Here is a 115,343-nt window from a genome sequence, read left to right as displayed (position 1 = left end):
GAAATGCTGCTTAAATCACTTTCATATAAGTAATGGCTATTTTTTCTGAGCTAAAAATGATTATTCGATGATCGAGGAGCAAAATCCGATAGATGCTTTACAAGAAGTTACGAATCTTAAGAAAAAACTTCGAAAGATCTCTGAAACTTTTTTAGAGAAGCCTTCAAAAATGATTTGAAAAAAGGAATCGATATAAAATCTGCTAGCAACCTACGATTATGGCGCTACGGAAGAATAAATAAATTAAAATCCAATAATCAAAACTCAAATGGAGCGGGCGATGGGATTCGAACCCACGACCCCAACCTTGGCAAGGTTGTGCTCTACCCCTGAGCTACACCCGCTCACCGATTCGATATATACTTTGCTTGTATGGCGTAGCCTTTTATGAATTGCAACAAAAAAATATCATCTCAGTTTGATTTATTTTGTCTATGTTTCGATAAAATGAAATAAAGATTGATTTTAGAAGATTTTTCAGTAATAAATTGTTCCTTTTTTAATTTTTGCATGGAGAGGGGTGGAGTATAATGTTGAAGAGAATAAATATATTAGGGATTGTCATCGCAGCTGTTTTTATGATGAACACTGTTGCAAAAGCCGATGACCAAGTTAAGCACGTTAAAGTTGCTTTAACACAAATTATGATCCATCCTGCGGCGGATGCTGTTCGTAAAGGGGTGGAAGATGTTCTTGCAGAAAATGGCTATAAGCAAGGTGAAAATTTTCAACTGACTTTTTTATCGGCACAGGGCAATATTTCAACAGCAACGCAAATTGCACGTAAATTTGTTGGTGATAAACCCGATGTTATTGTAGCGATTACCACACCTTCAGCACAAACAATGCTTGCAGCAACAAAAACAATTCCTATCGTTTTTGCAGCGATTTCTGATCCTATTGGAGCTAAAATCGTTTCTTCGCTGACCAAACCTGGTGGTAATATGACGGGGAGTTCTGATCGTATCGATGTTGCTGAAAGTGTTAAACTTTTACAAGAAGTAAAACCAGATTTGAAAAAAATTGGTTATCTTTATAATGCCTCTGAAGCAAATTCTGTTTCAACCCTTAAGACGTTAAAGGATGTGGCAAAAAAAGCTGGAATTGAAATCATTCCTTCATCGGCACCAAAACCTTCTGATGTTCAGGCAGCAACACGCGCTTTAATCGGGAAGGTCGATGTTATTTTTGTCCCTGCTGATAATACGATTCTGTCTGTTTTAGAAGGAGCCATAAAGGTCACACAGGAAGCCAATATGCCTGTGTTTACTGTTGATGCGAATACGATAGGACGTGGTCCTTTTATGACGCAAGGTGTGAATTTCTACGATGTTGGGGTCGATGCTGGGAAGTTGGTTGTGCGTATTCTAAAGGGTGAAAAGCCTGGTGATATTGATGTTGTGCAGGCCGCTAATAATGACATTCGAATTGATCTGAAAGCAGCAAAAAAGGCAGGAATTATTATCCCGCAGGCCGTTATTGACCGCGCAACAAAAGTCATTCAATAACTTTTGTTGAGAGAGTGTTGATACAATAAAGTACGTTACGTTTTCATGGGGATTTTCTTTACATGAATATATTTGCCTTTTCTGGCGCGGTGGAATTAGGTCTTATTTATGCGTTTGTAGCTATAGGGGTTTATCTCTCATTTCGCGTTTTGGACTTTCCGGATTTAACGGTTGATGGCTCGTTTCTTCTCGGGTCCTGTGTCTGTGGCGTCTTGATTCTTTTAGGTTTTAATGCATGGACAGCTATGGCATGTGCTTTTTGTGCGGGTATGGTAGCAGGTTTGGTAACAGCTCTGTTGAATTTGCGTTTTGGCATTTTGAATCTGTTGGCTTCCATTTTAACAATGTCAGCACTTTATACGGTTAATCTTCGTATTATGGGAATTATGGGAGGGTCCAATGTTAATTTGGCGCTTGCTGATACAGCCTTAACACCCTTTTATAATTTGTTTGGGTTGTCTGATATCTTTGTGCGTCCTCTTTTCGTTGGGATTGTATTGCTTGTTGTAGCGTTTTTGATTTGGCGCTTTTTAGAAAGTGAAATAGGTCTTGCTATGCGTGCAATGGGTGCTAATCCACGCATGGCGACGGCGCAAGGGGTTCATACATCTGCATTGATTTATTTTGGTATGGGGCTTTCCAATGCCTGTGTTGCACTTGGTGGTTCTCTTTATATTCAAACTGCAATTGCAACAGATATTACCGGTGGAATTGGTACAATTGTTTTTGGGTTGGCCGCCGTGATTATTGGCGAAACGCTCTTTCGTACGCGCAATATTTTTTGGATTATAATCAGCTGTATTGTGGGGTCTGTGCTTTATCGTGTGGCGGTGCAATTTGCTTTTGAAGCCAATGGAATTGGTATTGATACCTCAACAGATCTTCAGTTGATTACGTCACTGTTGGTTGTGTTAACTCTTATTGTGCCACGCTATTGGAGGAGGCGTAAACGTGATTGAGCTTTTTCATGTTGGGGTCACATTTAAACCGCAAACGCCTTTGGAAAAACAGGCTTTAATTGATATTAACCTCAAAATTGATCAGGGTAGCTTTGTTACGGTTATCGGTTCAAATGGTGCGGGTAAATCAACGTTGCTCAGTGTTTTGGCAGGCGAAACACTTCCCTCGACAGGAAAAGTGGTAATCAATGGACAAAATGTTTCTAGGCAATCAGTCAGTGAACGTGCTGGAAAGGTAGCCTGTGTTTTTCAAGATTCGTTAAAGGGAAGTTGTGGTTCTTTAACAATTGAAGAAAATTTGGCTCTTGCTGCTCTTCGAGGAAATCGTCGTAGTTTGCGTTCAGCTTTAAACCATGAAAAAAGACAATTTTTTCGAGATAAAATTGCTCAATTAGGAATTGGTCTTGAAGCTTATATTCAAAATCCTATGGACAGTTTATCTGGTGGACAACGCCAAGCCGTTTGTCTTGTGATGGCAACGTTAGCTCATGCAGATGTTTTATTACTGGATGAACATACCTCAGCACTGGATCCTGGGATGGCTGATTTTGTGATGCGGTTGACAGAAAAAATCGTTGAAGAGAAAAAATTAACGACTATTATGGTCACCCATTCTATGCGTCAGGCTCTTGATTATGGAGATCGCACACTGATGTTGCATGGTGGAAAAGTGATTTTGGATGTCTGTCATGAAGAGCGTAAGGGCTTGAATGTTAATGATTTAATTCACATGTTTCAGAAAGTTCGCGGGGAAGTTCTTGATAACGATGAACTATTAATGGATTAATGGTTTGGCTCAGAAAAAAGCACATGAGGTTGATCAATTTCTAACGCGTTTCTCACGTGCTTTTCCTATTGTTCTCATTTATGGTCCAGATCGTGGTCTTATTTGTGAACGTGCCCAACGTTTTGCCAAGCTTACAAAGGTCGCAATAGAAGATCCATTTTCGACAATTCGTTTGGATGCTGCTGAAATTGATAAAGATCCCGCACGTTTGGAAAATGAAGCGCGGACTTTATCGCTTTTTGGGGGGGATCGTTTGATATGGATTTCTAATGCTGCTAACCAAAAAGGTTTTCTTACAGCCTTGAAGCTTTTAATTGAGAAACCACCAGAGAAAAGTTTTATTCTCATCGAGGCAGGGGATTTGAAAAAAGGAACTGGGTTGCGCAATGCTGTTGAAACGGCGGCAAATGCAATGGCTTTGCCCTGTTTTGCCGATGATATGCGCTCTCTTGACGGTTTGATTGATGAGGTTTTAGGACAGTTTAAGAAGACTCTTTCTTTGGATGCACGTAGATGGTTGCATGAAATTTTAGGGGTAGATCGTCTTGTATCACGAGGTGAATTAGAAAAACTTTGTCTTTATGCTTCAAATGTTCATATTACTCTTGAAGATGTAAAAGCGGTTGTAAGTGATGTCAGTGCTCTTTCTCAAGATGAAGTCATTGATGCTCTTTTATTGGGTGATATATCAGGCTTTGAAGCGCATTTTAATCGACATGCAGCATTGCAGGGGGCGCTTTTTTTTATTTTAAGTACAGCACAAAGGCATTTTCAGCAATTACAGCTCTTGCGTTATCAGGTGGAGGTTGAAGGAAAATCGCCTTTTACAGTGGTTTCTCAAGCGCGTCCTCCTATTTTTTTTCAACGGAAAAAAATTGTTGAACAAGCTTTAAAATATTGGAATTTAGAACAAATTTCTTACGCGATGGAAAAAATTCAGACTGCTGTTTTAGAAAGCCGTAAAAATCCGCTTTTGGGTGAGGACATCATTCGTCAAGCTTTGTTAGGGCTTACAATTATTGCACGACGGCAAATGGCCGCTTAACATATTTAAAAAATGATAATCTTTTATTTTGAGTGCAGCTCAGGAGCATTTTCAGCAATTATAGCTCTTGCGTTATTAGGTAGAGGTTGAAGGGAAAGCGCCTTTTACAGTGGTTTCTCAAGCGCGCCCTCCCATTTTTTTCAACGGAAAAAAATTGTTGAACAAGCTTTAAAATATTGGAACTTAGAACAGATTTCTTACGCAATGAAAAAATTCAGACTGCTGTTTTATATAGTCGTAAAAAGGCATGTGGAGAAGAAGTTCTTATTGTAAGGTGCAAAAGACATGATTTTGATTAAACTCAACATAAGAAGACTTAAAATGAAATAATTCTGCGAAGGGATCTCTTCCAATATAATAAATAATGTCATTATCTTTATGAATCAATGCGTTGTATGATCGTAAGAAATGAAGTGAGAATTTTAAGTTTGGTGTTACATTTTTCGTCACGTATGTTTTGCATTTTCTGATTCAAATGATCTGTTGTCAGTTTGCGCAGGTGATAATGGGTAAACTGCGTTATTCTCTTTATTCTCTAGTTGTAGTTTTTTAATATTTTGCGCATAACTCATTAAGATGAACAAACAGAAAATTATGTTTTTACAACTGTCTTTTTTTGCCATTTGCAAAGAATCTTTAAAGGTGAAAGATGCCCCATATTCAATTTGAAAAAATAGCGCTCATTGGGATTGGTCTGATTGGATCTTCTTTAGCAAGAGTAATTAAAAAGAAAAAGCTTTCAGCTCAGGTTTCTATTGCAACACGTCGTCAAGAAACACTGGAAAGAGCGCGTGAATTGGAACTTGGAGATTTTTATACAACGGATAATGCAAAGGCTGTTGAAAGTGCTGATCTCGTTATTATTTCTGTTCCTGTTGGAGCGAGTGCAGAGGTGGCAAAAAACATTCATGATCATTTAAAGCCAGGGGCGATTGTGAGTGATGTTGGTTCTACAAAAGAATTGGTTATTACAGAAATGGCGCCTTTATTGCCAAAAACGGTTCATTTTATTCCGGGACATCCTATTGCTGGAACGGAATATTCGGGTCCGGATGCTGGTTTTGCTGATTTATTTATGAATCGTTGGTGTATTTTAACGCCTTTTGCGGATAGTGATGTGGCGGCTGTCGCACAATTGACAGCGTTTTGGGAAGCTTGTGGGGCGCGTGTTGAAAAGATGGAGCCGAAGCATCATGATCTTGTTTTAGCAATTGTTTCGCATTTGCCGCATTTAATTGCCTATAATACTGTTGGAACAGCGAGTGATTTAGAAAAAGTAACCAATTCAGAAGTGATTGCTTATTCTGCTTCCGGTTTTCGCGATTTTACGCGTTTGGCATCTTCTGATCCTGTCATGTGGCGTGATATTTGTTTGCATAATAAGGATGCTATTTTAGAAATGTTGAGCCGTTTTAGTGAAGGACTTTCTTTTTTAGAACAGGCAATTCGTATAGGTGATGGTGAAACACTGTTTAATTTTTTTACGCGCACGCGTGCTGTGCGCCGTAAGATCATTGCGGCAGGACAGGAAATTGATGCTCCTGATTTTGGACGTCATAGCGTTTCTAAAGAGGGCGTGTAAAATAAGCGATTTTTGAATTTTGTGCTGTTGTTTTGCTTATTCTTATCATGCTTCTTAGGCTATCTGTTCTTTTAAATTGTTCGTTGTAATGAAGATATAGCGCTGTACTTAGTCCTTTGGACAACAATGAGGGGTATCCGCCTGTAATGAAGGGTGACTCTCGTGTAAAATAAAACGCCCCAAACAGAAGACATTGAATTGGTAAAATTTGTTGGCTTCTCAGTTTTTGGATAGGGTGAGGCTTGACCACATAGATTATTGCCCTTTATACTAAAAAATGTTTGTTTTTAAAGTCTTGATGGTTTTTATAAAGCATGAGATAACTGAAAAAAGGATGTTACCAGAAAGTATTGAGGTTTGTTAAGAAATATCTTTTGGTATAGCTATCGTGTTTTTGGTGACGCAATAAGTCATTATTGGCGTGATAATGGAAGTGCTTTTGCAAGCCATGTTGCGCTGTCGGGTCTTTTAGCATTTTTCCCTTTTTTTATTTTTGGAACATCTTTTGCTCGTTTTCTCGGGGCTTTTACTTATACACCGCAAAAAATTAAAGCGCTGGTACAGTTATTGCCTGATGTCATTGCCGAGCCTTTATCTCAGGAAATTGTCAATGTTTTAACCCTTCATCAAGGAGGTGTGTTGACGCTTTCTGTTATTGGAGCGGCTTATTTTGCTTCTAATGGAATAGAGGCTTTGCGTACGGCTTTGAATAAAGCTTACCGTGTGACGGATCAACGGAGTTTGTTGTTTTGTCGTTTTCAAAGTTTGTTTTTTGTGATTCTTGGCGCTTTTGGTCTTGTTGTGATGAGCTTTTTATTGATTTTAGCGCCTTTGTTGATCAAAATTATGCAAAATCATTCTTTTTTTATGACTGAATATATTGGGATCATTCGTTTATGGCGTTATACAATTGCTGTTGTTATTTTATTTGTGAGTCTTTTGATTGTCCATAAATGGCTTCCAGCAGGGAAGCGGAAATTCATAGATATTTTACCAGGAATCGTGGTGACAATGTTTGTATGGTTTATGGCTTCTCTTGCTTTTGCGCAATATTTAACGATGTTTGATTATATTTCAACCTATGCGGGGTTAGCATCTATTATGGTTGCCATTATCTTTCTTTATATATTAAGTGCAATTTTTATTTTGGGGGGTGAAATAAACGCCGCAATCATGTTTTATCGCAATTATTGGCAATCGCCTCGATGAATGAAAAAATTGTAGATCCTATGAAAGCCAAAAGATGGGGAAAGAAATAAGACCAGCCATTACTTTATTGGTTGATGCGGATGCTTGTCCTGTAAAAGCTGAAATTTATCGTGTTATGAATCGTTATCAGCTTAAAACATTTATTGTCGCAAACCGTTTTCTTTCTCTTCCCCAAGAAGAACTCATTGAAAGAATCATTGTTTCTGATGGGCTTGATAGGGCTGATGATTGGATTGTCGATCATGTGCATGAGGCGAGTATCGTTATTACCAGTGATATCCTTTTAGCTGCAAGGGTTGTGCGGTCTGGGGGGCTTTGTCTTTCGCCAACGGGGCGTATTTTTGATGCCAATTCAATCGGTCAAGCTTTAGTCATGCGCAATTTGATGGAAAATTTGCGAGAGCAGGGGCATGTCACAGGAGGACCACGTCCTTTTTGTGGTAAAGATCGTTCTGCTTTTTTGTCAGCATTGGATTTGACAATCCAACGTTTAAAAAGACGCGGTTATTAAATTATTGTGCTTCTTTTATGACAGCTTTAATAAGTGCTTTGGCTTTATCATTGGCCCACGGCGCTGCCCCATTATAGGAAGCAATGAGATACCCCTTTTTATCAATGAGAAATGTGACGGGGAGTCCTAACGCAAGACCTTGTTTTCTCATGTCATTGAAGATACTCATGGTTTCATCGCGATAATAGACTAAATTATCAGCATGAATATCTTGTAAAAATTGCTGAATTTTTTCTACAGAAGCGGCTTTATCGATATTAATCGCTACGACATCAAAGTTTTCTCCACCCAATTCGCGTTTTAATTGCGCAAGTTCCGGCATTTCTGTGCGACAGGGTACGCACCAGATAGCCCATAGATTGATGAGTAACAGTTTTCCGTTAAATTCAGCGAATGTGTGGTCTTTTCCTTGAATATCCTTAAAAGAGAAGGTATTCATATCTAAGGGTGTATCCATAAATCGCATGTGAGCAAAAAAGCCTGTGGCGGCTTTTTGGATTGTCATCATTCTTTTGTCTTGTCTTTTTTCGGTCTTTTCTTTTGAAAGAGTGTTGGCAAAAAAAGAAACCGTCTTGTCATGATGATTTTTTATTGCGTATAAACTGACACCAACCAAAATAATAAAAAAAGATGCGATAAAGATTATCTTCTTTTTGTTTTTCTTCTTTTGGCTATTAACACTTTGAGGAATCATGATTTTATCCTTTTTATGGGTGTTTTTTTTAATATGATCGATGAGAAGGTAAAGAACCAAATGTGTGTGTGGTGGCTTATCGCAAAACTTGCTGTAGTTATGGAAGAAATTAACACCTTAATTGATATCGATCAAAAACTCTATCGGCAATATATTGAAGGTTTGCTCTCTTGCTGCGATATTAGCGCAAACAAAAATTATTTTACAGTCTGGTTATGAAAAAATTTCTTATAGTTTAGAAATTATTTTCAAAGAAATTAAAGAAGGTACATTTGTTTTTTCACGAACACTTGAAGATATTTCATATGAATATTAAAGCGGCGATTAAGCGTGTTGATTGGTCGTGGTGCTGGGCGTTTGCATATGGCACTTTCTCGCAATGATCAAATGGTTGTTGATTTTTGATTGTGTGTGCATGAAGCAGTGCAGAAAATAGCACAAGCCTTAAAGGCGTTTATAAAGCAATTGCTCGCTCTTGCAGAAAAACATGTTAAAACCTTTATGCCAAGCTTTACGTATTTATAATTGGTTCAACCCGTAATACGGGGTCATTAGAGGATGGCATATGTTGAAATGTTTGGTTGCGATTTATCGTGGATGTCTGATGCTTTTGAACGAATGAATGAATCGACTTTGGGGGCTGTGGTTTTGGCAGGATCATGTTTTTCGATTGATCGTGTTTTTGACCGTAGCTTTATATCGAAACTTTTAAATGCTGGTGTTCATTGTGCAATACATCTTTCGCGTTTAGCAGAAAAAATTATTCTTTGGTTAAGTGAGCAGTTTTGTTTTATTCGTTTGTCAGATATTTTTTCACCGTGTTCATCGATGATGCCAAAAAAGAGTAAACTTGTTGCAGCAAAGCTGGTAAGGGCAAAAACAGGTTGATTGAATGGTGCGCTTATGGGATTGTTAACGGTGATAAGAGGATTACCGTTTGCTTATTTAAAGGATATGCAAGAAGATAAAGAATATGTGTTTAATGGGGCTTTGAGTTTGGACTTATCATTGACAGCGATGAAAGGGATGATCGCTGATTTGGAAGTGAATAAGAAAGCCATGAAATAAGCAGTGAATTTAGGGTATGTAACAACTACAGATTTTGCTGATTGTCTTGTTTGGGAATTAGGGATTCCTTTTCATAAGGCACATCATATGGGAGAGTGTGTTCTAGCATTGGTAAAAAAACAGTATCGCCTTCAGGATTTATCATTAGATGAATTATCAATGCGACGCTTTTTGATGTTGTGACCATTGAAAAGTCTGTTGAAAATCGTAAAAGCTTTTGGGGGCAGTATCTTCAAAAGTTCTTTGGCAAATTGCATATTGAAAAAAGCGTCTTGTGAACACTTGAATGATTGTGCTTTAAAGGTAAAAAGAGATCGAGATGAAGAAAGAGGGCAGATGAAAATTATAGTAAAGGGGTTGGTGATTGTCCTTTTGGGGGGCTTGGGTGTCGTTGTCGCTGGGTGTGGGCGTAAAGGGTCATTAGAGATGCCTCCTGCCAGTGTGGAAAAGTCTGTGAAAGGGACATCTGCTGCTAAAAGTGAAGATGATCAACCTTTTATTCTTGATCGTTTGATAAAGTAGGAGGAGAATATGAATTTTTTCCCCTACCATCAAGGTATGCTTTATGCTGAAGGGTGTTCGCTTGCTGCTCTTGCCCAAGAGGTGGAGACGCCTTTTTATTGTTATTCGGCTAATGCATTGATCACACGTTTTAAGGACTATCAAAAGGCATTTCAAGGGATGCCCAGTTTGATTGCTTATGCGGTTAAAGCCAATTCTAATCAAGCAATTTTACGGCTTTTAGCGGCAAATGGGGCGGGCGCTGATGTGGTCTCAGAAGGTGAATTACGGCGCGCCCTTGCTGTTGGTATTCCGGCACATCGTATTGTTTATTCTGGTGTTGGTAAAACCGTGAGAGAAATAGATTTTGCTCTTTCTCAGAATATTTATTGTTTTAATGTTGAATCAGAACCGGAACTTGAACAATTGTCGCAACGTGCTGTTGCTTTGTCAAAGACAGCACGTGTTTCATTGCGCATTAATCCAGATGTTGACGCAAAGACTCATAAGAAAATTACAACAGGAAAATCTGAAAATAAGTTTGGTATTCCATTGGTGTTGGCAAGAGAAGCTTACAAAAAAGCTGCTTCTTTACCTGGATTGCAGATTTGCGGTATTGATATGCATATTGGCAGTCAGATTTGTGATTTAAAGCCATTTGAGGAGGCATTCCTTCTTATTGCAGATTGTGTGCGTCAATTGTGGAGTGATGGTTATGCAATAACGCATATCGATATTGGTGGTGGGCTTGGTATTGCCTATGGTTGTGAACAACATACTGTACCCTCTCCTTTTGATTATGCCGCGCTGGTAAAGAAGCATATTGCTCCTTTAGGGATTAATATTGTGGTGGAGCCGGGACGCAGTATTGTCGGTCAGGCTGGTGTGTTGGTAACCTCTGTTCTCTATTTAAAAAAGGGACAAGGACGCAATTTTGTTATTGTGGATGCGGCGATGAATGATCTGATGCGACCAACGCTTTATGATGCTTGGCAGAATGTCGTCCTTGTGAAACAAGCAGCAAAAGGTGCTCCTCTTATTCGTGCAGATATTGTGGGCTCCGTTTGTGAGACTGGTGATTATTTAGCATTAGATCGCTGTTTACCGATTTTGGCACCCGGTGATCTTTTGGCAATTACGCAGGCTGGGGCTTATGGTGCTGTGATGGCAAGTACTTATAATAGTCGACTTTTGATCCCTGAAGTTCTCGTGCAGGATACGCGTTATGCGGTTATTCGTCCACGCCTTGATTATGCGCAATTGATGGGATGTGATCGTATTCCTGATTGGATTGAGCATTCTTAAATGTTTCTGGTCTTATTTTTACTAAACTTTGATGAAACAATTTATTTTCTGGAAATTGTCTTATATGATCTTAATACATCACTGTAAAAGGGGAAAAATGCTTGTTTATGAAAAATAAAAACATCAAGAGCTTTGCAATAAAGCTTTTGTGTGTACGCATTTTGATGTGGGGGATCCTTTTATTTGAACGGGTATGGATACGGTTGTTGCCATTTCTCCTTGTTCTTAGTCTCTTTTGTTCGCTTAGCTGGCTGGGGATTTTTGGCGTTTTAGGCTATTGGTTCCATTGGCTCTTACTTGGGGTGCTGCTTGTTTGTGCTGGAGCGAGTTTATTTTTTCTTATTGGTTTTCGGTTTCCCACCATGCGGGACGTGGATCATCGTCTTGAACGGGTTAATGATCTTAAACACCAGCCTTTGAATATTCAGACAGATCATGTATGTTCTGAAAATGAAGAAGATTTTGGTGGTGTTATTTGGCGTGAGCATCAACGCCGAATGGCGGGGCAATTATACCATTTAAAAACTGGATTTATCTCTCTTAATAGTGCGGCTTATGATCCTTTGGCTTTGAGGGCTTTGTGTGTTCTCCTTTTTGTGTGTGCCTTTAGTTTTTCTTTCGGTTCACGTGGGGGGCGCTTGGCTGATGCTTTTGATTTTCGTCCTGTTGTTGATGAAAAATTCATACGGATTGATGCTTGGGTAACACCACCTGCCTATACCGGTGTGGCACCGATTTATTTGACAAAAGATGAAAAGACACAACTGGAAATTCCTGAAGGGAGTGATGTGGTTGTGCGTGTTGTTAATGGGGCTGGTGTTACAGTCAAAGCAAAAACTGTAGAAGATGGGCAGAAAGTTTTGTTTTCAGAGAAAACGGAACAAACAGCTTTCAATGAACCAATTGTTCATTTTGAAACCCATTTAGAGCATTCAATGAATTTGTTTATCTCATCACGTCGTAAAAAACAGCAGTGGCATTTACAGGTGATGAAGGATAAGCAACCAACAATTGATTGGTTGGAAAAACCAGGGCGGATTTTAACGGGGTCGTTAGAGTTGCGGTATGTGTTGGATGATGATTATGGTGTGACAAAGGCTTTTGTTAAAATAGAGCCTCTTTTTCAGAATAAAAGTGCTTCTTCTCTTTATCACGCACCAGAAATAAAGCTTCTTCTTCCACGGAGTGGAAAAGGTAAAATGCGGACAGTGCACGATGTCTCAGCGCATCCATGGGCGGGTTCACAAGTCAAAATTACTTTGGTGGCAGAAGATGGTGCAGGGCAAAAAGGGCGTAGCAAAACTTTTGTTATGATATTACCACAGCGTGTTTTCTCAAATCCTGTTGCGCGTGCGGTCAGTGAATTGCGTCGTTTACTTGCTCTTGATACTTCTGCGAGAGAGCATGTATTGGATATGCTCTCTGCTTTGCTGGTGCGTCCAGAAAAGGGACTTCAAAATGCAACACATTTTCTCGTTCTACAAAGTGCGTGGACAAGGCTTTCTTTGGCACAAACAGAAGAGGATTTGCGCGGTGTGGTGGATTATTTATGGCAGATTGCTTTAGGTCTTGAAGGCAATCAGCTTGAATCTGCACAAAAAAATTTAAAACAAGCACAAGCGGCTTTACGTGATGCGCTGCGATATGGTGCTCCAGCGGCAGAAATTGAACGGCTTATGGCAGATTTACGTCAAGCTATGGATGCGTATATTCAAGCTTTGGCTGAAAAAGCACCAGATGGTCAAGTTTCTAAAAATTCTAAAAGCTCAAAAAGTCCTAATCTTTCTGAAAATACATTACAAGAAAAGCTGAATCTCATTGAAGAAATGGCTAAAACAGGCTCTTCTTTAGCAGCAGAACAGCTCTTGGCGGAAATTGAACAGACGCTTGACCACTTGCATGTGCAAAAAGGCAATCATAATGAGGGAGAAAACAATCAATCTGCACAAATGAAAGAAAAGATGGACAAACTTGGTGATTTAATGCGTCGTCAGCAAGAAATTCTCAATGAAACACATCAGTTAGACATGAAACAAAAACGTGGGGAAAATGTACCGGAAAAACAAAAAAAATCTTTGAAAAAACGTCAGACTGAATTGCAGTCTGAATTATCAACATTAGAAAAAGAATTATCAGAACTGGGATTTGAAACAGGTGATGCATTGAAAAAAGCAGAAGAAGAAATGAATTCTGCAGGAGATGCTCTTGATCATGGAAATCATCAGGCATCTATACAAAATCAGTCTGATGCTTTGGAATCTTTGCGACAAGGTGCCCAAAGTGTTTTGAAAAAAATGCGTGAAATACTCAAAGAAACGGGAAATGATCAAAACGCTGATTCTGGTCCCAAAGATCCGTTAGGACGCCCACTTTCTCCAAAAACAGACGAAGGACAAAAAGGTGAGGCACTCCCACAAGAAAGTGATCAAATGCGTACGCGGCAAATTTTAGATGAAATTCGCAAACGTTTGGGCAAGGAACATATTCCAGAAGCAGACAAAAACTATCTTGAAAGGTTGCTTCATTTTAATTAACAAGTTGTTGGCTTTTTTCTTAATTGATGTCAGAAACAACGTATGAGAAAACTCTATGGCGTTCATCTCAAAAGAAAATGATTAAAGTGTTTATAGTGCAATAATCATCTATTGTACGGCTTTTGGGGATCATTTAAGTTTAAAATGTGAAATATTAAAATGTTCGCTATTGCGGAGAAAGCGTGGAAGTCCATATAGGTTGAGTAGATAAAAATTGTAATATTTTGAAATTTATTTCTACATGGTATGTTGAGTTGGATATCGTTACACTGAAAGATTTTTATGCTTCTGCACTTGGACTACGTGTACAAAAGACACTGTGTGACCAATTGAACTTATGGTGGCCAGATCTTGCGGATAAACGGGTTATGGGCTTGGGGTATACCCTTCCTTATCTTTCTGCATTGCGTGAACGTACTCAACAATGTTTTGCTTTTATGCCAGCAAGACAAGGTGCTTCATCTTGGCCTTGTGTTGAGCAAGTTGCTACAGCGCTTGTTTTTGAAGAAGATTTACCGCTTTCTGATGCATCGGTTGATTGTATTTTATTGGTCCATGCCTTAGAATATACAGAGAATTCATTGGAGACGTTGAATGAAATATGGCGTGTTTTAGCCCCCAATGGTCATTTAATTGTCATTGTTCCTAATCGTTCTGGCTTTTGGGCGCGCAATACGTCCACGCCCTTTGGTTACGGTGAACCCTATACTCGGCAACAAATTACGCGTTTGTTTGAAAAAACAAATTTTGTTTCTGGAGCTATACAAGAAATTGTTCATTATATGCCTTCTACAGGTTATGTTTCGCGATTTTTCTCATTTTTTTATGAGCCCTTTGCACGCCATCTTTTTCCCTATTTTGGTGGACTCCTAATGTGTCAGGCGCAAAAACGTATCTATCAGGGATTACTCGTACAACCTCGTCAATCGCGACGTGTTTTTATTCCTGCTTTATCCCCACAGACAAGAAATATTTTAATTTATAAGGATCATTAATCATTTTGCTATTGGCATAAGAACCACAAATATATGAGGCTTTTACTTATTGCAAATTTTCTGCATATTGAATCAAAAAAGAATTATTTGTTGTACACAAGCGGGTGGGCTATGTAGGTTAAAATTATATAAGAAAGAACATGCTTCTTATGAGCTTTATGGGCTGTCTCAAGGATTATAGGGCTGTCACAACATTTTAGAGCGGGCGATGGTGCTCGCTTACTTATAATGAATTATCCTGTCTTTTAAGAGGAGATAAGTAAGGGGATTGAAAAAATATAAAAATTATCTCTCAATGTAGGGCATAAATGTAAGGTAAAGCAGTATCTTCAAAAAATAATTATAAATATCAATATTCTAAAGAAGATACTTATGATAAAAAATGTTGCTAAAAGAGAGTACGATTGTTTTTATGAAAAATATTAAAATTTTTAAAGAAAGCAAAAGCATGTGAAGCAGATGTTGCTAAGTGTATTGTGAGGTTGAAAAGTATTTCTGTTGCGGGCTCTCATGTTGGAATATTTTCAGAATAGTTTTTTGTATTTTGTCATAAAAGTTGCTGATAGGGGAAAATTCTATACGGTACTACCGAAATTATATGTGAGCATTTTTTCATCTCGTTGTTGTCTTAATGCAGAGGAAGCAACTGAAGATACTAAAATTATTTTTGAAACAATCCATATCAAATTAGAGGTTTAAACGATACCCATTTTGATCGGTCATGAGAATTTGTGCATTGGAGGGATCATTTTCGATTTTTTGGCGTAAACGATAGATATGGGTTTCCAAAGTATGGGTGACAACGTTTTCATTATAACCCCAAACTTGTTCTAATAATGTTTCACGGCTGACAATTTTATCGTTAGCATAATAGAGGAATTTGAGAATCGCAGCTTCTTTTTCTGTGAGATAGATTTTATTGTTGCATGGATCAAGAAGGAGCTTTTGTCTTGGTTTAAAAGTATAGGGGCCAATATGGATGGTTGTGTCTTCATTTTGTTCATATTGGCGCAACTGTGCTCGAATTCGCGCTAATAACACCGCAAAGCGAAAGGGTTTTGTCACATAATCATTGGCCCCTGTTTCAAGATCTAAGATAGTCTCGCAGTCTGTATCATCATTTGTTATCATGATAATGGGCGCACGAAATCCTTGGGTACGTAATTGTTTAACAACTTTGCGACCATCCAGATCAGGAAGTTCAAGTCCCAAAATAGCAAGATTAATATTTTCTTCTTGGATTACTTTCATTCCTGCTTCAGCTGTTTTTGCTTGGAAAATTTCAAACTCTTGATGCATTTGCAATTGTTCTACCAAAATGGGACGTAGATCATCATCTTCAATGATTAAAAGAGTATGGTGCTTCATATTTTTCCTTATAGGCATGTTAAGGCACTGATTGATAAAGAGTAGTTTCATGAAAAATGAGCTTTCATGCAAGAAAAATTAAAAGAGGAAAGTTAAAAAAGAGAGTCTCTAAAAAATGAACCTTTTATGATTTCTATGGTTTTGTGCTAAAAAGAAGATGCATCTTTCGTGTGCAGAATATTTATACATGGTCTAGAAGCGTTTTTTATACTTTGGGGTTGTGTTTTTGTCATGGAGAGCCGCCATCTTTATACTTATAGAAAAAAAGCCGGCGTCATTATATATTTGAGCTTACTCCCAATGTTGCTTACCCTTGGTGTTTGAGATTCTTCATAAGAGGCATGTTTTTTATCTACGTTTAGTTTTTTCATCACATTTGTATGTGGAGGGAGCGGTTTAGTGCTCGTGGTGTTGTTCACTATAATTGTTGAGTATTCTGAAAGATGCATCATAAAGAGGGTGTTGGTGCAATTTGGGGAGGGTTGTATTGAGACAGGGTGCAGAATAAAAAATCACAAGAAACATTAGCATGAGAACACGTAAGGGATGTGTCATGCTTGTCCTTCTGTGCTATAAAGCACTTTTCCATATGAGTTGATGAATAAAAAATTATTATTTTAGGATCAAAGCATTTCCTTCTTAAGGTTGCCCATCAAACACACTTCTTTCCATTCATCTTCTGTTACGGGTTGTACTGATAAGCGGCTGGCATTGACCAGCACCATATTGGCTAGTTTGGGATTGGCTTTAATTTGTTTTAATGAAACAGGTGTTGGCATGTCATAAAGTGCGCGGATATCCACACATTCCCAGCGTGGATCAGAAGTTGTAGAATCGGGGTGTGCTTCAGCACATATTTCTACAATGCCTACAATTTCTAAACCTTTATTTGAGTGATAAAAAAAACCTTTATCACCATATTTCATGGCGCGCATATTATTACGGGCTTGATAATTGCGGACACCATCCCATTGTTCGCCATCCGCTCCTTTTTTCTTTTGCATCTCCCATGACCATTTATGGGGTTCAGATTTAAAAAGCCAATAAGCCATGCGTTCACCTTTTTCATAGACTGTTATGTATTTTTATAAGCATATTGGTAAAATCATCAATGATGATTTTTAAAATGGCGTAAAGAACGAGCATTCTCTGTTTTTCGGCTACGGTTTAAAACACGCTTACTGTGGAAGTATTGCGTTGGAAAAAGTTTAGCAAAAGAAAATTGGTTCTAAAAAGTGGCGACAATGGTCTTGAAACAAATGGGTGATCAAAGATGAAGAGGGTACAAGAATGGCTTCATATTATGCTGCGGTAGGGGGTAAGATGCGTCTTATGATGCCGTAAAATACTGTCATGTAAAATGTGGTGATATAAGACAGTTTCTTTGAAACATGAAGTGTTTTTAGAACTATGGGATGAATATTTAAGTTTGCGTATCAAGCTTTGGATTAAGTGAATCGTGTAAAATAAGAAGCAGATGAAAGCGTTTGCAGGTGGGAAATCGATTCAATAACTATCTAGATTACAAACCGGATTGAGTGAAAATCTTTGTTCTTTAAAAGGTGAGGGAAAGCCATTTTCTTATGCTTTTGTTCCACGGCGTCCTGTCCCGATTAAGGGGGAGGCTTTTTCATCTAAGGGCCAGCGTGAGCGAGGGGCGATATCAAGCGAGCTTGTTTCTCCACGTGCGAGCTTTTGTGCACCGGCAAAAGCAATCATGGCTGCATTATCCGTACACAAGGAAAGAGGAGGTGCGATAAATTCAAAACCATGTTGATGGGCAAGCTCTTGCAATGTCAAGCGAAGTGCTTGGTTTGCGGCAACCCCGCCTGCAACAACTAGAGCAGGGGAATGCTTTTCTTGATTATGAGAAAAAGGGTACTGGTTGGTAAAGTGTTGTAGAGCCAATTGAACGCGATCACGCACCGTATCAGTCACAGCGGCTTGAAAACTTGCTGCAATGTCAGCAACATCATTTTCTGTAAGAGGAGCTATGGCTGTTGCGGCTTGTCGAACAGCCGTTTTGAGGCCTGAAAAAGAAAAATCTAACCGTTTTTCACCTTTTAAAGGTCGTGGAAGAGGGATGCGATTTTTATCACCCAATAAAGCTGCTTTTTCAAGTGCTGGTCCACCAGGATAAGGAAGACCTAAAAGTTTTGCTGTTTTATCAAAGGCTTCTCCTAATGCATCATCAATGGTGGTTCCTAAACGCTGATAGTTGCCTACTCCATGAACAAGGATTGTTTGTGTATGCCCGCCCGAAACTAAAAGTAATAAATAAGGAAATTTGACATTGTGCGTTAATACAGCTGTTAAAGCATGTCCCTCTAAGTGATTTACGGCAATAAATGGTTTTCCAGTAGCAAGAGAGAGTGCCTTTGCGCTCATAACACCTACCAATAGCCCCCCTATCAAGCCTGGTCCACTGGTAGCTGCAATGCCATCAATATCTTTTAATTTTATGTTTGCTTCTGTGAGGGCTTGCAGAATTAAATGATCAAGAATTTCAACATGGGCACGCGCGGCAATTTCAGAAACAACACCGCCGTAAGGTGCATGATGATCAATTTGACTCCAAACAATATTGGAAAGAATTCGGCTGTTTGATTCATTGTTGTATTCAATGACAGCCGCTGCCGTTTCATCACAACTTGTTTCTATGCCCAACAGACGCATTTTAAACAAAACCTTATTTTGAAGTTTCTTTTCCACGTGCGTATCATGAACAGAAAAAGATGCAAAGTATTTCTCTTAAAAATTGATTTTTCTATGAAAGAATGAGTTTGTTTGGTACTTTTTTGAATTTTATGGCATTGTTGATCAAAAAATGAAGCTGTATTTTTGAGTATAAAATGCAGATGTGTTTTTAAAAACTTGTCTATTAAAGTTTATCATTGTAAATATTCTTGAGGAAAATGCGTTTTAGAAAATTTCTATAAAGCTCTACTCTTTATGAAAAGTGTGTAAAGCAAACAAGGATATTTGAGAAAAGCTTCATTTTTAAAACTTTTTTCATCTTATTATTTTATCATTAAAAGAAGTGTGCACAAAAAGTAACAAAAATGGTCGATTCTTCAAAACCAAAAGTTAAATCACATTATACTGGTACGCGTCGTAAGAAGCCAGTCATTGAACATGAAGCTGTTTCCCATGATTCAGAGGAAAAAATACAAAATTCTGTAGAATCTCATATCCAAGAAAAACAGAATATGCAAAATCAGGATCAAAGTACTTCTCGTACAACTTGGCTTTTGTTGCTCCTTTCAGGGGGGGTAGGGGGACTCATTGCTTTGGGAATTTTTGTGGGGCTTCAATGGGTGGGTTTGTTTTCTTCTCCTTTTGTGAAAAATTTTGCTGAAGGGGAAAAAGTCTTGCAGATTGCTGAAGCTGCAAAAGACAAAAGTGAAGAAACAAGAGAGCAATTGGGGCAAGTACTGCAAGAGATCGATGCATTAAAAACAGCGTTTTCTTCTGAGAAAAATTCCGTTGGAGGGGAAAAAGTTTTGCAGATTGCTGAAGCTGCAAAAAACACAAGTGAAGAAACAAGAGAACAATTGGGGCAGGTCCTTCAGGAGATCGATGCGTTAAAAACAGCATTTTCTTCTTTTTCATCACAACAGTTTCAAACAATCAAAAACGATGAACTCTTGCAAAAAGAAAGAAGAAAAGCTTTTGCGATTTTAGAGGAAAAAGTAAAAGCTCTTGAAGAGGCGGTACAAAATTTTGTTGGAGAGTCAAAAGAGATAGAAATGGCTTTGTCTATCGGGCAGAGCAATGCACATGATCTTGCTTCGTTAAAAAAACAGTTGGAAGCACTACAGCAAGAAATTATTGTTAAAAATAATGAAAAAAAAGAAATAAATACAGCACTTTTTACAGCAATAAGCTCGTTAAAAAATGCTGTAGAGCGGGGTGGATCTTATAATAATGAATTAAAGCTGTTAGAGCAATTATCACCTTCGATTGATGGACTTGATCTGTTGCAAAAGACAGCTACTGTAGGTCTTCCAAGTTCAGCACAACTTTCAGTTGATTTTGCGCGTGTTGCTGATGCAATTGTTGGTACAGAAAATATTGTTACGTCAGATGCTGGTTTTTTTGATCGAATTTTAGCGTGGATAAAAGGGCTTGTTGTTTCGCGACCCATTGGAAATGTTGAAGGGATGACGCTTGGGGCTATTACAGCACGCATGGAAGTTGCCATTCAAGCGGGTGATTATGAAAAGGCTTTGAGCGAATGGCAGACATTACCTCAAAATGCAAAAGATGTTTCAAAGGATTTTGTTCAGCAGCTTGAAAAACATATTGCTGTTCAACAATTGCTGCAGCAATTGTTGTTGTCTGTGCAACAAGGGTCTTTTAAGGCAACAAAGTAAAATAGGCTCCAGATGATACGTGTTTTTATTTATACTTTTGTTGTTTGTATCCTTGGGTTAGCTTTCGGGTGGGTTGCTAATCATAATGGTGTTTTTGTCCTCACATTTTTAAATTTCAGATTTTCTGCTTCATTGCTTACAGTATTAAGTGTGCTTACTTTGCTTTTTGTAACGCTGGTGCTTTTGTGGTGGTTATTCTCTTTCTTTTTTTCCATACCGAGTGCGCTTTCCAATTATTTTTATAAACGTCATCGAAAGCGCGGTTATGAAGCTCTCTCGAAGGGAATTCTCGCAGCTTTTGCTGGTGATGGTATGGTTGCGCAAAGAATGGAAGCACAGGTTGCTAAATATCTTGCGGGAAAACAAGAGCCATTGGTGAAACTCTTACAAGCGCAAACTTTGTCTTTACAAAATAACTCTGTTCGCGCCATCCGTCTTTTTGAGGAAATGAGAAAGGAAGATCCAACAAAAATAGTTGGACTTTACGGTTTGTTTCGTGAAGCGATGAAGAGTAAAGCTTATGAGGCAGCGCAACAATATGCAGAAGAGGCGCTGTCTTTATCGCCAGCACTTGTATGGGCGCATCAGGCGGTGCTTGATCGATTGGGTGCTGAGGGTAAATGGGATCGAGCACTTACTGTTTTTGAAAGAGCACAAAAAGCTCTTCCGCGTTCTGAGCGCGCGACTCCAGAGCGACAGCATATACAGGTTTTACTGTTAAGTGGGCAGGCTCTTCATCTGTTTGATACACATCCAGTACAAGCACGTGAAGCCATTTTGAAAGCTCATAAATTGGCGCCTGATTTTGTTCCAATAACAATTATAGCTGCTGATATTCTCTATAAATTAAACGAAACGCGTAAAGCGGATAAAATGATTATAGCCGCTTGGCAGAAAGAACCTCATCCTGATTTGGGAACCCTTTATCTTGAAAAAGAAGAAGGAGCTGTTGGGCGGTTAAAAAGGGCTAAGATACTTGCTTCTTATAATAAAGATGCATTTGAGTCGGTTTTTCTTATTGCCAAAGCTGCTTTGGATGCTGGTGAAACAACATTAGCAAGAGAGCAGGCACAAAAAGCATTGCAGTATCATCCACGGGAAAGTGTTTATTTATTATTGGCAGATATTGAAGAAGCACAGGGAAACAATCAAGGTGCTGTGCGGCAATGGCTTTCCTTAGCTCTTCGTGCTGAACGTGATCCAGTATGGATGTGTGAGGGGTCTATTTTTTCTTCTTGGTCAGCTGTTTCTCCAATCAGTGGACGGTTGGGTTGCTTTGAATGGAAAGCGCCTCCCCGTGTACCTTCTCTTACATTAGAGGCGGTCAATATTGTGCCAAACAGCCAAGATAAAAAGGACATTGTGGAAAAAACTGAAGGGGTTGAAGATAAGAAGCTTGAAAAATCAACACCTATAGACGATTCTTTTTTGCATAATATGCAGGTGGAAAAACAAGATATAAAAGAACAAGATGCAAAAACGTTTAGCCAAATTCATTTAAACGTTGATGATCCAGGGGTTAAAACAGAAGAAGAGGACACGTCTTTATCGAGGAAAAAATTTCGTTTATTTTAAATTGCATCAACAGGGTAATTGGAATGTTTTCTCAGAAGAAACAATGAATGTAGAAGAAAAAAATTTATCGTCAATCTTGTCCAATAAAATTATTCTCTTATGCTTTAAAAATGAAGTTTTGCTCGGTTTCAGAGGTGATTGATTAAAAAATGTTTTTAAATCAGAGATGTCTTGATAAAAAGCAAAAAAATAGCAAACCAAGGATTGCTGTCGTTATTCATCGGCGGTCTCCCTATACTGGTCGTTTGGGAAAATTTTTACAACAAAATGGTTTTGTTCTTGATGTTTATCGTCCTATTTTTGGGCAAAAACTCCCTGATACATTAGAACATTATGCCGGTGTTGTGATTTTAGGGGGACCAATGAGTGTGAATGACAGCGAAGCTTATATTGGTGAGGAAATTGATTGGATTTCGTTATCGTTAAAGGAAAATAGACCTTTTTTGGGTATTTGTCTGGGAGCACAAATGTTAGCGCGAAACTTAGGGGCACGCGTTGGTACAAGAAGTGATGGGACTGTTGAAGTGGGTTGGTATCCACTTGAAGTGACCCCACAAGGAAAGGAATTGATGAATTGGCCAGAAATGGTCTACCATTTTCATGATGAAGGTATTTATGATTTACCAAAAGAGGCAAAGCTTTTGGCAACAGGGCATACATATCCTACGCAAGCTTTCCGTTATGGAAAAAATGCATGGGGCTTGCAATTTCATGCTGAATTTACACGCGCTATGATGCGGCGTTTGTTGGTACGTTCAGCCCATAAATTGACTGAAAAAGGTGCTCAACCTGCTTGTGCACATTTAAAAGGGCGTTTAATCTATGATCAAGCTTTAAGCCAATGGTTTGAAGGTGCATTACGGCAGATCTTTTGTACACCGCCCGCACTGGTATGAGTCTGTGCTTTATATTCTTAATGGGCTCATGACCTTTACGTAAAACAGAACGTCATGTGGTTGCATCATTACGGGCTTGTTTTTAAAGAGACATTTCTCAAAGCGTACTCAAGCACATTTTACGGTGCTGACCATGAATAGTATAATAATAATAAAGCTCTCATGGAATAATATAAAATACATAGAGCAGCGCCATTTTTATGCTTGTGAAGGGGGTAGTCGGTAGCCATCACACATTCTGTCCGATCCAATATTGTGACATCCCTTGGCATTTCTCGACGATTCATGAAAAGGTATTTTTGTCCTTTCTTGTACCGTTTTTACCTCTACGTCAGCTTCGCTTTTGACGTGTAAGAAAATGGTTTTGATTAATTCAACCTAGAACAGGTTTGAAATGAGAGAATCTTACGATATTCGGGACTCTCGATTCAATATGCAAAACAGTAAGTTACTACTGTAAATCAATTTGTCATTGTCATTCTTGTTGTATTGTAAAATAATGTCGTTTAAGATTGAAGATAGACAGCGCATGTAAAACTTTACATATAAGGTATTTTTTGTTAGAAGGTGTAAAGGGTTTTCTTAAGACATTCTTGCTTCTTGAGCGCGTGAGGTGCTGTACTTTAGGATGGAGGATTATAACCTCCATAACGTGGTCAGTAGATAAAATCCAATAGATTAAGAAGCTGGATTGTTTATAGATTGGTGAATGTTTAAGAAACTTTATCCTTTTTAGGGTGGGGTGAAAATCAAAAGATAAAGAAAGTTTTAAAGTTGTCTACGTCCTCTCAAATACCATCATCACAAAAAAGTTTTTCTTTGCGCTATTTATTATGTGGGCTGTTTTGTCTTGCTCTGATCCTCATTTATAGCGCTTTCTGGTTTTTTTTTCACGTAAAATAGAAAATTATGTTTCTGATATATCCGCAAAAGCATCTTCCGATAATAGGGTGGCCGTGTGTGAGAATGTGCGCAAGAATGGTTATCCTTTACGGATTGGTGTTGTTTGTGACAAGTTTCAATTTTCTTGGCCTTTATATGGGGTTTCTTTATCGACGGGGCGTTTGACAGCTGGTGCACCAATTTATGCACCTCATTTGGTCGAATTTAATGTTGATTCTCCTGCATCAATTGTTTTTTCTGGGAAAACTTCCATCGTATCCCATTGGCGTAAGTTGATGATTGAAACAGAACCTTATTGGAAAACGGGTCAGACATTGAAGGTTGTCGCTGAAGGGCTTGAACTTTCTCCTCTTTCCTCTTTTCTTGAGGATCAAAAGCTTCAAGAAGCATTGGGATCAAAAGCGACAGACAAAAAAATAACACAACAAAATGTTGAAGATCAGCTATCATCACAAGATAGTCCTGATGGGGTTTCCCAGCCATTAGATCCCAAAAATGTCTCTCAAAAAATAACGACAGAATTTTTGCGTCTTGATCTTAAACATGAAAAGAAGCATTTCTCAGGAAATATCATTTTTGATGGTTTTGATGTTTCTCCAGTTTTTACATCTTCTTTTGTTGAAGTTCCAAAAATCGATGGAAATTTGAAATGGATTTTAAATGATATCTCTCTTTTATCTGAAAATGAAGGGAAAAATTGGAAACAGCATTTGTATGGGAAAAATGGCATTTTAAAGCATGCTAAATTGGCTTTTCATACAGGTGGTGGGGTGCATATTAGTGGACCTTTTTCTTTTGATGATGAAGGATATTTGTCAGCAACATTTGAAATTGTTTGTATACAGCACGTGAAGTTTCTTGAGGCTTTGCAACATCTGTTTCCTGAAGAAACGGATAATTTTCAAGCGCTACTTTTTATTTTGAGTACACTGCCTAAAAATGCAGATGGTTCTCCCATTCTTTCCTTAACTATTAGTCATGGGTGGGTCAAACTGGGATTTTTAGAACTTGGTCGTCTTGCTCCACTTTAGATTTGAGAAGAAATGAGTAAGAGCGTCTGTATGGATAGGTATTGCTTTATAAAAAGTGTTCACTGTCTTATATGTTGAATGAGAGTCTTGAAGATTGTAAGGCTTTCTCATTTCAATCTTGTTCATATTGAATCAAACAAAATCCGTCCTCCTTGTATGTTGTGAATGGCAAAGTCATGTGGATCACTTGCTTAAGAAAGGGCTAAAAATGCCTCTTATGAACCGTCTCAATGGTTTAAAGGTATCGCAGCATATTAGGGGTTAGAAAAATATGTGATGGTGCCGGCTTACTTTTTCATGAGTATAAAAGATGATGGTGTTCAGTGGATTTACTATTATATCATTCACGAGCGCTGGCACAAAATGGACGTGCTTTGAGAAATGTCGCTTTAAAACACACCAATAAATATGCGATGCAGTGTATTTTATTTGGGGCGCTTTGTTTTATGTGAAAGTCGTAACTTTCTTAAAGAACGTGTTAAACAAAAGCGTGAGGCAATCAAAAATCGCCATTATTTTAAAAGACATCGCTCTAAATTCTTTTGAAATCCGTAAAGCTAAATTAAAAAATTATGGTAAGAATGGGAACAGATTTATACCTTTAAAACTCCATGTTTTCCCTAAATGAGATTGTCTATCGTTTTAGAGATTACACAAACTGAGATACGCAATTTCTCCGCTCCAATTTAGTATATAAAAGCTGAGACAGATCATAAAGTACTGAATCTTCTTAATATTTGTCTCAAACATGCTGCTTTTAAATCTGAAAGTTAGATGTTTTTACGTTGAGAAATCAATTGTTAAAATCCATTCCTGTTGTCGTTTTGAAATTGTTATAAGTAATTCTGTTGTGATAAAGAGCGGGATTTTTATTTTGGGTGCTGCATCTCAAAACAAAAACTCCCGCTTCATCTTTGCTGGTTTTATCTGGTGGGATGGAACGGGAGTTTTTAACTGGGGCGTTTTATATTCATGTTAAGTTTGAAAGCCGGTATTTTGCAGTTGAGAAATCAACCCTGCTGCAAAAGTAAAACGAGAAATATTGAGATCATTTTCAATAAGGGCACTAATGCGGTTTGTAAGATTGTGAATATGATCTTCGTTTGTTTTTTTCCAAGTGGCAAAAGGATCCTCTTTTTTTCCATAATTTTTGAGAATTTTAATGACGATTTGCCGTAGGCTTTCGGAAATACTTTCTTTGGCTTGGCTTAAAGCCATACTGTCATAATAATCTACTACAGGAATAATACGACTTGCTTCGTTAATTCGGTTGATACGAATGATTTGCGCAAGTGAGAAATAGATCTCTGCAGTTTTAATAAGATCGCTGTTGCTTTGTTTTGCAATTAAAGAAATATCACAGATGGTTGGAGCAGCTTCCAAGAGAGCCAGTTGTTTTGCTAATGCTTTTGGAGCCCCTTCTTCACTGTAGTGTCGTGCTTTTTCTTCAATCTTTTGCTTAATATCGTTATCTTGAGAATGCATAAGCTCTTTTTCGATAACATTACGGGCTTGTTTTATTGTTTTTACAATTTCTTCTAATGGATGTGAGAGATCCATGTTGTGTAACCCCCAATTTGTTGTTTCAAAGAGCATTGGGGTCATTGCTGCGTAGAGTTTGTTTTGGACAAGACCGGGTACTTTATTATCAAGCTTATCAATTTGATCAGACAGTTGAGGAATTTCAAAACCATCACGGATGGCAATGAAAACACGAATAATATTTTCAGTCTTTTGTTCTGTTGCATCGTGGAGTTGCTTAACAAAAGTCGGACCTCCACGATTGACAATATCGTTGGCAATCAGCGTTGCAATAATATTACGACGCAATTGATGGTTAATAACTTCCTTTTCAAAATTTTCTTGAATTTGGGTTGGAAAATAATTCAGCAAGGCTCTGTTGAAATAGGGATCATCAACAATGGGGCTATGAGCAATTTCTTCTTTGAGCGTTAATTTAGCATAGGCAAAAATAACGGCGAGTTCTGGACGGATAAGACCTTTTCCTTGAGTTATTCTTTGCCGTAAAACTTGCTCATCAGGGAGTACTTCAACTCTGCGATCTAAAAGCTTTTTTTGTTCCAAATCGTGCATAAAGCGTATTTGATAGGGTAAATCAGCAGTGCTTTGGCTTTCTGCTAAAGAAAGAGCAAGGGGTTGTAGATAATTGTTGCGCAAGACGAGTTGTTCGACTTGAGGAGTCATTTTTTTCAAGAGTTTATTACGTTCTTCGCGGGTGAGCGTTTTAGCACGAAGTGCTGATGCAAGAACAATTTTGAGATTGACTTCAATATCAGAACAATTCACACCGGCTGAATTGTCAATGGCATCCGTATTGCAGCGACCACCATTTGAGACATATTCAATCCGTCCACGCTGCGTAACACCAAGATTAGCCCCTTCACCAATAATTTTTGCACGCACTTGTTCTCCGGTAATGCGTATTGCATCATTTGCACGATCACCTACTTGGGCATCACTTTCTGTTGTGGCGCGGATGTAAGTCCCAATGCCACCAAACCATAAAAGATCAACAGGGGCTTTGAGAAGAGCAGAGATAATTTCAAAGGGGGTTCCTGTTTGTTTTTCGAAACCAATGGCCTCTGCTGCTTCAGGGGAGAGCGTAATGGTTTTTTCTTTGCGTGAGAAGATACCGCCGCCCTTTGATAATTTGCTTTGGTCGTAATCCTGCCAGCTTGAGCGAGGTAGTTTGAAGAGACGCGCACGCTCTGCATAGCTTTCCTCTATGTTTGGATTTGGATCAATAAAGATATCGCGGTGATCAAAAGCGGCAATCAATTTTGTTTGTTTGGAAAGGAGCATTCCATTGCCAAAGACATCACCAGACATGTCGCCAACACCAACACAGGTGAAGGGCGTTGTTTGAATATCCTGATTAAAGGATTCTCGGAAATGTCTTTTAACGGCTTCCCATGCACCTTTCGCTGTAATTCCAATTTCTTTGTGGTCATAACCTGCTGAGCCGCCAGAGGCAAAAGCATCATCGAGCCAAAAATGGTTTGCTTGGCTGATGGCGTTGGCTGTATCAGAAAAGGTTGCTGTTCCTTTGTCGGCTGCAACAACAAAATAGGGATCAGGGTCATCATGACAGATGACATTGTGGGGCGCAGTTATTTTGCCGTGAATGAGATTGTCTGTGATGGAGAGTAAAGCTGTTATAAAGTCCGTATAAGCTTGTCGCGCTGCTTCTATGATGACAGCACGATCACTTGTTTGAGGAAGGCGATGGGGATAGAATCCACCTTTTGCCCCTGCAGGAACGATAACGGCATTTTTAACTTGTTGAGCTTTGACTAAGTTCAGCACTTCAGTGCGATAATCGAGTGCGCGGTCAGACCAACGAATGCCACCACGAGCGATAGGTCCAAAACGCAAATGGACTCCTTCAACTTCTGGTCCATAAACAAAAATTTCTCGATAAGGGCGTGGTTCAGGCAAACCTTCAATTTGGCGTGGATTTAATTTGGTGGCTAAAATACGCCGTGGACTGCCATCGCTAAGAGGTGTAAAGGCATTTGTTCGTAAACTCGCATCGATAAGATTACTATACCGGCGTAAGATAAGATCATCATCTAAACCAGAAACTTTCTGCAATTGTTCTTCAATGCGCTTTTGAATAACCTGGTGGTTTTTTGCTCGTTCTTTTTCTGTATGACTTTGATGAAACTTTAAATGAAATAAAGCATAAAGCTCTTTGGTAATGTCAGGATAAGCATTTAAAGTTTGGGCGACGCGGTCTTGCGAGTAAGGAATTCCAGCTTGTTGGAGATAGCGCCCGTAATGGCGCAGAATAACAATTTCATGCCAATCAAGCTCGGCTGTTTGGGTGAGGGCATTAAAGGCATCATTATCAGCATTTTGTGCCCAAATGGCTTCAAAAGTTTCGGCAAGTTTTTGACCGTCTTTTTCAAAATCGAGACTGAGCTGGAAAGTACTCTCTAATTGCATATCATGAAGATATACAGATTGCCCGTTGCCATCTGGTAATTCAAGGGTTTGTTCAGCAATAACACGAAATCCCATATTTTCAAGCAGTGGGACACGTTTGGAAAGAGCAAGAGCTTCATGGCGGTGAAAGAGACGAAGAGAAATGTTCTGTTTTTCTTTGTTTTGCGCGTGATAAAAGGTCACGAAAAGGGGGTTATCATCATGAAGACTGAGAATATGTCCGGCGTCTTTAATGGCATCTTCTGTTGAGAATAAATCACGATAACTGTTGGGAAATTCACTGGCTAAACGGGTTTGTGGTTCTGTTGTTTTATGGGCAAGAGCGATGGCTTGAACACTATCTTCCCAACTTCGTGCGATTGAACGAACATGTTGTTCAAGTGTGGTGCGCTCGTGAAATGGAACAGTTTCGCTTACTTTGCGATGGATAATATAATAGACACGGATAAGAGTGCTTTCCAAAAATAGCGGATAGGATTCAAAAAAGTCGCCTTTGTAAAGTTCAACAAAATGTTCGCCAACTTTTTCACGGAGGCTGCTGCTGTAATGGTCACGGGGTACATAGACAAGGATAGAAACAAAGCGTCCAAAAGAATCAGTGTGGACAAGCACGCGCAAACGTGGACGTTCGTCTAATTGCAGAATAAGTTTAGCATGTTCTGTTAGTGTATCAACATCAACGCGAAACATCTCATCTCTTGGATAGGTTTCTAAAACACTGATAAGGGCTTTTCCTGAATAATCAGCGTGATTATGTCCAAGGCGTTGAATGATGGTTTGAGCTTTTTCTTTTAAGAAAGGAATTTGCAAAATAGAGCGCGTATAAGCTGAAGAGGTAAAAAGCCCTACAATGCGTAATTCTCCACAGAGCTGGTCTGCTTTATCAAAGATTTTAAGACCAATATAATCGAGCCAAACGGAACGGTGAATTTTGGAGCGGCTGTTCGCTTTTGTCACAATGAACAGGTTATCACTTTCCATAAAGGATAAGACTTCCTGGGGTGGCTCTTTCATACTTTCATCGTCAACAATATGAATAGAAGCATCCGCGAGTATACCAAGTTCGACGTTACTCGCTGTAAAAGATTTTATAGGTTTTTGATCTTTGATGAAGTTGTAAGTGCGCATGCCAAGGAAGATGAAATTATCATCTGTGAGCCAGTGAAGAAATTCAATAGCCTTTTCGCCTTCTTGTTTATAATGTGAGGGAAGGCTTGTTTGGTAGGCATGAATATGCTTTTCAACTTCTTCAAGCATAGGTTTCCAGTCTCGCACAGCAGCATTAACCTGCTCAAGAACTAAGGTGAGTTCATGTTCAAGTTTTTGGATCTGCTGTTTGTTTAAAGACTCGATGTGAATTTGCATCAGACTGATGCGTTTTCCAGAAGTACAATCAAGAATAGGGTGTGCAATCAAATAAATATGGTTTTTGTGTTGATTGACGAGATTTAAAATAGAATCGAGAAGAAAGGGTTTGTTATCATTGACAAGGGTGATAACAGTTATAGGTTTGTTGTTGCGGGTTAAATTTTGTTCAAAGCAGATAGTATTTTTTCCTGCCTGATGGAGATTAAAAGCTTTTACTGCGATGGCTGCGGCTTTTTGAAGTTCTTTATTTTCGTAATAAGCAATATCTTCTTTATCAGTTTGAGCAAAAAGGATTTTTTCTATTTGGTCGGGTGTGTTTTTTGTTTCTATTGTTTTTTGTTGTAACACATCTATTCTCCCTTTTTTGCTCTTAGAGGTCTTTTCTTGTCTTCACATTAGAAGACCATTATATCTTTTTGTACTGTAACATTTTCTTCTTAAAGAAAATAGCTCTTTATTTGAAAAGAATGACTTTGTTTTTGCTCTTTTTTAGTAATAATTTGCGCTTTAAAGAAATATTTTGCATTAACAGAAGGGACTTTTTAGTATTTTTGTATGGTAATAGTTTGTTTTTCTAAATATACGAAATGAAAGTAAAGAGAGAATTAGAAGTAAAGAGAGAATGACCCGTTTACCAGAAAGACTTTTAAGAGGTTACCAAAACTTTATTAATAATCATTTTTTATATAAAACAGCAGATTATCAGCAATTGGCAATTGAGGGGCAGAAACCTGAAGTTTTGGTTATTGCTTGTTGTGATTCGCGTGCTGTCCCAGAAATGATTTTTGATGCTAAACCAGGGGAAATTTTCACCCTGCGCAACGTGGCAAATGTGGTTCCTCCTTTTTCTCCTGATAATCAATATCATGCGACATCAGCAGCTCTTGAATATGCCGTACAATTGCTCGAGGTCAAACATATTGTTGTTTTTGGGCATGCCCATTGTGGAGGGGTTCTTACGGCTCTTAAGGAGACGTGTAAATCTTTATCGTCAAATGATTTTATTGGCCAATGGATTAGTCTTTTAGCGCCAGCCGCAGAAATTGTTCTGAATAATAAGTCACTGTCGTGGCCGGAAAAACAAACGGCTTTAGAGCAGCTTTCTATTCGTCATTCGTTGAGAAATTTAGAGACGTTTCCATGGATAAAGTTTCGAAAAGATCAAGGTATTTTAACATTGCATGGGGTTTGGTTTGATATCTCTAGCGGAAAATTGTGGAATATGGAAAAGGAAACAGGGTGTTTTATGTGTGTTGAAGTTGAAAGTTTTGAAGTGTAATATTTGTTGTTTTTATTTCTTCATATAAAGACATTTTATGATAAAACTTGACAAAGCTGGGGTTTTATTGTTTGAAGGAGCAAGCTTTCAGTGACAAAATTAACTTGGAGCCACCGACTGAGACCCCAATGCAAGGGTATGAAGAGATCTCAGAGGTCAACATTCGACGGCGCGATGCGTTCTCGGGTGCTCTTTTGGTTTGTTTGTTATGCAACTTTGTTCGGAAACAATGAGGTAAATAATGTTTGAATCCTTGCAAGAGCGACTTGGTTCTATCCTGTCTCATTTGACGGGGCGTGGTGCTTTGTCGGATCAGGATGTTGCAGAGGCGCTGCGTGAAATTCGGCGCGCTTTATTGGAAGCTGATGTTGCTCTTGATGTTGTTCGTTCTTTTACTGATAGGGTTCGGGAAAAAGCGGTTGGGGCTGAAATTGTTAAATCAATTAAACCAGGCCAAATGGTGGTTAAAATTGTTCATGATGAATTGGTTCGTATTCTTGGAAATGAGAGCGTTCTGAGTGATTTGAATGCACCAGCGCCTGTTGTTATCATGATGATTGGTTTGCAAGGTTCGGGAAAAACCACCACAACAGCAAAGCTTGCAAAACGGTTCACTGATAAGCACAATAAAAAAGTTCTTATGGCGTCATTAGATACACGTCGTCCCGCTGCGCAGGAGCAATTGCGCCAATTGGGAGAACAAGCAAAACTTGCAAGTTTGCCAATTATTGCGGGACAATTGCCTGTTGATATTGCATCACGTGCTGTGCAAGCTGCTAAATTGGGTGGTTATGATGTGCTTCTTCTTGATACTGCAGGACGTAATCATATTGATGAAGCTTTGATGCTTGAATTGGCTGAAATTAAAGCATGTTCTCTTCCTCACGAAATTATGTTGGTGGCCGATAGTTTGACGGGGCAAGATGCTGTTCATCTTGCGCGTTCTTTTGATGAGCGTGTAGGGATTACAGGGATTATTTTAACACGGATGGATAGTGATGGGCGTGGGGGTGCGGCTCTTTCTATGCGTGCTGTGACGGGAAAGCCAATTAAAGCCATTGGAACCGGTGAAAAAATAGAGGCTTTGGAAGAGTTTCATCCCAGTCGTATTGCTGATCGGATTCTCGGAATGGGCGATATTGTTTCTTTGGTTGAAAAAGCTGCAGAAACAATGGATCATGAGAAAGCTGCTGCTTTTGCAAAAAAAATGCAGGCCGGAAAATTTGATCTGAATGATCTTGCAGAACAGTTGCAGAAAATGAAAAAACTCGGTGGAATGGGCGGTATTATGGGCATGTTGCCAGGATTGGGTAAGGTCAAAGAGCAGATTGCGGCGGCGGGTCTTGATGATCGTTTGTTTAATCGTCAATTGGCTATTATTTCATCCATGACACCCCAAGAGCGTGCGAATCCAGAGCTTTTAAAACATAGCCGAAAACAACGAATTGCGAAGGGGTCTGGGACAACGGCGGCTGATATTAATAAACTTTTGAAGATGTATCGCCAAATGGCTGATATGATGAAAGCCATGGGTGGTAAAGGCAAAAGCGGCTTTATGGGAAAAATGTTAGGAGGCCTTGGCTCCAAAATGGGTTTTGGAGGGATGGGAGGTGCAGATTCTTCAGCTGTGCCTGATTTATCGGGATTGGATATGAAGCAACTTTCAACGCTTCAAAAACAGATTGAAAATGGCCATGGAGGGAAGGTCTTGCCCGGACTTCCCGGACGTGATCCTACATTTCCTGGTCTTTCCAATGGCATTACCGATAGGGGAAAACTTCCTCAGCATTTTAAGAAAAAATAAGATGCAAAGAGGGAAAGGAATGTGATGCAGGAAACAGTATTAAACGAATTGGCGCATTTACGAGCATCTATTGATAATTTTGATGCAACTTTGATTCATATTTTAGCAGAGCGTTTTCGTTGTACAAAGGCTGTTGGGCGCTTAAAAGCCCGTTATGATTTGCCTAAAGTAGATCCTCTGCGTGAGCAACATCAGATCGCACGTTTGCGGCAATTGGCTATGGAAAGTCATCTTGATCCTGATTTTGCTGAAAGATTTTTAAAGTTTATTATTAAAGAAGTTGTTCGTCATCATGAAGTTATTGCTGAAGAGCAAAAAACAAAAAAAGTCAATTTAAACGAAAGCCAGAGCTGACAATAGGAGAAAAATATGGCATTGAAAATTCGTTTGTCCCGTGGAGGTTCAAAGAAACGTCCTTATTATCATATCGTTGTTGCGGATGTTCGTAGTCCGCGCGATGGGCGATTTCTTGAACGTGTTGGTGCATGGGATCCAATGTTGCCTAAAGATGGACCGAGGGTGAAACTTAATGAAGAACGTATCCAATATTGGCTTGGGCAAGGGGCTCAACCAACAGATCGCGTTTTGCGGTTTTTAGATGCGGCTGGCTTAAAAAAGCGTCCAACTCGCAATAACCCACATAAAGGTGAACCGGGTAAAAAAGCACAAGAACGTATAGCAGCAGCAAAGCAGGCAGCAGAGGAAGCAGCAGCTGCGGCTGACGCAGAATCTGCTTCAGAATAAGAAGCATGACTGCTTAATCAACGCTTTTTAAAAAAATTCTAAGAGAATAAATATTATCCGTTTTTGCCAATCAAAAACGGATCTTCTTTAAAAGAATGTTTATTTAAAATGGCGTTGGTTGTTTTAAAAGTTCAGTTTTAAAAATTTATGGCTTTAAAAGTCGATGGCGCGGCCCTTAATTTCCCAGTCTCCATAGCGGGAAGGGTCTTTGCCGCCGCGTCCACCGTTTTCCAACGGGTGTTCTTTTTTTGCTTCGTCTTTTCGCCTTGCTTCAGCTTCTTTAAGGGCGCGTTGTGCTGCGGGAGGAAGACATTGCTGTTTAACAATAGTTGAATTTTTTGGGCTTGTATTTTCATCTTTTTTATTCATTTTACACCTATTCCATTGAAGAAGCAGAAAGAAAACCCCATCATATAGTATTGGTAGACTTTTATCATGGAGTTTTTTGAGTAATGAACATAATGCGTACAGCCATGCTTTTGGCTTTTTTAACGGCCCTCTTTATGGGGGTTGGTTATCTTGTTGGAGGGGGCAGTGGCATGGTCATTGCTCTTTTAATGGCAAGTGGTTTAAACTTTTTTTCTTATTGGAATTCAGATAAAATCGTTTTACGTATGTACGGGGCGCGTGAGGTTGATCAGCATTCCGCACCCGTTTATTATAAAATCGTAAGCGATTTAGCTAAAAAAGCTTCTCTTCCTCAACCAAAGGTTTACGTGCTTGATAGTGCGCAGCCGAATGCTTTTGCAACAGGACGTAATCCTCAAAATGCCGCTGTGGCTGCAAGCCGCGGCTTGTTAGAGCGGTTAAGTGCAGAAGAAATTGCTGGCGTTATGGCGCATGAGCTCGCACATATTGAGCATCGTGATACCTTAACCATGACTCTAACAGCAACGATTGCAGGGGCAATTTCAATGCTTGGTAATTTTGCTTTTTTTATGGGAGGACAGCGTAGCTCTTCGGAAGATTCTCATGGTGGGGGGGCAATTGGAGGATTTATTGCACTGCTCGTGGCACCTTTTGCTGCAATGCTCGTGCAAATGGCCATTAGCCGTACGCGTGAATATGCTGCGGATCGGAGAGGCGCTGAAATATGTGGTAATCCTTTATGGTTGGCTTCAGCATTGCGTAAAATTGCAGATGGAGGGCATGGGGTTTACAATGAAGAGGCAGAGCATAATCCAGCAACCGCGCATCTATTTATTATCAATCCTTTGCGCGGTGAGGGAGCCGATAGTCTTTTTTCAACACATCCAGCAACGGCAAATCGTATTGCTGCTCTTTATCGGCAAGCAGAAGAGATGAGAGGGTCTCTTGCTGAAAGTGGCGGATGGAATAGAGAAGACGCTATAAATAAAAAAAGCAACGAGAAAAATTATGAAGATTTTCGCAGTCAGGCTCATGCATCAGGTGAGAAAGAAGATGACGCTTTTCAGCGGGTCACAAAACGTCCTTCTTGGCTTCGTTATGAAAATTCAAAAAGTTCTCGTTCATGAAATTTTTGAGGAGATTTCTGGGAGATCTCTTGAGGAAGCAGTGATATAAAGGTGTTATTTTGAAACACAAAAAAGCGGGGCATGTGTCTGAAAAAGATGTTCCAGGATTGGCTGTTCGGCAGGTGTGTGTACGTCTTTTAGGGGCGGTCGTTGATAAGGATACGCCTCTTTCTGGTTTAACGGATAATGAACACGGACACCCACAATATTTAAAACTTTCGCAACGAGATCGTTTATTGTGTCGGGCTATTTTGACAACGTCATTGCGTCATCGAGGGTCGATTGCGGCGGCTCTCTCGCGCTTTTTAGCGCGCCCTTTGCCTTCACAAGCACTGTCACTTCAGCATCTTTTGCATATCAGTGTGGCGCAAATTCTTTATCTTGATATTCCTGATCATGCCGCTATTGATTTAGCTGTGCGTGTGGCGAAATTTGATCCTCGTATGCGCCGTTTTTCAGGGGTGGTAAATGCTCTTTTGCGCAATGTTGCACGTGAGGCGGCATCTTTACGCCAACAAATTCCGACCATTGAAGGTGTTCCAGCGTGGTTTGGAGAGCTTTTAGTATCAACTTATGGAATAGAAAAGGCACGTCAAATTATAGAAATTCAAAGTGTGGAGCCTCCGCTCGATTTGACAGTAAAGTCTGATCATGTTGGATGGGCAGAGAGGCTTGGCGGTGTGGTATTGCCTAATGGTTCTGTTCGATTGAATCGTTTGGCGTGTTCTGTTTCTGATTTACCAGGCTATCGTGAGGGGGCGTGGTGGGTTCAAGATTTTGCTGCAGCGTTGCCTGCCTGTTTACTAGGAGAGCTTCGGGGTAAAAATGTTGCTGACCTTTGTGCGAGTCCTGGGGGGAAAACAGCACAATTGGCTTTGCAGGGAGCAGAGGTGACAGCCATTGAGCTTTCTGCTAACCGCGTCAAGCGTTTAAAAGAAAATATGGAACGGCTGCATTTTTCCGTTCACATTTGGCAGGGAGATGTGAGAAATTTTCATCCCACACAGCTGTTTGATGCGGTTCTTCTTGATGCTCCTTGTTCTTCTACAGGAACGATCCGTCGTCATCCCGATATTTTATGGACGAAATCGAGAGATGATGTTGTCAAGTTAGCGGCATTGCAATATGATTTGCTGGCCGCAGCAATTGCCTTGGTAAAGGAGGGCGGGCGGATTGTTTTTTCCAATTGTTCATTGGCTCGAGAAGAAGGTGAAGATCTCATTGAGAAAATTTTATCAACACGCAATGATATTGTTTTAGACTCTATTGATCCAGAAGAAATGGGAGCACTGGCGCATTTGCTTGGTGAGGGGATGTTGCGCACGACGCCGGCGGATTTTTGTCATAAAAATTTTGATGCTGAGAAAACTGCCTTTTTAGGAATGGATGGTTTTTTTGCCGCGCGCTTGCGAAAAATTGCTTAATTAACGCTTCATTTACAAAAATGGTCGAAATTGTATTTGATTCAGCATAGATGGAGATGGAATTTTGGCGGTTGCGGTAAAAGCTCCTCAAGTAAAAATAGCAGCCTGTATCGATACGCTACAGCATGTTATGCGACGTTTATGGGTCGGACCTTTGTTTCGTTGGCGGTTTTCAGGGTTTCGTCCTCATAAAATTTTAGCCCATCCCATTGATTTGCATGTGGCTGATCCGATGATGGCACATGAATTTTATCACGGTCGTTTTGCTTTTGCTGGTCATATTGTTCATTCTGGTGCTGTTTCACCTTTTTCATTGGTTTCGCCAACGCCTGAATGGGAAGCGGCTCTGCATGATTTTCATTGGTTGCGCCATATGGAAGCAGCAGAAAGTGATTTAGCTGCAGCGCATGCACGTTCTCTTTTAGAAGATTGGCTAGACCATGCTGGCAAAAAGGTAAAAGGGCTTGCTTGGAGTGGTCCTGTTGTAGCGCGGCGTTTGATCTCGTGGATTTGTCACTCAAAAATGTTGTTAGAAGGGGCAAGCGAGCGGTTTGAAAAACGCTTTTTACGTGCACTTGGTTTGCAATTCCGTTATTTGCGTGTAACAATTTGCAGTATGGAGCACAATGATCAACGGTTACAGGCAGCTACAGCTTTGACGTTTGCTTCTCTTGCTTTACCTGTTTCTACAGCGGTGAAAAAAAAGGTCCAAACCACGCTTATAGAAGAGCTTTCGCTTCAGATTTTGGTTGATGGTGGGCATATTTCCCGTAGTCCTATCATTTTGCTTAATTTATTATCAGATTTATTATCTTTACGTTACCTTTTTATGCGGAGCAATGAAACAGCACCCCGTATTTTGATTGATTCTGTTGAGCGCATGTTGCCAGCTTTGCGATTCTTTATCCATGAGGATCAAACATTGGCGCATTTTAATGGGGTTGGTCCCCTCGTGTCGGAACGGTTGTCAACACTTTTGGAGCTTGATGAAACAGGAGGCCATCCTTTTAGTTATGCGCGTTATTCAGGATTTCAGCGCTTAAAAGCCAATCAAACAACAATTATTGCCGATACGGGGAAATTTCCACCACGCTTTGTAGCACAGCAAGCTTGTTCAGGATGCTTGTCTTTTGAAATGTCTTCACAAGGACACCGTTTTATTATCAATACCGGTGTTAACCCTGATGGGCGGGAGGACTATCGACATTTAGGGCGTGTTACTGCTGCCCATTCAACAGCGACGCTTAATGATTGTTCGGTGGGCGTTTTTTACAAAAAAAAGAAAAATGGCGCTTCTCTTTTGTTTGATGGCCCTAGGGAAGTTCAAGTGCATCGTATAGAGGATTCTGAGAAAACAGGTTTTATTGCGAGCCATAATGGTTATGTGCGCCCCTTTAATCTTATTCATGAACGTGGTCTTATTTTGGCGACGAGTGGGGATATGATCGAAGGCTTTGATCGCTTTTTTATGCCCAATAAAGAGGGGAAAAAACATAAAAGAGGGCAAAGTGAACAAGATCATGTTGCTGTTCGCTTTCATCTTCATCCACAAGTTGACGTTAACTATGATGGTGAGCGTGTGTGTTTAGCGGTAAAGAACCACGTAGCGGGCGAGCAAGTATGGTATTTTATTTCGCCTGATGCGGATATTTGTCTTGAAGATTCGATTGATTTTGCGGAATTAGCAGGTCCACAACGGACACAGCAGATCGTTTTATATTTTCGCCCTGCATTTCAGGAAAAGGTTCGCTGGCGTTTTATCCGCAAAGCCGTTTGATAAAAAAATCAAAACATCGTTCTTATCGTCTATTGCGTTTTATTTTCGTGTCCTAAAATATCATCGTTTATGGGGGATATATCCCTTATTGAAGGACTGTGTAAATTTTTATACACGGAAGTATTTTTGTAAGTGTGTGGGATGAATATTTTGAGGCAAAATTTGCCTATAGAATCTCATGTGCTAGTGCTAAGAGTGGGTGCTCTAGCGGAAATGGGGGGTGACAGACCATTATTGACAGCTTGGTACTGATTTTAAGAATCTTCATTCTTTAAAGATGTTAAGAGAAAATTAAACGGTTACTTAATCTTCAAAAAGTTCTGGAGGGGGGTGTCGTGATCAATATTCTTGGTTTTGATCACATTATGGTTGCTTATAGAGTAATACGCTGGCATCATCACACACCCAGAGCTGCTTTTAATGTTGCGATACTCTCCTTGGCGTTTGAGACGATTCTTTTAATTTCTTTTTGTGCAGTTTTATTCCATACACTGCGCGCTACTCGCTTGATAACGTGCAAGAGACAGGATTATAATTGATTCAATATAAATAGATTGAGAATAAGACACTCGGACAGTAGAGTCTTTCATCAAACACGCAAAACAATGCACATTCTTGATAAATCAAAAGCCGCCCCTCGTAGAAACATTGAGAATTCAAGAAACAACATTACAGTAAAGAACCCAGGAAAAACCCCTTCTGCTTTGTGTTATTATCAAAGTGTTATTATACTAAAAACGAAGCCATAACACCAAGCCTTAAGATGCTCGCTCCTTTATAGCAAAGTATGCTCTCAAATATTCTTCAAACGACTCTTAGAAAGATTTACGCGAATAGCGCCGCGCAACTGAATCAATATCACCTCGACAAATGCCAAGGTCATTGAGTTCATATATCGAAAGACGGCTTAACGCATTAATGGTCCGACGATAACGGCGCCAATTACTATAAGAACGTAGAATATTCATATCCTGTACTCAAACTTTGTTACACTCTTTAGTTTAAGAATAGAGCATATCACTAAAAATAGTTGTGCTATAATGTCATAACAGGTATGCATCTACAGAGAAGAACACCCCTTTAATACGCATCGCACGTAAAAAGGCAACCATTTAAATCCCCTCATAACGACGATATCTTATTCCTAAAACAATGGCTAAATTATGTACATTTTTTATGGTAATAACTTCTTTATCATGGGTAGATTCTCTCGATTGAATAACCCCTCCTATTCAATGGTTATCAATCGACTAAGGATCTATAAAAATTCCTTGAAACGTTTGTCTTATATAGAAGATAAAATCACCGACACTATTCATGTTGCTAATATTTATAGCAAAAGTGCTGTTAATGACGGAAATGTCGTATTCCTGTAAAAACCATGGCTAACCCCTGTTCATTCGCAGCCGTGATAACTTCTTCATCACGCATGGAACCTCCTGGTTGAATGATGGCAGTTGCCCCTGCTTCAGCTGCTGCTAATAAACCATCTGCGAAAGGAAAAAATGCATCGGATGCAACCACAGATCCTTTTGTAAGAGTCTCTGTTAAGCCTGCTCTCTTTGCACTTTCTGCGGCTTTACTTGCAGCAATTTTTGCTGAATCGATGCGGCTCATTTGTCCAGCGCCAATACCAACTGTTGCACTATTTTTCGCGTATACAATAGCATTTGATTTAACGTGTTTTGCTACACGAAAAGCAAATTGAAGATCACGCATTTCATCTTGAGTTGGTGCTCGTTTTGTCACCACTTGCAATTTAAGATCATCAACCACCACATTATCACGTGATTGCACTAAAATGCCTCCTGCAAGTGTTTTTGCAAGAAGTCCTCCACAACGGGGATCAGGAATGCCCCCTGTAATGAGCAAACGAAGATTTTTTTTACGAGCAATAATTTCACGTGCCGCCATTGTTGCATCAGGCGCAATAATCACTTCTGTGAAAATTTTAACAATTTCTTCTGCACATTCCTCATCAAGGGTTTGATTTAAAGCAACAATTCCACCAAATGCTGATACATTGTCACACATCAGAGCTTTCAAATAAGCTTCTTTCAAATTTTTCCCTTCCGCCACACCACAAGGATTGGCATGTTTAATAAGAGCAACAGCAGCGGTTTTTTGCGGATCAAATTCTGCTACGAGCTCAAAGGCTGCATCTGTATCATTCAGATTGTTATAAGAAAGCGCTTTGCCTTGTAAAAGTTTTGCTGTGGCAACGCCAAAACGTTTTTCATTATTGCGATAAAATGCTGCCTGTTGATGGGGATTTTCCCCATAGCGCATAACATTTTCGAGATGACCAGAAAAACTTTGCCATGATGGTGTTTCAATTTTTAAATCTCGCGCAAACCATGCTGCTATTGCCGTGTCATAAGCAGCGGTGTGCGTATATGCACGCATTGCTAACTGATGGCGCATGGATAAGCTTAAACATCCGTTATGCTGTTTTAATTCCTCTAGAATCGAATCATAATCATTTATCGCTGTTACAACACCGGTATAAGCATAATTTTTTGCCGCAGCACGAATCATCGCCGGTCCACCGATATCAATATTTTCAAGAATCGTTTGTGGATCAGCTCCTGAGTGGAGTGTCTCTTCAAAAGGATAAAGATTTACCACCAAGAGATCAATTCCATGAATGCCGTTTTTTTCCATAGCTTCCCTATGGCTAGGATCTTCTCTTACCCCTAACAAAGCACCATGAATCAAAGGATGGAGTGTTTTTACACGCCCATCCATTATTTCAGGAAATCCAGTAACTTCAGCAACATCTTTTACAGGTAAACCAGCAGCTATGAGAGTTTTGGCTGTTCCTCCTGTTGAAATCAATTCAACATTGTAAGTCGCATAAAGGGCTTTTGCAAAGGCGACCACCCCCGTTTTATCAGACACAGAAAGAAGAACCCTTTGAACCCGATGAAGATCAGGTATGGGAAAATTTTTGGCAACAACACCCATAACAGAAGCCTTAAAAAAAGAGTTAAAATTTTAGCAAAATAAGTTTATACATTTGTAGCACAAGCCTTTAGCAAAATACACTGAAAGGATAAACTGTCTTTTTAAAATAGACGATGATTCTCCTTTTTTCTTATACTGTAAAATGCTATCATTGGAGGTGTTGTTGATAGGGATAAAAGTCTCATTTAACTCAATTTTACCTTTATAGCAGGCTTTAAATACAAAACGTTTCTGCACGTTTCAGTTGTATTTGCTTTTCTATGTGCGATGAAGGAGAGATCCACATACCCGTTTGAGTTATCTTTGAGAGACGGGAAATAATCAGCAAGAATATGAAATTATAACGGTAGAAATGCATACTCATTTTTCCTGCCATTTTTAATTTTTATATTTTTGTAAAAGCATTACAATGTTTGTAATAGAACGTTTTTTTAAGAGTGGAAATGACACATTGTCCCACATTTTTGGGCATTGCCTTTTTAATGAGATTACGCTTTTCATGCAAAATAAAATACTATTACAGGATGCATTTACGCGCGTTTATTTTAAAGTAAGCATTTTTCAATGAATCAACTTATGGTTGTCTTGTGAAGAATGTCGTGTAAATCACTTTGTGAATAGTATAATAGATCCATTAGATCCATAATCTGTAATTACAAGGTGTGAGGTTAGAACGTTCATTCTCTTTATACTTTAAGAACACGTGCTTTAACAATATTTGGCATTTGAGAGGAAGAAAGATTGATCTTCTTATTTTCAATGACTTTATCTGTACGGTTCTCTTTACTTGTGGAGGGAGCATGAGAATGATTTTACTGGTTTTGTCAGAAGATTTGAAGAAAAAGAGAGTCTTACGAATATTTGAGGTCTTATTTTAAGTTATAAAAGATAGAATTATTGTTATAAATCAAATAATTGCTTATTAAAAATTTTGTGCAGTTTAAACGCTCAATATGACAGCCTTAAGATCTTCTTTATTATGAAAAGGCCAAACGGTTTAATGAAAACTATATTGGGGATGGATATTTTACTGGTTGTTTTTTAATCTTTTTGTCGTAGCAGAAAGATAAAAGCGCCTAACATGCCAGCCGCTAAAATAAACCACGTGATTGCGTAAACAAGGTGATTGTTTCGAAAATGGATCATCGTAAGACCAGCAATGGGAAGGTTTGCTTGTGGAGATGTTTTTCTAGCGTCAATGAAATAAGGGGCAACAGTGGATAACCCAAGTTTTTCTGCCATAGCAGGAAGCTCACGTGTATACCATATATTTTTGTCAGGATTATTTTTGCGTGGAAAAAATCCATTTTTTTCACTCATGCGTAATAAACCGATAATTGTCGTTTGTTCTGTGTTTGTGGTAGAATCTTGCTGAGATGAGGCATGTGTATGCGATGGCTCTGAGTGTTGAAAATTGTTACGTTCGTCCATAGGGATAAAGCCACGGTTGATAAAGGTCAGTGTGTTGTCAGCAGTTTGTAAAGGAGTCAAAACCCAGTAACCCGTGGTGTTTTGAGCAGCAGCCGTGACCAAAATATTTTTATTTTTTAAAAAATTTCCTGTGATCACAACCGGTCGATATTCATCTTTTTCAAAAGTAACTTCAGCCCATTGATCTTTCCTAGGGGCTTTTATGGGGGATAAGTGAACGCGCTGATTGGCGCTGGTGATAAGATTTGTTTTCCAGTTTAACCGTTGTATTTGCCATACGCCTAATGCACTAAAGAGAAAGAAAAAACAAATACATAAAGTTCCAAACAAGAAAGAAGAAAAACGGCAAGAATTTTCCTGAAGCTTTGTCATGGGGGGGGATTTTTTGCTCATGATGTATGCTTCCTTTCAGGACAATAGATTTTTATTCTAACATGGTATGCCTTTAAAAAAAGCATTTTGTACGCTTTTTAGCAGAATTTGCACGCCTTGATTTTGGAAAAAGATGAAGGATGAGTCAGCCAAGAGATGAAAAAGGTTTTATAAAAGACTTGACCTTTTGTTGTCGAGCCCCTATTAGAAAGAAACTTCCCAATGATGCCCGTTCAAGGTCGCATTATGCGCGATTTGCATTCATTGTGTCTTTGGGGTATAGGGATTTGAAAGTTTCTTAGAGTTTAAAGGTGAAGTTTATGTCTCGTGCATGTGAATTGACAGGGAAAACGGTTCTGTATGGTAATAATGTTAGCCATGCGAATAATAAGACTCGGCGTCGTTTTTTACCAAATCTTTGCAATGTGACATTGATTTCAGAAGTGTTGCAGCAAAGTTATCGCTTGCGTATTTCAGCAAATGCATTGCGTTCTGTTGAGCATCGTGGTGGTCTTGATGGCTTTTTGGTCAAGGCAGACGATAAAGAATTGTCGCAACGTGCGCGTTTGTTAAAACGCCAAATCATTAAGAAAAAAGCTGAGCAAGAAAGCGAGCAAAAGGCTGAGCAAGCAGCGTGATTTTTGTAGCGTGATTGTTCGTATCACATTATCTTTGGTGGATTGATGCTCTAATCACGGATCTTCGTTCTAGAAGTTCATTTTTTGGCTTTTCTCTCTTTGATCGCTCTATTGTTTTATTGGTTCCATACCCCAGGTTAAAAAAAATGTTTTCAAGCGATCTTTTATTAGAACAGCAAAAGAGAAGATATGTTGTTTTTTCTATTTTAGCAATGTGTCTTGCGGTTACTGCTTCTAATATTTTGGTTCAGTATCCCGTCTATTGGTTTGGTTTGAATGAGCTTTTGACTTATGGAGCTTTTACTTATCCATTTGCTTTTCTCATCAATGATTTGACCAATCGTTTTTATGGTCCATCTGCTGCGCGGCGTGTGGTTTATGCTGGTTTTTTTGCCGGTGTTTTTGTTTCTTGGATATTGGCAACACCGCGGCTTGCTCTTGCTTCTAGTTTGGCATTTTTATTTGGTCAACTCCTTGATATCGTTGTTTTTACGCCTTTGCGACGGAAAACATGGTGGAAAGCACCTTTAGCAGCGGCGTTGGTTGGTTCGGCGTTGGATACCGTGTTGTTTTTTTCTCTTGCTTTTTCGAGCTCTTTTGCCATTCTTGATCAGATAACAGGGTATGCTGATAGTTCACTGGTGGAGAGTACTGTTTTGGGAGGGATAGGTATGCCCGTTTGGCTCTCGCTTGCTTTTGGCGATTTCTCCGTAAAAATTATTATGAGCTTGTTGATGTTAATTCCTTATGGAACAATTCTTAACATTGTGAAACTCCCTCTTTATAAAAGTCACGCAAAGGAGGATTCCTCTTTTGCTTGTAACAAATAATAACCTTTGTTTTTTGTTTTCTTTAAACTTTGAGAAAATTTTTGTTATGTTACGCGTGCGATAGCATCGTTGATTGAGAGAGTTTATTGCTTCACAGCTTAAGGGGAGAGGCTCGCATTTCAAGCCCCTTTTTGTGAGGAAGCAATAAAAATTATTTATTTAGGCTTTCATAAAAAATAGATCGATAAACACTCTTTGAACGAGGTTAAAAATACTTTCTTATAGACTATATTGATGTAAAAGAAACTTCAGTTGTGTGTTGTTAATTTATTGAAGTTATAAGGATAATTCATCATTTTGCAACATGACGAGAAGCCGCATATAACTTTTACGTATTGTAAATCTTCTTATGTTGTTTCAATAAAAGTTTCTCTTTTGCATATGATAAGCGGGGGAAAGCCCTTCATGAATCATCTTAAATGCCAAGGTTTGTTGCGATATTAAGGGCGGAACGCATAATGATAGTATCGGTTTTCTCTTTTATGGAGCGTAAAGATGGTGGTACTGCAATATCATTCATAGGTGCTTTTGTGAAATAAACTTGGAAGTAACGTGAAATGTTTTTAAATAGAATTATTCTTTCTAACATCGCTTGTTATGGGCAAGAAAATGATTTTATTTGATTTAATGGGGACAGATTTGAAATGAAAGAATTTTACGGCGTTTAGGATTCTTATTTAAGTTGAATAACGCTCGATGCATGATGATAAATCAATAGATTGCTGTATGGCTGATTTAAGGCGGGTTTATTTATTATAAATTTTGTGGTGTTTTATCACTAAAAAGTGCTTCTAGTTGTTTTGTTATGGCACCTGCAAGCTCTTCGGCATTCATAATTGTTACAGCACGTTGATAATAACGGGTGACATCATGTCCAATTCCAATGGCAATGAGCTCGATGGGGGAATGGGTTTGAATTTCTTGAATCACTGCGCGTAAATGTTTTTCTAGATAATTGCTTGCGTTGACTGATAGTGTTGAGTCGTCAACAGGGGCACCATCAGAAATAACCATGAGAATGCGACGTTGTTCACGCCGTGATAAAAGGCGTTGATGCGCCCAAATTAAAGCTTCTCCGTCAATATTTTCTTTGAGTAATCCTTCTTGCATCATCAAACCTAGATTGCGGCGTGCGCGACGCCATGGGGTGTCAGCACTTTTATAGATGATATGACACAAATCATTCAGGCGTCCAGGATGATGAGGTTTATGTTGCTCGACCCATTTTTCGCGTGATTTTCCCCCTTTCCAAGTTTTGGTGGTAAACCCTAAAATTTCAACTTTGACACCACAACGCTCAAGCGTTTGTGCCAAAATATCAGCACAACTTGCGGCAACGCTAATGGGGCGTCCGCGCATTGAACCAGAATTATCAATGAGGAGTGAAACAACCGTATCTCGAAATTGGGTGTTACTTTCCATTTTAAAAGAAAGGGGCTGCATGGGATCAATAATCAGCCGTGGAAGCCTTGCTGTATCGATATATCCTTCTTCAAGGTCAAAGTTCCAGTTGCGATTTTGTTGTGCCATAAGGCGCCGTTGGAGACGGTTGGCTAAACGTCCAACAATGTTTTGAAGATGATTAATTTGTTTATCAAGACAACGGCGTAAGTTATCTAACTCGTTTTCAGAATAAAAATCAGTTGCTTCCAAGACTTCATCAAATTGACGGGTGAAGATTTTATAATCGCCAAGTTTTTCCATTTGCTCTGAATCGGAAAAAAGACGTTTGGATTTGTTCGGCTTTTCTTGCCAAGAGTCATTTTTTTGCTCACCACTCGTTTGATCAATATCGTTTGTTTGTGTTGCTTGTGTTTTTCCTTCGTCTTGATCATCACTTTCTTGTTCTGTGCTAGTTTGTTCTTCACTTTGAGCGTGTTTTTTGTTTTTATTTTCTTCTGCTGTTTGATCTTGAGGTTCACATTCGTTTTTTAATTTTTTATCGTTTTCACTGTCAGAAGTTTCATCTTGTTGCACTGTCATTTTAAGGGTAGCAAGCATTTGGCGAACGATCTGTGCAAAAGCTTGTTGATTGTAAATATGATGCGTGAGCTCATTGAGTTGTGCTGCAGCTTTTTGTTCAAGTTCTTGGCGCCATAATTCTAAGACAGGACCTGCTTCTTTTGGGGCTGCGCGCTTTGTTATTTTTTCACGCAATAAAAGGGCTAACGCCTCTTGGATAGGGGCTTCACTTTGGTTACTAATCTTTTCATAATGGGCTCTTTTGTATTTATCGGCGAGCATGGCATCAAGGTTTTTTGCCAGTCCCTCCATGGCTAAAGTACCGATTGCTTCAACACGTGTTTGTTCGAGGGCATCAAAGATAGCTTGTGCTTCTGATTCTAGCGGAGAAAATTGCATGTGAATGCGCTTATCATGCCATGCTTTGCGCAGAGCCATGGAATCACCTAAGCCGCGGGTAATGGTGATATCTTTATCCGTAGCATGTTGTGGTAATTCTGGTAAACGTGCACAATTTTCGCTCAAAGATGGTCGGTTATGGCTAAAGGAAACTTCGAGGTGGGATGTTCCGGCAATGGCACGCATACAAGTAGAAAGAGCTTTCTTAAACGCTCCACTATCAAGTGTATTGAGGGGAGCATTGTTTGTTTGATTTTTGCTGTTGTCGTCAGGGGCGATCGCCATAATTGACATATTCCTTTAAGACAAGACACCCTGCATGAGTGATTCGGGAAGCTCTTGTCCAAAGGCGCGTTGATAAAACTCTGCGACAGTGGCACGTTCGAGTTCATCACATTTATTGAGAAAGGTTAATCGGAAGGCAAAGCTAATATCTTGAAAAATTGTGGTATTTTCTGCCCAAGTAATGACAGTGCGTGGGCTCATAACTGTTGAAAGATCCCCATTGATAAAAGCTTGGCGGACCATATCTGCAACGTGAACCATTTGTGAAATTGTTTTTTTCCCCTCAGCCGATTGAAAAGGTTTGACCTTTGAACAAACAATATCAACCTCTTTATCATGGGGTAAATAATTCAGTATCGTAATAATAGACCAGCGGTCCATTTGGGCTTGATTGATTTGTTGGGTACCATGATAGAGCCCTGTTGTATCACCAAGGCCAATGGTATTGGCTGTTGCAAAAAGACGAAATGCTGGGTGAGGAGAGATAACGCGGCTTTGATCAAGTAAGCTGAGTTTGCCAGAGGTTTCTAGAACACGTTGGATGACAAACATAACATCAGGACGCCCTGCATCATATTCGTCGAAAACAAGAGCAATATTATTTTGATAAGCCCATGGCAAAATGCCCTCTTTAAATTCAGTGACTTGTAAGCCATCTTTTAAAACAATCGCGTCTTTTCCTACAAGATCGATACGACTTACATGACTGTCGAGATTAATGCGAAGACAAGGCCAATTGAGACGGGCAGCAACTTGTTCAATATGCGTTGATTTGCCTGTTCCGTGATAGCCGGAAACCATGACACGACGGTTAAAAGTAAAACCTGCAAGAATCGCTAAAGTTGTTTGCGGATCAAAAAGATAATCGGGATCGATATCAGGAACATGCGGGCTTTTTGTGCTAAAAGCAGGAATTTTCATATCTGTTTCAATATGAAACAAGTCACGAGCACAAAGGGTAATATCGGGTGTATTTTCAAGGTTAAGATTTGTCATGATGTTTCTGGCAGGGAAAGAACGCTATTTATTTCATGAGAAAACGATACAAGAGTTAGAGCATTTATGCAATGCTCTAACGAGAGCCTTAGAAATGAAGGAAGATGAGATAAAGGATGATCATTCTCACCTATTCTATCATATTGTGTGAAGATAAGAATGTTCTTATGCAAAGAGTGATAATCTCAATGAGAATGGGGTCGCATCAATGCGTATTTTTTAGCATAAACCAGATTTTTTGAGTAAATTATAAGCATGTAAAACATCGCGAAAGCGTTCTTCAGAGGCGCGATTACCCCCATTGGAATCAGGATGATGCTTTTTCACCAGCTCTTTATATTTCATTTTGATATCTTCTGCTGAAGCGTTTGCTTGTAGTCCTAGTGTATCAAAAGCTTTTGCTTCTAAGGGTTTTAATTTTCGTGAGAAACTATTGCTTGAACGCCGCTCAGTAAAAAGTGTGAAGGGATCACGCATACGATTTTGATAGGCCGCTGTTCCAGAGCGAATCTTTGCATAATTGGCAGCAGTTTTTTTCGCTGTACCATTGCTAAGATCTGTCGGCCATGTTGGGCGATGCCCTGTGAGAGCATCCTTTTGGAATTTTGCGATATCTTGGTTGCTAAGACCCGAGAAGTAATTAAAATTTTTATTATAGGCGCGCACGTGCTCAATACAAAAATGTAGATATTGTCCTTCGTGATTTCGACCTGCCGGTGCCTTATGGGTTCCTGTCTTTTCACACCCTTCCCACTGACACTGTTGCACTTCTGGCTCAGATTTTTGTTTTTTATTTGAGCTTATGCGAATTGAATCGAATAATTTAGATGTTATTGCCATATTATTGGTTTATGCAAAATTGATTAATTTTACAAGAATTGACTTTTAAAAAATTTGTTTTCACACTTATTTGGTTATGAAAAAGGTGTATTCTTACACTTTCATTTTGTTAAGGAATGAAAAATGTCTATAGAAACAATCATCAAGAAAAAGCTTCAGGATGCTTTTCATCCGCAGAAACTTGAAGTGATTAATGAGAGCCATCTTCATGAGGGACATCCTCATAATGAACATGCTTTTGATGGGAAAGGAGAAACACATTTTCGCGTGAAAATTTTATCTTCTTCTTTTTCCAAGATGACGCGCGTAGAAATCCATCGAGCGATTTATAAAGTTTTACAAGAAGAGTTAGCGACTTGTGTTCATGCCTTGGCACTTGAGGTTGAAACACTTTAATTTGTTTGATGAGGCGTTTTTAAGAACGAGGATGGGCCTTTTGATAAATTTCCAACAAATGGTCTGTATCAACATGGGTATAGGTTTGGGTGGTGGAAAGACTCGCGTGCCCAAGGAGTTCTTGAATCGTTCGCAAATCTCCCCCCCGTGATAAAAGATGGGTGGCAAAAGAATGACGTAGCGTATGGGGGGTGGCCGTTTCTGGTAAACCAAGACTTGCACGTAAGTTGCGTACAGTTTTCTGAATGATAGCCGGCTGTAGGGGGCCACCTCGTGCGCCGCGAAACATGGGTTGGTTATCTTTTAAAGGATATGGACAATATTTGAGATAATTTTGTACAGCTTCGTAAACAATTTTTATGAGAGGGACAAGGCGTGTTTTTCCCCCTTTTCCTGTTATGTATAAACTTGTTTTTTCAGGATCAGAAAATTGTTCTGGTGTGAGGCTTAAGGCTTCTGATATTCGCATACCACAGCCATAGAGAAGCATAAGGACAGCTGCGTTACGCGCGTTAATCCAAGGTTCGTTTTCTAGCTGATTTTCTTGTTGGACGACGTGGAGAGCTGATTGTATTGCTAAAGGTTTTGGGAGTGACTTTGGATGTTTGGGGCTTCGGATAAGCTGAGCAGCGGGAATATTGACGATTCCTTCGCGAGATAGATATTTGAAAAAAGAACGAATGCCTGCTATCCCACGGCTTAAAGAGCGCGCACTGACGTTGTTTGTACGCCGATAAGCAAGATAAGCACGCAAATCACTGACGCGTAAATGAGCAAGATCTGTGAAAGTTGGTGCTTGGCTTAAATGTTGACAGAGAAAAGACAAAAATTGCCGCGTATCACGTTCATAGGCTTGTGCTGTTTGTACGGACATACGACGGGTTTTTACAAGATGCTCTAACCAGTTTTTCCTTGCAGTTAAAACCGCATGGTCGGCTGGAATGAGAGGGCTATTTTCATCTTTTCTCTTGTCGTTTTTTATAGGCATTATCTAGTTAAGGGTCTCTTTCTTTGTAGAGCTTTCATCGTTGATGTGACCATTCTTGTTTTCGGGTTTTTCTTCATGATTGATCAGTTGCTTTTCACCTTTGAGAGAGAGTATTTTTAAAAGATTATGCGTTGACATCAAATGCGCAAAGATTAACCCTAAAAAGCCATTTTTATGCAGTTTTGCAAGCTGGCTTGCTGATAATTTATTCAATTTTTCTTCATCAACAACCCAAAAATTTTCCAATTGCGCTGAAAGACCTTGATCGTTTTTCACATTGATTGATTTTTGACTGAGAAGATCCATTTCCACAAGAGCATCAATGAATTCAGAGGTTTTCTCCATCGCGATTTTAAAACTTTCAAGAAAACGAATACGTTCTTCCATAAAAGGAGAAATAGAGCCATCGGAATTAAAAAGTTCTGTTCCTGCGACTTCATTAAACATTCCTGACTGTTGATCAAAGCAAACAGAAAGTTCTTTTTCATTGCTAATTTGTGCTAAAACAAAAGGATAGCGACGAACAAAAGCAGGAACATAAGTATGGGTTCTCCAACTTTTATCAGAGGCGATATAGTCATTTTCATCGTTAGAAAGGCCAACAAGGGCAGCGGAAGTATAGTGCCGTTTTTTTTGTTCATCTTCGGCGCACATAAACAAAATAGGATAGTCTAGGGCTGCTTGAAAATATTCAGTACTTGCTAAAGGAACCCAGTGCGTATTTTTGGCAAAAGACATATCACTTGGTGGCGCAAATTTTAGATTTTTATGGGAAACTTTGTTGATTGGTGTGATATCTTTGTAAAATAGCATAATATTTGCCATAAGACTTCTCCTTATATTAATTTGTTTTTGTTACCAAGAAAGGTCTTTTGGGAAGATTGTCTCATATGGCAACAAGATTGAATAGAAATGATTAAGATTGAGGGTTCACTTTTGAGAGATAATGTTTTTGTATGAAGTATAATAAAGAAAAGCTTAAAAATAAAGTCTATCTTGCCATTATTGGTATGCCTCATGGTATAAAAGGAGATGTTTTTGTTAAAATTTTAAGTGCTGAGCCACAGCGTTTCAAATCTTACGGGACTCTTTATGATGATATGGGGCGCTCTTATGAAATTGTAACTCTTCGCAAACAAAAAAATAACGCGATTGTACGTTTTAAAGGGATTGATAATCGTAATGATGCCGAGTCTTTAAAAGGGATTTACCTTTATGTGATGCGTGATCAATTGAGTGATGATTTGGGCGAGGATGAGTTTTATCAAGTTGATTTAATAGGTTTGCGTGTTCAAGAATATGGGGGGAAAATCTTAGGGGAAGTGTGTGGTTTTTATAATTTCGGGGCTGGCGATTTGCTTGAAATAGGTTTGAATACAGGCAAAAGAGTACTTATTCCTTTTAGTAAGGTGGCAGTACCAGAAATTTGTATGGATTCTGGTTTTCTTATTGTTGATCCCATGGCGGCTGGCCTGAGCAGTGGGAGAGAAAATGATCAGTAATGAAATGGCTTGAATTTAAAAAATAATCGGTGAATTTTGTCAAAAAAAAGTGAAAAATATGAAAATAGTAAGAATGCGCTTTTGAGCAGATATTATAAGCATTTTATCTTGAGATATTCCTGAGTTTTAGAGTCTTTTTTGAAAGTGTAAGTATGAAAAGGACCCTATTGAATAGGTTGCAGGTTAAGAAGATTCCTATTAACGCTATAGCGTTGCGTTGATTTTGTTTATGCTATTTTGACTTTAAAAGAGTTTGTTGAATAAAATGAGGATGAAAAAACAAAAATGAAGTTTCAGGCGCGCGTTTTAACTCTTTATCCTGAAATGTTTCCTGGTTTTTTAGGGTATTCTTTAGCAGGGCAAGCTTTAGAGCGCGGAATTTGGTCACTGGAGACAGTGCAGATTAGAGATTTTGCTTTGGATAAACATCATAGCGTTGATGATACACCTGCTGGTGGGGGGGCTGGTATGGTGATGCGGGCAGATGTCTTGGCAGCTGCGCTTGATCATTGTCCACAGGATTCGCCAAGATTATTGATGAGCCCCCGTGGGCGGCCTTTTGATCAAGCTTATGCACGTCGTTTGGCTGGTGATTCGGGCATAACATTGGTTTGTGGACGGTTTGAAGGCGTTGATGAGCGAGTCATAGAAGCACGTGAATTAGAAGAAGTCTCTATTGGTGATTATATTCTTTCAGGCGGTGAAACTGCCGCACTGGTTATCTTAGATGCTATTATCCGTCTTCTCCCTGGCGTGATGGGAAATAAAGCTTCTGCAAAGTGTGAAAGTTTTGAAAATGGTTTGCTGGAACATCCCCAATACACGCGCCCTTCTCTTTTCGAAGGACGAGCGATTCCACCCGTGTTGACCTCAGGGCATCACAAAGCAATTGCAGATTGGCGTCAAAGCCAAGCCGAGTTGTTAACACGTCAGCGTCGTCCTGATCTTTATGCGCGTTATGATAAAAATCGTCAGAAAACTTGATTCATAGGATAAGGTGGTGTATTGCATGCCTTTCTTTTTGAGAGAATTTTGAATAAAAGGTTTTCTATAGTTCCGAAAGTAAAATGAAGGAACGGTGTATTCGCTCCTGTGTAAGGCATAGCTTAAAGAGCATCTTTTCGTAGTACAAGGCTTTTTGGGTAAGAGTTGAGCGCTCTGACTGTTCGATAAAGAACATGAAGGATAAAAAAATGAATATTATCGCACAGCTTGAAGCTGAACAATGTGCAAAAATTGAAGAAAAACGCCAATTTCCAGCCTTTAAACCAGGAGATACCGTCCGTGTTATGGTGCGTGTGAGCGAAGGTACGCGGACGCGTGTTCAGGCTTATGAAGGCGTGTGTATTGCGCGTTCTGGCGGTGGATTGAATGAGACTTTTACAGTCCGCAAGATTTCTTATGGTGAAGGGGTCGAACGTGTATTCCCTGTTTATTCTCCTTTGATTGAAGCGGTTGAGCTGGTGCGTCGTGGTAAAGTGCGTCGAGCAAAACTCTATTATCTTCGTGGTTTGAGAGGTAAAGCTGCCCGTATTGCTGAAAAGAGAGATTATCGAAAAAAGGGTGAAAAGGGCGTTGAGAAAGTAGAAACATCCCCTGTAAGCGCAGATATTGAAACGCACGTTGCTGAGTAAAAATTATATAAAAGCGGCTTTTATGCCGCTTCTTTGTGTCTTTTATGATTCGCTTTGTCATTTAAAAGACTTGTAAAAGGCTGGGAGGGGGCATAAAAATGTTTAACCTATCCAAATTTTGTCTCTTTTTTTATTCTTAATAATTGAGTAAAGTGCAGGGTATCATTGCGCATGTCGTGGACACTCAAACGGAATAAGTATAGTTTGAAAAATGTCTGTTTATATTTGATAAAAGATGTTAGACCTTTGACGTTAAGATAAAAGTGTATTAGATTAAGGCAAGTTTTGCGGATCATATCCGTGGAGTAATCGGTTTTTTTTATGCGTGACCTTTAATCCGTTATTTGAGACAACCGACCTGTAATCGGTATCTTGAGATACCAAACAAGTAAAAACGAGAGAGTATATTTGTTCATTTTGTGTGAACCTTCTCGTTCGTTGCGGTTGCAAAAAAACCAGGTCAGGATATTTTATGACAGAGACAACTAGGATAAAAGAGCGCCCTCGTTCCCCTCATATCAGTATTTATCGTTGGACAATTACCATGGCCATGTCCATCGCACACCGTATTACGGGTATGGCCCTTTATGTTGGAACGGTTTTTCTTGCCGTTTGGTTAATTGCTATTGCCTGTGGCGAGGAGGCATTTAGAACAGTTCACGAAATTTATAGTTCTTGGTTTGGATTGTGTATTTTGTTTCTTTATACTTTGGCAGGGGTTCATCACATGGTTGGTGGTGTTCGCCACATTGTTTGGGATCTGAAACCTTGCCTTTTGGCAAAAGAAAAGGCAACAGTTACTGCTTGGGCGACAGTGTTTATTTCTCTTATTATTACTTTTGTGATTTGGATTATTGGATATACCGTTGTTTAACTGGGGGTGAAAAGAGACATGAAAAAAGATTTTCGAACGGAACTTGGAAAAGTACGGGGGCGGGGGAGTGCACATGAGGGAACAGAGCATTTTTGGCGAGAACGTTTGACAGGGTTTATCAATCTACCACTTTTGATCTTTTTTATTGTTCTTATTCTTTCGCTTGTGGGCAAAGATTATAGTATTGTGCGTGCAAGGTTTGCACATCCTATTGTGGCTATTTTGATGGGATTGATGACTCTTTCAGTTCTTTATCATATGAAACTTGCTATGCAGGTGGTGATTGAAGATTATATTCCACGAGAAGGTTTCCGGTTATTCTTTTTGACATTAAATATTTTATTTTGTTTTTTCATGGGCGGTGTCATTATTTTTTCTCTTTTAAAAATTGCATTAGGGGGTTAAACAAATATGGCGGGTACAAGATCATCTTTGGGCGCTAAAGCAGGTAACGCCCCTTATCACACTGTAGATCATAAATTTGATGTCGTTGTTGTTGGGGCAGGGGGGGCTGGATTACGTGCGACACTGGGTATGGCAGAACAAGGATTAAAGACAGCTTGTATCACGAAGGTTTTTCCAACTCGCTCACATACCGTTGCAGCACAAGGGGGAATTGCCGCATCGCTTTCAAATATGGGACCTGACAATTGGCAGTGGCATTTATATGACACCGTGAAAGGCTCTGATTGGTTGGGTGATACCGATGCAATGGAATATTTGGTGCGTAATGCCCCAGCTGCTGTGTATGAATTAGAACATTATGGCGTTCCTTTTTCCCGAACACAAGAAGGAAAAATTTATCAACGTCCCTTTGGTGGACATACGACACAATTTGGTGAAGGTCCACCTGTTCAACGGACTTGTGCTGCTGCAGATCGTACAGGCCATGCCATTTTGCATACACTTTATGGACAAAGCTTAAAGCATAATGCGCAATTTTTTATTGAATATTTTGCACTCGATCTTATCATGACCGATGGGGTTTGTACTGGGGTTGTGGCGTGGAATCTCGATGATGGTACAATACACCGTTTTTCTGCTAAGATGGTTGTTCTTGCAACTGGTGGTTATGGACGTGCTTATTTTTCTGCAACATCGGCGCATACCTGTACGGGTGATGGGGGTGGAATGATCACACGGGCTGGATTACCCCTTCAGGATATGGAATTTGTGCAATTCCATCCCACAGGCATTTATGGTTCTGGCTGTCTCATTACAGAGGGTGCTCGTGGGGAAGGGGGCTATTTAATCAATTCTGAAGGTGAACGCTTTATGGAGCGCTATGCGCCTTCCTTTAAGGATTTGGCTTCACGCGATTTAGTTTCGCGTTGTATCACGCTGGAAATTCGTGAAGGACGTGGCGTTGGTCCTAAGAAGGATCATATTCATTTGGTTCTCAATCATATTGATCCTGCAATCTTGCACGAGCGTTTACCAGGGATTTCCGAATCCGCCCGAATCTTTGCAGGGGTGGATGTTACAAAAGAACCGATTCCCATCTTGCCAACGGTTCATTATAATATGGGCGGTATTCCTACCAACTACTACGGCGAAGTTCTCAATCCAACAGCTGATTCGCCTGATCGTATTCAGCCAGGACTGATGGCAGTGGGTGAAGCGGGATGTGCTTCTGTTCATGGTGCTAACCGCTTGGGATCAAATTCATTGATTGATCTTGTGGTGTTTGGGCGTGCTGCTGCCATTCGTGCGGGAGAAGTTATTGATCGGAATGCAGAAATTCCGCCTTTGAATGAAGAAGCTGTTGACGAAATTATGGCGCGTTTTGATCGTTTACGTTTTGCACAAGGAGCGATACCAACAGCTCTTTTGCGTGAAAAAATGCAACGCACCATGCAAGAAGATGCTGCAGTCTTCCGTACAGAAGATTCTTTGCAACAGGGATGCCAACGGATGAATAAAATTTGGGAGGAATTGTCTGATCTTAAAGTTACAGATCGTTCCATGATATGGAATTCTGATTTGGTTGAAACATTAGAGCTTCAAAATCTCATGGCAAATGCTATCATGACTGTTCATTCTGCGGCAGCACGTTTAGAAAGCCGTGGCGCTCACGCCCGTGAAGATTATCCAGAGCGTGATGATAAAAATTGGCGAAAACATACGCTTTCACATTTATCAAAAGAAGGTAAGGTGACATTATCATATCGACCTGTCCATGTGGACCCATTAACATCTGAAGCTGATGGTGGAATCGATTTAAAGCGCATTGCACCTAAAAAACGGGTTTATTAAGGGGAGAATGAAATATGGTACAAATTAAGCTTCCCAAAAATTCTCAAGTAAAACCAGGAAAGGTTTGGCCTAAACCTGAAGGTGCGACAAAACTGACAGAATTTCACGTGTATCGTTGGTCGCCTGATGATGAGGAAAATCCCCATCTGGATACCTATTATGTGGATCGTTCTGCTTGTGGCCCTATGATTCTCGATGGGCTTTTGTTCATTAAAAATCATATTGACCCGACTTTGACATTGCGTCGATCTTGCCGTGAAGGCATCTGTGGTTCCTGTGCGATGAATATTGATGGAACCAATACATTGGCTTGTACCAAAGGTATGGATGATGTAAAGCACCCTATTAAGGTCTATCCTTTGCCCTCCATGCCGGTTGTGAAAGATTTGGTTCCTGATTTAAAGCGCTTTTATGCTCAACACCGAGTCATTGAACCTTGGTTGCAAACTGTTTCGCCTGAGCCCGCAAAAGAGTGGTTACAAAGTCACTCCGATCGCCAAAAAATTGATGGTCTTTATGAATGTATTTTATGCGCCTGTTGCCAAACATCTTGTCCAAGTTATTGGTGGAATGGTGATCGTTATTTGGGGCCCGCTGTTTTGCTCCAAGCTTATCGCTGGATTGCTGATTCACGTGATGAGATGTGTGGTGAACGTCTTGACAATTTAGAAGATCCTTTCCGCCTTTATCGCTGTCATACGATTATGAATTGTGCGCAAACTTGTCCAAAGGGATTAAATCCAGCAAAAGCGATTGCTGAAATTAAAAAACTCATGGTTGAACGCCGCCTTTAAAGAATGCGACTTCATGAAAATAAAGGTTAAAGCTAGAAATAGTATGACCTTTGGAGATTTAATCTATAAAAGCGCATGAACCTCTTATGAGGCAGTCGTAACTATATTGTTCTAAAAGCAAAGTAATCTTTAAAAATGAAGTTTTTTCTGTAAAAGCAATCCTTGCTAACTGTATGGGCTTAAGAAAGCTCATAGTGGAGTTCTATCTGTGCAAATGGACCGATTTATAAACAGTAAAGTGGAACAAGGGAAATTGTGTTTTTGTTTTTATTAAATTCGTATCAAAATTCTCATTTTAAAGCATGATTTGATTGATCGTTTTTTATAAAAGAAGACTACTTTATATCAATAGAGCATAAAAAACAAAGAATAATACAAACATTATAACGTATGTAAATCATTCAAATGAAATACAAATGAGTGACGATAGTCCATAATTTTGCGATACGTTTATTATAATAGCGAAAACACTGCTGATATGCAGTGTTTGGGCGCTTTAATATCACCATATATATTTAATAACATATTGTGTTTTATAGATTTGATTGTTCATTGTATTAAAAAATAAAATTGATAGTTCTCAAAATTAGAGAATGCAAAATTATTCTCTCTTATTGCGATATCCTATAATTAGGGAGCTGTAGTTTAAAACTATCGTAATATCAAACAATTTAAATTTATTAGAAAGCCCAAAAAGGCTTTTGAGAAAATATCAAATTCATAGGTTTTTCTAAAAGTTTAGAAAATGGTAGTCAAAATTTTAAGAACAGGTATTGTGCATATAAAATAAGCGGTGTTTGTAGATTGATTTAAAGCCGAAAGAATTCAGTTATCAAAGAAAGTGTGTTTTACTTTTGATGAAATTTATAGAGGCTCATTTTCTATGCTTTTATTCATAAAAAAAGATAGAAATTTCTAAGTTTATCTCCCATTTTTAGGTTACTGAATTTCATTTCTGCTTGCATATAAGTTTCAACAAATTTGTTTAAACTGTCAGAGTGCTTTTTTATTTTTCGGTATAAGAAATATTTCTGAACATGAAAGAAAGTTTGCCAAGTATTAACGGTATAATCTGTCTTTGCTTGGGGGTTTATGCTGTTATTCCGTAAAACACCATTCATTTGAGATGGGATGATAAAGTGTTTAAAAGGTGAAATCTGCTAGGAAAGGAGATGGATTACGGATTGGCGCGCGTTAAAAAGCTTTATCCTTTGGGGTAGTGTTCAGTGAAACCTGCTAGACAATCCCGTAAACTAGAATGAAATCCATATGGACAGGCTTTTAATCTCGTTTTTTTTATGTATTGTGATAGGCAATTCACATGAAGAGTACTAGGACAGGTTGCAGAAAAAAGAAATCATTGTGAAAAATAGAAGCTTGCTTGTTTCTCATGTTTTTAAGAGGGGCTGGTTCTCATGCAAAACAAAATGACCTAAAAGGAATATATTTGTGTTGCTAATTTACGGGTTTGTTTTAAAGAAACATTTCTCAATGCTCGTCACACCCGTTTTGCAATGGCGCCTATGAATGGCATAACAATAAAGCTCCCATGGAAATAATAAAATCTATAGAAAAGCATCATCTTTACGCTTATGAAGGACCAAACTGGCATCCTCACACATTTTGTTTTCTCCCAATGTTTATCTTTAGGATTTGAGATGATTCATAAGATTTTAGTGCTTTCTTATATAGTTTTTATCCACGCAGACTTTCTCGCTTGTAACATGCGCGCAAGCCGTTTTGGTTTATTCAATATAAACAGATTTGGAACGAAAGAATCCATTAGCTCTTTTATCCAACTTGTAAGACAATGAACACTCTTTATAAATCAATGTGAGGTGCTTTAAGAAGTATAATTATCGATCTCTACTTGTTGGAACTTTCACTCTTTGAAATATTAAAAAAGGCAGGAATGTTCATGAGTAGAATTTATCTATATAGTTTATAGACATTGTTTTTGAAGGTGGAGATATGAGCTCCACGTGATAAGGTTAGCAAAGCTTTCTTTAGAGGAATTTGATTGTTTACAAGTTGGTGTAGAATAAGAATCTTTTTCTGCTCAAAGAAGAAACCTATAGGCCAATATACATTCTATTCTTGAATAGAATGTGATTTATATAGATGCTCAATCAGAATGATCGTATATTTGTCTGAGGTTCTCTGTCTCTGAAGATTGTTTGGGTCAAAAAATATTTATTGATCGCTTAAAATAAGCTTTTGTTTTGATCATGATAATTATTGATGATGATCGGTATCTGTTTCATGAAGTTCTTATTGATAGGCGAATCAAAATTTATTCTTTTCTTTTTATTGAGGTATTTATTTCGTCGTTATTTTTTCTCTTTTGCATCAAATATACATTTTCAAAAGATAAATAGAGAGAATGATCGATAGAATCTCATATGCTATTTTGTTTTCTTTTTTTTCATGGAGAGTGTAGAGAATACATTGGAGAGGCAAAGAGAAGAGGGGGGCTCAATAAAAAGCCGCAACCAATTGTTGCGGCTTTTTTTGTCTGTGTGCTCTGATCGAGAGAGCAAGACTCTTTTAAATGATTTTTGATTTAGCAAAAATCGGGTCGTAAAAAACTTCAGAAAGTTTTCTATCTTTAAAGAACAACACGGCATCAACTGTTGTGTAAAGAACGAGCTTGATCATTTCTATCTCGAGTTGGCGACCAACTTCTGATCTTTTAATCAAGGTGGCACAGCGCTCAAAGGTCTGTAAAGCACTGTTGGCATGCGTCGTTGTAATCGATCCAGGATGACCTGTGTTGAGTGAATTGAGATATTCCCATGCTTCATTGCCTCGTAATTCAGCAAGAAAAATTCTGTCAGGCGATTGACGCATACAGGCATCTAAGCATTCTTCAGCTGAAACACGACCTACATTGTTACCATAAATCATATTTACGTGATTAGGATGATTGGGTAGAAAAAGCTCATGAACATCTTCAATCGTGATAATACGCTCTTCTACAGGGACTTTTTCAATGAGCGAGCGGGCAAATGTTGTTTTCCCCGATCCTGTCTTGCCGGCAATGATGATGTTGCGTTTGTGAAGGACGCATTCTTCCAAAAATTCAAGAATTTTTCCCTCACGTTTACGTTGTAAGAGCTGAACTTCAAATGGTTCTAAGCGCGTGAAGTCCTGCTTTGATAACAAACTATTGGCTTCTTTTGCTGAAGGCTTGTTAAAACTTACATCGGAAAAATCATCAAATGTCCCTTCTTCTTTGAGTTCTTCTAACGTCTTAACGATGAGAGAATGTTTACGAATCACAAAAGAAAGAGTGCCATCAACAACAGCTGGCGTTTGGATAATTGTACCACGTTGTCCACCAGGCAAGAGCACGTAATTAATGCTTCTGGGAGCCATTCCGTTATAAACGATAATCGCTGTAATAAGTGTTTGCAAAAAAGCTGTTGTTAACTCAGGTACGCTATGGACCTGCCACCCGTTGAAGCTTTTTGTCCATAATTCACAGGGGCGGCAGATCGATAATTCAGTGATCTTCGGATCTTCTAAGAAACGATCAAGCGGTTGCAAAAGCTGAGAAACTGCTTGATCTTTTTGTATCGGGTTAACGTGTGACGAGACTGTAGACATTGCTGAAATCCAGATCACGAGCAACAAAAATATTCACTCGTTCGCCTTGGTGTTTGTAAAGAGTTGGTGTGATATTGATCGAATTCTGAAGAACATCGGTTACGATCGATTCAGCATTATGAGCTCCTTGTGGCTGTGTTTTTTCTTTATCCCCTTTTATACTTTTATTAAATTTGCCTTTCACCCATTCTCCTAAATCACCGATAATACTTACCATAATTGCGCCACCAAATCGCTCCCAAAAGTGTCTATCAACCCAGCCCCCCATACCTGCTTCACCAAGAGGACCAGTGCCGGGCGAATCAAGATTGACAATAACTCCAGAAGGGGTTTCAATGCGTGACCATTGCACAAACACACGTGTTTGTCCTTGCTGTAAGCCACTTTGGTAAAAACCAACGACTTTAGAACCACGATCGAGTAAAACAACACGACCACTTGTAGAATAAACATCCCGCGTTAAATGACATGTCGTCATTCCTGGTTGTGACGTGATGATTTTTGTTTCCAATGTACAATCTATTTGCGTTCCTTGTGTAATTAAGAGATCACGGTTACGAAGTTGCGCTGCATGCGATTGGCCTAAACGTACAGGCTGGAGATTTAATGCTCCACTGTTATCATTCGATGTTTTAGTTTCTGTAGATCCTTCGCTACCGCCACTGTTAAGACTAGAACTGAGCATACGTTTGCGTGCCAATTCTTCAGAATCTTGGAGCATATGTGGAGGAACGGTTGTTTGAAGAAGTTTAGCCAAGGCCGGTGGAATATCTAGGACTGAGTCCTCTGTTTGTGCTGGTTTTTCTTCTTCTACAGGTTTTGGCTCTTCTATAACCCGAGGGATATAGTTCGGTATAATTTGCTGTACCGTTTGTTGTGGTTTTTCTTCCTCTACTTCCACGGTACTACCCATTTTTAAAGCTTTCCAAGTCAGAGCAATCGGTACCGCTACTATGACAATAAGCCCTACAATTAACAATGCACGCGTCCCCGGAATTGTCGGACGGTGCTCTGAACCTAGTTCGGAGCTTCCATAGGCATTTTCAATATGTTTTTGCTCTATATTGTCCAGTTTTCTACCTTTTTCATCTCCTTCCTTATTGTCAAACATTATTTTCCTCCTTTATTGATACGATAAACCACCGAAGATACTGTTCCTGTTGTGTTTGGTATACCATGGGGGTCATAGGCTTCATTAAAAACAGCAAGAGCGCGTTTACCAAGTCGTATGAGCCATTTAGGATTTACTTTATGAACGGCGATAATATCATTAGAACTTCCGATAATGGTGCGCGGTATTAAGCTTTCATTCCCTTCAGCATCCACGACATAAATCGATGGCATATCCATGTTAGCGGGAAACTTGAAATAAGTAATACGCCCATTGTCCCAAGCATTGATGGGAGCAATATCTTGATGACCGCTCATGGTGTAACTCAGGTTATAGCCTTTTACAGCTTGGTGAAACCCACGTTCAATTGCGAGGCGCCGGTTGTTTTCTTCTGATTTTTCATCGGTTGAATCGGGATAATGGAAAGCCAATTCATAGGTTGATCCTGCACGGTCATTGCGAAATTGTAGTCGGAATTTATAACTTCGTTTGTCAGTTACAACAATGAGATTGGTATTGGCAAGTTCTGCTTTTGGCTTAATAAAAATATGCCGTCCTTTATGCGCAAAGGCATAGGCTTCTGAATCACCAAAGGCATGAGTGATATATTGTTCACCTTCTTCAAGAATAATATGTGTTGCTACTCCAAGAACTGTTTCAATTTGAACCACATCGGCTTCGTTATAAGTTATATAGCGAATGCGGTGATCATATTGTGAATTTGATGGACTTTTGAGTGCCTGAACAGGTACCGTATAAAGAAAAGAAAACGAAGACAATAGAACAACGAATGCAAGTTTTTTCATAACAATCAATTCCTTAATCATTCAACAGTATTTCTGGGTCAGAACGGTAACTTGTTACTTGAAAACCAAGGGGGTTAAGCAATCGGGCAGATGATTTCATAGGTGCACCGACATAGGTATAACCAATTGTTGCAATCTGGTGCTGTTTTGGTCCAGTAGCAGCACCGCTGCTGTCAAGTTGTTGAGTCGTAAAACGTACAGTTGCTTGACCAAGGCCATTAGGCTGGATTGATCGTACTTTAACTGTGATACGTGCTTTGTTGGAAAGCACTTTATCTCGTGCATTTTCCCCATCATAGATTTTATAATATTCTTGCTGAACAGCAGCTGCACTTAAAAGTGCTGTTGTGTCATAGTTCAGTTGAATGGTATCGTAGTCATAAGTTTCGCGGTTAAGTACATATTGGTTGAGCCAATATCTATCTACAACTTCACCATAGCTTTCTTCGTGCTCGCGCATAATTGAGATAACATCAACAGCTCCTGTTGTGTTATCAACGCGTAACACTAAAGGTGTAGGCGCTGGTTGGGAAAACCCAATGACGCCACATATCATACCGAATAAGCCAAAAAGGCCAACAGCACTTGCTACACGCCACGCCGTTCTGCGCGACTTTACAAATTCGCTTATCAGATCCCGTTCTAGACCACGGCTTTCTTCGTAATAACTGCTAAGTTGTTCGGCTTTCACTGGTTTTGCTTGTTTTGTTTTCATCTGTCTCCTCGCTTAATTTCGGCAGGGATTGTTTTATTAATAGGCACACGGTTCCTATCATTGGGTTGTTTGAGCTTTGGTGCTAAAGCACAAGCCGATAAAAGGTTTGCAATCAAAATCACAAGAATGATATTTTTCATTTTAATATTACTCTTTTTTGCTGTTAGATGCATCCTAACATTTATTATCATTATTTCCATTTTGAATGTAAAGTAAAGTGCATAGTGTATAATTATTTTACTTTTCTTAATTTCATTTTTTAATTGATGAAAATAGCTCAATTTCAGTGCAAATATTTTTTACTGTAGGATTTAGATATCTTGGTTATTTTGTCCTATGGATATTCAGGGTGTCTGTTATGAGAATCACTGTTTTTTATATCCTCTAGTGTTTATGTCTCCATAGATGTCCAAATGTTATGCCTTTTGCGAGAGAATTGGCAATGCTTGATAGTTTGAGTAAGAGCATGATGGATATAATGGAGAGGATAAGCGCTCCCCCAAACATGAAGCTTATATTCTGGTCGTAATCAAGTTTCATATCACCCAAATAGTTTGCAAGGATATTCATCATCACATTAAAGACAGTGGCTAAGAGTAGAAAGAGGATTATGTAATTTACGACTTGGATTAACCACTGCTCAAAAAAGCGATAAGTTGGTTGCCAGAGCAAAGCAATGATGAAGATAGGTCCCCAGCCTACGAGAAGTGCAATAGCGATTTTTGTCAGGATAACAAGCCCACCGCCGATTGCGACGACAAGGCTTGTTGCCAGCAAGATAAGGATGCCTAAGAGACTATAAAGCAGCCCATTGGCCTCGAAGAAGATGGTTTCTTGGAAAAGACGACTTGCATATTGAAATCCATTTTCTGCTGTTTTATCAAGCAAGCTCATTAATTGTGTCTCAGTGAGTGGATTTGTTATGAGCGCTTTTGATAAATCATAGGGCATATCTGTTATCAAATTCGCGATTTCACGTTGATAAAGTCCTGCGGTAAGCGCTGTTGAAGTAATAATAATTATTCGCAGGAAACGATTTACGAATCCGGAGAGTGGCATATCTATAGCGCCACGAATGATGAGCCATCCATAAATGATGAAAGCGATAGTGATCCCGATTGATACGAGGGGTGTAATGGCAACAATTGCGTTTGAGGAAATATCCGTGACATATGTTTTTGTTATCTGATCAATTTTATTGAAAAGTTGCGTGAACACGGTAAAGTTCATGGCATTCCTCTTTAACGAATTTTCATGTTTTATATGGTCTTTTTAGGCATTCTTCGTTGAATTTTTTTAGGATGGATCGAATGTGATCAAATCTTCTCAGTCTATGAAAGAGAACTGAGTATTATGCATTAACTTTTTCTTTTTACGAACACACAAAAATAATATACAAAATGTTATTATAAAAAGCTTTATTGAAATTTTATGGTAGGTATACTTCCTTGCCTTGTGGAAGCTGGTATATATATCCTAGTTTTTTGTCTGTTGATAAGATCCGCTTCATTATTGAAGAAATTTCTGATCATTTGTACTTTGATAGATTCATTTCGAATCATGGCTAACATATATTTTAGCTCTGCTTGTAATTTAGTAGCTTCTTTCAAATCCTGCGTTTTGCCTGTAGTATCTAGCAAATTAGCAATTCTTTCAAAACGCTTCTCTGTGTTCTGAAGAGCTTGTAAACTTACAGCTCTAGCGATAACCCCTCTATATCTGAGACGTGTACTAATTTCTTTATGCATCTCCTTTAGTGCTTTAAGAAGGGTATATCCCTCTCGGTGAAGAGTGGGAATAGCATATTTGTTATATAAAAGCTCTGAAGGAACTAAATGAATCAGAAGGGTACCGGAGTTGTATGTATTTCGTACTTCTGGGTACATTAACTTCGGATTTTGAAGAAAATGTTTGGGATCGTGTGGCAATACATGTTTAACTCCATTACCCGTTATAGAATCGCGTATCTTTAATGTTTGGTTGAATTTCTTTTCGCTCAGTTCAAGTTGTTTTTTTAAGAGTTTAATAACTTCCAGATATTCTGCTGGTGGAGTTGGTGGAGTTGGTGGAGCTGGTGGTGTCGGTGGAGTAGAAGTCCGTGTGGGTGAGCTTTTGGGTTTTGAGGGTTCGAAAGTTACCGTTATCTCTGCATTTGCTGGAACTAGATTCAGCACTGCCAAAAGGGTAATCACTCCTGTTATAATAAATCGCTTTTTCATCTGTCTCCTCGCTTAATTTCGGCAGGGATTGTTTTATTAATAGGCACACGGTTCCTATCATTGGGTTGTTTGAGCTTTGGTGCTAAAGCACAAGCCGATAAAAGGTTTGCAATCAAAATCACAAGAATGATATTTTTCATTTTAATATTACTCTTTTTACTGTTAGATGCATCCTAACATTTATTATCATTATTTCCATTTTGAATGTAAAGTAAAGTGCATAGTGTATAATTATTTTACTTTTCTTAATTTCATTTTTTAATTGATGAAAATAGCTCAATTTCAGTGCAAATATTTTTTACTGTAGGATTTAGATATCTTGGTTATTTTGTCCTATGGATATTCAGGGTGTCTGTTATGAGAATCACTGTTTTTTATATCCTCTAGTGTTTATGTCTCCATAGATGTCCAAATGTTATGCCTTTTGCGAGAGAATTGGCAATGCTTGATAGTTTGAGTAAGAGCATGATGGATATAATGGAGAGGATAAGCGCTCCCCCAAACATGAAGCTTATATTCTGGTCGTAATCAAGTTTCATATCACCCAAATAGTTTGCAAGGATATTCATCATCACATTAAAGACAGTGGCTAAGAGTAGAAAGAGGATTATGTAATTTACGACTTGGATTAACCACTGCTCAAAAAAGCGATAAGTTGGTTGCCAGAGCAAAGCAATGATGAAGATAGGTCCCCAGCCTACGAGAAGTGCAATAGCGATTTTTGTCAGGATAACAAGCCCACCGCCGATTGCGACGACAAGGCTTGTTGCTAGCAAGATAAGGATGCCTAAGAGACTATAAAGCAGCCCATTGGCCTCGAAGAAGATGGTTTCTTGGAAAAGACGACTTGCATATTGAAATCCATTTTCTGCTGTTTTATCAAGCAAGCTCATTAATTGTGTCTCAGTGAGTGGATTTGTTATGAGCGCTTTTGATAAATCATAGGGCATATCTGTTATCAAATTCGCGATTTCACGTTGATAAAGTCCTGCGGTAAGCGCTGTTGAAGTAATAATAATTATTCGCAGGAAACGATTTACGAATCCGGAGAGTGGCATATCTATAGCGCCACGAATGATGAGCCATCCATAAATGATGAAAGCGATAGTGATCCCGATTGATACGAGGGGTGTAATGGCAACAATTGCGTTTGAGGAAATATCCGTGACATATGTTTTTGTTATCTGATCAATTTTATTGAAAAGTTGCGTGAACACGGTAAAGTTCATGGCATTCCTCTTTAACGAATTTTCATGTTTTATATGGTCTTTTTAGGCATTCTTCGTTGAATTTTTTTAGGATGGATCGAATGTGATCAAATCTTCTCAGTCTATGAAAGAGAACTGAGTATTATGCATTAACTTTTTCTTTTTACGAACACACAAAAATAATATACAAAATGTTATTATAAAAAGCTTTATTGAAATTTTATGGTAGGCATTTTTGTGTTTGCAATGTCAAAAGCCTTCAGATCCAATTCGTGCCTGTGCATTTTTATAAGCGCATACTCAGCATCACGTAATTGCACAACTATTTGGAGTTTTACAGATTCATTTTCGATCATAGCTAATATACCGTCCATATTTGCTTGGAAATCAGCAATCTCTTTCAGATTTTTTGCTCTCTCAAGTGTGTCTAACAGAGATAAGATATACTTAAAGCGGTTTTCTGATGCGTCCAAAGCATGTAGAGTTATAGCTCTATCCATAGTTGACGTGTATCGTAAACGTCCTAAAATATGCCCATTCAACATATGCCGTTTCTCAGCAACCCTTTCTTCATCCTTTAGAATCTTTTGATATAATGCATTTGAATAGTTTTTTGCGTGGAGCGAACCTACATCTTTTAAAAAAAGCTTGTCATACATTTCTTTCGTAGTTTTAGCATCCTGATGTGTAGTTATAGATCCATCAGTTATAGCTTTATAAGCGTCCTCAATTGCTGAAAACTGTTTTTCTTTCAACTCAAGCTTCTTTTTTAATAGCTGAATAACTTCCAGATATTCTGCTGGTGGAGTTGGTGGAGTAGATGGTGTCGGTGGAGGCGGTGTGACTGTGGGTGAGCTTTTGGGTTGTGAGGGTTGGTAAGTTACCGTTATCTCTGCATTTGCTGGAACTAGATTCAGCACTGCCAAAAGGGTAATCACTCCTGTTATAATAAATCGCTTTTTCATCTGTCTCCTCGCTTAATTTCGNCTTTTTACGAACACACAAAAATAATATACAAAATGTTATTATAAAAAGCTTTATTGAAATTTTATGGTAGGCATTTTTGTGTTTGCAATGTCAAAAGCCTTCAGATCCAATTCGTGCCTGTGCATTTTTATAAGCGCATACTCAGCATCACGTAATTGCACAACTATTTGGAGTTTTACAGATTCATTTTCGATCATAGCTAATATACCGTCCATATTTGCTTGGAAATCAGCAATCTCTTTCAGATTTTTTGCTCTCTCAAGTGTGTCTAACAGAGATAAGATATACTTAAAGCGGTTTTCTGATGCGTCCAAAGCATGTAGAGTTATAGCTCTATCCATAGTTGACGTGTATCGTAAACGTCCTAAAATATGCCCATTCAACATATGCCGTTTCTCAGCAACCCTTTCTTCATCCTTNGGATTAACCACTGCTCAAAAAAGCGATAAGTTGGTTGCCAGAGCAAAGCAATGATGAAGATAGGTCCCCAGCCTACGAGAAGTGCAATAGCGATTTTTGTCAGGATAACAAGCCCACCGCCGATTGCGACGACAAGGCTTGTTGCTAGCAAGATAAGGATGCCTAAGAGACTATAAAGCAGCCCATTGGCCTCGAAGAAGATGGTTTCTTGGAAAAGACGACTTANTTTTTTGCGTGGAGCGAACCTACATCTTTTAAAAAAAGCTTGTCATACATTTCTTTCGTAGTTTTAGCATCCTGATGTGTAGTTATAGATCCATCAGTTATAGCTTTATAAGCGTCCTCAATTGCTGAAAACTGTTTTTCTTTCAACTCAAGCTTCTTTTTTAATAGCTGAATAACTTCCAGATATTCTGCTGGTGGAGTTGGTGGAGTAGATGGTGTCGGTGGAGGCGGTGTGACTGTGGGTGAGCTTTTGGGTTGTGAGGGTTCGAAAGTTACCGTTATCTCTGCATTTGCTGGAACTAGATTCAGCACTGCCAAAAGGGTAATCACTCCTGTTATAATAAATCGCTTTTTCATCTGTCTCCTCGCTTAATTTCAGCAGGGATTGTTTTATTAATAGGCACACGGTTCCTATCATTGGGTTGTTTGAGCTTTGGTGCTAAAGCACAAGCCGATAAAATGTTTGCAATCAAAATCATAAGAATGATATTTTTCATTTTAATATTACTCTTTTTACTGTTAGATGCATCCTAACATTTATTATCATTATTTCCATTTTGAATGTAAAGTAAAGTGCATAGTGTATAATTATTTTACTTTTCTTAATTTCATTTTTTAATTGATGAAAATAGCTCAATTTCAGTGCAAATATTTTTTACTGTAGGATTTAGATATCTTGGTTATTTTGTCCTATGGATATTCAGGGTGTCTGTTATGAGAATCACTGTTTTTTATATCCTCTAGTGTTTATGTCTCCATAGATGTCCAAATGTTATGCCTTTTGCGAGAGAATTGGCAATGCTTGATAGTTTGAGTAAGAGCATGATGGATATAATGGAGAGGATAAGCGCTCCCCCAAACATGAAGCTTATATTCTGGTCGTAATCAAGTTTCATATCACCCAAATAGTTTGCAAGGATATTCATCATCACATTAAAGACAGTGGCTAAGAGTAGAAAGAGGATTATGTAATTTACGACTTGGATTAACCACTGCTCAAAAAAGCGATAAGTTGGTTGCCAGAGCAAAGCAATGATGAAGATAGGTCCCCAGCCTACGAGAAGTGCAATAGCGATTTTTGTCAGGATAACAAGCCCACCGCCGATTGCGACGACAAGGCTTGTTGCTAGCAAGATAAGGATGCCTAAGAGACTATAAAGCAGCCCATTGGCCTCGAAGAAGATGGTTTCTTGGAAAAGACGACTTGCATATTGAAATCCATTTTCTGCTGTTTTATCAAGCAAGCTCATTAATTGTGTCTCAGTGAGTGGATTTGTTATGAGCGCTTTTGATAAATCATAGGGCATATCTGTTATCAAATTCGCGATTTCACGTTGATAAAGTCCTGCGGTAAGCGCTGTTGAAGTAATAATAATTATTCGCAGGAAACGATTTACGAATCCGGAGAGTGGCATATCTATAGCGCCACGAATGATGAGCCATCCATAAATGATGAAAGCGATAGTGATCCCGATTGATACGAGGGGTGTAATGGCAACAATTGCGTTTGAGGAAATATCCGTGACATATGTTTTTGTTATCTGATCAATTTTATTGAAAAGTTGCGTGAACACGGTAAAGTTCATGGCATTCCTCTTTAACGAATAGTCAATTTTCTACCACTTTAGAACTCAGATACGTTTTAAAGATTTCTACACATCATTTATACTCAGGGAGCTCCACCACGATTGTCGTGGCATTGATGAAATTTCTATGTCCCTTTGAATTTTCACGTTAGCACTGCCCCCCCTGTACAAGTAGCCTTTATTTGCATGAAAAGAGAAAATAAATGTTTTAAAGAATTTTATCGGACGAATCTTATAGTAGGCATTTTTGTATTTTGGCTATTCAAAATTTTTATGTTGTGTTTGTCTTTTTGTTGTTTGATAAGCGATTGCTCGGCGTTGCGTAAATGTGTGACCATTTGTAATTTTGCTGTTTCATTTTGGAGCATGGCGAGCATTCCAATTATATGTGTTTGTAATTCAGCAATACTTTTTAAATCTTTTGTTATCTTGACTTCGTTTAAGAGTTCTTCAATTTTCTGCAAACGATTGCTTGCTTCCTGAAAAGTCTTTAAACTCACGGCTTTATCAGTGATAGCTGCATATTGGATACGCTTACCAATAGAATTGCGGGATTCATGGATAGAGGCAGGAATTTCTTCTTCTTTTAAGATATTTTCAAGGGATGTAGATAGAGCAGAAGGCTGATTTCTATCGTAAAGCATCTCTGGATTTTTCAGAAAAAAACTGCTGTGATTGGTTTGTGCATTTTTAAATTTTCGGCTGCCCGTTATAGATTCATGTATTTTCTTTACTTCCTCGAGGTGTTTCTTTACGACTTCGAGGATTTCTTTAAGACTTATTACAGGTTGTTTAGGGGTTGCTGTACCTGAAGATGATCCTCCAAACAAATTGGGCCACGTTGTTGGAACTGTTGCTCCCAAATCTGCTGCTCCAGCACCCCAAACCCAAGCCATTGCTGGGTTTGAGACGCCTAAGGTTATTGCTATTGCTATTGAAATGACCTGTTTCTTCATGTTTCCCTCCTGTCATTTTTTGCATGCTGTAAAAAAATCGGTAACCATATTGCCGGATCATCACCCACTTCAGCGATAATTCTTTCAGCTAACTCCGCGTTATCAGGTGTTCCTGATAACACCAAAAGCTCATCACTAAAGTCGTGTTCTATGGTTTTTCCATTGCTTGTTACATGGAACTTACCGAGATTCAGTTCTGCAAGTGCAGATTGATCACCCTGTTTAATGAGGAATTGGCGACTAAACTCACCAAGTCCTTTAACAAGTTCAAATTCAGTATCTGTTAATTTAAAACCTTTTGTATAATCTTCATAATTTGCTTTGGGATTGGCTAGAAAAATATAAGTTGCACATTGTTGAATGAGTGTTTTGGCAATATTACTTTCCAAAGCATCGCTAGGCTCTTGTGTTGCATAAACAAAAATACCATTTTGTTTACGGATAGTCTTTTGTTTATTTTTTGCTAAATCTTCAAAGTACGGATCTTGCAAAGGCTTCCAAAACTCATCAAAGATATACATAAATCGCTGTCCGCTAATCATACCTTCTGTACGGTAAAGCAGATACATCATCACTGGAGTACGCGTTTCCAAATTATCTAAGAATTCTGTAATATCAAAGCCGTAAATTTGATGAGTTGAAAGATCAAGGGCATCATGAGGATTATCAAATAACCATCCATAATCACCGCCTTCGCACCATTTGAGTAAACGAGCGTGAACAGATGGGTGTGAATCATAATCACTTAAGCGCGGATTTGGTAAGAATTGCACCAGAAAAGACAAACGGCGAAGCGATGGATCAATATTACTGCTCATAACAGACATAACAGCTTTATTAATTTCTTCTTCGTCATGATGCGTGACTTCGCCACCAGCTTCTGCCAATTTTTTAACAAATTGTTTTAGAAAAATTAAATTATCTTGAGTGGCGGGAAGTTGGAAAGGATTAAAACCACTTGATCTTCCTGGCTTGAATGTTAAATATCTTCCCCCCATCGCTCGAATGGCAATTTCCATGCCACGGTCTTTATCAAAAACGACAGTTGTTGGTTTAAATTTTTGCGCTTGTGCTAACAAAAAGCCGAGCAACACAGTTTTACCCGATCCAGATTGTCCGATAAGTGCGGTATTACCAAGTAATCGCTTATCGGTTGAATCCTCCTCAAGTTTGGAGGCATGAAAATTGAAATAAAGTGGTGTTTTACTGGCTGTTTTAAGAATTGTAACTGCTGGTCCCCATGGATTCCCAGTAGGTTTTCCTGACATAAAATTATGAAAAGATGAAAACGATAAAAAGTTTAGTGATGTAATTGGGGCAGGGCGGGGTCTCCATTTCCAATTACCAGGAAGTTGTGCCCAATAGCCAGCTTCTATCGCCAAATCCACGGGTTTGGGTAATACTGCAACATCTAATAGCGCAGCACTTGCTTTGGCCATATGGTCGCGAACTTGTTGAATTGTATCACCATAGATGGTCAATGTACAATGATGTTCCCCCATGACAAAATGTCCACTGATAAGCTGGTTTAAGGCTTCGTCAATCTGTGCAATTTGGCTTGTTGCCACATCACGTGCATCAATAAGATTACGCTGATGTCGCTGCAAATAATCTTTAGCAGCATGCCGAGAGAGCACCGAAAAGCTCTGCGTCAATATGAACTCGAAGTCACTTTCCAACAAAGAATTCAGTTGTCCTGGTTTAGTTGTTGCATCGTATTCTTTAATTTCTAACATTCCAAATCGACGTGTTCCACTGGTTGTACGGAGCTCACCAAGAGCACCCCATTTTGAGAAAAATGGCCGATTGATAGACATGTAGTCAGCAAAACGATCATGACAAATGGGCATAGGGCGATATTCACCATTGACAAGCATTCCAAGGAATTCAAGTGCAGAAGAATAAACATGTCCATTTTTTTCATAAGCACCAAGAAGTTCTGCACCATAACGCCTTAAAGATTGGCCTAAAGTACGATTGACGTCATTGAGTTCTTTGATGCATGAGTCTTGTCGCATCTTTTTTTGATCAAGTGTTTCGCGTTCATGTTTAGAAAAGAACGACATAATTTTATCTGCTATCGGTTGAAAGACGACAGTCAAATACAGATCATTGACCATCAAATTATAACCAGAAAAGCTTTGCCGATATTTTTCATCAAGCTGATAGCAAAACATTTGATTAAATGCTGAATCAGGATATTCATAAACACGACGGCGCACGATATGTGTCCAAAATGATAAATTAGCTGATGCAATACCCCGTAGAGTATTATTCAGCTCTTTTGTCCATTGAAAAATATCTTCTTCTGAAGCGCTTTGATGCGAACGACCGTCAATTTTCCAGATTGACAAATATTCTGCATTCTTCGTAGAGATAATCGTATCTGTAATATGATGGGAATAGGGGAGGAACAGGCTTACAGGTGTCTCTGATGCGAGACGTTTGCTGCTTTCAACAGCTGTCATGTTTATCTCCTTTTACTATAATCAGAGGGACTATAACTTGATGCGCCCCAAAAACCTTTATTGCGATTGCGAAACTTAGTATCGATCCATAACCACCAGATACGAAATGCTTTATCATCATTTTTAGTGATTTGCACCATAATGAACCATAATGGTGGTGCCATAATCCACAAAAAGATACTTACTGTCATAGCAATAACAGCGACCCCCATAAGCATAACGATAAATGGCATCATGGGGACACCCCATATCGTTGGAACACGTGTTGCTCCTTTGAATAGGGGAAATTCTTTTTTTTCTTGTAATTTCATGGGGTGCTCTTGTCACTGGAGGTGAAATAATATGTGGCTAATATAGAAGGCTGCACCAGCAATAATGACGCTGAATGCCCATCGCATAAATGTAGCTCTTGCGATGATGCGAAATATATAAATAAGCAAAAGAAATAAAAGAACTATAGCAGCAACGATAGGAATAAAGATACTTAACCCATATTGCATTCCTATAAAAACATCTAAGCTTTTTGCTTCCGTTTGAGCATATGCAGGTTGTGTTACTAATAACAACATTGAAGTGATAAAAATAACACTAATCTTGTTGCACATATTCTTTTGAAAAGTATCCGATTGTTTCATATCTTTTATCCCCTTTTAATTAAAAGTTTGCTATAAATAATATTCCTTTTGTTTCAGTATGAGCGACATCATTACTGGCGTATGCCTATGATCGACGAATATTTAAAACATTATGTATTATACCAACTTACGGCTTACCTGTAAATAACATTGCAGCAAGTTGAGCTGCTGATCCTGCAACAATGACACCTACTGCCCATCGTACAAATGTATCTTTTCCGATATAACGTCCTGCATAACCAACAGCTAAGCACAAAAGCATAATGCCAGCAGCAAAAGGTATAATTATATCTAAATCTTTCTTTAATACATCTAAAGCATTTTTTGCATTTGTTAATTTGCTCACATTCTGCGCAGCACAAATAGAATTACTCGTAAAAAACACAGTTAAAGCTGCAGAAATTGCGGTAATTTTATTATTACTTTTTAATTGGAAATTGATTAATTTTCTCATATTGTTTAGCCTTACCAGATTATACTTGACGTAATAATTTTTCTACGAAATAAAAAACTTTCCACGTTTCAAAAAAAATTACTAGGTAGTTTTAAACAATAAATCCGCCAGCTGAGCAGCTGATCCTGCAATAACTACACCTACTGCCCACCGTACAAATGTATCTTTTCCGATATAGCGTCCTGCATAACCAACAGCTAAACACAAAAGCATAACACCAGCAGCAAGAGGGATAATGATCTTTAAATCTGTCTGTAATGTCTCTAAAGCGGTTTTTGCATTTGTTAATTTGGTCACATTCTGCGCAGCACAAATAGAATTACTCGTAAAAAACATAGTTAAAGCTGCAGAAATTGCGGTAATTTTATTATTACTTTTTAATTGGAAATTGATTAATTTTTTCATATTGTTTAGCCTTATCAGATTATATTTGGCATAATAATTTTTGTACGAAATAAAAAACAACTTTATTGACATGCAATAGAAATCATGTTTCATAAGATTTATTTGTTACACTGTAAACAATAATTGGGCCAATTGAGCGGCTGATCCTGCAACAACGACACCTATTGCCCACCGTACAAATGTGTCTTTCCCGATATAACGTCCTGCATAACCAACAGCTAAGCACAAAAGCATAACACCAGCAGCAAGAGGGATAATGATCTTTAAATCTGTCTGTAATGTATTTAAAGCATCTTCTGCGTTTTTTAATTTTGTTGCAGCAGCACACACAGGATGCGTCATAAAAAATATAGTTAAAGCTGCAGAAGTTGCGATAATTTTATTATTACTTTTTAATTGGAAATTGATTAATTTTTTCATATTGTTTAGCCTTATCAGATTATATTTGGCATAATAATTTTTGTACGAAATAAAAAACAACTTTATCGACATGCAATAGAAATACTGAAATATAAGTTTTTTGCATGAAAAACTTTTCATGTTTCAAAAGATTTACTAGGTAGTTTTAAACAATAAATCCGCCAGCTGAGCAGCTGACCCTGCAATAACGACACCTACTGCCCACCGTACAAATGTATCTTTCCCGATATAACGTCCTGCATAACCAACAGCTAAGCACAAAAGCATAACACCAGCAGCAAGAGGGATAATGATCTTTAAATCTGTCTGTAATGTAGTTAAAGCGGTTTTTGCATTTGTTAATTTGGTCACATTGTTCGCAGCACACACAGAATGCATCATGAAAAACATAGTTAAAGCTGCAGAAGTTGCGATAATTTTATTATTACTTTTTAATTGGAAATTGATTAATTTTTTCATATTGTTTAGCCTTATCAGATTATATTTGGCATAATAATTTTTGTACGAAATAAAAAACAACTTTATCGACATGCAATAGAAATACTGAAATATAAGTTTTTTGCATGAAAAACTTTTCACGTTTCAAAAGATTTACTAGGTAGTCGTAAACAATAATTCGGCCAGTTGAGCAGCTGATCCTGCAATAACGACACCTACTGCCCACCGTACAAATGTATCTTTTCCGATATAACGTCCCGCATAACCAACAGCTAAGCACAAAAGCATAACACCAGCAGCAAGAGGGATAATGATCTTTAAATCTTTCTGTAATGTATTTAAAGCGGTTTCTGCATTTGTTAATTTTGTTGCAGCAGCACACACAGGATGCGTCATAAAAAATATAGTTAAAGCTGCAGAAATTGCGGTAATTTTATTATTACTTTTTAATTGGAAATTGATTAATTTTTTCATATTGTTTAGCCTTATCAGATTATATTTGGCATAATAATTTTTGTACGAAATAAAAAACAACTTTATCGACATGCAATAGAAATACTGAAATATAAGTTTTTTGCATGAAAAACTTTTCATGTTTCAAAAGATTTACTAGGTAGTTGCAAACAATAATTGGGCCAGTTGAGCAGCTGATCCTGCAATAACGACACCTACTGCCCACCGTACAAATGTATCTTTCCCGATATAACGTCCTGCATAACCAACAGCTAAACACAAAAGCATAACGCCAGCAGCAAGAGGGATAATTACCTTTAAATCTGTCTGTAATGTATTTAAAGCGGTTTCTGCGTTTTTTAATTTTGCTACAGCAGCACACACAGGATGTGTCATGAAAAACATAGTTAAAGCTGCAGAAGTTGCGATAATTTTACTATTACTTTTTAATTGGAAATTGATTAATTTTCTCATATTGTTTAGCCTTATCAGATTATACTTGACGTAATAATTTTTCTACGAAATAAAAAACTTTCCACGTTTCAAAAAAAATTACTAGGTAGTTTTAAACAATAAATCCGCCAGCTGAGCAGCTGATCCTGCAATAACGACACCTACTGCCCACCGTACAAATGTATCTTTTCCGATATAGCGTCCTGCATAACCAACAGCTAAGCACAAAAGCATAACACCAGCAGCAAGAGGGATAATGATCTTTAAATCTGCTTCAAGTGTAGTTAAAGCGGTTTTTGCATTTGTTAATTTGGTCACATTCTGCGCAGCACAAATAGAATTACTCATAAAAAATACAGTTAGAGCCGCAGAAAATACAGCAATTTTGTTACGAGCTGTTGGGCGAAGAATATTTAATTGTTTCATGTTCTTTATCCTGATGAAGATTAAAACTCCCACAAATGACCCCTCTTTCATGAAGAAACTTAAAGAGATATTTGGGATCAGCCCAAGTTCTTAGTTTTCCTCTTTGTGTAAGTAATGTATATTTATTAGGTTTTCCGGTGATTGGATCATCGGCAACAAATGTAAAATACCACTCTCTCTCTGAGCGCATCACAACTGTAATTTCACGTGCTGCTCTCTGATTAAATGCTATATCAACACTGTTTTGTTCGATCATTTTCATTTTTTTGCCCTCAATTAGAAGAGATTTTGTCCAATCTTACTAATTAGAGCTTTAATATTTTTTTATCTAGCTTTCATTATACCATCCTATCAAAATTTTAGTTTTCAGTTATGAAAATACCAGCCACTACTCGAGCCGCTTTGTCGATGAAGAAGAATCTTCCGTAGCAAAAGCATCGCGGCTACTACTTTCTTTATGCGCAAACGCATCTTCTAATTCCTCTGAAGAAAGAGGAAGAGAATCTACTTTAGTTGTCTGTTCTGGTTCTTCTTTTTTAAGCCTAACAGGCTCTTGCAAGTCTTCATCTCTTCGCGTAGCAGCTTTTACTCCGATATATGAAGCAACTGTCTGTGTATCAGCATCACTGTTTAAGTTTTCTGTATTGTAAAAACTCAGCGTAGACTGCAATGTTGCCTTTTCAAAGATACACTTTGATGTTGTTTGTGCATAACAGCAAGTTAAAGTGCTTTGTACAGATGCAAGATTTCTGCAAAAGTCAAATGCTCCAAAAAAAGAAAGCCATTTCATATTTTCAACATCAATTTGCTCAAAAATTGCGTCAAAATTATGTTTATTTTGTTTAAACTGCTCAGTTGTTGTGGTTTCTTCGGCCCCTTTTCTAAGCAGAGATAGTTGATGGAATAATCTATCATTATTACCTGTTATATAAACATTATTCCGCGCTTCTTGTTCGATGAGAGTTGAAGATACTGGATGAGGGGTGTCGAATATGTATGAAGCAGCAAACATTGTGAAATCTGGAATAATCATCAGCAATACACCTTATTATGAAGAATTTTATTGACACAAATGCCAATGCTATTTGGTGTTTTTTGTTGCTGCCTCTTGGTCTTATAAATTTGAAAAATGGAATTGTTTTGCTTAGAATATTCTCTGTAGTGATGACTTTTTTCTTTTCTGAGAAGATTTCTAATATATGTGAGGATGCAAGAGGCAAGATCAACGCGTGCTATAAAACAAAGCTGACCATGCCAACCAATATTATTGGAATGAAGGAAAAAAATACGACTTTTAAGCAATAATAGTCTTTGGGAATCTTTTGAAGTTGCTTGTTTTATATAACTTCTGCGTTGCAAAAAAAAATTTAAAGAACTTTCATACCAAGTAAAAATTTCTCGTACTTGGGGATGTCTCTTATTGTTATAATGAACGACACCATCATTATAGAGAGAGGGCTTGTTCTTTGTCGCATATTGCCATAGTTTATAAAGTGGCGATTTATATTTACTTTCGACACCTGATTCATGAGAGTCAGGGAGGTGTGATGGCGTTCGCTTACTGCATTTTCCAATTTCAGCAACTAAACTGGAAAAGAATGCAATAGCGGAAGCTGAGACACAAATAAACAGGTCTTTGTGGTACAAAACACATCTCCGTCACAGTGATATATGCATCGTAATTTTAATTTTGATAATAAATAGACAAAAATTGTCTATAATTGTGTTTAAAATATGGCAAAGGACAATTCTTTTTTGCAAGGGGAGTAATTAAGGTGAATGATCTCAAAAATATGAATTTTGATGAATTACAAGAGATGCGTACACAAATTGATGTGGAATTAAAAAAACGGCAAGCAAAGGAAAAGCAAAATGCGCGACGAAAAATTCTTGAAATTGCTAGCACCCATGGAATTGATATCGCTGATCTTGTGAGCAAAGAGCGCCATTATAGGAATCCTAATAACCAATGGGAATTATGGAATGGGCGTGGACGGAGACCTAAGTGGATTAAAGAGTGGTTGGAGAATGGGTATACACTTGATGAGCTCGAAGTGACATAACACATGTTCGATATTTATAAAGAAAGGGAATATTCAAGAGATATGAATGCAAATAGTAGCCTCTTCTTGCTCATTTGATTGTATAAAAATACTGAATGAATGCATTAACCTATTGAAGTATCAAAAAAATGGTAAAAAATATGGACAAATATATCTAAATGCAAAAGGTATTTTTGTCATGAGCTGGCATCATCATTATGCTGTCCAGCTTAAAATGTTATAATTACTTTTGGCATTTGAGGGTGGGGAGCGCTTTATCTCTTTTCGTTATAGTTTTACTGAATGTTGCTCTTTTTAGTCTAGGCAAATAAATGGTTTTATTGATTCTTTACAAAAAGGGTTAAAATCAGAAGAATTCATTGTGTCAGAAGTATGCCAATATTGTTGTTATATTTTCCAGCCGCAATGTTGTGACAGTTTTTAGTATAGCGAAGGGATAGGAGGGACTTTGATTCCTTTTTTATCATTTGTTAACTATATGCTAATTTCAGTTATGATGTACAAAGGATGATTTTGATTGCTTCACAAGAGAGAGGTTGGAAATGAGGGCATTTTACGATTTTCAGCTCTCTCATTCAACATGAGAACAATGAAGTATTCATTCTAAATCAAAGTTTGTCTGATCAAGAAAGTCTTGTTTATTTTATTATGCCGTGAAAGAGTGTCATGGGGAGAGTGATAGATCACTTTCATGAGATGTTTTTTCAGTGTGTGGTGAATATTCTTAAAATATGGCTTGCTTGTTTTGCTCTATGGCTAAGCAAAATACCAGAAGGGACAATCAAGGAAGACTTGCGTGACAAGAATCTGGACTGTTTACAGACCGGATTGAATGGAAGTTTTTTTCTTTGAGGGGGAGGAAAGAAGCCAAAGCTTGTAAAAAGCAAAAGGGAATGAATTTTTGCTTAAAGCGGGAAGCCGTTTAGAAGACGGGGTGCATTTGGGGTAAGGCCAGCAGCTTCTTGAATGAAATATTTTTTTATTTTGGGTGCTTGATTGATGATTCCAAGACCGGTATCGCGAAGCATCCGTAGGAGAAGGTTATCGTTCGAAAAGAGTTTATTGAGCCAATCATTGCTTAAAGCCATACGGACAATTTCAAAACGTCTCCAGCTTTGATAGCGCTCTAAAGCGGTGAGGGAGCCAATGTCAAGACCTAGTCGTGCTGTTTCAATAATCACTTCAGCAAGGGCAGCGCTATCGCGTAATCCCAAATTGAGTCCTTGTCCTGCAAGGGGATGGATGGTATGGGCAGCATCGCCAACGAGGGCAAAACGGGGCTTAATACATTGACGTGTTAAAGAAAGTTTTAGCGGAAAAGCTTGACGTTCGCCATTCCAAGAGAGTTTTCCTAATCGATGACCAATACGTCTTTCGAGCTCTGTTTCAAAAATAAGTGCGTCAGCTTTGAGGTAATATTGCGCAGTTTTATGATCTTCATTCCATACAATGGCGGATCGATTGCCTTTGAGTGGGAGAAGAGCGAAGGGGCCGGCGGGTAAAAAATGTTGAATCGCTTGACCGTTATGGGGTTTTTCATGTTCAACTGTGCAGATGATTGCTGTTTGTTTATAGGGGTGAGAAAAGTTTTTAAGACCTGCTTTTTGGCGTAATGTCGAATGGGCACCATCGGCTGCAATAAGCAATTTTGTTTGCCAAACCTCTTCATTATCTAAAGTGACAGTTGTGTGTTGGTTGTCTTGATGAAAATCAATGACACGTGTGTTTGCGAGAACAGGGATATTGAGATCTTTGACACGCTTTTTTAAAGTATTAATGAGTTCTCTATGTTCTACCATAGTCGCAAAGGGTTCACCGGGGGTAATGTCGCCTTCAAAGGTTAAAAGAGTGGGTTTAACAGGATCATTTGTGCTTGTATCTGTGATGATCATTGAGTGAATGGGTTGCGCATAGGGTTTGATAGAGTCCCAACATTGTAATTGTTTTAACATGCGAACAGAAGCAGCAGCAAGGGCAATGGTTCGTATATTAGAAGCAGGAATATCTTCTTGTGGAGCAGCATCAACGATTTTTATTTTCAGATTAGGGGCTGTTTGCTTGAGCGCTATTGCCAGTGTTGAACCGACAACCGCCCCCCCTGCAATGAGAAGATCACATTGTTTGATTTTATGAGATTTTATTTTCTTATGGGGTTTTATATCGTTATGGTGATTAGAATACACAATGTTTCTTCCATTATTTACGAGGCTTCTTCCATTGTTTAAAGCTTGCTTGCTGTTAAAAAGAATATTGTTCTTTCAAATTATCTACACTATTTTAATTTTTACTTTTTTCCTTATTTTACAAAGAAGAGACTTCTCTTTGGACGAGATGTTTTTTTGGTGTCACTTTGATGACAGATGAGTGTTTTAGAGCGCTTTTGTTTTACTTGTGTGAACTCACTTTACAGATTTATCGGATCAGCCTTTTTTGAATGTCCTCTTCAATTCTTTTTACACTTGGTTGATAGAAAAGAAAACTAAAATCAGACAAAGATGAGAATGTATTTTTAAATTTGTATGAATATCCTTTAAGAGGCTTGTTTTGAAAGGGTACATTGAGGATGATAGATAAGGAAAATAGTGTTCATTTGTGATGGTTAAAACGGTATTAATATTTTTTTGTTACCATACCTTCTGTTGAGGAGGGTGATAGGGCTTGTTGTAAACTCTATAACCCATGTAAAACTTTACACGTGAAGTGTTTTTTTGTTGTTCGTGTGATAATATTTTAGGATAGGGTTGTTTTTATGCTTTATGAAGGTTTCGCTCTCCAGATGGTGGTTTATGAACGACATGAAGTAGGAAAAAGGCAGAATACACGAGATTAAGAAGTTAGATTATTGAGAGATGATTGTTTACGGATCGGCGCTGAGTGTAAGCTTCGTCTTTTTTTAAGAGAAGAGGGAAGTTATAACGCTTTAAATATGAAAGTTTTATATTTGGAATTGATGGATGCACCGAAGTTCTTCACCTTATGATTCATTAGAATCCCGAGATTCTCAAGGTTTTCGACTTGTTGAGATGTTTTTACGTCAGATTGGCGTATTTATTGGGCTTGGGCTTTTGGGCTTTATTATTTTTTGTGTATTTGCTTTGGCGACCTGGAATGTTGCTGATCCCTCTTTAACCCATGCAAGTACAAATGAGGTTACAAACCTTATGGGGTGGCTGGGGGCGATTTTTTCAGATTTTATGATGCAGTTTTTTGGCTTGGCAAGTCTTGCTGTTTTGTTACCACCATTATTTTGGTCTTTTCTCTTGTTGGCACAAAAGAATATCTACAATTTGACTTTGCGCTTTTTTTTGTGGGTGGTATCAACGATTTGTTTTTTAATGGCTTTTGCTCTTATGACGCCTGTTGCTTCTTTTACCCATTGGCCATTGCCCATGGGATTGGGGGGGGTTTTAGGAGATAAAGTTTTAAGTGTTGCTTCTTCAATTTTTCCTCTTTTTCTTTCTCCTCTTTACAGGGGGCTCTTCAGTGTTGTTTTTATCCTTTTAGGTTTTTTCATTGCTGCTTTTGCTGGCAATGTGATATGGCGGCGTCGAACAAAGAAAAGAAAAGAAAAAAACATTCCAAAAAATGAAATCGTTGATCCGGTTTTTGAGATGGAAGAAGATGTTGAATATGCCGCAGAGAATGATCGTGAGAAACATGGTTTTTTTGCCACAACTTTTGGCGCTCTTTTACATCTTTTTTATTTTTTACAAGCGCGTTTTTTTCGTTTCTTCTGTTTCAAAAGGTGTTCTCAAAGTAAGAGGCAAGGCAAGTCATTTGATCGGATTGAACCAACTTTTTTGGGTGAAAAAGAAAAGTATGAGGAAAATCAAAATAAAGCCCATGCTCCTTCTGTGAAAAGTCGTGGTTTGAAATCTTTAACAGTTTCTTCAAATGGTGGTTTTGTTCTTCCACTTTTAGATTACCTATCGGTTCCACCACCCTCTGTCAGGGATGCAAAACTTTCTCCTGCTGCTTTAAGAGCAAACTCTCAAGAACTTGAAGGGGTTTTGTTAGATTTTGGGGTCAAAGGAAAAATTATAGATGCTTGTCCTGGACCCGTGGTCACTTTGTATGAATTTGAACCGGCTGCTGGCATTAAGTCTTCTCGTATCATTAGTTTAGCAGATGATATTGCGCGCTCGATGCGTGCGATTTCTGCCCGTGTCGCTGTGGTTCCAGGGCGCAATGTGATTGGAATAGAATTACCCAATGCAAAGCGGGAGATGGTTTATTTAAGGGAGATTGTGCAAGCCCAAGAATTTGTTGAAAGTAAAGCCAAATTAGGGCTTGCTTTGGGAAAGACTATCGGCGGGGAAGCTGTGATTGCGGATTTAGCAAAAATGCCGCATCTTTTGGTGGCTGGGACAACAGGATCGGGAAAGTCTGTTGCTATCAATACAATGATTTTATCATTGCTTTATCGTATGACGCCTGAACAATGTCGTCTCATTATGGTGGATCCCAAAATGCTTGAACTTTCGGTTTATGATGGCATTCCCCATTTGTTAACACCGGTGGTGACAGATCCTAAAAAAGCTGTGACTGCGCTTAAATGGGCTGTTCGTGAAATGGAAGAACGTTACAGTAAAATGTCAAAACTTGGTGTTCGCAATATCGATGGGTTTAATGCACGTCTCAAGGAGTCAGAAGGTCAAGGAGAGACAATGGTGCGTACCGTTCAAGTGGGCTTTGATCATGAGACGGGTGAACCTCTTTATGAGACGGAAACACTTGATTTTAGTCCTATGCCCTATATTGTTGTCATTATCGATGAAATGGCCGATTTGATGATGGTCGCGGGGAAAGATATTGAAGGCGCGGTTCAACGTTTAGCACAAATGGCACGTGCTGCCGGTATCCATGTGATTATGGCGACACAGCGTCCTTCCGTCGATGTTATTACAGGGACGATCAAAGCTAATTTTCCTACACGCATTTCCTTTTCCGTGAGTTCAAAAATCGATAGCCGAACAATTCTAGGCGAACAGGGGGCTGAGCAATTATTGGGACAAGGAGATATGCTCTTTATGATGGGGGGAGGGCGTATTCAGCGTGTGCATGGACCTTTTGTTGCGGATGATGAAGTGGAGCAGGTTGTGGCGCATCTCAAAGCACAAGCTCGACCTGATTATTTGGAAACAATTACCCAAGAAGTTGAAGAAGATAGTGCTGATGTTTCTGCGGCTTCTCCTTCAGCAGATGATCCCTATAGTCAAGCTGTTGCTATTGTTCTTCGTGATCGTAAGGCTTCAACCTCTTATATTCAACGCCGTTTAGGGATTGGTTATAATCGTGCTGCAACATTGATTGAGAGAATGGAAGAAGAAGGTATCATTAGTCCAGCAAATCATGCAGGGAAACGAGAAATTTTAGTTCCTGCCGAAGAAGAACGCTTTTGAAAAATCTTTATCATCATTTTTTTTAATGTCTTATAAAAACAAATCGTTGCCTTATTGTACCGTAGAAAGCCTGCGTCATCATACACGAGCTCTCAATTTGCGATAGGCCTATAGCATTTGGGACTTTTCATAAGAGCTATCCCTTATTTTATATCATTTTGCTTGTACGCTAGCCTTTCTTGTAACGTGCAAGTAAATAATTTGAATTGATGCAATAGGAGAGGGGATGTGATGAGAGGATCTTACTGTAGTCGGTGCTATGACTTCAGTTGAAAAATGATAATTTATCATTATAAATCAATATCTTGATGTAAAGCAGGATCATGTGAGGTGTGGTGGTATAAAGGCATGAAAGGATTGATATTTAAGTATTTTTGCTGTTCTGGTCGTTCAATCTTATGGCAAAACCAGTTGCGCCACATGATTTGCCTGTCTGCTTTTAGAAAAGGGCTGGTCTGCTGAGATTTTGTTTAAGTGGATTGTATAGGGGAGAGAAGCCAAGTGGAACTTTCTAAAATTCAAAAAGCAGGTTTCAACTTCGCAAAGCGTGCTTATAGGAAGGCTTTGAGCTTTTTGTGATTCAAGCTCCAAATTGTTTACACAGCGGATTGGCTGAGAATTTTTATTCTTTTGGGTGCATGGTTAAGTCAAAAAAGCATTTTTTCCATTGAGTCATTAAAAAAGTTTTCAGGTTCGCAAGAAATAAGTTTAGAACTTAACGCCGCCCACGTATTGACTATGATTCATGTAGCTTTACGGATTGGGGGTGGAGAAGAGCTTATGCGTTGAGCCAATCAGCAGAAAAGTTAAGAAATTAGGGTGATTTGAAAACTCAAGAGCAGACTGATTATTTGGACAATGCCTTGATTTTATAAGAATATTACATTACTCATTTTGAATAGGAGACTTCAATATCGTAAGATTCTTTCATTTCAAATCTGTTTATATTGAATCAACCAAAACTATTCGCTTGCACTTTACGAGCGAGGTGCCCTGTGTGTATAAAAATGATTAAGAAAAAACTAAAAATGTTTGTTTTGAATCGTTTCAATGACTCAAGGGCTTGTCGCAACACTCTAGGATGAGCAAAGTGGTGTGATGGTTCTGGCTTGGAAACGATACCGCAAGAGATTGAAAGAAATAGAGAAGGATTTTTTGCTGACTTTTTCTTCAACGAATGATTTCTATCGTTGAGCTGTTACAGTTTTGCTGTGTGATGGTAAAGTTTCAACGTCTTATATTCAATGCCGTTTGGGTATTGGTTATAATTGAGTAGCGACATTGTTTGAAAAGATGAAAGAAGGAGGCATCGTTTGTTCAGAAAATCATAGGGTTAAGAAAAAGTTTTAGCGCTTGTCGAATAAGCATACTTTTAAAAATCTTTTGATAGTGTTTTCAAACAATATCTTTATCTTATAAAGCAGGGTATTTATTCATCATTGATGACTTAATTATAAATGATAATGATAAAGTCAATTCGATATTGTTTGGGAGCATTTTTATGAAAACGTCTTTTTTATCGCAAAGAAGAATCTTTGGGTTGGTGGGAATTCTTGTCTTTTGGTGTTTAACTTTTCCTGCTTTTTCGCAAGTATCTCAGAAGGTAGCAAAAGCGCAGAATATTGCCAACCACTTTGCGGCAATCAAAACAATGACGGGTGATTTTATTCAATTTAGTCCGAAGGGAAAAATGTCTCAAGGAACATTTTATCTTGAGCGTCCAGGGAAAATTCGCTTTATTTATAAGAAAATGCCTTTACAAATCATTGCAGATGGTCAATTTGTGGGCATTAACAATCGGGCTTTAAATACTTGGAACTTTTCACAACTTTCACAAACGCCAATGAAGTTTTTGTTGGATGATAAAATTGACGTATCATCTGGGCGTTTGTTGGCATTTCGTGAAGATCCAGGAGCTGTGACGATTGTTCTGCGTGATAAAACGATTGGGGCTGGGCAAATAAGAATGGTGTTTGATTCCAAAAACTTTTCTTTGCGGCAGTGGACAATTGTTGACCAACAAAACTTGGAAACAACAGTGCAGATTATGAATGTGCGAACAGGCGTTCGTTTCGCTCAAGGAATGTTTACACTTCCCTCAAAAAAATGAAGCAATAGTATCACGTCATTGGGGTTGAAGCAGATGCTCTTTCGTATTGCAACTTGGAATATTAACTCTATTCGTTTGCGCCTTGCACAGGTTTTTCAGTATTTGAAGCTCTTTCCGGCCGATGTTTTGTGTCTACAGGAAACAAAATGTCCCGATGCTTTATTTCCAGTGGAGGCTTTTGAAGCAGCAGGATATAAGTATATCGCACTGAGTGGTCAAAAATCTTATAACGGGGTGGCGATTGTTTCTCGTTTGCCTTTTAAAAAGGTGAACAAGCGTTTCTTTTGTCAAAACCAAGATTGTCGCTATATTTCAGTGATTGTGGAAACCCATGGTAAATTGATACGGATTCATAATTTCTATGTCCCCGCTGGAGGCGATATTCCTGATGCTGAAGTGAATGAAAAATTTCGTCATAAGCTTGATTTTTTAGAAGAAATGTCTTCTATTCGCGCCGATCAGGAAGAGGGGCTGTCTTCTCTTTTGTTGGGCGATTTGAATATTGCTCCTTTAGCAGAGGATGTTTGGTCTCATCAGAAATTGTTGAAGGTTGTAAGCCATACACCCATTGAAACCGAGCGTTTACAAAATTTGTGTTGTCAGGGCGGATGGGTTGATCTTATGCGGTTGCATATCCCTGTTCCCACAAAACTTTATACATGGTGGAGTTATCGTGCGCGCGATTGGGCGTTGACCGATTATGGGCGACGGCTTGATCATATTTGGTCGTCTCCAGATTTAGCACCTTTTGTGGCGGATCTTTCAACTTTTCGTGATGCGCGCGGATGGGACCATCCTTCCGATCATATTCCTGTGCAAACAGTATTTGATTTTTCACGTTAATTTTGAAATAACAAGGTAAATAAAGTATTAATATTAGATAATGATTCTGAAAGAATGCGGGAGAGTAGATGCATATCAAAAATCTCAAAAGGGGTGCTTCTCGCGGATTATTTTCTAGTATCTTGCTTTGTTTTCTTTTGTCTGGATGTATGGTTGGTCCGAATTATCATAAGACATTTTTTTCTGTTCCCTCCAAGTGGGGACAGCAGTCTGCGCAGATATCTCAGCGTTCAATTTCCCTTGCAGGGTGGTGGCGACAGTTAAATGATCCAGTTTTAAATGCGTTAATGGATGAGGCAATTTCTGGAAATAATGATGTTGCGGTTGCCAAAGCTCGGGTTCGTGAAGCACGTGCGAGCTTAGGGCAAGTGGTGGGATCTTTGTTGCCAAGTGCGTCCAATACGATTTCAGGAACGCGTAGTGGCTCTCAACAATCTGATACGTTGAACCAGTATCGTAGTGGATTTGATGCAAGTTGGGAGCTTGATTTTTTTGGAGGGCATAAGCGAGGCGTTGAAGCGGCACGTTATGGTCTTGAAGCAACTGTGGAAGATATGCGTGCGACGATGGTCGTATTGTTAGGCGATGTAGCAACAAATTACGTTCAAATGCGTGGTTGGCAACAAAAATTATTGATTGTGCGGCAAATTGCTGCAACGCAGCGCAAAACATATGAATTGATGCAGGCAAAATTAACAGCTGGTGATATTTCTGAGCTCGACGTTTCAAATGCAAAAGCGCAAATGGCTAATACAGAAGCCGATATCGCTCAGATGGAAGCAAGTCTGGAAATGAGTATGCATCGCCTTTCCGTCTTAACCGGTCATGTGCCTACGGCTTTGAAGGACCTTTTGCAAAAAAATGCCAAACACGTGAAAATTCCACAACCGCAATGGCCCATACCAGCCGGAATCCCAGCAGATATTTTGTTGTCACGTCCCGATTTACGGCGGGCGGAGCGCCAATATGCACAAGCAACAGCCCGCATCGGTCAACGTGAGGCAGAACGTTATCCCTCACTTACATTAACGGGGAATATTTCAACAGCAGCAACAGCTATAGACCAATTATGGAAAAGCTCAACGATTGGTTGGTCTTTTGGACCTGGTCTTCGTTTCCCCTTCTTTAATGGAGGACAGATTGTTGCTTCTGTTGCAATGGCGCGGGCGCAGCGCGATCAGGCTTTTATTACTTATCGCTCTGCTGTATTGAGGGCTTTGGAAGATGTTGAAAATGCGCTTGTGAGATTAACAAAGGAACATCAGCGTTTACAAAAGCTTGTCATTGCAAATAAAGCTTTTCTGCATTCTTTACACCTTTCACAAAGTCTTTTTGAAAATGGCAATACCAGTTTTCTTGAATTATTAAATGCTGATCGTTCCTATTATTCTGCGCAAATGGCACTTAAAGATAGCCGCATTGCTTTAGCTACCCAATATATTGCTCTGATGAAAGCATTGGGTGGTGGATGGGATGGTGTCGTCGATGTGTCACGTCCGGAAGTCGTTGATGGTGCTTCCCATTCACTTGCAAAGGTAGGGCAATGAAAAAAAATTTCATCAAAAATTTCATTACAAAACGCAAAAAGCTTTCGTTCTTTCTTATTTCTCTCTTCGTTATTATCATTTTGTTGTGGTTACGTTCTGTTTTTTTTGGAACATCTACGCCAACCTATATGACAGCTGTGGTAAAGCGTGGTGATATTGAAGAAAGTGTTTTGGCTTCTGGGATTGTGCGCCCTTATCGATTGGTGGCAGTTGGAGCGCGTGCTACAGGGCGGGTGGTATCCATGCGCGTCTTTCCGGGAAGTGTTGTGAAAGAGGGAGACCTCTTGGCAGAAATTGATCCTACAGACCAAGAAAATGATCTTAAAAGAAAAAAAGCAGCCTTAGCGCATTATCATGCAAATTTAATGGAACAAGAAGCTTATCTTGCCCTTGCGCAGAAAAATTTAGCGCGGCAGAAAAAAATGATCGAAACGCGTGCAATTTCAAAAGCTAATTTTGATGATGCCGTGACGCAGGTGAAAATACGTGAAGCGCAAATTGCTCAACTACGTCAACAGATTGTACAAGCCCAAATTGATGTGGAGAGTGCAGAGGTTAATCTTAGTTATACGCGGATAACTGCTCCTTCAGCGGGAACTGTTTTGGCAACAGTCGTTGAAGAAGGTCAAAATGTCAATGCTGTTCAGTCGGCACCAACAATTGTTATTTTAGGTGATTTGTCAAAGATGACCGTTAAAGCACAAATTTCGGAAGCTGATATTCTTAAAGTTCGTGCCGGGCAACCTCTTTATTTTACGGTATTGGGTAATGCAGATCGTCGTTATGAGGGAACATTAGAAAGAGTTGAACCAGCCCCTGAATCCATTCGTGCTGATGTGAGTATTAACCCTGGTTTAGGAGGTTCTAGCTCTCTCTCATCGGCGGCAATTTATTATAATGGGATCGTGCATGTTGATAATAAAGACAATTTTTTGCGAACTTATATGACTGCTCAAGTGCATATTATTTTAGGACGTGCTCAGAATGTTTTGCTGGTTCCAAGTGATGCTTTGCGTGATGAAACAAAAGAAGGAAAAGCATGGGTTTCAGTGTTGGTCGGGGAAAATAAAGTAGTGGCAAAACAAGTGACTGTAGGGCTTAATAACAAAGTGATGGCAGAGATTGCTTCAGGACTTGATGAGGGGGATGTGGTTATTACTGGTTCGCGCGATGGTGTGATGCCAGAAATTCCTGATGAACACAGTGAAGATGAGAATTAAGTCATGAAAACAGAAAAAGCAGAGGCTGTTTTCGTTTTAGAAAATATTGTGCGCACATTTCCTGCGGGTGAGACATTTGTTACTGTCTTAAAGAATATCAATTTGACCATTAAGCGTGGGGAAATGGTGGCAATTGTGGGGGCTTCTGGCTCTGGAAAGTCCACATTGATGAATATTCTAGGGTGTCTTGATCGACCAAGTTCTGGGCGTTATTGGATTTCAGGAAAAGAAACAGCTTCTCTTTCTGCTGATGAATTATCAGCCTTACGGCGCAATCATTTTGGATTTATTTTTCAGCGCTATCACTTGTTGAATGAATTAACCGCCCTTGGAAATGTTGAAATTCCAGCTATTTATGCAGGTTATGCACCAGATATGAGAAAAAAGCGCGCAGAAGCTCTTTTAACACGTTTAGGTATGAGAGAGAGAATTAATCATCGTCCCAATCAACTTTCAGGAGGGCAACAACAACGGGTATCTATTGCGCGCGCATTGATGAATAATGCGGAGGTTATTCTTGCCGATGAGCCAACCGGTGCACTAGACAAACAGAGTGGGCAAGAAGTGTTGCGTATTTTGGATGAGCTTCATCAAGAAGGGCGCACCATTATTATTGTAACGCATGATATGCAGGTGGCTAAAAGAGCAGATCGTATTATTGAAATCAGTGATGGGGAAATTATTGCTGATAAGCTCTCAAAAAGTGCAAAAACAAAAACGAGTGTTCAACCTCTTCAGGAACAAGAAAATATGAAAGATCCAAAAACATTGGGTTTTTTTCGTTCTTTTGTTGAACGTTTTCGTGAAGCATTTGTCATGGCATTGCTGGCTATGAATGCACACCGTATGCGAACTTTTTTAACAATGCTTGGGGTGATTATCGGTATTGGGGCGATTATTGCCATGGTTGCTTTGGGAAATGGTACGCGGGAAAAAATACTGGATAATTTTAAAAGTTTGGGCTCTAACACATTAACTATTTTGCCTGGAAAAAGCCTCTCTGACCCACAAGCAGAGAAAATAACCAGTTTAGTGGAAGCGGATGCAGAAGCTCTTTCTAAATTACCCTATATTTCTGGTGTAACACCTCAGATTTCAGCAAGTTCTATGGTTCGTTTTGGTGCGGTTGAAGTCAATGCTATTATTTCGGGGGTAGGAGAACAATATTTTCAAACTCAGGGACTTAAAGCTGTTCAAGGGCAGCTGTTTGATCAAAAGAGTGTGCATGAGCGGGCGGTTGATCTCGTTATCGAAAAGGAAGCACTTTCGGTGCTTTTCCCTCATAGTCATGAGAGTCCAATAGGAAAAATTGTTCATTTGGGTAATGTTCCTGCGCGCATCATTGGTGTGGTCGATCCTCAACATATGGGAGGAGGGTCTTCAAATACGTTGCAGGTTTATTTGCCCTATACAACTTTACAAACACGTTTTCTTGGTACAACTCAAGTTCGGGCCATTACTGTGAAGATTGCTGATCATATTGATTCAAATTTAGCCGAGAATATGGTGAAGCGTTTCCTTATTATGCGCCACGGTGGAGAGGATTTTTTCATTAGAAGTTCTCAGTTTTTTCGTGATCGTATCATGGAAAGTACACATATTTTAACGCTTTTAGTATCTTCAATTGCTGCAATTTCACTGATTGTAGGGGGAATTGGGGTGATGAATATCATGCTGGTTACGGTTTCTGAGCGGATCAATGAAATTGGGGTGCGTATGGCTGTTGGCGCACGCCAAAGTGATATCTTGCAGCAATTTCTTATTGAAGCAATTTTGGTTTGTGTCATTGGTGGTGGATTGGGCGTTCTCTTTGGGCTTTCTATCGGTGGTTTGTTTTTGCTGTTTAAGGCGCCTATTCACCTCGTCTATACGATGGATTCAATCATTCTATCTCTTACTTTTTCCACCCTCATCGGGGTATGTTTTGGCTTTTCGCCAGCGCGACAAGCTTCACGGCTTGATCCTGTTGTTGCACTCTCGCGTGATTAAGTGTTCATCACCCTAAGGCATGTCTATTATTTATCTGCTTGGATATCAGCGTTTTTGAAGCAAAATATGGATGAGAGAAAGTTTGATTATCCGCTGCTTTTTCTTAGAAAAGACTTCATTCGTTAAGGAAACAATATCATTGAGACTCATGAAGTTTTATAGCACACCGCTCTCTTTATGTTTGATCAGGAGCAAACAGGAACCATCATACACTGCTCTTCAATATTGTTATAACCGTTGGCATAAGAAGAGTGGAGATTTGAAACGCTTCATAAGAGACATGTGCCGTTCCTTCATGCGCGTAATTTCGCTTTCTTTAGACTATTTGTTTAAGATATCGCTTTTTTTCTTCTCCATCTCATTTGGGGGCTCAGATAAAACAAGCTATTTTGGTTGTTCGAGACAAGGATGCTATCGGTGTTTTCGTAAGGGGATGATTTTAGGAAGCAACTGCGTAAAATGAGGCTTTGATCTCATGATTTTGGTGAGGAGGATAAAAAAGTTTGAGAGGTGGCAAGCCTTTCATTTTTTAGGCTCAATCCTAAAATTATTGCGCACTTTATTGTGTCTTTTACAAAAGACAAAATATTTTCAAAATCATCACACTTTCCTTTTATTTCCATAAGAGAGGAGACATGCAATCAATTCATTAGATAGTTTGGTAGGAGGCAAAGAGATTTCCACATATCATGTCGTCAAGGATAGAAAGAGCATCTTAAAATTAAGATATTTTTAACCTTTTGAGGGAGACACAAGAGGCATTGACGAATTGGTCTAGATTCGATAATTGAAGGTATTTTAAATTGGGGGGGGGAAGCATGACGACGCTACAATCGCTTTTACAGACCTATCGTGAGGAAGCGCGTACTGAACGGGATAAGGGCACGTATTTTGAGCGTTTGGCTCTTGCTTATCTAACCCATGACCCTCTCCAGTCTCAGTGTTATGAAAAGGTTCAAACTTTTAAAGATTGGGCGCATGAAAATGGTTGGGATGGTCGTGATACCGGGATTGATCTGGTGGCAAAGCTTCGTCATGAAGATGGTTTTGCAGCAATCCAATGTAAATTTTATGATGAATCCTATCGAATAAAAAAAGCAGATATTGATAGTTTTATTTCAGCATCAGGGAAAGAACCGTTTAAGCGGCGTGTGATTATAGATAGTACGCTCAATGCTTGGACTGACAATGCTGAAACAATGATACGGGGGCAAAAAATTCCTGTTACACGGATTAATCTTTCCGATTTGCAACAAAGTCCGATCCGTTGGGAGACTTTTGCAGCCAAAGGCATAATTGCGCTGGAGGGTAAAAAGAAACTCCGTCCCCATCAGGGGGAAGCATTGCGTTTTGTGCGTGCGGGACTTGCTCAGGCAGATCGGGGTAAGCTCATTATGGCTTGTGGAACCGGTAAGACATTTACCAGTCTTAAGATTGCTGAGGATTTAGCAGGTCAAGGCAAGTTTGTTTTGTTTCTTGTCCCCTCCCTTGCACTGATGTCACAGACGGTGCGTGAATGGACGACGGATGCAGAAATCGATTTACGTTCCTTTGCGGTTTGTTCTGATACACAAGTGGGAAAGCGTCGTAAAAATAGTGATGATGTTGCAGAAATTGATGTGTGTGACCTGGCTTTTCCAGCGACAACCGATGCAGCAAAACTGGCAGAACAGGCGGGTACGAGTGTTGCAGATGAGATGAGCGTGGTGTTTGCAACCTATCAATCCATTCAGGTGATTGCGGATGCGCAGAAAAACTATGGTTTTCCTACCTTTGATCTGATCATTTGTGATGAGGCACATCGTACAACAGGAGCAACGCTGGAGGGAGAGGATCAATCCAATTTTGTGAAGGTGCATTCCAATGATGCTATTCGTGCTAAAAAACGTCTTTATATGACAGCGACACCCCGCATTTTTGGGGATAACGCAAAAAGTCGCGCGAATGAAGCCAATGCTGTTCTTGCTTCGATGGATGATGAAAAGCTTTTTGGTAAAACACTTTTTTATCGGGGTTTTTCTTGGGCTGTACAGCATGACCTTTTAACGGACTATAAGGTTATTGTCTTAGCTGTGGATGAAAAACTCGTGAGTTCCGCTGTTCAAAAGCGCCTTAGTGATAGCGAATCTGCGCTTATTCTTGATGATGCTACGAAAATTATTGGTTGTTATAAGGCACTGACCAAACAGGATATGAAGGCTGATGTTGCTATGGATCAATATCCCATGCAGCGTGCTTTAGCGTTTTGTAAAGATATTCGCAGTTCTAAACTGGTCCGTGATGAATTTTCTGCGGTTGTTGAGGAATATCTTGAGTATACTCAAGGGAATGCGGAAAACGAGAATTTTCTGCAGTGTGAAATTGAACATGTTGATGGTACTTTTAATGCCAAGGATCGTGGTGCACTGCTTGATTGGTTGAAAGCGGAGAGCGGTGATGAGGTTTGTCGTATTTTGACCAATGCCCGTTGTTTGTCTGAGGGGGTGGATGTTCCAGCTCTTGATGCCATTATGTTTTTAAATCCACGCAAGAGTCAGATTGATGTTGTGCAAGCGGTTGGGCGGGTGATGCGTCGCAGTGAAGGCAAAAAGATGGGGTATGTCATTTTGCCCATTGGTGTTCCTTTTGATATTCCAGCGGAACAGGCTTTAAACAACAATGATAAATATCGGGTTGTTTGGCAAATTTTAAATGCTTTGCGCGCCCATGATGATCGTTTTGATGCGACGATTAATAAGGCATCCTTGGGGCAAGATATCAGCAATGTGATTGAGATTATTGGGGTGACACAGAGTACTGAGTTACAGGCTGTGACAGCTGTTGTCGAGAATCTTCCGGTCCGCTCACAACCGGCACGATCGGGCATTGGAAGTCCTGAGCGTGATTTGCTTTTTATAGATGAGAACAAAGGGCAACTTTCCTTCTCTGTGGATGAGCTTTCGCGTGCCATCATGGCTAAGATTGTTAAAAAATGTGGAACGCGTGATTATTGGGAAGATTGGGCGAGCAATATTGCGGAAATTGCTAAAAATCATATCACGCGCTTAACAGGGATTCTGGCAGAGCCAGAGACGAGGGCGCGACAAGCTTTTGATCAGTTTTTAGCAGAATTGCGTGATGACTTAAACAATACGATTACAGAGGCTGATGCGATTGAGATGTTGGCACAACATATTATCACGCGTCCTGTTTTTCAGGTGTTGTTTGAAGGCTATCAGTTTACGCGTGAAAACCCTGTCTCGCGTGCTATGCAACAGATGCTTGATGTGCTTGATGAAGCAAATCTTGATAAGGAATCCAAAGATCTTGAGAAATTTTACGCCAGTGTGAAATTACGCGCCAGTGGTATTACCGATCCACAAGCAAAGCAAAGGTTAATTATCGAGCTTTACGATAAATTTTTTCGTTATGCTTTTCCACGAACAGTAGAAAAACTAGGCATTGTTTATACGCCCGTTGAGGTGGTGGATTTTATCATTCATTCTGTCAATGATGTGTTAAAACAAGAATTTGGTCAAACGCTTGGTTCTTCAGGGGTGCACATCATGGACCCGTTTACGGGAACGGGGACTTTTATCACACGGCTTTTGCAATCAGGCTTGATCAAATCAGAAGAAATGAAGCACAAATTTTGTCATGAAATTCATGCCAATGAAATCGTGCTTTTAGCCTATTATATCGCAGCCATTAATATTGAAACAACCTATCATGGTTTGATGGGGGGTGATTATGTTCCTTTTGAGGGAATTTGTCTGACTGATACATTTCAGCTTTATGAGCAAGATAAAGATCTGATAAGCAATTTGTTGGTGACTAACAGCACCCGCAGGTCACGCCAGAAAGAACTGGATATTCGTGTTATTGTTGGCAATCCCCCTTATTCTTCTGGACAAAAAAGTGCCAATGACAATGCGAAAAATATTGGCTATCCTAAATTGGATTTTTGTATCCGTGAAACTTATGCTGCTCAATCTAGTGCGAGTCTTATGCAAGCGCTTTATGATAGTTACATTCGTGCCATTCGCTGGGCAAGTGATCGTATAAAAGACTGCGGTGTTATTGGCTTTGTTTCTGGTTCGAGTTTTATAGAAAAACCAACAATGGATGGTTTACGAAAGTCTTTAGTCAAGGAATTTTCGAGCATTTATGTTCTCAATTTGCGGGGCGATATTCGCAAAAATATGTTAAGTAAAGGGCGTGCGCAAGAAGGGCAAAATGTTTTCGGTAGTGGAAGCATGACAGGAATTGCGGTGACGCTGTTTGTTAAAAATCCCGATGCCACAGGACCTTGTAAAATTTACTATCATGATATTGGCAATAACCTCAAGACAAAAGAGAAACTGCATGAAATTCAGAGATTGGGCAGTGTTAGCGGTGTAAAGTGCGAACAAGGCTGGCAAATGATTACACCAGATGAGTATGGCGATTGGCTGGATCAACGCAATAGTGATTTTGAAAAATTTCTAACCTTAGGTAACAAGAAGGGTGGTGATAAAAAGCTCTTTGAAAACTTTTCTTGTGGACTTAAAACTAATCGTGATGCTTGGGCATATAATTCAAGTCGTAGAGCTTTAGCAAACAATATGAGCAATATGATTGCCTTTTATAACGGTGAGGTAGAGCGCTTTAATAATACTTATGAGTATTCTGATCGCAAAATACGTATAAGTGCTGTAGACGATTTTGTTAACATAGATACAAAAAAAATTAGCTGGAGCCTTAAAATTAAACAACAGTTAGTTAGGGGAAAATTTTTTGAATTTGAAAATACAGGTCTTACTCAAAGCTTGTACCGTCCCTTTACGCGACAATGGCTTTATTATAATCGCATTTTCAATGAAGCGGTCTGTCAAATACCATATATGTTTCCAATAGAAGAAGTTTTTAAAAATAGAGTCATACAAATTTCTTCTGTAGGAGCAAGAAGTGGTTTTTCTGTCTTGATGACTAAAAGTTTACCGGATTACTATGCAATAGATAATGGACAATGTTTTCCGCGGTATTTTTATAAAAATACTGTGATGCCAAAAGAGAAAGAGGATAACCAATCTCATTTATTTGCAAATCTTGAAGAAGGCAGAAAAAAAGCTGGTCTGCAGCGGCGTGATGCACTCACCGATGAAGGATTGGCGTATTTTAAGGCAGCCTATCCTGGTGAAGTGATTACAAAGGATGATTTGTTTTATTATGTTTATGGAATCTTGCATTCTGAGGATTATCGCAAGCGTTATGCGCATAATCTGTCTAAAGAATTGCCACGGATTCCAACGGTTAAAAAAGCAGAAGACTTTTGGGCTTTTGTAATAGCAGGGCGAAAGCTTGGTGATTTACATATGAATTACGAAGAGGTTGAGCCCTATCCGGTGACCTATAAACAAGGTGATCCCAAAACTTGGGTGATTGTTGATGAAAAGAGTTTCTATCGTGTTCAAGCGATGAAATTTGCCGGTAAGCGCGGGGCTATTGATAAAAGCACCGTGGTTTATAATAGCAATATTACCATGCAAAATATTCCTCTTGAAGCTTATGATTATGTGGTGAGTGGTAAGCCTGCTCTTGAATGGGTGATGGAGCGGCAGATTGTCAAAACAGATAAGGCGAGTGGGATTGTGAATGATGCTAATCGTTATGCTGTTGAGACGGTGGGTAATCCAGCCTATCCTTTGGAATTGTTTCAACGGGTTATTACGGTAAGCTTAGAAACCATGAAAATTGTGCGCAATCTTCCAAAATTGGAAGTGCGAGAAACTGAAAAGGTTCAGTTGTCCATTGTGCGCTAAAATGAGAATCTTTGGGGGCGGTGATAAAACATTCTTCTTTAAGGGAGCATGATCCAAGCCGGCATCATCATCCATTGCCCCCAATTTTGCGATAAGCCCTTGACACTTGAGACTTTTCATAAGAGGCATGCTGTTTTTGGACAGTTTTATGCCACGTAGGTTCTCTTTTCCTGTGATGTGCAAACAAAACAGTTTTGATTGATTCAATAGAGAATAGATCTGAAAAGAGGGAATCTTATGGTATTTAAAACTCTTCTTTAAAATAAATTATGGTAGATGATCATTATAAATCAATGTGTTGTAATGAATGCATAAGTGTATTGGGGCGTTTGCTTGGTAGGAGGATTTGTTTGTCAAACCTTTATGGAGGAATCCCGTGTGAAAGGGTATGGAGAAAATACTAGGAAATGGTCAGAAAGTGGCAAGATTTTTTAAGTCACAAGAAGAAAAATCAGGAGGGAAATCAGAAGGCGGTTCTGATATAGACTTGGAGCGTTTTAATATATTGGACTATAAGAATGCGGGCTTGCTTGATCTGTTGTATTGTACTTTCAGCATCGCTCTTTTTCACAGGATAAGCAATGAAATGGATATCAGGCATGAGATATTTAAGTTCACGCATTGAGCGCCATATGTGGTAATCATGGGTGACGATATAAAGGGTTTTATAGTGGTGCTTTTTAATCCAAGCGGCGCTTTCTTCGGCGTTTCCTCTGGTGTTAATTGCTTGATGCCCAATGTCAATACAACAGGAGATAAGCCGTGGGCTAATATGCATATTATGCATAAAACCCTTTAGATTGGTTGAGGCGTTTACACCACTGATGAGAAGTCGTGAACCAAGCCCTTTTTGTAAGAGATGAAGTCCTGTCTCTATTCGGTGTTCTCCACCTGTAAGCACGATGATAGCATCGGCTTTGGGAAGAGGTGTTGGGGGAGAAAGCCGTTCGGTTTTTTCAGCAAAAATAATAAAACCACCCCAAAAAATGAAAACAATGACGGCAAGAGTAAGGGTTGTGGGTGGAAAATAGCGAAATAAACGGCGGGGAGACCAGCTATGGTGGGGCTGTTTTGAAACAGGACGTTCTAAATTATTTTGAGTCAATGAGTTGGAGCTGTTGTGATTCATAAAATTAAAATAAACCGTTTTCACATTGATCGATTTTTTTCAGTTGCGCTAAAATAGTCATGCGGTTTGTCAAAGTGGTGAGAAAAGAAACAAAAATAATCAGGAGAATAATTTTTCCATAAGGAATGGAATTTATGGAAATATGTCCAAATAAAGCGGTTACTTGGCTGGCTTCTGCTCTTCCTAAGTTATAATTTGTCCACAGACAAAAGGTTGAGAACAGAAATATACTTGTGAGACCACCATATAAAGCACCGCGCAGCGCATTTTTAAAAAAATGCCAGTCAAATTGGCGTGCAATGAAAAGGGTTTCAGTACCAAGAAAATATAACACATTGATAATATGGGCGTTTTCTGCCAATGCATTGCGGGTGGCAAAAACAATGGTGAGGATAAGAGAGCCTAAAACCAATGCTAAAATTGAAAAACCAATAAAAACAGTGGTATATGCCATGGTTGCAAAACGATGGACCCAAACACGGTGATCATCAAATTGACCGCCTGGAATTTGAGTTTTAATAGCATGATTAATGGCGGCAAAATTGATTGTCTCATCTTCTTTTAAGGTGACAATGATCAGGCGGGGAAGGGGCAATTCGTTCAAATTAAAACCTGTTCCAAGCCATGGTTCGAGTAACTTTTCGGTGGCGTTTTGGTCAACAATTTTTGCATCTTGTACACCAGAAAAGGTTTTAACCAATGTTACGGCATCATGAAGTGCTTTGTTGATATCAACATTGTCAATGGGACGTATTTGTATTGTAGCTTCATAGCTAATCTGATTGCTCCAATTTTTGGCAGAGCGCTGGACTAAATCAACACCAATTAAGGTGAGGCTTGAGAGAAATGTCATAATAGCAATCACGGCGACCAGCGCTTGTCCAGAAATGTTGCTACTGGGAATAATCGCCGTTGTGTTTTTTTTATTGCCGGTAAAAATGGAGAACAATTTATTCATGAATCGTCATCCGTCCATTATGGAGAAGCATACGTCGTGCTGCAACTTGTTCCATTAAGGCGATATCATGGGTGGCAATGATGACAGCCGTTCCAAAACGGTTTAATTCAATAAACAAGCGCAGCAGGCGTTTTGCTAAGGGCGGATCAACATTTCCTGTTGGTTCATCCGCAAGAAGAATTTCAGGCTGATCAATAAGCGCGCGCGCAATGGCGACTCTTTGTTTTTCCCCACCGGAAAGAACCGGTGGTAAAACATGAATATGATCGCCAAGACCTACCCAACAGAGAAGGTCTTCTACTTCACTGCGATAGGTTGCTTCTTCTTGCCCTTTAATACGTAAGGGCAAAGAGACATTTTCATAAGTGGTCATGTGGTCAAGGAGACGAAAATCTTGAAAAACCACACCAATACGTTGTCGCAGAGCTGGGAGCTCTTGTCGTCTGAGTAAGGCTGTGTCTGTTCCAAATAAATCAATATGACCACGCGTTGGTTTGAGTGCTAAAAACATCAGACGCATCAATGATGTCTTACCCGCCCCCGAGGCTCCCGTGAGAAATTGAAATGATCCAGCAGGAATATGAAAGCTAATATCGCGAAGGACCTCTGGGCCCATTCCATAGCGCAGACCGACATTTTCAAAATGAATCACTTTTTATTCTTACTCCCGATTTTATCTTGTAGCATTTATTTTAAAAAATTTTGTCTTTTCGTTGCGTTAGGCTTTTATTGTAAGCTTGTTCATTTTAGATTTCATGGTTTTTTTCTGTGCTTTTGTTATCGATCTATATTTTTGCTCAAAAATATTATTATTTATACTTGCTCCTTTTCCCTTTATTTATGATTTTAGCAGGAATTTCAAAGTGATTCTAGCATAAACATCAGAATTATCTTTTCTTCTTGCTCAGAGACTTTTTTGCATTGAGGGGGGCATGAAGCCATTAAAAAGGCACTTTAGAAAAGCTCTGTTGCTCTTTTTATCTCATTTTCTTATTCACATGCATATTCCCATTAGGAAGTTTTTCTTCTTATCGGTGGTTTTCATAATAATGCTGAAATATTTGAGCAAAAAATAAAAACCACCGTATGGTTGTATTTTGTCGTCTTTCTTTAATCTTGTCGGTTGGCAATCAGATCTTCAACAACTTGTGGTTCAGCAAGGGTTGAAATATCTCCTAAATTATTGAAATCATTTTCAGCAATTTTGCGTAAAATGCGTCTCATAATTTTTCCTGATCGCGTTTTGGGAAGTTGCGGAGCAAACTGAATTTTATCCAAAATGGCAATAGAGCCTATTTCTTTTCTAACATGTTTAATCAGCTCTTTGCACAACTCTTCACTGGGTGTTGTTCCTTCCATGAGGGTGACAAAACTGTAGATCCCCTGTCCTTTAATGGGATGTGGGTAACCTACAATAGCGGCTTCTGAAACAGCAGGGTGCAAAACAAGGGCGGATTCAATTTCAGCGGTTCCTAATCTGTGCCCTGAGACATTGAGAATGTCATCAACCCGTCCTGTAATCCAGTAATAGCCATCGCTATCGCGCCTACAGCCATCGCCTGTAAAATATTTTCCTTTATAGGTGGAAAAATAGGTTTGAATAAAGCGCTCGTGATCCTTATAGAGCGTGCGCATTTGTCCGGGCCATGAATCACTGATACAAAGATTGCCTTCTGCTTCATCTTCTAAAACATTTCCTTCAGCGTCAACGATTTGGGGTTGAACACCAAAAAAGGGACGTGTGGCGGAGCCTGCTTTGAGGGGTATTGCACCGGGGAGGGGGGTGATCATATGTCCCCCTGTTTCTGTTTGCCACCATGTATCGAGAATCGGACAATGGTCATTTCCAATTGTGTGATAAAACCATTCCCATGCTTCTGGGTTAATCGGTTCTCCGACAGTTCCTAAGAGACGTAAGGATGTCCTTTTCGAGCGTTCAACGAATGAATTACCTGCTCCCATTAAGGCGCGGATAGCAGTTGGTGCGGTGTAGAATATATTAACTTGGTGTTTGTCAACAATTTCCCAAAATCTTCCCTTATCAGGAAAGGTTGGGGTGCCTTCAAACATTAAAGTGGTGGCTTTGTTGCATAGAGGTCCATAAACCAAGTAAGAATGCCCCGTAATCCAACCAATATCGGCTGTACACCAGTAAATTTCACTGGGGTGATAATCAAAAACATATTTGTGGGTCATTGCAGCAAAAACCAGATAACCTGCTGTGGTATGCAACACACCTTTGGGTTTGCCGGTTGAGCCTGAGGTGTAAAGAATAAAAAGTGGATCTTCAGCATTCATGGGCTCTGCTGGACAGTCTGTTTTGGCATGAGCAATTTCTTCATGGTACCAAAAATCACGCCCTTCTACCCAATCAATTGGTCCACAAGTTCGCCGTATAACCATAACTTGATCGACACACACATTTTGACGGGCGGCAATCTCAATGGCATGGTCAACATTGTCTTTTAAGTTAATCCTTTTGCCACCACGCAAGCCATGGTCAGCGGTAATAATGAAGGTTGATTCACAGTCAACAAGGCGTCCTGCTATGGCTTCAGCAGAAAAGCCCGCAAAAATAACCGAATGAACAGCACCAATGCGGGCACAGGCGAGCATGGCATAGGCTGCTTCGGGAATCATGGGAAGATAAATGGTTACTTTATCGCCTTTCTTAATGCCACGGCTTTTTAAGAGATTGGCAAAACGACAAACATGTTCATAAAGCTCATTATAGGTTATTTTTTTATCATGATAGGGGTTATCCCCTTCCCAAATCAGAGCGATTTTATCTCCATCGGTTTTCAGGTGGCGATCAATGCAATTATAGGCAACATTTGTTATCCCATCTTCGTACCATTGAATTGATACATCATCATTAAAAGAAGTGTTTTTTACTTTTGTAAAAGGTTTAAACCATTCAATACATTGACCATGTTTCGCCCAGAAGCTTTCTGGATCATTAATGCTTTCCTGATACCATTTTTGATAAGTTTCCTCATTGAGTAAAGTATTTTTTTTGATCTCTTCTGATATCGGATAAATTTTTTCAGTCATGTTTCCCTCTTTATAATTTATTGTTTGGAAAAATCAGCCATAGTATTTTTTAGGCAAAACTTCCCCATAAGCTTTTCATTGTGAGGGTAGACTAAATGACAAAGATTGGAATAGTCAATTTTAAAAATCTGATACGTTTGTCTTCAGATGAGTAACTTATGCTCATTTAGGGCACGCAAATGCGGAAGAACCTATTGTCGTACAGAGCTTTTATAAAAGCATAAAGATGTTAAAAAAACACCCTAGGAGAGGGAATGAGAGTGCTTTTTTGATGAGAATATTTTTATTTTGTACTTACTCGTTTTATAAAGAATAAATTCAATTTATATTAATATAAACCAAAATATCTACACAAACTACCAGAAATAAAGAACATAATAACTGACGATAATGCCATTATAATAGACAACTTCCATCCCATACCACTGAATATTTTAAAAGGAAGGGCAATTAAAAGGAAGGGCAATTATAGGAGTAATTATAATGAGCATGCAAAACAGTCTTATAATTTAATAAAGAATATTCATTATAAAATATTTCTCACAATTTGATATAAACCAATATAGTTAAATAAAAGACTAACCATAAAGAATATAGAGCTTATTAATAATGAATTTTTTAGAGAATCTTTCCAACTATTATAATAAATAAATCTATAATAAAACATATATAAAAAACCAAAGAAAAATGTCGCTATAAGTGATTCAATGATTTTATAAGAAAAATCTGACATTACGAAACCCAAATTACAATACATGTGATTATAAAGTATAAATGTCTCTGAAGTCCATCTCAACCATGATTGTAGACAATGTGACTTAGATATTTTTTTGAAAACAATTACGAAATTATTAACTTCAGAGATATCTTTAAACTATTCTCTTATATTAGAGCCAACACTCATAAGTTTTTTCTATAAAGCCTCAAGTGGCACCTCCTGCGAACCCGTTGTGAAAGCTGCAATTCCCCCTGAAAATGCACCCGCTGGTCTTCCAGTTATACCACCTAGAATTGCTCCGTCTACTTCTGCCAGCACAGCTACTGCGAATCCTTGTCTATTTATGTGAGTTATAAAATCACTAGCATTATATGCATTCCCATAAAGGATAGATGTTGAGTCATGTATCGTATCAGTTAAACCTGAAGCAAAATTCTCATTTTAATTCTCCCTGAATTATATCTATTAAAAATAGTATCATAATGATATATTTCAGTTGATTATCACGTGTTTTAGAAAAATAACAAATATAATTTTTTATTATATCAACAAAAATACTGTATAAATGATTAATACATCATTTATATACTATTTATATTTTGAAATCTTCTTCTTAAGAAGATGATAATATTACTTCTTATATTTAAAATATAAGAAATACGTCCATATTTTTTCTTAACTTTATTTTAAAATGAGAAAAATTGTGCATCTGAAAAGGTGGTGTTTTCTCTTGGTTTATAAAGATCACCAAGAAATAGATTTACACACTCATTGAATTTAGTTGTGTTGTTATTGTTTTTACTCAGTGTATTGGGACTAATACTTTTTTAGGCGATTGCCAAGTGCATCTTACCCCTTTTCGGTGCGTAGAAAGCCTTTTCTTATCTGCTTTATGCCATTGGCAAGTGGGGAATTGTTTACGCGTATTGGGGAAGTTGAGAGAATTCGTGGTTTTTAATGGAAACCATTGCGATAATCGTTTTGAATGTTCTTTTGCAGTTATTTATTTGGCGAGAGTTTTTTCATTTATGCGCAACGTATCGATCCTTATTATTTTGTTTTTATATTCAGGATCTCTTTTTTGGGTGCTTTTGGTGGGAATTGACCAGAGGGGGTGAAGTAGAGGCGATGTGTGAGAATATGAAAGACAAAATAGAGCTGTTTTGAAGTCATTTTATGGGTTGAAGATGGGCTGGTGAGAATCTCTTGAAGAGCGGTTTTTTTGTTCATTTTGCTCATAGGGTGAAAGAGGGACGGGAATTTTTTTTGCTAAAGTTGCTCTTTTATTGAGGGGAATATTTTTTCTCATGTCTGTTGTTTTTTGCTTGTTTGGAGAGTTTTAAAGGGGAATTTGTATGGAGGGGGAATGTATATTGGGAAAATTGCTTTATACAGGGCGGTTTCCAAATAAAGCAGAGCCAATGCGAAGGACATTTGAGCCAAATTGTAGGGCTGTTTTAAAGTCATTAGACATACCCATGGAAAGTTTTGGAAGACCGGCTTGTTTTGCTAGTTTTGCTAATAGAGCGAAATAGGGTCCAGGGTTTTCGTCGACAGGGGGGATGGCCATAAGTCCGATAATATTAAGTCCATAGTTATTTTTGCATTGGGAAACAAAAGGGATCACGTCTTGCGGTGAAATGCCAGTTTTTTGTGGCTCTAAGCCAATATTGACCTGAACATAGCAGGGGAGATGCTTTTTTTGTTTTTGCATTTCTTCTGCCAAAATTTTAGCTATTTTTTCACGATCAACCGTTTGAATGACATCAAAATTTTTAACAGCTTCAGCGGCTTTATTGGATTGTAGAGGACCAATGAGATGAAGTTTAATATTTTCAAATTGTTGACGTAACTCTAGCCATTTTTGTGCTGCTTCTTGCACACGATTTTCTGCAAATTGAGAGTGACCGGCTTGCAAAAGGGGACGTATATCAGCAGCAGAAACAGTTTTTGAAACAGCAATCAGTTCAATTTCTTCCACGGGGCGTTGGAGTTCTTGGCATGTTGCTGCAATGTCTTTTTGAAGGTTTTGCCATGCTTCAATGGAAGAGCCTTGGGGGCGTGTGTGTGTCTTCATATTTTTGTGCTTTACCGTTTTTATTCAAGTTTTATACAAGTTTTATTCAGGGGGTGGTTATTTTTATAAAATACTTCGGGAAATATTGCACGAAAATGTTGACGATGAGGTTAATCCATGGTCAAGCATAATAAAACAAGTTTTTGGTTTAGTTTTATTAAAAGAGTATCATGGGAATGACATTTGAGCATTATAAGATAGGTGAACGCTATAATCCACGTGCGAGAGAAAAAAAATGGCAAGAAATTTGGGATGAAAAGAAAATTTTTCAGACTGTAGGGGAAGATTGCCGTAAAAAATATTATGTTTTAGAGATGTTTCCTTATCCATCAGGCCGTATTCACATGGGGCATGTGCGTAATTATGCCATGGGAGATGTGGTGGCACGCTATAAACGTGCAAAGGGGTTTAATGTGCTTCATCCTATGGGCTGGGATGCTTTTGGAATGCCGGCTGAAAATGCTGCTTTGCAAAGTAAAGTGCATCCTAAAACGTGGACCTATGAAAATATTGCCGTCATGCGGGGGCAATTAAAGCAATTAGGACTCTCACTCGATTGGACACGGGAATTTGCAACGTGTGATGTGGACTATTACCACCGCCAACAAATGCTGTTCCTTGACTTCTATCAAAAGGGGTTGGTGACACGTAAAGTGGCTAAGGTCAATTGGGATCCCGTTGACCACACGGTTTTGGCCAATGAACAGGTTGTGGATGGACGGGGTTGGCGTTCGGGCGCGTTGGTGGAACAGCGGGAATTAACCCAGTGGTTTTTCAAAATTAGCGATTTTAGTGAAGATTTACTCGCAGGACTTGAAGAACTGGATCAATGGCCTGAAAAAGTCCGTACGATGCAAAAAAATTGGATCGGAAAATCCCAAGGTTTGCTGATTCGTTGGGCTTTAAAGGCAACCGCTGATGATGCAAGGGATGCTCATGATGTTTGTCAGTCCTTTAATGAGGTTGTTTGTTATTCAACGCGTCCTGATACCCTGTTTGGTGCTTCTTTTTTAGCTCTGTCTGTTGATCATCCCATTGCGCAAGCTCTTGCAAAAAAAGACAAAGCCTTGGCAGCTTTTGTTGAGAGTTGTCGGAGTGGTGGAACAACAACAGCAGCCCTTGAAACAGCGGAAAAACAAGGGTTTCGCACATCGCTTGTGGCAGTACATCCTTTTGATGTGGCGGTGCATATCCCCGTTTATATCGCTAATTTTGTGTTGATGGACTATGGAACGGGGGCTGTTTTTGGCTGTCCAGCCCATGATCAGAGAGATTTCGATTTTGCGCGTAAATATGATCTTCCGATAAAACCTGTGGTTTTGCCAAAAGGGGCGAAGGAAGAAAATTTTGTCATTACTGAAACACCTTATGTGGGTGATGGGGTGATGATTAACTCCAGCTTTTTGAATGGTTTGACACCCCAACAAGCCTTTGAGGAAGCCGCCAAAAGGCTTGAGAAACAACTGCTCAATGGGCAACCGCAGGGAGAAAAAACAGTGCAATTTCGATTGCGTGATTGGGGAATTTCGCGTCAACGTTATTGGGGATGCCCCATTCCGATAATCCATTGTAAAACGTGTGGTGTTGTGCCTGTCCCCCGTTCTGACTTGCCGGTTGTATTGCCTGATGATGTTACTTTTGATCAGCCGGGAAACCCTCTTGCACGCCATGAAAGGTGGCAAGCTGTTGCTTGTCCTTCCTGTGGTCAATCTGCCAAACGCGAAACCGATACCATGGATACTTTTGTGGATTCTTCTTGGTATTATGCGCGCTTTACGGCTCCTTTTGCCGCAGAACCTGTTGAAAAACAAGCAACCGCTGAATGGTTGCCTGTGCAACAATATATTGGTGGAATTGAGCATGCTATTCTTCATCTTCTTTATGCGCGCTTTTTTATGCGTGCTATGAAATTGGTCGGTCATGTGAGTGTGGATGAGCCTTTTAAGGGGTTGTTTACCCAAGGCATGGTGGTGCATGAAACCTATCGCGATGATCAAGGGTGGGTTTCTCCAGCAGAGATTTCGATTGTTGAAAAAGATGGAAAACGGTGCGCTTATAAATTAACCGATCAAAGCGAAGTGACGATTGGTTTGATTGAGAAAATGTCAAAATCAAAAAAGAATGTCGTTGATCCTGATGATATTATTGCCTCCTATGGCGCTGATACGGTACGCTGGTTTGTGTTGTCTGATTCACCGCCGGAAAGAGATGTCATTTGGACAGAATCGGGTGTTGAAGGTGCGCATCGCTTTGTCCAGCGTGTTTGGCGCCATGTGGCTTTGAGTGCTTCTGTTTTAAGGGATGTTGCCCCTTGTGCAGGGCATCAGGGGGCAGCTTTGGAACTCTCAAAGGTTGCACATCGCACGCTTCATGCTGTCGAAGATGATTTAGAAAAATTTGCTTTTAATCGGGCTATTGCACGTCTTTATGAATTCTTGAATATTATGGCACCTTTGTTAAATAAGGTGGCAGATGTTGAGGGTGAAATGAAAGCGGCTTTACGTCAAGCTATGGATTTTTTCCTTGCCATGATTGCACCGATCATGCCCCATTTAGCTGAAGAATGCCATGCGGCTTTAGGGGAGAAAACTTTAATGTCTGAACTTGCTTGGCCTGTTTATGATCCCACCTTAATTGTTGAAGAAAGCTATACTTTGCCGGTACAAATTAATGGTAAAAAACGCGGTGAGGTCACCGTTGCTGCAACTGCGAATGAGACAATGATTAAAGAAGCGGTTTTGGCTTTAGATTTCGTCCAAGTGCAGCTGGGTGAAAAACCTATGAAAAAAATCATTATTGTTCCACAAAGGATTGTGAATGTCGTTCTTTAAAAGTTTTCTGCTTGTTGTTTTAGCGGGTGTCTTCACACTGTTGTACGGGTGCAAAATTGAACCGCTTTACCGTCAAGAGTCGCAGAGTTTAAGAGTAATGAATTCTGCTGTTTATGAGGGGTCTTATGCGCATCAGAATTCTCTTTCTGAGCAAGCTTCTTTAGGGCTTTCAGCAAAGCTTAGCTCTATTGTTGTGGAAGAGCCTTCGGATCGTTTTGGACAAATGGTGCGCAATCATCTGCTGTTTCTCTTGTATGGAAAGGGTGGTAAACCTTCTCAACCGGCTTATCGATTGGCATTGCAGATATCCGTCTTGACAAGAGAATCGATGCAGATAGAGGTTGATTTTGAGAAAAAGAGAAAGGGACGTCCTTCTGTTGGAACTGTTATGAGCAAAGCTTCCTATACCTTGCAGGATATGAAAAATAGACCTGTTGCAAAAGGAACAGCAATAATGAATGCATCTTTTGAGCGACTTCGTCAAGAATATGCAACGATAGAAGCAGAAGAAGATGCAAAAAAGCGTGTGGCAGAAGAGCTGGCTGAACAGATTTTTTTGTTACTTTCTAGAGATCTTTCCAATAAAACTTCTAGTCCTTAGGCAATATTTTGTCCTGTTTTTTGCCAATCGTTGAGAAATATTTGTAACCCTTTATCTGTAAGGGGATGTTTGACGAGGGCTTTTAAGATTGCGGGTGGAACGGTTGCAACGTCAGCACCGCTTAAGGCTGCTTCTTTGACATGGTTAACGGTGCGGATTGAAGCGGCTAAGATTTGTGTTTTAAAGTTATAGTTATCATAAATTGTGCGAATTTCATGAAGGAGTTCACTTCCATTGAGTCCGCAATCATCGAGTCTCCCAATAAAAGGCGAAACAAACGTTGCACCTGCTTTGGCAGCAAGTAAAGCTTGATTGGCAGAAAAACAAAGGGTGAGATTTGTTTTTAGCCCTTCGGCTGTCAGAGCTTTACAAGCTTTTAATCCATCCAGTGTTAAAGGAAGCTTGATGCAAATATTATCAGAAATTTTTGCTAAAACAGCCGCTTCTTTCATGATATTTTCAAATTCCGTTGCGGCAACTTCAGCAGAAACAGGCCCATTGACAAGACTACAAATTTCTTTTGTCACTTCAAGAATATTGCGTCCTGATTTGAGGATAAGAGAGGGATTGGTGGTCACACCATCAACAAGGCTTAAATTCTGTAATTCTCGGATTTCTTCAATATTGGCGCTGTCCACAAAAAATTTCATCTCTAACCTCTTCTTCTTTAGCTTTTTTATTCAAAGCTTTTCATGTTGTCGTCTGTTTTTTTGTTATGCGCTATTGTTGACTACAAAAGCAAGAGCAAGAATTTAATAGAAAGAATAAGAATGCTATGATGTTTATTATGCCCGCTTTCTGTAAAGGAAGATCGCGGGTCAGTGAATGGATTTTTGTGTCATAAATTACCCTTGAAGAAGCCCATGTGTTTTACGCATGAAGTTTTTTCTATGTTCAAAGAATTTATTTATAACGAAAAAATTCTCGTATTGAACGTTTTTATGACGATATGTAAAATAATTTATCTTTATAAATCAATCTATTGAGAATAAGTTGAGCGTTGAGCTGGAAAAAATGAAAATGTGTATGTTGGCATGAGGTTACACTATGGGATCGCAAAAGAGCGCAGTGATAATGGTGATTAATGTTGTGTGGAATGCTTAATTGTGATGGACTTTAATTGGCACTGGAGAATGGCGCTGTTTTTTTGTTAGAGAGGATGACGTTGTATTGATTGTTGGTGTTTTGGTGATGGAATGCGTCTTAAACGAGAATTTTTGGGAGAAGCTTGTTGTGAAAAGGGGAGTGATTGAGGTCTGCCATGAATTTTACCTGCAATGAATTTTATAAGAGTGTTTAAAGATAAGGTGTAGACTTGTTGGTGTTCAAGAGGATCGTGGACAAAAGGATTGTAGATAAGGGGGGGTGGATTGGTTAAAAGGGTGAATTCAAACATGATAGAGGAAAAGGTTGTCTCTGTTTTGGTTCCTCTTCCTGTTGCGCATGCTTATAGTTATAAAGTTCCGTCTTCTATGGAGGTGGAAATTGGTTCTTTTGTTCGGGTTCCGGTGATGGGGCGTGAGCTTTGCGGTTTTGTGGTGGATGTTGGAGAGAAGACAGAGGATGGACAAAGAACCGCTTCGGTGGCCCGTGAAAAATTACGCTCTTTGCTTCATGTTTTTGATTGTCCACCATTAAAGGCAGAGATGATTGCATTTTTGCGGTTTGTTAGTCGTTATACCATGACGCCTTTTGGTCTTGTTGCACGATTGGTTTTGTCTGTACCGGCTGCTTTAGAGCCGGAAGCGCAGATGCTGGGATTGCGCTATTGTGGGGGAGATGTGGAACGTCTTACACCAGCGCGGTCACGGGTTTTGGAATTGGTGCGCAGTGAGAAGATCTGGACACGTTCTGGTCTTGCGCATGCGGCTGGAACGTCTGTGTCTGTTGTTGAAGGTTTAAAAGCACTAGGAATTTTTGAAGATGTTAAAATTCCTGCTCCTGATCTTGTGAGCATGCCCGATCCTGACTTTTGTCCTCCTCAGTTGCAGGGGGCACAGAGTGAAGCAGCAAAATTGTTGCGGGAAGGTGTTTTATCTTCTCAGTTTCAAGTTTTTTTGCTCGATGGTGTGACGGGCTCTGGAAAGACAGAAGTTTATTTTGAAGCGGTTGCTCAAGCTTTCAAAGGAGGGTGCCAAGTTTTAATTTTATTGCCAGAAATTGCTTTAACACAGCAGTTCTTGGATCGTTTTTATGCACGCTTTGGCGCTGCAGCAGCAGAATGGCATTCCGATTTGACACCGCGTCGTAGAGAACGTGTCTGGCGACAAGTTGCAGAAGGGCGGGTGCGTGTTGTTGCGGGGGCTCGTTCAGCACTTTTTCTTCCCTTTCATGCGCTGGGCTTGATTGTCGTCGATGAAGAGCATGATAGTGCTTATAAACAAGAAGAGCGCATTTTTTATCATGCGCGTGATATGGCTGTTGCTCGGGGGTCTTTTGAGCATTTTCCTGTTATTTTGTCCTCAGCCACACCGTCGATTGAAAGCCAAGCCAATGTTTTAAAAGGGCGTTATCAAAAGGTGCATTTACCTTCCCGTTTTAAAGAAGTTTCCCTTCCACAGTTGCGGGTCATTGATATGCGCCAAGGAGGAGTGCAAAAGGGGCGCTTTATTTCTTTTACCCTTGAAAGGGTTTTAAAACAAACGCTTGAAAAAGGCGAGCAGGCGCTGCTTTTTCTTAATCGCCGTGGTTATGCGCCTTTAACTTTATGCCGAGTGTGTGGACACCGTTTTCATTGTCGCGATTGTTCAAGTTGGTTGGTCGAACATCGCGCGCAAGGGCAATTAAAATGTCATCATTGTGGTTATCATCAATCCCTTCCAGAAGCCTGTCCTGAATGCGGAACATTAGACCATCTTGTGGCTTGTGGACCGGGTGTGGAAAGAATTGCAGAAGAAACACAAATGCTTTTTCCCCAAGCGCGCTCATTGATTCTTTCAACGGATCTCAAAGGGGGGATTGGGCAGTTGCGAAGTGAATTGCAAGCCATTGCCAATGGCGATGTGGATATTATTATTGGGACACAGTTGGTCGCTAAAGGACATCATTTTCCCAAGCTCTCTTTGGTGGGGGTTATTGATGCTGATCTTGGTCTTGCCAATGGCGATTTACGCGCCAGTGAACGTACTTTCCAGCTGCTTTCCCAAGTGACTGGCAGAGCAGGGCGGGTGGGATTGGAAAGTTTAGGATTATTGCAAACCTATCAACCGGATCATCCAGTCATAAAGGCTTTACTTTCATGCCAACCAGAAGATTTTTACACACGGGAGATTGCAGCACGTCAACAGTATCATTTGCCCCCCTATGGGCGTCTTGCCTCTTTGATTGTGTCTGCACAACAGCGCCAAGCCGCAGAACATTATGCGCGGGCACTCCGTCAAGCCGCACCGCGGGAGAAAAATATCTCAGTTATGGGACCGGCAGAGGCGCCTTTGGCTTTGGTTCGAGGGCGTTATCGTTTTCGGCTTTTACTGCAAGGTCAGCGCTCTTTTGATATACAAGGGTTTATTCGGGCCATGCTGAGAAATAGCCCCAAAATGCCTAGTTCCGTTCGGGTTCAAATTGATATCGATCCGCAAAGCTTTTTTTAAAAATCAAATTTCTCTTTCAAGTAATTGGAAGAATAGGGCGGGTGGGATTGGAAAGTTTAGATTATTGCTAACCTATCAACCGGATCATCCGGTCATAAAAGCCTTACTTTCATGCCAACCAGAAGATTTTTACACACGGGAGATTGCAGCACGTCGACAGTATCATTTGCCCCCTATGGGCGTTTTGCCTCTTTGATTGTGTCGCACAACAGCACCAAGCCGCAGAATGTTATGCGCGTGGCACTGCATCAAGTTCGTGCTCTTGGGGGGAAATATCTTGCTTAATAAACCAACAGAGACATCACCCTTATTTGTACAACATATTTGATTTATTTAAGAGTTTTAACTTCTACACGTTACAGGTGAGGCGCTTGTGTGGTGTGGAATTATCCAAGAAAGGCATACCTCTTATGAACTGTTTTAAGTGTTAAGGGGTTATCGCAACATTGAGGCAATGGGTGAGAGCCGTTGGTTTGCTTCTGATCAAACGTAAAGATGGGGGCTCAATGGCGGTTTATCGCCTTCATGGGTGTTGTCGCGAAATGGAGATGCTCCATTTCTTACACTTTTGTTCCTTTCGTTCTTTAATGAAAAAAGATTTTTCATGCAAAGTAGAACTCTCCCAATCGAGTATCCCCAAAAAAGAATATCATTATGGTTACTTTCATCTAATTGTTTGAGTAATTGTTTGAGCAAATATTTCTCAGGGTGTTGGAATTCATTTTATGATGTTGCTCGTCAGTAATGTAAATACTTTGCATAAATGAAAAAGCCGTTAAGGCTTTCTATCTTCAGGGTATCGGGTGGTACCATTATTGAGCTTTGAGAAACTGTGGATACATGAGAAGTGTTTTTAGTTTTTTTGCAAGAAAATATACTTGATGAAATGTTGTAAAAAGAGAGGGGATTTAAAGCGAAAGGATCATTTTTGTTAATTTTAAGGAGATATCCATTATTATTTTTTGCTTGTTCATTTGAAATAATAGATTTTTAAAGTCGCTTCTCGCAGAACTTTTGTAGGATAAGAGGGTAATCTTCAAAGAAGAACCGTTTTTGGGGGCAAGAGCGCTTGAAGCACAATAAAGAGTGTGAAAATCGCTTATGACAATGTCAAAAAGAGGCATAAAAAAACCGTGATGCTATTCTGCAGATCTAAAAAAAATCCTTTTCAAAAATATTTTGAATATTTTATTTAAAATTTTTAAAAAGCAGCGATTTGTGGTGTTGCGAGTCGGCTATGTCTATGCTAGAAACCAAATGGTTTTTGTTCTAGGTTTTAAGAAGAAGATTCTTAAGATTGAGAATGTCTGTTTCATTATCATCTGATAAATATCAGAGAATCGCTCAAGGGAAAGAGGCGGTATTTCGTGTCGGATTCATTTTCTCTCATACCGCTGCCGTTGGTAGATCAACGCTATGCGCAAGCGCTTTTTAATTGTGCTCAAGAAGCAGGAAACGTTGAAAAGATTGAAAAGGCAGTGGAAGATTTTTTGCTTGTCTTAGAGCAAAATGAGGATTTAAAACACTTCGTTCTCAGTCCATTCTTTTCAGTCAAAGAGCAAATT

93 protein-coding genes, 1 tRNA gene and 6 pseudogenes (1 of these 100 cut by a window edge) are annotated in these 115,343 nt (G+C 39.2%); 49 read left to right on the top strand and 51 right to left on the bottom strand.

What is annotated here, in order from left to right; genetic code table 11:
• Positions 1 to 269: 269 nt before the first annotated feature.
• Positions 270 to 344, bottom strand: a tRNA-Gly gene (locus FJG96_RS02330).
• A gap of 186 nt (positions 345 to 530) precedes the next feature.
• Between FJG96_RS02330 and FJG96_RS02325 the strand changes: the two genes are divergently transcribed.
• The 8 genes and pseudogenes from FJG96_RS02325 to FJG96_RS02290 all read left to right on the top strand — a co-directional run bounded on the left by FJG96_RS02325 (position 531) and on the right by FJG96_RS02290 (position 7,601).
• Complete coding sequence (locus FJG96_RS02325) at positions 531 to 1,508, top strand: ABC transporter substrate-binding protein (protein WP_139412564.1); 978 nt, start codon at positions 531 to 533, stop codon at positions 1,506 to 1,508.
• Positions 1,509 to 1,570: 62 nt separating this feature from the next.
• Positions 1,571 to 2,467, top strand: a complete 897-nt coding sequence (locus FJG96_RS02320) for an ABC transporter permease (protein ID WP_005774275.1) — start codon at positions 1,571 to 1,573, stop codon at positions 2,465 to 2,467.
• Positions 2,460 to 3,254: an ABC transporter ATP-binding protein gene (locus FJG96_RS02315; protein WP_005774274.1), complete on the top strand. Its 795-nt coding sequence runs from the start codon at positions 2,460 to 2,462 to the stop codon at positions 3,252 to 3,254. The genes FJG96_RS02320 and FJG96_RS02315 overlap by 8 nt, the downstream gene beginning before the upstream one ends.
• Before the next feature lie 4 nt (positions 3,255 to 3,258).
• Positions 3,259 to 4,299 (top strand): DNA polymerase III subunit delta, encoded by a 1,041-nt coding sequence (holA, locus tag FJG96_RS02310; protein ID WP_139412563.1) that lies wholly within the window; start codon positions 3,259 to 3,261, stop codon positions 4,297 to 4,299.
• A 22-nt stretch (positions 4,300 to 4,321) separates the two neighbouring features.
• Positions 4,322 to 4,598 (top strand): annotated as a pseudogene (holA, locus tag FJG96_RS08960) (DNA polymerase III subunit delta); the annotation flags it as partial.
• Between the two features lie 350 nt (positions 4,599 to 4,948).
• Positions 4,949 to 5,881: a prephenate/arogenate dehydrogenase family protein gene (locus FJG96_RS02300; protein WP_139412562.1), complete on the top strand. Its 933-nt coding sequence runs from the start codon at positions 4,949 to 4,951 to the stop codon at positions 5,879 to 5,881.
• A 357-nt stretch (positions 5,882 to 6,238) separates the two neighbouring features.
• Complete coding sequence (locus tag FJG96_RS02295) at positions 6,239 to 7,090, top strand: YihY/virulence factor BrkB family protein (protein ID WP_139412561.1); 852 nt, start codon at positions 6,239 to 6,241, stop codon at positions 7,088 to 7,090.
• Positions 7,091 to 7,124: 34 nt separating this feature from the next.
• Complete coding sequence (locus FJG96_RS02290; protein WP_139412560.1) at positions 7,125 to 7,601, top strand: YaiI/YqxD family protein; 477 nt, start codon at positions 7,125 to 7,127, stop codon at positions 7,599 to 7,601.
• Between the two features lies 1 nt (position 7,602).
• Here FJG96_RS02290 and FJG96_RS02285 read toward each other — a convergent pair whose 3' ends face one another.
• Complete coding sequence (locus tag FJG96_RS02285; protein ID WP_139412559.1) at positions 7,603 to 8,295, bottom strand: TlpA family protein disulfide reductase; 693 nt, start codon at positions 8,293 to 8,295, stop codon at positions 7,603 to 7,605.
• A 33-nt stretch (positions 8,296 to 8,328) separates the two neighbouring features.
• Here FJG96_RS02285 and FJG96_RS02280 point away from each other — a divergent pair.
• From FJG96_RS02280 to FJG96_RS02260, 5 genes and pseudogenes are all read left to right on the top strand, one after another.
• A pseudogene (locus FJG96_RS02280) lies at positions 8,329 to 9,625 on the top strand (argininosuccinate lyase).
• Positions 9,626 to 9,699: 74 nt separating this feature from the next.
• Complete coding sequence (gene lptM, locus FJG96_RS02275; RefSeq protein ID WP_139412558.1) at positions 9,700 to 9,885, top strand: LPS translocon maturation chaperone LptM; 186 nt, start codon at positions 9,700 to 9,702, stop codon at positions 9,883 to 9,885.
• Positions 9,886 to 9,894: 9 nt separating this feature from the next.
• On the top strand, positions 9,895 to 11,169 hold the full coding sequence (lysA, locus tag FJG96_RS02270) for a diaminopimelate decarboxylase (RefSeq protein ID WP_139412557.1): 1,275 nt from the start codon (positions 9,895 to 9,897) through the stop codon (positions 11,167 to 11,169).
• 107 nt (positions 11,170 to 11,276) lie between these two features.
• Complete coding sequence (locus FJG96_RS02265) at positions 11,277 to 13,703, top strand: TIGR02302 family protein (RefSeq protein WP_139412556.1); 2,427 nt, start codon at positions 11,277 to 11,279, stop codon at positions 13,701 to 13,703.
• 224 nt (positions 13,704 to 13,927) lie between these two features.
• Positions 13,928 to 14,698 (top strand): class I SAM-dependent methyltransferase, encoded by a 771-nt coding sequence (locus FJG96_RS02260; protein ID WP_139412555.1) that lies wholly within the window; start codon positions 13,928 to 13,930, stop codon positions 14,696 to 14,698.
• 687 nt (positions 14,699 to 15,385) lie between these two features.
• On the opposite strand, the gene FJG96_RS02255 is transcribed toward FJG96_RS02260, so the two are convergent.
• The 3 genes from FJG96_RS02255 to tsaD all read right to left on the bottom strand — a co-directional run bounded on the left by FJG96_RS02255 (position 15,386) and on the right by tsaD (position 18,742).
• Positions 15,386 to 16,066, bottom strand: coding sequence for a response regulator transcription factor (locus FJG96_RS02255; protein ID WP_139412554.1), 681 nt, complete (start codon positions 16,064 to 16,066; stop codon positions 15,386 to 15,388).
• A gap of 623 nt (positions 16,067 to 16,689) precedes the next feature.
• On the bottom strand, positions 16,690 to 17,118 hold the full coding sequence (locus FJG96_RS02250) for an EVE domain-containing protein (protein WP_139412553.1): 429 nt from the start codon (positions 17,116 to 17,118) through the stop codon (positions 16,690 to 16,692).
• Positions 17,119 to 17,647: 529 nt separating this feature from the next.
• Entirely contained in the window at positions 17,648 to 18,742 is a 1,095-nt protein-coding gene (gene tsaD / locus FJG96_RS02245) for a tRNA (adenosine(37)-N6)-threonylcarbamoyltransferase complex transferase subunit TsaD (RefSeq protein ID WP_139412552.1), read from the bottom strand.
• Between the two features lie 386 nt (positions 18,743 to 19,128).
• Between tsaD and FJG96_RS02240 the strand changes: the two genes are divergently transcribed.
• The 4 genes from FJG96_RS02240 (at position 19,129) to FJG96_RS02225 (ending at position 24,847) form a co-directional block, all read left to right on the top strand.
• Positions 19,129 to 20,442, top strand: coding sequence for a COG4223 family protein (locus tag FJG96_RS02240; protein ID WP_139412551.1), 1,314 nt, complete (start codon positions 19,129 to 19,131; stop codon positions 20,440 to 20,442).
• A 12-nt stretch (positions 20,443 to 20,454) separates the two neighbouring features.
• Complete coding sequence (locus tag FJG96_RS02235; RefSeq protein ID WP_139412550.1) at positions 20,455 to 22,017, top strand: heme biosynthesis protein HemY; 1,563 nt, start codon at positions 20,455 to 20,457, stop codon at positions 22,015 to 22,017.
• Between the two features lie 149 nt (positions 22,018 to 22,166).
• Complete coding sequence (locus tag FJG96_RS02230; protein ID WP_139412549.1) at positions 22,167 to 22,913, top strand: glutamine amidotransferase; 747 nt, start codon at positions 22,167 to 22,169, stop codon at positions 22,911 to 22,913.
• A 920-nt stretch (positions 22,914 to 23,833) separates the two neighbouring features.
• A complete protein-coding gene (locus tag FJG96_RS02225; RefSeq protein ID WP_425456565.1) occupies positions 23,834 to 24,847 on the top strand; it encodes a DUF2125 domain-containing protein in 1,014 nt (337 codons plus the stop codon).
• Between the two features lie 975 nt (positions 24,848 to 25,822).
• Here FJG96_RS02225 and FJG96_RS02220 read toward each other — a convergent pair.
• A complete protein-coding gene (locus FJG96_RS02220; RefSeq protein ID WP_139412547.1) occupies positions 25,823 to 30,532 on the bottom strand; it encodes an NAD-glutamate dehydrogenase in 4,710 nt (1,569 codons plus the stop codon).
• 274 nt (positions 30,533 to 30,806) lie between these two features.
• Here FJG96_RS02220 and FJG96_RS02215 point away from each other — a divergent pair, with 274 nt between their 5' ends.
• The 4 genes from FJG96_RS02215 to rpsP all read left to right on the top strand — a co-directional run bounded on the left by FJG96_RS02215 (position 30,807) and on the right by rpsP (position 34,011).
• A complete protein-coding gene (locus tag FJG96_RS02215; RefSeq protein WP_139412546.1) occupies positions 30,807 to 31,463 on the top strand; it encodes a carbonic anhydrase in 657 nt (218 codons plus the stop codon).
• Positions 31,464 to 31,704: 241 nt separating this feature from the next.
• The gene (gene ffh, locus FJG96_RS02210; protein ID WP_139412545.1) at positions 31,705 to 33,267 is read left to right on the top strand and encodes a signal recognition particle protein; all 1,563 of its coding nucleotides are present in this window, start codon (positions 31,705 to 31,707) and stop codon (positions 33,265 to 33,267) included.
• Between the two features lie 24 nt (positions 33,268 to 33,291).
• Positions 33,292 to 33,621 carry a chorismate mutase gene (locus tag FJG96_RS02205; protein WP_139412544.1) on the top strand — a complete coding sequence of 110 codons (330 nt, stop codon included), beginning with the start codon at positions 33,292 to 33,294 and terminating at the stop codon, positions 33,619 to 33,621.
• 15 nt (positions 33,622 to 33,636) lie between these two features.
• Positions 33,637 to 34,011 carry a 30S ribosomal protein S16 gene (rpsP, locus tag FJG96_RS02200; protein WP_005774248.1) on the top strand — a complete coding sequence of 125 codons (375 nt, stop codon included), beginning with the start codon at positions 33,637 to 33,639 and terminating at the stop codon, positions 34,009 to 34,011.
• A 153-nt stretch (positions 34,012 to 34,164) separates the two neighbouring features.
• On the opposite strand, the gene FJG96_RS02195 is transcribed toward rpsP, so the two are convergent.
• Positions 34,165 to 34,380 (bottom strand): DUF1674 domain-containing protein, encoded by a 216-nt coding sequence (locus tag FJG96_RS02195; RefSeq protein WP_139412543.1) that lies wholly within the window; start codon positions 34,378 to 34,380, stop codon positions 34,165 to 34,167.
• An 83-nt stretch (positions 34,381 to 34,463) separates the two neighbouring features.
• Here FJG96_RS02195 and htpX point away from each other — a divergent pair, with 83 nt between their 5' ends.
• The 3 genes from htpX to FJG96_RS02180 all read left to right on the top strand — a co-directional run bounded on the left by htpX (position 34,464) and on the right by FJG96_RS02180 (position 38,708).
• Positions 34,464 to 35,507, top strand: coding sequence for a zinc metalloprotease HtpX (htpX, locus tag FJG96_RS02190; protein ID WP_139412542.1), 1,044 nt, complete (start codon positions 34,464 to 34,466; stop codon positions 35,505 to 35,507).
• 59 nt (positions 35,508 to 35,566) lie between these two features.
• On the top strand, positions 35,567 to 36,931 hold the full coding sequence (locus FJG96_RS02185) for an RsmB/NOP family class I SAM-dependent RNA methyltransferase (RefSeq protein ID WP_139412541.1): 1,365 nt from the start codon (positions 35,567 to 35,569) through the stop codon (positions 36,929 to 36,931).
• A 64-nt stretch (positions 36,932 to 36,995) separates the two neighbouring features.
• On the top strand, positions 36,996 to 38,708 hold the full coding sequence (locus FJG96_RS02180) for a heparinase II/III family protein (protein WP_139412540.1): 1,713 nt from the start codon (positions 36,996 to 36,998) through the stop codon (positions 38,706 to 38,708).
• 815 nt (positions 38,709 to 39,523) lie between these two features.
• Here the strand turns inward: FJG96_RS02180 and FJG96_RS02175 are convergent.
• The 3 genes from FJG96_RS02175 to FJG96_RS02165 form a co-directional block, all read right to left on the bottom strand.
• Entirely contained in the window at positions 39,524 to 39,676 is a 153-nt protein-coding gene (locus FJG96_RS02175) for a DUF1127 domain-containing protein (RefSeq protein WP_139412539.1), read from the bottom strand.
• 379 nt (positions 39,677 to 40,055) lie between these two features.
• Positions 40,056 to 41,675 (bottom strand): bifunctional phosphoribosylaminoimidazolecarboxamide formyltransferase/IMP cyclohydrolase, encoded by a 1,620-nt coding sequence (purH, locus tag FJG96_RS02170; RefSeq protein WP_139412538.1) that lies wholly within the window; start codon positions 41,673 to 41,675, stop codon positions 40,056 to 40,058.
• A 1,041-nt stretch (positions 41,676 to 42,716) separates the two neighbouring features.
• The gene (locus FJG96_RS02165) at positions 42,717 to 43,499 is read right to left on the bottom strand and encodes an SURF1 family protein (RefSeq protein ID WP_139412537.1); all 783 of its coding nucleotides are present in this window, start codon (positions 43,497 to 43,499) and stop codon (positions 42,717 to 42,719) included.
• A gap of 299 nt (positions 43,500 to 43,798) precedes the next feature.
• Between FJG96_RS02165 and rpmB the strand changes: the two genes are divergently transcribed.
• Positions 43,799 to 44,116, top strand: coding sequence for a 50S ribosomal protein L28 (rpmB, locus tag FJG96_RS02160; protein ID WP_005774236.1), 318 nt, complete (start codon positions 43,799 to 43,801; stop codon positions 44,114 to 44,116).
• Positions 44,117 to 44,262: 146 nt separating this feature from the next.
• On the top strand, positions 44,263 to 44,946 hold the full coding sequence (locus tag FJG96_RS02155; RefSeq protein ID WP_139412536.1) for a VUT family protein: 684 nt from the start codon (positions 44,263 to 44,265) through the stop codon (positions 44,944 to 44,946).
• Between the two features lie 753 nt (positions 44,947 to 45,699).
• Here the strand turns inward: FJG96_RS02155 and cobT are convergent.
• The 3 genes from cobT to FJG96_RS02140 all read right to left on the bottom strand — a co-directional run bounded on the left by cobT (position 45,700) and on the right by FJG96_RS02140 (position 49,428).
• Entirely contained in the window at positions 45,700 to 47,592 is a 1,893-nt protein-coding gene (gene cobT, locus FJG96_RS02150; RefSeq protein ID WP_139412535.1) for a cobaltochelatase subunit CobT, read from the bottom strand.
• 15 nt (positions 47,593 to 47,607) lie between these two features.
• Positions 47,608 to 48,588, bottom strand: a complete 981-nt coding sequence (gene cobS, locus FJG96_RS02145) for a cobaltochelatase subunit CobS (RefSeq protein WP_139412534.1) — start codon at positions 48,586 to 48,588, stop codon at positions 47,608 to 47,610.
• A 219-nt stretch (positions 48,589 to 48,807) separates the two neighbouring features.
• Positions 48,808 to 49,428 (bottom strand): J domain-containing protein, encoded by a 621-nt coding sequence (locus tag FJG96_RS02140; protein WP_139412533.1) that lies wholly within the window; start codon positions 49,426 to 49,428, stop codon positions 48,808 to 48,810.
• A gap of 123 nt (positions 49,429 to 49,551) precedes the next feature.
• On the opposite strand from FJG96_RS02140, the gene FJG96_RS02135 reads away from it, so the two are divergent.
• Positions 49,552 to 49,824, top strand: a complete 273-nt coding sequence (locus FJG96_RS02135; RefSeq protein ID WP_139412532.1) for a BolA family protein — start codon at positions 49,552 to 49,554, stop codon at positions 49,822 to 49,824.
• 19 nt (positions 49,825 to 49,843) lie between these two features.
• Here FJG96_RS02135 and FJG96_RS02130 read toward each other — a convergent pair whose 3' ends face one another.
• Together FJG96_RS02130 and FJG96_RS02125 are read right to left on the bottom strand one after the other, a co-directional pair.
• Positions 49,844 to 50,812, bottom strand: coding sequence for a tyrosine recombinase XerC (locus FJG96_RS02130; RefSeq protein ID WP_139412531.1), 969 nt, complete (start codon positions 50,810 to 50,812; stop codon positions 49,844 to 49,846).
• Between the two features lie 3 nt (positions 50,813 to 50,815).
• Entirely contained in the window at positions 50,816 to 51,637 is an 822-nt protein-coding gene (locus FJG96_RS02125) for a SapC family protein (RefSeq protein ID WP_005774228.1), read from the bottom strand.
• Positions 51,638 to 51,768: 131 nt separating this feature from the next.
• Here FJG96_RS02125 and rimM point away from each other — a divergent pair, with 131 nt between their 5' ends.
• The 7 genes from rimM to FJG96_RS02090 all read left to right on the top strand — a co-directional run bounded on the left by rimM (position 51,769) and on the right by FJG96_RS02090 (position 57,872).
• Complete coding sequence (gene rimM, locus FJG96_RS02120) at positions 51,769 to 52,314, top strand: ribosome maturation factor RimM (protein ID WP_139412530.1); 546 nt, start codon at positions 51,769 to 51,771, stop codon at positions 52,312 to 52,314.
• Between the two features lie 285 nt (positions 52,315 to 52,599).
• Positions 52,600 to 53,298 (top strand): tRNA (guanosine(37)-N1)-methyltransferase TrmD, encoded by a 699-nt coding sequence (trmD, locus tag FJG96_RS02115; RefSeq protein WP_139412529.1) that lies wholly within the window; start codon positions 52,600 to 52,602, stop codon positions 53,296 to 53,298.
• A 209-nt stretch (positions 53,299 to 53,507) separates the two neighbouring features.
• Entirely contained in the window at positions 53,508 to 53,948 is a 441-nt protein-coding gene (rplS, locus tag FJG96_RS02110) for a 50S ribosomal protein L19 (protein WP_139412528.1), read from the top strand.
• Positions 53,949 to 54,420: 472 nt separating this feature from the next.
• On the top strand, positions 54,421 to 54,822 hold the full coding sequence (gene sdhC, locus FJG96_RS02105; protein ID WP_139412527.1) for a succinate dehydrogenase, cytochrome b556 subunit: 402 nt from the start codon (positions 54,421 to 54,423) through the stop codon (positions 54,820 to 54,822).
• Between the two features lie 18 nt (positions 54,823 to 54,840).
• Positions 54,841 to 55,227, top strand: coding sequence for a succinate dehydrogenase, hydrophobic membrane anchor protein (gene sdhD / locus FJG96_RS02100; RefSeq protein WP_139412526.1), 387 nt, complete (start codon positions 54,841 to 54,843; stop codon positions 55,225 to 55,227).
• Between the two features lie 6 nt (positions 55,228 to 55,233).
• Entirely contained in the window at positions 55,234 to 57,078 is a 1,845-nt protein-coding gene (gene sdhA / locus FJG96_RS02095; protein ID WP_005774221.1) for a succinate dehydrogenase flavoprotein subunit, read from the top strand.
• Positions 57,079 to 57,092: 14 nt separating this feature from the next.
• Positions 57,093 to 57,872, top strand: coding sequence for a succinate dehydrogenase iron-sulfur subunit (locus FJG96_RS02090; protein ID WP_005774220.1), 780 nt, complete (start codon positions 57,093 to 57,095; stop codon positions 57,870 to 57,872).
• A 2,547-nt stretch (positions 57,873 to 60,419) separates the two neighbouring features.
• Here FJG96_RS02090 and virB11 read toward each other — a convergent pair.
• From virB11 to FJG96_RS01945, 27 genes and pseudogenes are all read right to left on the bottom strand, one after another.
• A complete protein-coding gene (virB11, locus tag FJG96_RS02080; RefSeq protein ID WP_139412525.1) occupies positions 60,420 to 61,481 on the bottom strand; it encodes a P-type DNA transfer ATPase VirB11 in 1,062 nt (353 codons plus the stop codon).
• Entirely contained in the window at positions 61,456 to 62,592 is a 1,137-nt protein-coding gene (gene virB10 / locus FJG96_RS02075) for a type IV secretion system protein VirB10 (RefSeq protein WP_139412524.1), read from the bottom strand. Before virB10 ends, virB11 begins: the two co-directional genes overlap by 26 nt.
• The gene (virB9, locus tag FJG96_RS02070) at positions 62,592 to 63,398 is read right to left on the bottom strand and encodes a P-type conjugative transfer protein VirB9 (RefSeq protein ID WP_139412523.1); all 807 of its coding nucleotides are present in this window, start codon (positions 63,396 to 63,398) and stop codon (positions 62,592 to 62,594) included. Before virB9 ends, virB10 begins: the two co-directional genes overlap by 1 nt.
• A 13-nt stretch (positions 63,399 to 63,411) precedes the next feature.
• Positions 63,412 to 64,113 (bottom strand): VirB8 family type IV secretion system protein, encoded by a 702-nt coding sequence (locus FJG96_RS02065; protein ID WP_139412522.1) that lies wholly within the window; start codon positions 64,111 to 64,113, stop codon positions 63,412 to 63,414.
• Entirely contained in the window at positions 64,110 to 64,253 is a 144-nt protein-coding gene (locus FJG96_RS02060) for a hypothetical protein (RefSeq protein ID WP_015857026.1), read from the bottom strand. The genes FJG96_RS02065 and FJG96_RS02060 overlap by 4 nt, the downstream gene beginning before the upstream one ends.
• Positions 64,254 to 64,497: 244 nt before the next feature.
• Positions 64,498 to 65,343 carry a TrbL/VirB6 family protein gene (locus FJG96_RS02055; RefSeq protein WP_139412517.1) on the bottom strand — a complete coding sequence of 282 codons (846 nt, stop codon included), beginning with the start codon at positions 65,341 to 65,343 and terminating at the stop codon, positions 64,498 to 64,500.
• Positions 65,344 to 65,531: 188 nt separating this feature from the next.
• Positions 65,532 to 66,332 carry a TrbJ/VirB5 family protein gene (locus tag FJG96_RS02050; RefSeq protein ID WP_139412521.1) on the bottom strand — a complete coding sequence of 267 codons (801 nt, stop codon included), beginning with the start codon at positions 66,330 to 66,332 and terminating at the stop codon, positions 65,532 to 65,534.
• Positions 66,329 to 66,472, bottom strand: coding sequence for a hypothetical protein (locus FJG96_RS02045; RefSeq protein ID WP_015857026.1), 144 nt, complete (start codon positions 66,470 to 66,472; stop codon positions 66,329 to 66,331). Before FJG96_RS02045 ends, FJG96_RS02050 begins: the two co-directional genes overlap by 4 nt.
• 243 nt (positions 66,473 to 66,715) lie before the next feature.
• Complete coding sequence (locus tag FJG96_RS02040) at positions 66,716 to 67,561, bottom strand: TrbL/VirB6 family protein (protein WP_139412517.1); 846 nt, start codon at positions 67,559 to 67,561, stop codon at positions 66,716 to 66,718.
• A gap of 188 nt (positions 67,562 to 67,749) precedes the next feature.
• Complete coding sequence (locus FJG96_RS02035) at positions 67,750 to 68,505, bottom strand: type IV secretion system protein (RefSeq protein ID WP_139412520.1); 756 nt, start codon at positions 68,503 to 68,505, stop codon at positions 67,750 to 67,752.
• 72 nt (positions 68,506 to 68,577) lie between these two features.
• Positions 68,578 to 68,913: a type IV secretion system protein gene (locus FJG96_RS02030; protein ID WP_139412519.1), complete on the bottom strand. Its 336-nt coding sequence runs from the start codon at positions 68,911 to 68,913 to the stop codon at positions 68,578 to 68,580.
• A 35-nt stretch (positions 68,914 to 68,948) separates the two neighbouring features.
• Positions 68,949 to 69,167 (bottom strand): annotated as a pseudogene (locus FJG96_RS02025) (type IV secretion system protein); the annotation flags it as partial.
• Positions 69,168 to 69,525: 358 nt separating this feature from the next.
• On the bottom strand, positions 69,526 to 69,669 hold the full coding sequence (locus FJG96_RS02015) for a TrwH protein (RefSeq protein ID WP_120121385.1): 144 nt from the start codon (positions 69,667 to 69,669) through the stop codon (positions 69,526 to 69,528).
• A 243-nt stretch (positions 69,670 to 69,912) separates the two neighbouring features.
• Positions 69,913 to 70,758 carry a TrbL/VirB6 family protein gene (locus FJG96_RS02010; protein WP_139412517.1) on the bottom strand — a complete coding sequence of 282 codons (846 nt, stop codon included), beginning with the start codon at positions 70,756 to 70,758 and terminating at the stop codon, positions 69,913 to 69,915.
• 218 nt (positions 70,759 to 70,976) lie between these two features.
• Complete coding sequence (locus tag FJG96_RS02005) at positions 70,977 to 71,714, bottom strand: TrbJ/VirB5 family protein (RefSeq protein WP_139412516.1); 738 nt, start codon at positions 71,712 to 71,714, stop codon at positions 70,977 to 70,979.
• Positions 71,711 to 74,182, bottom strand: a complete 2,472-nt coding sequence (locus tag FJG96_RS02000; protein WP_139412515.1) for a VirB4 family type IV secretion/conjugal transfer ATPase — start codon at positions 74,180 to 74,182, stop codon at positions 71,711 to 71,713. The genes FJG96_RS02005 and FJG96_RS02000 overlap by 4 nt, the downstream gene beginning before the upstream one ends.
• Before the next feature lie 2 nt (positions 74,183 to 74,184).
• Positions 74,185 to 74,493 carry a VirB3 family type IV secretion system protein gene (locus tag FJG96_RS01995; RefSeq protein ID WP_139412514.1) on the bottom strand — a complete coding sequence of 103 codons (309 nt, stop codon included), beginning with the start codon at positions 74,491 to 74,493 and terminating at the stop codon, positions 74,185 to 74,187.
• 12 nt (positions 74,494 to 74,505) lie between these two features.
• Positions 74,506 to 74,817, bottom strand: a complete 312-nt coding sequence (locus FJG96_RS01990) for a conjugal transfer protein (protein WP_139412513.1) — start codon at positions 74,815 to 74,817, stop codon at positions 74,506 to 74,508.
• A 127-nt stretch (positions 74,818 to 74,944) separates the two neighbouring features.
• Positions 74,945 to 75,271, bottom strand: coding sequence for a VirB2 family type IV secretion system major pilin TrwL (trwL, locus tag FJG96_RS01985; RefSeq protein ID WP_139412512.1), 327 nt, complete (start codon positions 75,269 to 75,271; stop codon positions 74,945 to 74,947).
• Between the two features lie 81 nt (positions 75,272 to 75,352).
• Positions 75,353 to 75,676 carry a VirB2 family type IV secretion system major pilin TrwL gene (gene trwL, locus FJG96_RS01980; RefSeq protein WP_139412511.1) on the bottom strand — a complete coding sequence of 108 codons (324 nt, stop codon included), beginning with the start codon at positions 75,674 to 75,676 and terminating at the stop codon, positions 75,353 to 75,355.
• 105 nt (positions 75,677 to 75,781) lie between these two features.
• Positions 75,782 to 76,096 (bottom strand): VirB2 family type IV secretion system major pilin TrwL, encoded by a 315-nt coding sequence (gene trwL / locus FJG96_RS01975; protein ID WP_139412510.1) that lies wholly within the window; start codon positions 76,094 to 76,096, stop codon positions 75,782 to 75,784.
• A gap of 135 nt (positions 76,097 to 76,231) precedes the next feature.
• On the bottom strand, positions 76,232 to 76,555 hold the full coding sequence (gene trwL, locus FJG96_RS01970; protein WP_139412509.1) for a VirB2 family type IV secretion system major pilin TrwL: 324 nt from the start codon (positions 76,553 to 76,555) through the stop codon (positions 76,232 to 76,234).
• 135 nt (positions 76,556 to 76,690) lie between these two features.
• On the bottom strand, positions 76,691 to 77,008 hold the full coding sequence (trwL, locus tag FJG96_RS01965) for a VirB2 family type IV secretion system major pilin TrwL (RefSeq protein ID WP_139412508.1): 318 nt from the start codon (positions 77,006 to 77,008) through the stop codon (positions 76,691 to 76,693).
• Positions 77,009 to 77,143: 135 nt separating this feature from the next.
• On the bottom strand, positions 77,144 to 77,461 hold the full coding sequence (trwL, locus tag FJG96_RS01960; protein ID WP_139412507.1) for a VirB2 family type IV secretion system major pilin TrwL: 318 nt from the start codon (positions 77,459 to 77,461) through the stop codon (positions 77,144 to 77,146).
• Positions 77,462 to 77,542: 81 nt separating this feature from the next.
• On the bottom strand, positions 77,543 to 77,866 hold the full coding sequence (gene trwL / locus FJG96_RS01955) for a VirB2 family type IV secretion system major pilin TrwL (protein ID WP_139412506.1): 324 nt from the start codon (positions 77,864 to 77,866) through the stop codon (positions 77,543 to 77,545).
• Positions 77,829 to 78,128: a KorA family transcriptional regulator gene (gene korA / locus FJG96_RS01950; RefSeq protein ID WP_139412505.1), complete on the bottom strand. Its 300-nt coding sequence runs from the start codon at positions 78,126 to 78,128 to the stop codon at positions 77,829 to 77,831. The genes trwL (FJG96_RS01955) and korA overlap by 38 nt, the downstream gene beginning before the upstream one ends.
• 126 nt (positions 78,129 to 78,254) lie before the next feature.
• A complete protein-coding gene (locus FJG96_RS01945; RefSeq protein ID WP_139412504.1) occupies positions 78,255 to 78,899 on the bottom strand; it encodes a lysozyme family protein in 645 nt (214 codons plus the stop codon).
• Between the two features lie 742 nt (positions 78,900 to 79,641).
• Here FJG96_RS01945 and FJG96_RS01935 point away from each other — a divergent pair.
• On the top strand, positions 79,642 to 79,929 hold the full coding sequence (locus FJG96_RS01935; RefSeq protein ID WP_005774518.1) for an H-NS histone family protein: 288 nt from the start codon (positions 79,642 to 79,644) through the stop codon (positions 79,927 to 79,929).
• Between the two features lie 905 nt (positions 79,930 to 80,834).
• On the opposite strand, the gene FJG96_RS01930 is transcribed toward FJG96_RS01935, so the two are convergent.
• Positions 80,835 to 82,112: a ubiquinone biosynthesis hydroxylase gene (locus FJG96_RS01930; RefSeq protein ID WP_139412502.1), complete on the bottom strand. Its 1,278-nt coding sequence runs from the start codon at positions 82,110 to 82,112 to the stop codon at positions 80,835 to 80,837.
• A 771-nt stretch (positions 82,113 to 82,883) separates the two neighbouring features.
• Here FJG96_RS01930 and FJG96_RS09285 point away from each other — a divergent pair.
• The 9 genes and pseudogenes from FJG96_RS09285 to FJG96_RS01895 form a co-directional block, all read left to right on the top strand.
• Positions 82,884 to 83,399 (top strand): annotated as a pseudogene (locus FJG96_RS09285) (DNA translocase FtsK 4TM domain-containing protein); the annotation flags it as partial.
• A gap of 447 nt (positions 83,400 to 83,846) precedes the next feature.
• Positions 83,847 to 85,331 (top strand): annotated as a pseudogene (locus FJG96_RS09280) (DNA translocase FtsK); the annotation flags it as partial.
• A 1,194-nt stretch (positions 85,332 to 86,525) separates the two neighbouring features.
• Positions 86,526 to 86,681, top strand: a pseudogene (locus tag FJG96_RS09275) (DNA translocase FtsK); the annotation flags it as partial.
• 151 nt (positions 86,682 to 86,832) lie between these two features.
• The gene (locus tag FJG96_RS01920) at positions 86,833 to 87,441 is read left to right on the top strand and encodes a LolA family protein (protein ID WP_139412500.1); all 609 of its coding nucleotides are present in this window, start codon (positions 86,833 to 86,835) and stop codon (positions 87,439 to 87,441) included.
• A 33-nt stretch (positions 87,442 to 87,474) separates the two neighbouring features.
• Entirely contained in the window at positions 87,475 to 88,284 is an 810-nt protein-coding gene (locus tag FJG96_RS01915) for an exodeoxyribonuclease III (protein ID WP_139412499.1), read from the top strand.
• Between the two features lie 68 nt (positions 88,285 to 88,352).
• Positions 88,353 to 89,831 (top strand): efflux transporter outer membrane subunit, encoded by a 1,479-nt coding sequence (locus FJG96_RS01910; protein WP_139412498.1) that lies wholly within the window; start codon positions 88,353 to 88,355, stop codon positions 89,829 to 89,831.
• Positions 89,828 to 91,051, top strand: a complete 1,224-nt coding sequence (locus FJG96_RS01905; protein WP_139412497.1) for an efflux RND transporter periplasmic adaptor subunit — start codon at positions 89,828 to 89,830, stop codon at positions 91,049 to 91,051. The genes FJG96_RS01910 and FJG96_RS01905 overlap by 4 nt, the downstream gene beginning before the upstream one ends.
• Before the next feature lie 3 nt (positions 91,052 to 91,054).
• Positions 91,055 to 93,040 (top strand): MacB family efflux pump subunit, encoded by a 1,986-nt coding sequence (locus FJG96_RS01900; protein WP_139412496.1) that lies wholly within the window; start codon positions 91,055 to 91,057, stop codon positions 93,038 to 93,040.
• Between the two features lie 818 nt (positions 93,041 to 93,858).
• The gene (locus FJG96_RS01895; RefSeq protein ID WP_139412495.1) at positions 93,859 to 98,820 is read left to right on the top strand and encodes a DEAD/DEAH box helicase; all 4,962 of its coding nucleotides are present in this window, start codon (positions 93,859 to 93,861) and stop codon (positions 98,818 to 98,820) included.
• A gap of 463 nt (positions 98,821 to 99,283) precedes the next feature.
• Here FJG96_RS01895 and FJG96_RS01890 read toward each other — a convergent pair whose 3' ends face one another.
• The 6 genes from FJG96_RS01890 to FJG96_RS01855 all read right to left on the bottom strand — a co-directional run bounded on the left by FJG96_RS01890 (position 99,284) and on the right by FJG96_RS01855 (position 106,756).
• Positions 99,284 to 99,949 carry a YdcF family protein gene (locus FJG96_RS01890; protein WP_139412494.1) on the bottom strand — a complete coding sequence of 222 codons (666 nt, stop codon included), beginning with the start codon at positions 99,947 to 99,949 and terminating at the stop codon, positions 99,284 to 99,286.
• A 4-nt stretch (positions 99,950 to 99,953) separates the two neighbouring features.
• Positions 99,954 to 100,907 (bottom strand): cell division protein FtsX, encoded by a 954-nt coding sequence (locus tag FJG96_RS01885; RefSeq protein WP_139412493.1) that lies wholly within the window; start codon positions 100,905 to 100,907, stop codon positions 99,954 to 99,956.
• Positions 100,900 to 101,559, bottom strand: coding sequence for a cell division ATP-binding protein FtsE (gene ftsE / locus FJG96_RS01880; protein ID WP_139412492.1), 660 nt, complete (start codon positions 101,557 to 101,559; stop codon positions 100,900 to 100,902). The genes FJG96_RS01885 and ftsE overlap by 8 nt, the downstream gene beginning before the upstream one ends.
• Before the next feature lie 458 nt (positions 101,560 to 102,017).
• A complete protein-coding gene (acs, locus tag FJG96_RS01875) occupies positions 102,018 to 103,961 on the bottom strand; it encodes an acetate--CoA ligase (protein WP_139412491.1) in 1,944 nt (647 codons plus the stop codon).
• Positions 103,962 to 104,874: 913 nt separating this feature from the next.
• Positions 104,875 to 104,997: a hypothetical protein gene (locus FJG96_RS09200; protein WP_281278981.1), complete on the bottom strand. Its 123-nt coding sequence runs from the start codon at positions 104,995 to 104,997 to the stop codon at positions 104,875 to 104,877.
• Positions 104,998 to 106,066: 1,069 nt separating this feature from the next.
• Entirely contained in the window at positions 106,067 to 106,756 is a 690-nt protein-coding gene (locus FJG96_RS01855; protein WP_139412489.1) for a YggS family pyridoxal phosphate-dependent enzyme, read from the bottom strand.
• Positions 106,757 to 106,932: 176 nt separating this feature from the next.
• Between FJG96_RS01855 and leuS the strand changes: the two genes are divergently transcribed.
• Positions 106,933 to 109,587, top strand: a complete 2,655-nt coding sequence (gene leuS, locus FJG96_RS01850) for a leucine--tRNA ligase (protein WP_139412723.1) — start codon at positions 106,933 to 106,935, stop codon at positions 109,585 to 109,587.
• Positions 109,574 to 110,188 carry an LPS assembly lipoprotein LptE gene (locus FJG96_RS01845; protein ID WP_139412488.1) on the top strand — a complete coding sequence of 205 codons (615 nt, stop codon included), beginning with the start codon at positions 109,574 to 109,576 and terminating at the stop codon, positions 110,186 to 110,188. Before leuS ends, FJG96_RS01845 begins: the two co-directional genes overlap by 14 nt.
• Here FJG96_RS01845 and fsa read toward each other — a convergent pair.
• A complete protein-coding gene (fsa, locus tag FJG96_RS01840) occupies positions 110,185 to 110,838 on the bottom strand; it encodes a fructose-6-phosphate aldolase (RefSeq protein ID WP_139412487.1) in 654 nt (217 codons plus the stop codon). The genes FJG96_RS01845 and fsa overlap by 4 nt on opposite strands.
• A 500-nt stretch (positions 110,839 to 111,338) precedes the next feature.
• A complete protein-coding gene (locus FJG96_RS01835) occupies positions 111,339 to 111,584 on the bottom strand; it encodes a hypothetical protein (RefSeq protein WP_139412486.1) in 246 nt (81 codons plus the stop codon).
• On the opposite strand from FJG96_RS01835, the gene FJG96_RS01830 reads away from it, so the two are divergent.
• The 3 genes from FJG96_RS01830 to atpH form a co-directional block, all read left to right on the top strand.
• A complete protein-coding gene (locus FJG96_RS01830; RefSeq protein ID WP_139412485.1) occupies positions 111,583 to 113,778 on the top strand; it encodes a primosomal protein N' in 2,196 nt (731 codons plus the stop codon). The genes FJG96_RS01835 and FJG96_RS01830 overlap by 2 nt on opposite strands.
• A 111-nt stretch (positions 113,779 to 113,889) precedes the next feature.
• Positions 113,890 to 114,063, top strand: coding sequence for a hypothetical protein (locus tag FJG96_RS09270; RefSeq protein ID WP_246046880.1), 174 nt, complete (start codon positions 113,890 to 113,892; stop codon positions 114,061 to 114,063).
• Between the two features lie 1,082 nt (positions 114,064 to 115,145).
• Positions 115,146 to 115,343, top strand: the 5' portion of a protein-coding gene (atpH, locus tag FJG96_RS01815) for an ATP synthase F1 subunit delta (protein WP_139412484.1). 387 nt of this gene lie beyond the right edge of the window; 198 of the gene's 585 nt are visible here — the first part of the coding sequence; the start codon lies at positions 115,146 to 115,148; its stop codon lies off the right edge, out of view.

The sequence above is a fragment of the Bartonella mastomydis genome (genome assembly GCF_900185775.1).
Taxonomy (GTDB): Bacteria; Pseudomonadota; Alphaproteobacteria; order Rhizobiales; family Rhizobiaceae; genus Bartonella; species Bartonella elizabethae.
This window is presented reverse-complemented; position numbering and strand designations above follow the sequence as displayed.

What these genes read in the sequence shown, in the direction of transcription:
- FJG96_RS02300 (WP_139412562.1), top strand. Translation starts at nt 4,949, where the DNA reads ATGCCCCATATTCAATTTGAAAAAATAGCGCTCATTGGGATTGGTCTG.
- trwL (WP_139412506.1), bottom strand. Translation starts at nt 77,866, where the DNA reads ATGAAACAATTAAATATTCTTCGCCCAACAGCTCGTAACAAAATTGCT.
- leuS (WP_139412723.1), top strand. Translation starts at nt 106,933, where the DNA reads ATGACATTTGAGCATTATAAGATAGGTGAACGCTATAATCCACGTGCG.
- cobS (WP_139412534.1), bottom strand. Translation starts at nt 48,588, where the DNA reads ATGACAAATCTTAACCTTGAAAATACACCCGATATTACCCTTTGTGCT.
- FJG96_RS02015 (WP_120121385.1), bottom strand. Translation starts at nt 69,669, where the DNA reads ATGAAAAATATCATTCTTATGATTTTGATTGCAAACATTTTATCGGCT.
- FJG96_RS01945 (WP_139412504.1), bottom strand. Translation starts at nt 78,899, where the DNA reads ATGATTATTCCAGATTTCACAATGTTTGCTGCTTCATACATATTCGAC.
- trmD (WP_139412529.1), top strand. Translation starts at nt 52,600, where the DNA reads ATGAAGTTTCAGGCGCGCGTTTTAACTCTTTATCCTGAAATGTTTCCT.
- rimM (WP_139412530.1), top strand. Translation starts at nt 51,769, where the DNA reads ATGAAGTATAATAAAGAAAAGCTTAAAAATAAAGTCTATCTTGCCATT.
- FJG96_RS02265 (WP_139412556.1), top strand. Translation starts at nt 11,277, where the DNA reads ATGAAAAATAAAAACATCAAGAGCTTTGCAATAAAGCTTTTGTGTGTA.
- virB9 (WP_139412523.1), bottom strand. Translation starts at nt 63,398, where the DNA reads ATGAAAAAACTTGCATTCGTTGTTCTATTGTCTTCGTTTTCTTTTCTT.
- trwL (WP_139412508.1), bottom strand. Translation starts at nt 77,008, where the DNA reads ATGAAAAAATTAATCAATTTCCAATTAAAAAGTAATAATAAAATTACC.
- virB11 (WP_139412525.1), bottom strand. Translation starts at nt 61,481, where the DNA reads ATGTCTACAGTCTCGTCACACGTTAACCCGATACAAAAAGATCAAGCA.
- FJG96_RS02035 (WP_139412520.1), bottom strand. Translation starts at nt 68,505, where the DNA reads ATGAAAAAGCGATTTATTATAACAGGAGTGATTACCCTTTTGGCAGTG.
- FJG96_RS02320 (WP_005774275.1), top strand. Translation starts at nt 1,571, where the DNA reads ATGAATATATTTGCCTTTTCTGGCGCGGTGGAATTAGGTCTTATTTAT.
- FJG96_RS02005 (WP_139412516.1), bottom strand. Translation starts at nt 71,714, where the DNA reads ATGAAGAAACAGGTCATTTCAATAGCAATAGCAATAACCTTAGGCGTC.
- FJG96_RS02255 (WP_139412554.1), bottom strand. Translation starts at nt 16,066, where the DNA reads ATGAAGCACCATACTCTTTTAATCATTGAAGATGATGATCTACGTCCC.
- lysA (WP_139412557.1), top strand. Translation starts at nt 9,895, where the DNA reads ATGAATTTTTTCCCCTACCATCAAGGTATGCTTTATGCTGAAGGGTGT.
- FJG96_RS02050 (WP_139412521.1), bottom strand. Translation starts at nt 66,332, where the DNA reads ATGAAAAAGCGATTTATTATAACAGGAGTGATTACCCTTTTGGCAGTG.
- FJG96_RS02175 (WP_139412539.1), bottom strand. Translation starts at nt 39,676, where the DNA reads ATGAATATTCTACGTTCTTATAGTAATTGGCGCCGTTATCGTCGGACC.
- FJG96_RS02290 (WP_139412560.1), top strand. Translation starts at nt 7,125, where the DNA reads ATGGGGAAAGAAATAAGACCAGCCATTACTTTATTGGTTGATGCGGAT.
- FJG96_RS01900 (WP_139412496.1), top strand. Translation starts at nt 91,055, where the DNA reads ATGAAAACAGAAAAAGCAGAGGCTGTTTTCGTTTTAGAAAATATTGTG.
- FJG96_RS02230 (WP_139412549.1), top strand. Translation starts at nt 22,167, where the DNA reads ATGTTTTTAAATCAGAGATGTCTTGATAAAAAGCAAAAAAATAGCAAA.
- FJG96_RS01835 (WP_139412486.1), bottom strand. Translation starts at nt 111,584, where the DNA reads ATGTTTGAATTCACCCTTTTAACCAATCCACCCCCCCTTATCTACAAT.
- FJG96_RS02055 (WP_139412517.1), bottom strand. Translation starts at nt 65,343, where the DNA reads ATGAACTTTACCGTGTTCACGCAACTTTTCAATAAAATTGATCAGATA.
- FJG96_RS02235 (WP_139412550.1), top strand. Translation starts at nt 20,455, where the DNA reads ATGATACGTGTTTTTATTTATACTTTTGTTGTTTGTATCCTTGGGTTA.
- rpsP (WP_005774248.1), top strand. Translation starts at nt 33,637, where the DNA reads ATGGCATTGAAAATTCGTTTGTCCCGTGGAGGTTCAAAGAAACGTCCT.
- FJG96_RS02045 (WP_015857026.1), bottom strand. Translation starts at nt 66,472, where the DNA reads ATGAAAAATATCATTCTTGTGATTTTGATTGCAAACCTTTTATCGGCT.
- FJG96_RS02130 (WP_139412531.1), bottom strand. Translation starts at nt 50,812, where the DNA reads ATGCCTATAAAAAACGACAAGAGAAAAGATGAAAATAGCCCTCTCATT.
- FJG96_RS02325 (WP_139412564.1), top strand. Translation starts at nt 531, where the DNA reads ATGTTGAAGAGAATAAATATATTAGGGATTGTCATCGCAGCTGTTTTT.
- rpmB (WP_005774236.1), top strand. Translation starts at nt 43,799, where the DNA reads ATGTCTCGTGCATGTGAATTGACAGGGAAAACGGTTCTGTATGGTAAT.
- trwL (WP_139412510.1), bottom strand. Translation starts at nt 76,096, where the DNA reads ATGAAAAAATTAATCAATTTCCAATTAAAAAGTAATAATAAAATTATC.
- FJG96_RS01895 (WP_139412495.1), top strand. Translation starts at nt 93,859, where the DNA reads ATGACGACGCTACAATCGCTTTTACAGACCTATCGTGAGGAAGCGCGT.
- FJG96_RS01990 (WP_139412513.1), bottom strand. Translation starts at nt 74,817, where the DNA reads ATGAAACAATCGGATACTTTTCAAAAGAATATGTGCAACAAGATTAGT.
- FJG96_RS01855 (WP_139412489.1), bottom strand. Translation starts at nt 106,756, where the DNA reads ATGAAGACACACACACGCCCCCAAGGCTCTTCCATTGAAGCATGGCAA.
- FJG96_RS02215 (WP_139412546.1), top strand. Translation starts at nt 30,807, where the DNA reads ATGACCCGTTTACCAGAAAGACTTTTAAGAGGTTACCAAAACTTTATT.
- htpX (WP_139412542.1), top strand. Translation starts at nt 34,464, where the DNA reads ATGAACATAATGCGTACAGCCATGCTTTTGGCTTTTTTAACGGCCCTC.
- rplS (WP_139412528.1), top strand. Translation starts at nt 53,508, where the DNA reads ATGAATATTATCGCACAGCTTGAAGCTGAACAATGTGCAAAAATTGAA.
- FJG96_RS02195 (WP_139412543.1), bottom strand. Translation starts at nt 34,380, where the DNA reads ATGAATAAAAAAGATGAAAATACAAGCCCAAAAAATTCAACTATTGTT.
- trwL (WP_139412507.1), bottom strand. Translation starts at nt 77,461, where the DNA reads ATGAGAAAATTAATCAATTTCCAATTAAAAAGTAATAGTAAAATTATC.
- fsa (WP_139412487.1), bottom strand. Translation starts at nt 110,838, where the DNA reads ATGAAATTTTTTGTGGACAGCGCCAATATTGAAGAAATCCGAGAATTA.
- FJG96_RS01830 (WP_139412485.1), top strand. Translation starts at nt 111,583, where the DNA reads ATGATAGAGGAAAAGGTTGTCTCTGTTTTGGTTCCTCTTCCTGTTGCG.
- FJG96_RS01905 (WP_139412497.1), top strand. Translation starts at nt 89,828, where the DNA reads ATGAAAAAAAATTTCATCAAAAATTTCATTACAAAACGCAAAAAGCTT.
- FJG96_RS02155 (WP_139412536.1), top strand. Translation starts at nt 44,263, where the DNA reads ATGTTTTCAAGCGATCTTTTATTAGAACAGCAAAAGAGAAGATATGTT.
- FJG96_RS02240 (WP_139412551.1), top strand. Translation starts at nt 19,129, where the DNA reads ATGGTCGATTCTTCAAAACCAAAAGTTAAATCACATTATACTGGTACG.
- korA (WP_139412505.1), bottom strand. Translation starts at nt 78,128, where the DNA reads ATGAAAATGATCGAACAAAACAGTGTTGATATAGCATTTAATCAGAGA.
- FJG96_RS02010 (WP_139412517.1), bottom strand. Translation starts at nt 70,758, where the DNA reads ATGAACTTTACCGTGTTCACGCAACTTTTCAATAAAATTGATCAGATA.
- ffh (WP_139412545.1), top strand. Translation starts at nt 31,705, where the DNA reads ATGTTTGAATCCTTGCAAGAGCGACTTGGTTCTATCCTGTCTCATTTG.
- FJG96_RS02165 (WP_139412537.1), bottom strand. Translation starts at nt 43,499, where the DNA reads ATGAGCAAAAAATCCCCCCCCATGACAAAGCTTCAGGAAAATTCTTGC.
- FJG96_RS02140 (WP_139412533.1), bottom strand. Translation starts at nt 49,428, where the DNA reads ATGGCAATAACATCTAAATTATTCGATTCAATTCGCATAAGCTCAAAT.
- FJG96_RS02040 (WP_139412517.1), bottom strand. Translation starts at nt 67,561, where the DNA reads ATGAACTTTACCGTGTTCACGCAACTTTTCAATAAAATTGATCAGATA.
- trwL (WP_139412512.1), bottom strand. Translation starts at nt 75,271, where the DNA reads ATGAGAAAATTAATCAATTTCCAATTAAAAAGTAATAATAAAATTACC.
- sdhD (WP_139412526.1), top strand. Translation starts at nt 54,841, where the DNA reads ATGAAAAAAGATTTTCGAACGGAACTTGGAAAAGTACGGGGGCGGGGG.
- cobT (WP_139412535.1), bottom strand. Translation starts at nt 47,592, where the DNA reads ATGGCGATCGCCCCTGACGACAACAGCAAAAATCAAACAAACAATGCT.
- FJG96_RS02060 (WP_015857026.1), bottom strand. Translation starts at nt 64,253, where the DNA reads ATGAAAAATATCATTCTTGTGATTTTGATTGCAAACCTTTTATCGGCT.
- acs (WP_139412491.1), bottom strand. Translation starts at nt 103,961, where the DNA reads ATGACTGAAAAAATTTATCCGATATCAGAAGAGATCAAAAAAAATACT.
- FJG96_RS02250 (WP_139412553.1), bottom strand. Translation starts at nt 17,118, where the DNA reads ATGGCTTATTGGCTTTTTAAATCTGAACCCCATAAATGGTCATGGGAG.
- FJG96_RS01920 (WP_139412500.1), top strand. Translation starts at nt 86,833, where the DNA reads ATGAAAACGTCTTTTTTATCGCAAAGAAGAATCTTTGGGTTGGTGGGA.
- FJG96_RS02000 (WP_139412515.1), bottom strand. Translation starts at nt 74,182, where the DNA reads ATGACAGCTGTTGAAAGCAGCAAACGTCTCGCATCAGAGACACCTGTA.
- FJG96_RS02135 (WP_139412532.1), top strand. Translation starts at nt 49,552, where the DNA reads ATGTCTATAGAAACAATCATCAAGAAAAAGCTTCAGGATGCTTTTCAT.
- FJG96_RS01910 (WP_139412498.1), top strand. Translation starts at nt 88,353, where the DNA reads ATGCATATCAAAAATCTCAAAAGGGGTGCTTCTCGCGGATTATTTTCT.
- FJG96_RS02285 (WP_139412559.1), bottom strand. Translation starts at nt 8,295, where the DNA reads ATGATTCCTCAAAGTGTTAATAGCCAAAAGAAGAAAAACAAAAAGAAG.
- tsaD (WP_139412552.1), bottom strand. Translation starts at nt 18,742, where the DNA reads ATGCGTCTGTTGGGCATAGAAACAAGTTGTGATGAAACGGCAGCGGCT.
- FJG96_RS02205 (WP_139412544.1), top strand. Translation starts at nt 33,292, where the DNA reads ATGCAGGAAACAGTATTAAACGAATTGGCGCATTTACGAGCATCTATT.
- FJG96_RS02030 (WP_139412519.1), bottom strand. Translation starts at nt 68,913, where the DNA reads ATGTTGAATGGGCATATTTTAGGACGTTTACGATACACGTCAACTATG.
- FJG96_RS02065 (WP_139412522.1), bottom strand. Translation starts at nt 64,113, where the DNA reads ATGAAAACAAAACAAGCAAAACCAGTGAAAGCCGAACAACTTAGCAGT.
- FJG96_RS01915 (WP_139412499.1), top strand. Translation starts at nt 87,475, where the DNA reads ATGCTCTTTCGTATTGCAACTTGGAATATTAACTCTATTCGTTTGCGC.
- FJG96_RS02090 (WP_005774220.1), top strand. Translation starts at nt 57,093, where the DNA reads ATGGTACAAATTAAGCTTCCCAAAAATTCTCAAGTAAAACCAGGAAAG.
- FJG96_RS01890 (WP_139412494.1), bottom strand. Translation starts at nt 99,949, where the DNA reads ATGAATCACAACAGCTCCAACTCATTGACTCAAAATAATTTAGAACGT.
- FJG96_RS02125 (WP_005774228.1), bottom strand. Translation starts at nt 51,637, where the DNA reads ATGGCAAATATTATGCTATTTTACAAAGATATCACACCAATCAACAAA.
- lptM (WP_139412558.1), top strand. Translation starts at nt 9,700, where the DNA reads ATGAAAATTATAGTAAAGGGGTTGGTGATTGTCCTTTTGGGGGGCTTG.
- FJG96_RS01885 (WP_139412493.1), bottom strand. Translation starts at nt 100,907, where the DNA reads ATGAATAAATTGTTCTCCATTTTTACCGGCAATAAAAAAAACACAACG.
- sdhC (WP_139412527.1), top strand. Translation starts at nt 54,421, where the DNA reads ATGACAGAGACAACTAGGATAAAAGAGCGCCCTCGTTCCCCTCATATC.
- FJG96_RS01995 (WP_139412514.1), bottom strand. Translation starts at nt 74,493, where the DNA reads ATGAAATTACAAGAAAAAAAAGAATTTCCCCTATTCAAAGGAGCAACA.
- FJG96_RS09270 (WP_246046880.1), top strand. Translation starts at nt 113,890, where the DNA reads ATGCCAACCAGAAGATTTTTACACACGGGAGATTGCAGCACGTCGACA.
- purH (WP_139412538.1), bottom strand. Translation starts at nt 41,675, where the DNA reads ATGGGTGTTGTTGCCAAAAATTTTCCCATACCTGATCTTCATCGGGTT.
- trwL (WP_139412511.1), bottom strand. Translation starts at nt 75,676, where the DNA reads ATGAAAAAATTAATCAATTTCCAATTAAAAAGTAATAATAAAATTACC.
- FJG96_RS01845 (WP_139412488.1), top strand. Translation starts at nt 109,574, where the DNA reads ATGTCGTTCTTTAAAAGTTTTCTGCTTGTTGTTTTAGCGGGTGTCTTC.
- sdhA (WP_005774221.1), top strand. Translation starts at nt 55,234, where the DNA reads ATGGCGGGTACAAGATCATCTTTGGGCGCTAAAGCAGGTAACGCCCCT.
- virB10 (WP_139412524.1), bottom strand. Translation starts at nt 62,592, where the DNA reads ATGTTTGACAATAAGGAAGGAGATGAAAAAGGTAGAAAACTGGACAAT.
- trwL (WP_139412509.1), bottom strand. Translation starts at nt 76,555, where the DNA reads ATGAAAAAATTAATCAATTTCCAATTAAAAAGTAATAATAAAATTATC.